The organism is Luteimonas arsenica (assembly GCF_004352825.1).
Classification (GTDB): Bacteria; Pseudomonadota; Gammaproteobacteria; order Xanthomonadales; family Xanthomonadaceae; genus Luteimonas; species Luteimonas arsenica.
The window spans coordinates 1361526-1472762 of sequence record NZ_SJRW01000001.1 but is presented as its reverse complement, the minus strand read 5'-3'; the positions used below and the strand labels follow the sequence as shown (position 1 = coordinate 1472762).

The window sequence follows — 111237 nt, the reverse complement described above, 5'->3', positions numbered from 1 at the left end:
GCTGCGCCCTCGCCAGTACCCCGGCACGGGCGCGACTGACCGGCCGGCGCTCGATCGATGGCACCGGCCGAAATGCTCGCGTGGGGATTGCACTCTGCAACAATCCTTGTAGAGTTGTATTCATGGACGATGAATCCGCCGTCTCCGCGCTGTCCGCCCTCGCGCATGCCGACCGCCTGGCCGCCTTCCGCCTGCTGGTTCGCGCCGGCTTCGAGGGCGTGCCTTCGGGCGCGATCGCCGAGGCACTGTCGATTCCGGCGACGCGCATGAGCTTCCACCTGGCGACGCTCGAGCGCGCGGGCCTGCTGCGCTGCTGGCGCGATGGCAGGCACGTCCGCTACGCCGCCAGCTACGACGACATGCGCGAGCTGCTGGCCTTCCTCACAGCAGACTGCTGCAACGGCAATCCCGAAATCTGTGCATGAGCACTTCCGAACCTCTCCTGGCCTGAGGCACCGGCATGGCGATCACGATCTACCACAATCCCGCCTGCGGCACGTCCCGCAACACCCTCGAAATGCTGCGCCAGTCCGGCGAGCACCCCCAGGTCATCGAATACCTGCGGACACCGCCCTCGCGCGAACGGTTGCTGGAGTTGATCGCCGCGATGGGCATCTCGCCGCGCGAACTCCTGCGCGAGAAAGGCACGCCGTATGCGGAACTCGGGCTGGATGACCCAGCGCTCCTCGACGAGGACCTGGTAGACGCAATGCTGGCGCACCCGATCCTGATCAACCGCCCGATTGTGGTCACCCGTCGCGGTGCGGCACTCTGCCGGCCGTCCGAAAAGGTGCTTGCGCTGCTCGACCATCCGGTGGCGTCGTTCACCAAGGAAGACGGCGAAGTGGTCACTGCAGGCGGGACGTTGACGTGAGCGATCCGGTTCTGATGGATCTGCCGAACATCGACCTCGCGCAGCTCGCCCCGATCGACGTGGACGCGCTGGCCGCCCCGGGCGATCCGGTGCACCCGCCACGCATCCTGATTCTTTACGGTTCGCTGCGCGAGCGTTCCTACTCGAGGCTGCTGGCCGAGGAAGCCGGCCGGCTCCTGCGCTGGTACGGCTGCGAGGTGCGAATCTTCGATCCACGCGATCTGCCGCTGCCCGACGGCGCGCCTGCGGACCATCCGAAGGTGGCCGAGCTGCGGGACCTCGCCGACTGGTCGGAGGGCATGGTGTGGATCAGCCCGGAGCGCCACGGCGCCATGACCGGCATCATGAAGGCGCAAATTGACTGGATTCCTCTGTCCCAGGGCGCGAAGCGGCCGACGCAGGGCAAGACGCTCGCGGTGATGCAGGTGTCCGGAGGCTCGCAGAGCTTCAACGCCGTCAACCAGCTGCGCGTGCTCGGCCGCTGGATGCGCATGGTGACGATCCCGAACCAGTCGTCGGTTGCGAAGGCCTACCAGGAATTCGACGAGGCCGGCCGCATGAAGCCGTCGGCCTTCTACCAGCGCGTCGTCGACGTGTGCGAGGAGCTGGTCAAGTTCACCTGGCTCGTGCGCGGCCGATCGGCCTACCTGACCGACCGCTATTCCGAGCGGGTCGAAACCGCCGAAGAGTTGTCCAGCCGCGTCAACCAGCGCGCCATCTGACCTCGGCGGAAGCGCACCGTGCTTGCCCTCGCGATCTTCATCGTGACCCTGGTGTTCGTCATCTGGCAGCCGCGCGGGCTCGGCATCGGCTGGTCGGCGCTCGCCGGCGCCGGCGTCGCCCTGGCAACGGGCGTCGTGGGCTGGGGCGACGTCGGTACGGTATGGGGCATCGTGTGGGATGCCACGTTCACCTTTGTTGCGCTGATCGTGATCTCCGTGATTCTGGACGAGGCCGGGTTCTTCGCCTGGGCGGCCCTGCACGTGGCCCGCTGGGGCGGCGGCAACGGCCGCAAGCTGTTCCCGCTGGTCGTCCTGCTCGGGGCCGCGATCGCCGCCATGTTCGCCAACGACGGTGCGGCCCTGCTGCTGACGCCGATCGTGCTGGCGATCCTGCTGCGACTGGATTTCCCGGCGGCTGGCGCGATGGCCTTCACCGTCACCTGTGGCTTCATCGCCGATACGGCCAGCCTGCCGCTCGTGGTGTCGAACCTGGTCAACATCGTCACCGCCAATTACTTCGGCATTCCCTTCGGCAGGTATGCCTCCGTCATGGTGCCGGTGAACCTGGTTTCGGTCGCCGTGACGCTGCTGGTGCTCTGGCTCTGGTTCCGTCGTGACATTCCTGCTCGATATCGCCTCGAGGCGCTGGAACAGCCGCGGCAGGCGATCCGGGACCCGGCGATCTTCCGGTCCGCGTTTCCGCTGCTCGCCCTGCTGTTGATCGCGTACTTCGTGACCGCTCCGTTCGGCGTTCCGATCGCGCTGGTCACGGGCGTCGCAGCGGTATTCATGATGGCGATTGCCGGCCGCTGGGGCAGCGGCGGCCGCGGCGCGAGCATCGGCCTGACGAAGGTCCTGCTCGGCGCGCCCTGGCAGATCGTGCTGTTCTCACTGGGCATGTACCTGGTCGTCTACGGCCTCGGGAATGCCTGGCTCACCAGCGCGTCCACGGCCGTCCTGACCTGGCTTGCCGCGCAGGGCTCGTTCGTGGCCACGATCGGGACCGGTGTTGCCGTCGCCATCCTCGCCTCGGTCATGAACAACATGCCGGCGACGCTCGTCGGTGCCCTGGCCATCGACGCGGCCGAAGTGCCGGCGCTGACCAGGGAATTGATGATCTACGCCAACGTCGTCGGCAATGACCTCGGCCCGAAGCTCACGCCGATCGGCTCGCTCGCGACGCTGCTGTGGCTCCACGTGCTGGCGGGCAAGGGCCAGCGGATCACGTGGGGCCAGTACATGAAGGTCGGGCTGATCCTGACCCCGCCCGTACTGCTGGCGACCCTGATCGCGCTCTGGATCTGGCTGCCGCTTGTACAGTGAGCGAAGCGGGGAGGCCCACGAATGAAAAAGGCGGCCTTCGGGCCGCCTTTTCTTCCGGCGCGCTGCGCGCCTTACTTCATGCGATAGGTGATGCGACCCTTGGTGAGGTCGTAGGGGGTCATTTCGACCTTGACCCTGTCGCCGGTGAGGATGCGGATGTAGTTCTTGCGCATGCGCCCGGAGATGTGGGCGATGATCTCGTGCCCGTTCTCAAGCTTCACGCGGAACATCGTGTTCGGAAGGGTTTCCGACACCGCTCCCTCGAATTCAATGACGTCGTCTTTCGCCATGCGTCCTGTACTGACCATTGCTGTGGGTCGGGCGCAAGGCCCGCAAGACGGCAATTGTCGCACGGACAGTGGGCAAGCGCAAAAGTTCCGTTAAGCGGACGGCAGGTTCTCGGCCAAGGGTCGGGCGAGGTCGGCGGCGGGTATCCGGCCGAAGGCCTCCTGCCAGGACCCCGTGCGGCCGGGCAGGGCGGTGAGCCTGTGTACTTCGGCCAGGAAATGCGTCCGCGGCCAGGACTGCGCGCCCAGGCTGACCAGGTGCGGGTTCTCGACCTGGGCGTCGATCAGCGGCCAGCCCCAGCCGTGCAGCACCCGGGCCAGCGCCGCCAGCGCGACCTTGGAGCCGCCGCTGCGGGCGCTGAACATGCTTTCGCCGAAGAACATCCGCCCCAGCGCCATGCCGTACAGCCCGCCGGCCAGGCGGCCGTCGCCATCGAGCACTTCGATCGAGTGCGCGTGTCCCAGCGCGTGCATGCGCGAATACGCTTCGCGCATGGCGCCGGTGATCCAGGTCCCGTGCTGGCCTTCGCGTGGCGCGGTGGCGCAGGCCTGCACGATGCCATCGAAGTCGCGGTCGGCGACCACCGTCCAGTCCGAACGCCGCAGCTGCCGCCGGAAGCGTGAGGACAGGCGCACGCCGTCGCTGGCGAACACGGTGCGGGGATCGGGCGACCACCACAGCAGCGGCTGGCCTTCGGAGTACCAGGGGAAGACACCGCTGGCATAGGCGGTGAGCAGGCGCTGCGGACTCAGGTCACCGCCGATGGCCAGCAGGCCGTCGGGCTCGCGCAGGGCGGTCGCCGGATCGGGGAACGGTGCCCCGGGCGCGGGATCGAGCAGGGCGGGCAGGGCCCGGCTCATGGCGCGCCCTGCCGGTCGCGGAACGGGGAACGCCCGGCGAGCGCCAGCGCCATGTCCGCAACCGCGGCCTCTTCATCCAGGCACCACTGCGCCAGCGGAACCCGGAGTCCGGAATCGGCGATCCAGTGCCGGCTGCGCACCGGCGTCGGCAGGAAGCCGCGGGCGATCTTGTGCTCGCCCTGGGCCCCGGGTTCGAAGCGGGTGAGGCCTTCGCGCAGGCAGTATTCGATGCCCTGGTAGTAGCAGGTCTCGAAGTGCAGGCCGGGCAGGTCGTGGGTGGTGCCCCAGTAGCGGCCGTACAGGGTGTCGCCGCCGCGCAGGCACAGGGCGCCGGCGATGGTTTCACCGTGGAGTTCGGCCAGCACCAGCACCAGTGCGCGCGGCATGCTGCGCGCCAGGTGGTGCAGGAATGCCAGGGTCAGCGCCGGCGAATTGCCGTAGTCGCTGAAGGTCTCCACATAGAAGCCGTGCATGGCCGCGAGGTCGTCGTCGCCCGCTTCGTCGCCGTGCAGGACCCGGAAGCGGACGCCCGCGCGCGCGACCCGCGCCCGCTCCTGGCGGATGTTCTTGCGATGGTGGCTGTCCATGTCGCCGAGGAAGGCGGCGAAGTCCGGCCAGCCGGCGTCGTTGCGCCAGTGGTACTGGATGTCGGTGCGACGCATCCAGTCCCCACAGAAGGCGGCGTCTTCGTCGGCGAGGTGGAAGTTGACGTGCGCCGACGACAGGCCAAGCGCGTGCGCGTCGCTGGCGATCGCCTCCAGCAGCCGATGGCGCGCCGCGTCCCCGCGGGCCAGCAGGCGCGGCCCGGTCACGGGCGAGTAGGGCACCGCGCCCAGCCACTTCGGGTAGTAGTCGAGTCCGTACTGTGCGTAGGCCTGCGCCCAGGCATGGTCGAACACGAACTCGCCGTGCGAATTCCCCTTCAGATAGCCCGGCGCCGCGGCGACCAGTTCGCCGCCGTCCCACAGGGTGATGTGCCGGGGCCGCCAGCCCCAGTGGGCGCGCAGGCAGCCGCAGGACTCCAGGCCCTCGAGGAAGGCGTGTGCGACGAAGGGGTTCCCGCCGTCGTGCAGGGCATCCCAGGCCGAGGCCGGGATGCCCGCCAGAGAGTCGTGCGCGCGCGCGACAGGCATGCCGGCGTTCAGCCGGTTCCCGCCGTTGCGCGCGGGGACTCAGGCATCCTTGTCGAGGAAGCGCTCGGCGTCGAGCGCCGCCATGCAGCCGAAGCCGGCCGAGGTGATGGCCTGGCGGTAGACCTGGTCGGCGACGTCGCCGGCGGCGAACACGCCCTTGACCGAGGTCTCGGTGGCGCCGCCGGACAGGCCGGAGCGGATCTCGAGGTAGCCGTTGTTCATCGCCAGCTGACCCTCGAACAGCGAAGTGTTCGGGGTGTGGCCGATGGCGACGAAGAAGCCGTGCACGTCGATCTCGCGGGTGCTGTCGTCCTGCACCGACTTCAGGCGCAGGCCGGTGACGCCGGCCTCGTTGCCCAGGACCTCGTCGACGACGTGGTGCCAGACCGGAACGATCTTCCCGGCATCGATCTTGGCCTGCAGCTTGTCCTGCATGATCTTCTCCGCGCGCAGGGTGTCTCGGCGGTGCACCAGGTAGACCTTGCGGGCGATGTTGGCCAGGTACAGCGCTTCCTCGACGGCGGTGTTGCCGCCGCCGACCACGGCCACGTCCTGGTCCTTGTAGAAGAAGCCGTCGCAGGTGGCGCAGGCGGAGACGCCGCGGCCCTTGAACGCCTCTTCGGACGGCAGGCCCAGGTACTTGGCGGTGGCGCCGGTGGCGATGATGATCGCGTCGGCCGTGTAGTCGCCGTTGTCGCCCTTCAGGCGGAACGGGCGCTGCGACAGGTCGGCGCTGTGGATGTGGTCGAAGACGGTTTCGGTCTCGAAGCGCTCGGCATGCGCCTGCATGCGCGCCATCAGGTCCGGGCCCATCAGGCCGTGGGCATCGCCGGGCCAGTTGTCGACCTCGGTGGTGGTCATCAGCTGGCCGCCCATCTGCAGGCCGGTGACGACGACCGGCTTGAGGTTGGCGCGGGCGGCGTAGACGGCGGCGGTCCAGCCGGCGGGGCCGGAACCGAGGATCAGCAGGCGGCAGTGCTTGGAAGTGGTCATGTATACTCGCGGGCCATGGAATCACGGCGTTGGGAAGCCCATAGCTTGGCGGCGCCGGGGCGGCAAGACAAGGCGCAGGCCGCGCTCGCCGCCGCAACGCAGGGTTCCCCGTAGACAGACGACGACTCGCCGCACATGCGGCGTTTTTTGTGCAGGACAGGAGAGAGAGATGCGCATCGGTGTTCCGAAGGAAACCAAGACCCTCGAAGGGCGCGTCGCCCTCGTCCCCGCCGCCGCCGGCGACCTGGTCAAGCGCGGCCACGAGGTGTGGCTGGAGAAGGACGCGGGCATCAAGTCCGGCTTCTCCGACGCCGAGTACACCGCCCTGGGCGTGAACATCGCCCCCGACGCTGCCGCGCTGTACGAAAAGGGCGAGATGATCGTCAAGGTCAAGGAGCCCATCGCCGGCGACCTCCAGCACCTGCGCCGCGACCACCTGCTGTTCTGCTACCTGCACCTGGCCGCCGAGCCGGCGCTGACCCGCCAGCTGCTCGACATCGGCCTGACCGGCGTCGCCTTCGAGACCGTCGAGCTGCCCAACGGCGAACTGCCGCTGCTGGCGCCGATGTCGGTGGTCGCCGGCCGCATCGGCGTCCAGGTCGGCACCCACCTGCTGCACCAGCCCGAGGGCGGCAAGGGCAAGCTGCTAGGCGGCCTGCCGTCGACCGAGCGCGGCAAGGTCGTGGTCTTCGGCGCCGGCAAGGCCGGCGGTGCCTCGGCGGCGCTGGCCGCGGCCGGTGGCGCCAACGTCACCGTGTTCGAGATGCGCCAGGACCGCATGGACGAAATGATGCGCGTGGGCAACAACGTCACCGCCCTGTACCCCTACCACGACGTGGTGGCGCGCGAGGTGGCCGCGGCCGACCTGGTGATCGGCGCGGTGCTGGTCACCGGCGCCAAGGCGCCGCACGTGCTGACCCGCGACATGCTCAAGGCCATGGAGCCGGGCAGCGTGCTGGTCGACATCGCCATCGACCAGGGCGGCTGCTTCGAGACCTCGCGCCCGACCACCTGGAAGGAGCCGACCTACGTGGAGGAGGGCGTGACCCACTTCTGCGTGACCAACATGCCCGGCGCCGTGCCGCAGACCTCGTCGCAGGCGATCTGCGCCGCGATCCTGCCGTGGGTGAACAAGCTGGCGGCCGGCGGCGACTGGCAGTCGAACCCGGCCTTGGCCCGCGGCGTGAACGTGGCCGGGGGCCAACTGGTGCATCCGGCCCTGCTCGACATGGCGGTCTGAGGCGCATCTGCGCCGGAATGTGATTAGAATCATCCCATTGCGAGCACTTCTTAAGGCCTGATCACACGTGGCAGCACGCCCGGCAACGGAACGCGGTACCCGGCGCAAGCGCAAGGCGGCGCCGGCGGAGGCCGCCTCCGCGCCCAATCCCCGCAGGCAGAAGCTGCTGCGCGACATCGCCCTGATCGCGATCGCGCCGCTGCTGGTCTACCTGCTGGTGTGCATGGTCACGTACTCGCCCAGCGATCCCGGCTGGAGCAATGCCGGCAGCCTGACCGCGCCGCTGAACAACTACGGCGGCCGGGTCGGCGCCTGGATCGCCGACGTGCTGCTGGGGCTGTTCGGCCATGTCGCCTTCGTGCTGCCGCTGATCCTGGGCGCTGTGGCGTGGATCGCGCTGTTCGGCATGGACACCGATGGCGACGGGGAGCCCGACCTGGGCCCGGCGCTGCGCCTGGCCGGCATTGTCGGCTTCATCGTGTCCTCGACCGGGCTGCTGTACCTGCGCATCGGCGCGGTGGAAGGCATGTCGGCCGGGAGCGGCGGCATCCTCGGGCGCCTGGTGGGCAATTCGCTGTACTCGGCCTTCGGGCCGGTGGGCGGCAACCTGTTCCTGCTGGCCCTGCTGCTGGTGTCGGTGACGCTCGCCACCGGGCTGTCCTGGTTCAGGGTGATGGACGTCGTCGGCGGCTGGGTGCTGAAGCTGCCGGCGCTGTTCCGCCGCGGCAGCAAGCAGGCCAGCGAGTGGCAGGAGGCACGTGCGCACCGCGAGGAGCGCACCGAGGTCCGCAAGGTCGATACCGAACTGCGCGCGAAGCGCGAGAAGGTGCGGATCGAACCGCCGCCTGCGCCGGTGGTCGAAAAGAGCGACCGCGCCAAGCGCGAGCAGCAGATCCCGCTGTTCAACGTCGGCGACGGCAGCGGCATCCCGCCGCTGGCCCTGCTCGACGATCCCAAGCCGCAGCCCAAGGGCTACGACGAGGAGACGCTTGAGACCCTGTCGCGGCAGATCGAGTTCAAGCTCAAGGACTTCCGCATCGACGCCCAGGTGGTCGGCGCCTACCCCGGCCCGGTCATCACCCGCTTCGAGATCGAGCCGGCGCCGGGGATCAAGGTCAGCCAGATCAGCTCGCTGGACAAGGACATCGCGCGCGGGCTGTCGGTGAAGTCGGTGCGCGTGGTCGACGTGATCCCGGGCAAGTCGGTGATCGGCCTGGAAACGCCGAACACGCACCGGGAGATGATCTACCTCTCCGAGCTGCTGCGCTCGAAGGAATACGACAAGGCCTCCAGCCTGCTGACGCTGGCGCTGGGCAAGGACATCGCCGGCCGGCCGACGGTGGCCGACCTCGCGCGCATGCCGCACCTGCTGGTCGCCGGCACCACCGGTTCGGGCAAGTCGGTGGCGGTGAACGCGATGGTGCTGAGCCTGCTGTACAAGGCCTCGGCCAAGGACCTCAGGATGCTGATGATCGACCCGAAGATGCTGGAGCTCAGCGTCTACCAGGGCATCCCGCACCTGCTGGCGCCGGTGGTCACCGACATGAAGGAGGCCGCGAATGGCCTGCGCTGGTGCGTGGCCGAGATGGAGCGCCGCTACAAGCTGATGAGCGCGGTGGGCGTGCGCAACCTGGCCGGCTTCAACAAGAAGGTGAAGGACGCCCAGGACGCCGGCCAGCCGCTGCTCGATCCGCTGTTCAAACCGAACCCGGAGATCGACGAGGTCGCGCAGCCGCTGGAAACGCTGCCCTTCATCGTGATCTTCATCGACGAATTCGCCGACATGATGATGATCGTCGGCAAGAAGGTGGAGGAGCTGATCGCCCGCCTGGCACAGAAGGCGCGCGCCGCCGGCATCCACCTCATCCTGGCCACGCAGCGGCCGTCGGTGGACGTGATCACCGGCCTGATCAAGGCCAACATCCCCACGCGCATCGCCTTCCAGGTCTCCAGCAAGATCGACTCGCGCACCATCCTCGACCAGTCCGGCGCCGAGACCCTGCTCGGCCACGGCGACATGCTCTACCTGCCGCCGGGCACGGCCATGCCTGAGCGCGTGCACGGCGCCTTCGTGTCCGACGAGGAAGTTCATCGCGTGGTCGAGAACCTGAAACAGTCCTCCGGTGGCCCGGACTACATCGAAGGCGTGCTGGAGGAAGTGCAGACCATGGGCGACGGCGTGGTGGTCGGCGCCACCGGCCTGCCGGAAGCCTCGAGCAGCGGCGACGAGAGCGATCCGCTGTACGACGAGGCCGTGCGCGTGGTCACCGAGACCCGGCGCGCCTCGATTTCCGGCGTGCAGCGCCGGCTGAAGATCGGCTACAACCGCGCCGCGCGCCTGGTCGAGGCGATGGAGGCCGCGGGCGTGGTGTCCGCGCCGGAGCACAACGGCGACCGCAGCGTGCTGGCTCCACCGCCGCCGCAGTAGGGCGCTGCCGCATCGGCCGCGATCGGCCGACCTTTCCGATGCTTGACGCCAGCGCCAGCGCCGCGTGACCCCCCATTCAGCGTCCCCGTCGCACACTCCGCACCGCAATCCCCGGAATGGAGCTTCCCCATGATCCGCAAGCGCTACTGGCTGGCCGCGCTGGCCCTGCTGTCCCTGGTTGCCGGCACCGCCTTCGCGGGTGCCCGCGATGACCTGAACGCCTTCGGCAAGGGCCTGAAGGGGCTCGATGGCCGCTTCGAACAGAAGCTCTACGACCTCGACGGCCGGCTCAAGGAAACCTCGACCGGGCGCGTGGCGCTGTCTGCGCCGCGCCTGTTCCGCTGGGAGTACAGCACTCCCTACGAACAGCTCATCGTCGCCGACGGTGCCAAGGTCTGGGTCTTCGATCCCGACCTCGAGCAGGTGACCGTGCGCGCCCAGGGACCGGAGGAGCAGAACAGCCCGCTGGCGGCGCTGCTCGATCCCGCGAAGCTGGAGCGCGACTTCAACGTGCGCGAAGGTGGCGACGCCGAGGGCCTGTCCTGGCTGCTGCTGTCGCCGCGCGACAGCGAGCAGGCCAGCTTCAGCAGTGCCCGCCTGGGCTTCCAGGGCCAGTCCCTGCAGCGCATGGAGGTGGTGGACAGCCTGGGGCAGCGCTCCGAACTGGTGTTCAGTGGCTGGAAGCGCAACCCGGCGTTCAACGAAGCGACCTTCCGCTTCATACCGCCGGCGGGCGTGGACGTGGTCGGCGAGGGCTGAGTCCGCGCCGCCGACCCGGGCGGCCTGTATCGCGACGGCGTCGGCGGGACATGTCCCCCTCTGCGTCGTTCGCGCGTTGTAACTCCATGCCGGCAGTCCACCACGCCACACTGCTGCTCCTGGCCATGCTGTCCGTCGTCCGTGCCCCCTGTGCGCCGACGGCAGCCGGGGAGGGCGCGGCCAGGGGCGGGGGGCTGCCGACACCACTTCCCGCGTACCGCCGCGGGGACGGCCTTGGTATCGTGGCGCCCTTGATCAGCTGGACGCGACGTGCCCCGCAAGCAAGCCCCTGATGCCGGCAGCCCCGGCCTTCTTCCCCCCGACACCGAAGCCCTCGCGCTGCGCCCGCTCGCCGAGCGCATGCGCCCGCGCACGCTCGACGAGATGGTCGGCCAGAGGCGCCTGCTTGCGCCCGGTTCGGCGCTGCGCCGGGCCGTCGAGTCTGGCCGCGTGCATTCGATGGTGCTGTGGGGGCCGCCGGGCTGCGGCAAGACCACGCTGGCGCTGCTGCTGGCCGAATACGCCGACGCCGAGTACCGGGCGATCTCCGCGGTGCTCACCGGCCTGCCGGACGTGCGCAAGGTGCTCGCCGAGGCCGAGCACACCTTCGCCGGCGGTCGCCGCACCGTGCTGTTCGTCGACGAGGTGCACCGCTTCAACAAGGTGCAGCAGGACGCCTTCCTGCCGCACATCGAGCGCGGCACGATCATCTTCGTCGGTGCCACCACCGAGAACCCGTCCTTCGAGCTGAACTCGGCGTTGCTGTCACGCTGCCGGGTACACGTGATGGAGGCGGTGTCGCCGGAGGACATCGGCATCGCGCTGCGCCGGGCGCTGGACGATGCGGATCGCGGCATTGGCGGGCGCGGCATCGTGATCGGCGACGCCCAGCTGCAGCTCATCGCCACCGCCGCCGATGGCGACGTGCGCCGCGGACTGACCCTGCTGGAGATCGCCGCCGAGCTGGCGGGCGAGGGCGGCACCATCACCGACGACACCCTGGCCCAGGTGCTGGCCGACCGCAGCCGCCGCTTCGACAAGGGTGGCGACCACTTCTATGACCAGATATCGGCGCTGCACAAGTCGGTGCGCAGCTCCAATCCCGACGCCGCGCTTTACTGGCTGGCGCGCATGCTCGACGGCGGCGCCGATGCCAGCTACCTGGCGCGCCGGCTGACGCGGATGGCGGTGGAGGACATCGGCCTGGCCGATCCGCGTGCGTTGACCATGGCGCTCGAGTCCTGGGACGCCTACGACCGCCTGGGCAGCCCCGAGGGCGACCTCGCCCTGGGCCAGCTGGCGATCTACCTGGCCAGCACCGCCAAGTCGAACGCCGCCTACAAGGCCTTCGGCGAGGCGAAGCGCGACGTGGCCGAACACGGCAGCGCCGAGGTGCCGATGCACCTGCGCAACGCGCCGACGAAGCTGATGAAGCAGCTCGGCCACGGTAGCGGCTACCAGTACGACCACGACGTCGAAGGCGGGGTGGCGCTGGGGCAGACCGGCTTCCCGGATTCGATGGGCGAGCGCGTCTACTACCGTCCGGTCGAGCGCGGCCTGGAGATCAAGCTGCGCGAGAAGCTTGAGCGCCTGCGCGCTGCGCGCAGGAACGGCGGTTCCTGACACCCGCCCCAGGATCGTTGCTATCGCGGCGGCGGCAGGCAGCCCAGCGCCGCGAGCGGCCCGGCGAGCGCGGGGATGTGCATGAGCCAGGGCGCGGCCAGCGTCAGCAGGCCCGCGGCCAGCACCACCCCGCCCAGCGCCATCCGCCACGGCCCGCGCTGCAGCCACTGCCCCAGGCGCGCGCCCGACCACGTCAGCGAAACCATCAGCGGCAGGGTGCCCAGGCCGAAGGCGGCCATGGTCAGGGCGCCGTTGCGGGCGTCGGCCTGCAGCCAGGCCGCGGCCAGCATCGTGGTGCTGAGGCCGCAGGGCATCCAGCCCCACAGCACGCCCAGCGCGACCCGCTTCACCGCGGTGTCGGCCGGCAGCAGTGGGCGCTGAAGGACGCGCAGGCGCTGCCACAGCGCGGCGCCGGGGCGTCCGAGGAAGGACAGCTTGCCGCTGCGGTCGAGCAGGCGCAGGGCGACCAGCACCAGCACCACGCCGACCATCATCCGCGCGCCGAAGGCCAGCCAGGGGCTGCGCGCCGCGGCCAGGATACCGCCGCCGACGCCGCCCGCGATCGCGCCCGCCAGCACATAGCCGCCGACGCGCCCCAGGTTGGGCTGCAGCGCCGACCACCCGCCGCGGTGGCCCCGCATGGCCGAGAAACCGGTGGCGATGCCGCCGCACATGGCCGCGCAGTGCACGCCGCCCATCAGGCCGGCGAGGAGCGCGGCGCCGATGGCGAGCCAGTCAATCGGCATGGCCGGAGCGGGAGTGCGGGCGCGTGTCATCACCTGCATCGTCCGGCTGCCCGGGCGGCTGGTCGGTGGCGTCGTCGCGCAGGATGTCGATGGCCGCGGCGTCGAGGTTCTCGAACTGGCCCTTGCGCACCGCCCAGCGGAAGGCCCAGACCGCGACGCCGAGCAGCACCAGGCTCACCGGGATCAGGAACAGCAGGATGTTCAAGCCGCACCTGCCCGCGCCAGGCGCAGCGCGTTGACGGTGACGATCAGCGAGGACAGCGCCATGCCCAGAGCCGCCACCCAGGGCGTCACCAGGCCGGCGGCGGCCAGTGGAATGGCGACAAGGTTGTAGCCCAGCGCCCAGGCCAGGTTCTGGCGGACGATCGCGCGGGTGCGCCGCGCCAGGCGCACGGCGGCCGGGATGCGCAGCAGCGAGGGCGCAGTCAACACCAGGCCGGCGGCACGGTGGGCAAGGGCGGCCCCACTGCCGATGGCGATGGAAACGTCGGCGCCGGCCAGCACCGGCGCGTCGTTGAGGCCGTCGCCGACCATGGCCACCACCCTGCCGTCGGCCTGCAGATCGCGCACGCCGCGGAGCTTGTCCTCGGGCGACTGCCGGGACGCGGCGCCTTCGATGCCGATGCGGTGGGCGAAGGCGGCCACCGGCACCGCTGCGTCGCCGCTCGACAGGTGCACCGCCACGCCCAGGCCGCGCAGCGCGGCGACGGCCGCGGCGGCATCGGCGCGCGGCGGCTCCTCGAGCACGAAGCGCGCGACGGCGTCGTGGCCGTCGCCCAGCCACAGCGCACCGTCATCGTCGCCGCCCGACGCGAAGTCGGCGCGTCCCAGGCGCCAGGAGCGGCCGTCGACGCGGGCGGCGATGCCCAGGCCCGGATGCTCCTCGACGGCATCGACCGCGAGGCCGCCATCGTGTCCGGCGAAGGCGCGCGCGATCGGGTGCAGGCTGTCGCGCTCCATGGCTGCCGCGATTTCCAGCGCATCCTCTATCTCGAAGCCGCCGAAGGCCTTCGCTCCGGACAAGCTTGGCGCACCGCTGCCCAGGGTGCCGGTCTTGTCGAAGACGATGTCGGTCGCCGTGGCCAGCGCCCCCAGCGCATCCGCATCGGTCGACAGTACGCCCAGCTTCGCCAGCGCACCGTGGGCGACGGCGAGCGAGGTCGGCACCGCCAGCGACAGCGCGCAGGGGCAGCTGATCACCAGCAGGGCGATGGTGACCTCGAGCGCGCGCGACGGGTCGTGGATGCGCCAGCCGATGAAGACCAGCGCCGCGGCCAGGAGGATGCCGGCCACGAAGCGGCTGGACACGGCGTCGGCCAGCTGCGCGACCTTCGGGCGATGCGACTGGGCGCGTTCGACCAGGGATTCGAGCTGCGACAGCCGGGTGCCGGCGCCGACCTGTTCGATGCGGATCCGCGCCGGTGCCTCGCGGCAGACGGTGCCGGCGTAGATGGTGTCGCCGGGCAGGTGCCGCACCGGGTGGGATTCGCCGGTCAGCAGCGCTTCCTCGAAGCGGGCGGCTTCGTCGAGCAGGATCCCATCGGCGGGCACGGCGTCGCCGGCGGCGATGCAGGCGATGTCGCCGGGTGCCAGCGCTGCCGTCGGCACGACCTCGCGGCTGCCGTCGGCCAGTTCGCGCGTCGCCAGCGCCGGCCGTGCGCGCGCCAGGGTGTCCACCTGGGCCACCGCGATGCGCCGCGCACGCTGCTCCAGCATGCGCGCGCCCAGCAGCAGGAAGACGAACATCACCGCCGCGTCGTACCAGACGTGGGCGCCGCCGCGCAGGGTCTCGAACACGCTGGCGAAGTAGGCCAGCAGGGTCGAGCTCGCGATCAACGTATCCATCCCCAGGTGGCGGTTGCGCAGTTCGCGCAGCATGCCGGCGATGAAAGGCCAGCCGCACCAGAACACCACCGGGGTCGACATCAGCAGGGTGACCCAGCGGAAGAAGTCGCGCGTGGCCAGCGGCATCTGCCGGTACACGTCCAGGTACAGCGCCTCGGCGAACATCATCGCCTGGATCGAGACCAGGCCGGCGACGCCGATGCGCAGCAGGTCGCGGTTGCGCTGTGCGCGGCGCTCGCGTTCGCGCGCGTCGCCGCTGGCGAGGTAGGGCGCATAGCCCAGGCTGGCCAGGCGCCGGAGCGGGGCCGACAGCGCCGTGCGCGCCGGGTCCCAGGCGATGCGGATGCGGCCGGTGACGGCGTTGGCCACCACTTCGAGCACGCCCGGTTCGCGGGCGAGCGCGCGGTCGACCAGCCAGGCGCACGCGGCGCAGCGCATGCCATCGGTCAGCACCGTGATCTCGCGGCCGCCGTCGACGTCGCGCACGTGCCCGGACTGGATGTCGTCGCGGTCGAAGGCGGCGAGCTGGGCGTCCAGGTCGGCGACGCGGCCGCCCGGTTCGGAGCGCAGGCGATAGTAGTCGACCAGGTGGGCGTCGCGGATCCACTGCGCGGCCGCGGCGCAGCCGTCACAGCAGAAGCGGCGCGGCGCGCCGTCGATGCGCGCGGTGGCGGGGACCGCCGGCAGGGCCTCGCTGCAGTGGAAGCAGCCGCGGTCCACGCCCTGCACGTCGCGAACGGCGGCGGCCGTGGCGACCGCGCCGGCGTTCACATCACTCCCGCTCGCCGGAAAGCGCCGGCTTCACGTGTGCCGCGCGCTGCCCCTTGGGCAGGCGGCCCTGCAGGCGCCAGGGCGTGCCCTCGGGCATCAGCTCCAGCTTCCAGTCGTGCTCCAGTCCCACCTCGGCCTCGACCCGCCAGCCGTTGTCGCTGGGCGCGACGCGCAACTCCAGGTCGGAGGCGGCGAGGGTGGGGTGGCGCAGGCGCAGGCGCAGCGGCTGGCTGCGGTCGTAGTCGCCGGTCACCGGCAGCACCTCGACGTAGCCCGCGTCGATGCGGACGATCGCGCTCAGCCGCAGGTCGCGGGCGCGGGCGTCGGGACCGAGGTCGGTGACCTGGATCTGCGCCGTGCGCTGGACCACGTCGCCGACCGAATCGCTGGCGTCGCGCGTGGCCAGGCTGACCAGGATCACGCCGGCGACCACGGAGGCCAGCGGCAGGCCGAGTACCAGCCACATCATGGGTTCGCGCCAGAACGGCCGCTTCTGCTTGTCGCTTTCGCTCGTCATCACATGGGTCCGAAGAAGCTGCTGTCGACCGTTTCGCTGGTTTCGCCGTCCAGGGTCTCGACGCGGAAACTGAGCGCCTGGCGGCCCTTGACCGAGTCGGGGGCGGCGACCACCGCCGGCACGCTGATCACCTGCTGGGCGTCGGCATGCACCGCGTCCAGGCCCCGGCCGCGGAGGACCGTGCCCGGGGCGCCACCTTCGATCACGATGCGGTACGTGGCGTCATTGTCGCTCTTGTTGACCAGCTTGATGGTGTAGTCGTTCTCGACCTGGCCGTCGCCGACCACGCGATAGAGCGCGTTGCGGTCGCGGAGCACCTCGACGATCAGCGGGCTGCGCGTGTTCACGCCCACCACCCAGGCCACGACCAGCGCCAGCAGCAGCGCGCCGTAGACCAGCACCCGTGGCCGCACCACGCGCGTGGGCTTGCCGTCGATCGCGTTCTGGGTGCTGTAGCGGATGAGCCCGCGCTCGAAGCCCATCTTGTCCATCACGCTGTCGCAGGCGTCGATGCAGGCGCCGCAGGCGATGCATTCGTACTGCAGGCCGTTGCGGATGTCGATGCCGGTCGGGCAGACCTGCACGCACATGGTGCAGTCGATGCAGTCGCCAAGCTCGTCGGGCGCGAACTTCGGCAGCGGCTCGGCCACCTGGCCGGCTTCGGCGAGGGTGATCGTGCCCGCCGCCTGCACGCGGTTGTCGGCCGCGGTAGGGTGCAGCGCCGAGCGGAACACGTAGTCGTAGGCGGTGACCTGGTCGAGCAGGGCACGGCCGCGGGCGGCGATGCTGCCCAGGCCGCGCTTGCGCGGACCACGCGGTTCGCCGCGCATCGGGTCGTAGGCGATGATCAGGGTGTTGCGGTCGAACATCGCGCTCTGGAAGCGCGCGTAGGGGCACATGTACTTGCAGACCTGCTCGCGCAGGAAGCCGGCGTTGCCCCAGGTGGCGAAGGCGTAGAACAGCACCCAGAAGGTTTCCCAGCCGCCCCATTCCAGCCGCGGCAACCGCGCGCCCAGCTCCGTGATCGGCGTGAAGAAACCGACGAAGGTGAAGCCCGTCCACAGCGCGAACACGGCCCACAGCAGGTGCTTGCTTCCCTTGCGCAGCAGCTTCTCCCGGGTCCACGGGCCGGCGTCGAGCTTCATCCGCTTGTTGCGGTCGCCCTCGGTCCAGCGCTCCATCCACAGGAACACCTCGGTCCACACCGTCTGCGGGCAGGCGTAGCCACAGAACAGGCGCCCGGCCAGGGCGGTGAAGAAGAACAGCGCCAGCGCCGCGATGATCAGCAGCAGCGCCAGGAACAGGAAGTCCTGCGGCCAGAAGGTCAGGCCGAAGACGTGGAACTTTCGCGCGGGCAGGTCGAACAGCACCGCCTGGCGGCCGTCCCAGCGCAGCCAGGGAAAAACGTAGTACATGCCCAGCAGCCAGAACACGGCCGCCAGGCGCAGGTTGTTCAGGCGTCCGGAGACTTCGCGCGGATAGACCTTGCGCTCGCTGACGTACATCGAGCCGCCGTCGTCGCCGGCGAGCTCCAGGGGGATGCGACGGTTCATTTCTCTCTCGGGAGCGCCTTGTTGTAGCGACTCGCCGGACGCAGCAGGATCCAGGTGAAGAGGCTGGAGGCCGCAGTGGCGATCCAGAACATGAAGAAGGCGATCGAATACCCCAGGCTGCGGCTGATCTCGACGCCGGGGAAGGTGATGTCACGCAGCAGCAGCGGGTCGACGAAGGCGGAGAACACCATCGTCGCCACGCCGGCGGCGAAGAAGCTGGGCCACAGGATCGCACCCACCCGCTGCGCCATGGGGCGCGGCGGGTGGTCGAAGCCTGGTCCTGGCAGGGGGCTCACTGGACCTCCGTTCGTGGCTCCGCGCTGGAACTGTTGGACAGCGACCAGACATAGGACGCCACCAGGCGCGAGCGGGTCTCGCCCAGCAGTTCGCGGTGGGCCGGCATGACGCCGTGGCGGCCCCTGTTGATCGTCTCCATGATCGATTCCAGGGAGTTGCCGTACATGCTGTAGGCATCGGTCAGGTCGGGCGAACCCAGGTCCGTGTTGCCCTTGCCGTCCACGCCATGGCAGGCCACGCAGACACCTTCGTACAGGCCCTTGCCCTGGGCGGCGAAGAAGTCGTTCTCCGGCACCTCGCCGGCCAGCGCGCGGACGTAGGTGGCCACCGAGAGCACGGCGTTGTCGCCGCCCATGCCGGTGAGCACCGTGCCCCATTCGGGCATGACGCCCTCGCGGCCGTCGAGGATGGACTCCAGGATGCGGTCTTCGCTGCCGCCCCAGTGCCAGATGTCGTCGGTCAGGTTCGGGTAGCCGATCGCACCCTGCGCGGACGAGCCGTGGCAGGTGGCGCAGGTGTTGGCGAAGATCGCGCGGCCCAGCTGCACGGCGCGCGGGTCGCCGGCGAGCTCGGAGATCGGGCGGCCGTCATAGGGACGGAAGGTCTCGGCGAGGACGGCGTCCTGCTTCGCCTTGTCGGCGTCGTGCTCGCCGGCCGAGGTCCAGTTGCCGAAGCCCTTGAAGTTGCCGAAACCCGGGTACCAGAGCAGGTAGCCGATCGAGAACACCATCGTCAGGTAGAAGCCGATGATCCACCAGCGCGGCAGCGGCTTGTTGTACTCGGTGATGTCGCCGTCCCAGACGTGGCTGGTGTCGTCCGGCTTCGGGTCGCCCGGGCGACGGCGGCTGGTCCATGCCAGCAGGGCCCACAGGCCGGCGATGTTGAGCAGCACCAGCGCGATGACGTAAACGCTCCAACCGGTGGTCATTGCCCGGGCTCCTCGGCATCGTCCTCAAGGGGCAGCCGTGCGGCTGCGTCGAACTCGGCCTTGTGCGAAGGCCGCCACATCCAGATCCAGCCGCCGACGAACAGCAGCAGCAACGCCAGCGTGATGAGACCGCCCGTCATTGCGCGTCCTCCGTGGAAGCGGCGGACGCCGCGGTCGGCGCGTGCCGGCCCAGGCCCTGCAGGTAGGCGACGACGGCGTCGAGCTCGGTCTTGCCGGCCACCGCGTCGGGCACGCCGGCGAGGTCCTCGTCGGTGTAGGGATCGCCCAGGCGCTGCAGGTTGCGCATGTTGCGGGCGACCACCTCGGCCTTGACCGGCGTGTCCGCCAGCCAGGGGAAGGAGGGCATGTTCGACTCCGGCACCACCGCGCGCGGATCGATCAGGTGCACGCGGTGCCAGTCGTCGGAATAGCGGCCGCCGACGCGGGCCAGGTCCGGGCCGGTGCGCTTGGAACCCCACTGGTGCGGGCGGTCGTAGACCGACTCGCCGGCCAGCGAGTAGTGGCCGTAGCGCTCGGACTCGAAGCGCAGGGTGCGGATCATCTGCGAGTGGCAGTTGTAGCAGCCCTCGCGGACGTAGATGTCGCGACCGGCGAGTTCGAGCGCCGGGTAGGGCTCGACGCCGGGCAGCGGCTCGATCGCCTCGGCCTGGTACATCAGCGGAACGATCTCGGCGAGGCCGCCGAAGGACACGGCGACGGCGATCAGGCCGATCATCAGGCCGACGTTCTTCTCGATCTTCTCGTGCGCGTTGGGGGTGGTCTTGTGGTCGCTCATGTCAGGCACCCTGGGTCGAAGCGCGTGCGCTGGAAGGATCGGGGGGCAGCACCGGGTGCTGGACCGTGGCCTTGGCCATCTGGAAGGTCTTCCAGGTGTTGAGGGCCATCAGGAACATGCCTGCCAGCACCAGCACGCCGCCGCCGAGGCGCACGAGGTAGTAGGGATAGGTCGCGTTGAGCGACTCGACGAAGCTGTAGGTCAGGGTGCCGTCGGCGTTGGTGGCGCGCCACATCAGGCCCTGCATCACGCCGGCGATCCACATCGAGGCGATGTAGAGCACCACGCCGATGGTGTGCATCCAGAAGTGCACGTCGATCCACTTGACCGAGTACATCTCCTTCAGGCCCAGCACGCGCGGCATCAGCGAATAGATCGAGCCGACGGTGATCATCGCCACCCATCCCAGGGCGCCGGCGTGCACGTGGCCGACGGTCCAGTCGGTGTAGTGCGACAGCGAGTTGACCGTCTTGATCGACATCATCGGCCCCTCGAAGGTGGCGATCATGTAGAACGACAGCGCGACGATCAGGAACTTCAGGATCGGGTCGGTGCGCAGTTTGTACCAGACGCCCGACAGGGTCATGATCCCGTTGATCGCGCCGCCCCAGCTGGGTGCCAGCAGGATCAGCGAGAACACCATGCCCACCGACTGCACCCAGTCGGGCAGGGCGGTGTAGTGCAGGTGGTGCGGGCCGGCCCACATGTAGACCGCGATCAGCGCCCAGAAGTGCACGATCGACAGGCGGTAGGAATAGATCGGGCGCCCGGCCTGCTTGGGCACGAAGTAGTACATCATGCCGAGGAAGGCGGTGGTGAGCAGGAAGCCCACGGCGTTGTGGCCGTACCACCACTGCACCATCGCATCCACCGCGCCGGTGTAGACCGGGTAGGACTTGTCGAAGCCCGACGGGATCGCGATGTTGTTGACGATGTGCAGCAGCGCGATGGTGACGATGTACGCGCCGAAGAACCAGTTGGCCACGTAGATGTGGCTGACCCGGCGCTTGACGATGGTGCCGAAGAACAGCACCGCGTAGGCCACCCAGACCACCGTGATCAGCCAGTCGATCGGCCATTCCAGCTCGGCGTATTCCTTGCCCTGGGTCATGCCCATCGGCAGGGTGATCACCGCCAGCACCAGCACCAGCTGCCAGCCCCAGAACACGAACGAGGCCAGCCTGTCGGAGATCAGGCGGACGTGGCAGGTCCGCTGCACCACGTACAGGCTGGTGGCGAAGAGGGCGCTGACGCCGAAGGCGAAGATCACGCCGTTGGTGTGCAGCGGGCGCAGGCGGCCGTAGCTCAGCCACGGGATGCCTTCGCCGATCGTGGGCCAGTACAGCTGGGCGGCGATCAGCACGCCCACGGCCATGCCGACGATGCCCCAGACCACGGTGGCGATCGTGAACTGGCGGACCACCTTGTCGTTGTAGTAACCGGACCTGGCTGGATCGGGACCGCTGGCGACAGCGGTGGCTGGGGTCGATGACATGGGCAGATGACCTTGTTGGCTGGCTGTGGATTCTCCGGTGTCCGGCAAGGCCTGCACTTGATCGCAGTCAATGCCGGGGCCGGTTGCTGCTGACTCCGTTATGGACTGGAGGCATGGGCCGCGAATGCGTGATAGGTGTCACGTGCTGTGCCGCCGATTATATGCGCGCTGAACGGGAAGGGGCGCGACCATGCGCGCCCCTCCATGCCTCCGGGCCCCGACGCGAAGCCGCGTGCGGCCTTGCGCGAACCTCAGGGCGTGACCACCAGCTTGCCCTTCATCAGCGCGGCATGGCCGGGGAAGGAGCAGAAGAAGCTGTAGTCGCCGCCGGCCTTGAGCTTGCTGCCGGGGAACGAGGCCTTGGTGGTGGCGCCGCCGCCGATCATGTCGGTGGCGCCGAGGACCTTGGCGTCGCCCTTGGGCAGGTAGCCCGCGGCGGCACCGGCCTTCGCGCCCGCGGCGTTCACCGCCGACACATCGCCCGTTGCGGCAATGACAACGTTGTGTCCCATCGCCGCCACCGGCAGCTTGCCGGTGTGCGCCAGCTCGATGCTGATGGTCTTGCAGCTGGCCGAGACGGTGACTTCCTTCTGGTCGAACTGCATGCGGTCGTCGCCATTGAGCTTGATGCTGCAGTTGGCGGCAGCGGCGGTGCCGCCGAAGGCGAGCAGGCCGAGGCCGAGGGCGGCGATGACAAGATGCTTCATGGTTGGATCTCCTGTGGGGCTGGAACGTGGCGGGGCCTGCGCTCGGGCCCCTCTGGATGCGGCCATTATCCGACCGCCCCGGGGCCGCGGCCATGACATGGGTCAAGTGGCGAGCAGCATCCACAGGATCCCGCCGGGGTGGTGGGCGCGGGCGATGCTGTACATGAAGCCGAATACCGCCAGCGCGACCAGGTAGCAGGCCAGCCGCACCCGCGGCGTCCGCCCCCGCTTGAGCGCGAAGCTGCCCAGGCCGATATAGACGATCAGCAGCACGATCTTGGCCGCCAGCCAGCCGTTGGCGAACATCGCCCCGGGCAGGATCGTCAGCAGCATGAAGGCCGCGGTGAGCAGGGTGGTGTCGATGGCGTAGCTCAGGTAGCGCACCGGCGCGGCCATCGCCCAGCGCGGGCGCCCGGCCTGCACCAGCAGCCCGCGCAGCGCGAACAGGGTGACGCTGGCCATCACGCTGGCCACGTGCACCCACTTGATCTGCGGATAGAACTCGATCATCGGCTCACCCCGGCTTGCCGTCGGCGCGTGGCGACAGGTAGATCCTGCCGATCCGCGCCACCCACGGCCCCAGCGCCAGCAGCCAGCCGACGGCGGCCACCGCCCACCAGGCGCCCGCATCCGCGGACACGTCGGCCAGGATGCGCGCCACCGTCACCAGCTGGATCGCCACGAAGGCGAACCAGGCCACGCCGGGCATTTCGATCTTCCGCCCCGAATGGCCCTGGGTGACGCGGGTCACCATGGCCACCAGCAGGCTGCCGAAGAAGCCGACGAACAGGGCGTGCGCCGGCGCGCGCCCGAGGACGAAGCCTTCGCCGCCGAAGTAGGCCAGGCTCTGCGCCGCGTACAGCGCGAAGGTCACCGGCATCCAGGCCAGGCCCAGGAACAGCACCGCCAGGATCCCCGGCTTCCGCCCGCGCGGCCACCAGCGCCACACGGCCAGCAGCGACAGCGCCAGCAGCGGCAGGTCGACGATCCACAGCCAGGCATAGGCGCGCACCAGCTCCAGGCCCAGGTGGGCCAGGCACAGCGCCCAGAACGCGGCCAGCAGCCACAGCGGCCGCCACGACACGTAGCCCGCCACCACGTTGCCGGCGAAGAACGGGAACATCCGGTGCGCCACCGTCAGGTAGACCGGCAGCAGCAGGCCGAAGGTGCCGATCTTGATGCTGGCGAAGGCCCACGACGGCGACCCGCCCAGCAGCGCCGCGCCGAAGGCGGCCAGGCCGACCCAGCCCAGCACCAGCGCCGCGAAGCACGAACGCGCATGCCAGGTGCGGTTGCGGTCGCGCAGCAGCAGCTCGCCCAGGAAGGCCAGCCCGGCGGTCCAGCCGGCCAGGGTCATGGCCAGTCCGACCTCGATCCCGGCGGGCGCACCGATCGCTCCGAGCAGGGTCGCCACCTGGCCGCCGAACATGCCCAGTCCCACCGGCACGTAGTGCCAGCGCGCCGCCTCCGGCAGGCCCATCCACTTCGGGAAGGTGGTCAGCAGGAAGCCGAAGATGAAGCTCGGCAGCATCTGGTACTGCATGACGATGGCGTGCAGCCAGCCGGCATAGGGTTCGGGCTGGTGCATCGACAGCAGCGCCGGCCAGCGGTTCGCGACCAGCCAGGCGCTCCACCAGGCCATCGCCAGCAGCACGTTGCCGGCACCGACGAAGAACATCAGCCGATGCGGCGCCGCCGCGAGCCGCAGGAACGGCGCCGAAGCGCCGTCGTGCCCGGATTGGCCCTGGTTGCCCATGGCTCAGGCCCGCTCCGTGCCTTCGCGGCCCAGCGCCGGGTCGCGCCGCGGCGCGATCCACAGCCGCAGCACGAACCAGGTCAGGGCGAAGGCGCCGACGCTGAATATCGTGTCGCCGGGCACCCGCATCCACACCAGCAGGTCCACGATCGGCTGCTGCATGAACTCCGCCGAGCGCGCGTAGGCATAGCCGTGCTCGATCGCGGCCAGGAGCTGCATGGTGCCCAGCGGCAGCAGGGTCAGCGCGGCCATCAGCGCCAGGCCGATGTTGAGCGCCCAGAACGACAGCTTCAGCGCCTTCGTGTCCCAGACCATCTGGCCGCGCAGGCCGCGCAGGCAGAATAGCACCAGGGCGATGCCGAGCATGCCGTACACGCCGAACAGGGCGGTGTGGCCGTGCAGTGGGGTCAGGTTCAGGCCCTGCATGTAGTACAGCGACAGCGGCGGGTTGATGAGGAAGCCGAACAGGCCGGCGCCCACCAGGTTCCAGAACGAGACCGCGATGAAGAACATCACCGGCCAGCGGTAGCGCGCCATCCACGGCGTCGCCTTGCCGTACTTCCAGGTCTGGTAGGCCTCGAAGCCGATGTAGGCCAGCGGCACCACTTCCAGCGCCGAGAAGCTGGCGCCCAGGGCCACCACCGCCGTCGGCGTGCCGACGAAGTACAGGTGGTGCAGGGTGCCCAGCACGCCGCCGGCCATGAAGATGATCGTGGCGAACAGCACCGCGACCGTGGCCGTGGAGGTCTTGAGCAGGCCGAGCTTCGTGAAGATCAGCGCCATCACCGCGGTCGCGAACACTTCGAAGAAGCCCTCGACCCACAGGTGCACCAGCCACCAGCGCCAGTACTCGACCTCGGAGATGTGGGTGTGCTCGCCCCACATCAGCGCCGAAGCGAAGAAGATGCCGATGGCGGCCGTGGACATGAACAGCAGGGCGACGATGTGGCGGCTTTCGGACGCCTTGTCGCGCAGCACCGGCCACAGCGCGCGGCCGACCAGGGCCACCCACAGCAGCAGGCCGATGAACAGGTACCACTGCCAGAAGCGGCCCATGTCCGCGTATTCCCAGCCCTGGTGGCCGAACCAGAAGTTGTGCTCCAGCCCGAGCTTCTGCATCACCGCCAGCCACTGGCCCGCGAAGGAGCCGACCACGATGATCAGCAGCGACACGAACAGGAAGTTGACGCCGAAACGCTGGAACTTCGGTTCATGTCCCGACAGCGCCGGCGCGATGTACAGGCCGGTGCCCAGCCACGCCACCGCGATCCACAGCACCGCGAGCTGCGTGTGCCAGGTGCGCGACAGCGAGTAGGGCAGGATCTCCGACAGCGCGAAGCCGTAGGCGACCTGGCCCTCGACCTGATAGTGCGCGGTGATCGCGCCGAGCAGGATCTGCAGCAGGAACAGCGCCAGCACCACCCAGAAGTACTTGGCCACCGCGCGCATCGACGGCGTGATGCGCAGGGCCGCGAAGGGATCGCTGGAGGGGATGGTGTGGCCGCGATCCTCCTTGTCGTGGGTCACCGCGTGGTGCCAGCCGAGCAGGGCGATGCCCGCGATCAGGAACAGCACGCTGAAGGCCGACCAGGCCCAGAGCGGGGCCGCCGGCGTGTTGCCGACCAGCGGCTCGGACGGCCAGTTGTTGGTGTAGGTGACCTGCTTGGGCACCACGCCGGTCTTGTCGGGCACCAGGCTGTCGCCGGCCGCGAGCGGGCGCTCGGTGGTCGCCGCCCAGGCCGACCACCAGAAGAACGCCGTCATCGCCTGCCGGTACTCGGCCTCATGGATGGTGTTCTCCTTCATCGCATAGGCTTCGCGCAGCTCCGCGGTGGCCGGATCGTTGCCGAACAGGCTCACGTAGTGCGCCGCCACCCGCTCGATCGCCGCCACGCGCTCGGCGGTCAGGGTGATGGTGCCGGTGGCGGGATCCCAGGTGTTCGCACGCATCATTTCCTGCAGGCGGCCCTGCAGGGTGGCGCGTTCTGCCGCCGGGAGTTCCGCCCAGGTGGCGGCGGTGCCGCCTTCGGCAGCCCAGGCGTCGAGGATCTCGACCGCCTCGCGGTGAAGCCAGTCGGCGCTCCAGTCCGGGGCGACGTAGCCGCCATGGCCCCAGATCGAGCCCAGCTGCATGCCGCCGATCGACTGCCAGACCTGGCGGCCGCGTTCGATGTCGGCGCGGGTGTAGACCACGCGGCCGTCCTCCGAGACCACCTGCTCGGGAACCGGCGGCGCGGCGCGGAAGATCTCGCCGCCGGCCCAGAGCAGGACGGCGAACGAGGAGACGAGCAGGACGGCCAGGCCGATCCAGAGTTTGCGGTAGTTCCCCATGACAGGCTCCCGTTGCGGATGCCGCATGGTCGTCGTCGCGGGCCCGGGGTCGCCATGACCCAGGTCAAGCGCCCCGGCTTACTGCTTCCAGAGCACCGGCGCGGCCATCGCGCCGAGGCGGGCCTGGTCGGCGATTTCCACTTCGCGGCGGTCCACGCGCAGCAGGCCCTCGGCCTGGAAGCGCTTGAGCACGCGGCTGACGGTTTCCGGCGCCAGGCGCAGGTAGTTGGCGATGTCGGTGCGCGCCATCGTCAGCTGGAAACGGTCGGGGGAGAAGCCGCGGGCAGCGAGGCGCCGCGACATCGTGACCAGGAAGGCGGCCAGGCGCTCGTCGGCGGTCCAGTCGCCGGAGAGCAGGGCGGCGCGGCCGATGTCGCGGCTGAGCAGGCGGAACAGATGCTGCTGCAGCCCCGGCAGGCGCCCGGCCAGCACCGAGATCTTGGGGAACGAGAACCGGCATAGCATCACCGTGTCCAGCGCCACCGCGTTGCAGGGGTAGGTGTCGCCGTCGATGCCGTCCAGGCCGATCACCTCGCCCGGGAAATGGAAGCCGAGCACGTGCTCGCGCCCGTTGGCATCGATGACATAGGTCTTGACCGTGCCCGCGCGCACCGCGGCGATCGCCTCGAAGGGATCGCCGACGCGGAACACGTGGTCGCCGGCGTGCAGCGGGCCGACGTGTTCGACCAGCATGTGCAGCTCGCCCAGCGAGGCCTTGTCCATGCCCTGGGCCATGCAGGCCTGGGAAAAGGCGCAGGTGGAACAGAAATGGAACTCGTCGCCGTCATCGGCCACGATGCTGGGATCGACGCGCGGAAACGCGACCTTGTTCACCACGGGCAGGCCTCCCCGGGCGTCAGATGGCGCGCGAGAAGCGGGGCCGGGTGGCGGGATCGGCTGCTGGCGGGGCGAGGTATCGGTCGAAGCACATGGCGATGTTACGCAAGAGCAGCCGGCCGCGCGCGGTCACGCGGATGCGGCGGGGCTCGACGCGCACCAGGCCGTCGTCCTCGAGCGGCCGCAGCTTCTCCAGGGACTCGGCGAAATAGTCGTTGAAGACGATGTCGTGGCGCCGCTCCAGCGCGTCCATCGGCACCTCGGCCTGGCACATCAACTGCTGGATGAGGTCGGCGCGGATGACGTCGTCCTCGTCCAGCTGCATGCCGCGGAACACCGGCAGCCGGCCCTCGTCGATGGCGATCTGCCAGGAGGGCAGGTCGCGCGGGTTCTGGCTGAAGGTGTCGCCGATGTGGCTGATCGCGCTCACGCCCAGGCCGATCAGGTCGCTGTCGGCGTGGGTGGTGTAGCCCATGAAGTTGCGGTGCAGGCTGCCGCGGGCCTGGGCCATGGCCAGGTCGTCGTCGGGCAGGGCGAAGTGGTCCATGCCGATGTATTCGTAGCCGCCGGCCGACAGCTTCGTGATCGCCAGTTCCAGCAGGCCCAGCTTCTCCTCGGCGCTGGGCAGGTCTTCGGCCTTGATCTGGTTCTGCGGGCGGAAGACCTCGGGCAGGTGGGCGTAGCCGTAGACCGCCAGGCGGTCCGGGCGCATCTCCAGCAGCGTGTCGAGCGTGCGCGCGAAGCCCTCGGGGTTCTGCTTCGGCAGGCCGTAGATCAGGTCGACGTTGACCGAGCGGAAGCCGTTCGCGCGGCAGGCGTCGACCACGGCGCGCGTCTCCTCCACCGACTGGATGCGGTTGACCGCCTCCTGCACCACCGGGTCGAAGTCCTGCACGCCGAAGCTGGCCCGGTTGAAGCCGATGCGGCCGAGCGCGGCGATGTCGGCCGGGGACACGAAGCGCGGGTCGAGTTCGATCGAGATGTCGCTTTCCTCGGGCCGCGCGAAGTGGAACTGGCGACGCAGGGCGTCGACCAGCTCGCCGATCTGGCCCGGATCCATGAAGTTCGGCGTGCCACCGCCCAGGTGCAGCTGGACCACGTCGCGGTCGCGGTCGAACAGCGCCGCGGTCATGTCGATCTCGCGGTACAGGCGCGCCAAGTAGGTCTCGGCGCGCGACTTGTCGCGGGTGATGATGCGGTTGCAGCCGCAATAGAAGCAGGGGCTGACGCAGAAGGGGACGTGGACGTAGACAGACAGCCGGCGCGGGATCGGATCGCCATTGCTGGCCGCCGCGGCCTCGCGCAGCTGTTCCTCCCCGAAGGCGTTGCTGAACTGCGGCGCGGTCGGGTAGGAGGTGTAGCGCGGCCCCGGCCGGTCGTAGCGGCGAAGCAGGTCGGCATTGAAGGGCAGGTAAGCGTCCATGGCGGAGGATGCTGCCGCAGCGCCCGGAGGCTCGCCTTGATTCGCGTCAAGCATCGCGCGGGGCGGTGTCCGGTCGGGGAACGCGGCGTTTCCCGACACCGCGGGCTTGAGCTGGCTCAAAGCCGGCCCGCCGCGACCGGGCTAGGATCGGCTTCCCTGCCATGCCCGCAACGGGCACCGGAGCCGTGATGGACGCGATCGCACCCCTTTTCCGCCGGATCCCCGGCGCACTGGCACTGGTACTCGGCATCGTGGCCGGAGGCGGGGCCGGACCGGTCGGCGCGCAGCCGCCCGCCGCATCCGCGGAATCAACGTCCGTGGAAACCGTGGTCGAAGCCGAAGTCGCCGTGCGCGGCATCGTGACCGCGATCGACGCGGCGCAGCGGCTGGTGACGCTCGATACCGGCACCGGCTCGCGCGTGCTGCCGGTGGACCCCCGCGTGGCCGACCTCGACCGGCTGCAGGTGGGCGACGTGATCGACGTGCGCTACCACCGCTCGGTGCTGTTCGATATCCAGCCTGCCGGATCCGCCGAGCCGGGTGCCTACATCGCCGAGGAGGGGCGCGGCGATGACGCCCATGCGGGTCGCGTCGGCGTGCAGGAGGTCACCGTGCTGGCGACGGTTGTCGAGGTGGACGCCCGCGCCGGCAGCTTCAGCGTCCAGGGACCGGACGGCGAGGTGCGCACCCTGCATGCGGAGAAGCCCGAACACCGCGAGGCGGTGAAGCGGATCCGGGTCGGCGACATGCTGCGGGTGCGCTTCCGCGAAGGACTGGCGGTATCGCTGGCACCGGTGGAGATGCACTGAACAATGGCCGGCGCGCCGGGAGCCCCGGCCGCCGGAAAACAGGCCGCGACGGCAGGGAGGCCGCATGCGGGAAGAACCGGCGAAGTACGGGACGGGCGCGCTTGCGCTGCTGCTCCTGGCGGGATTGGCCTGGGCCATGCCCGCCACGGCGCAGAGCGTGCAGAAGTGCATTGATCGTGGCGGGCATGTCACGTTCACCAGCGGCGACTGCGGCGAAGGCGAGCGCCTGGCGGCCAGCTACGCCGCCGTTCCGGACACCATCGTCCCCGCGGCAGCGTATCCGGACGCCGGGGCAGGGCAGGCCCCGCCGGAGCATCGTCGGCAAGGCCCGTCCAGAGCTGGCGCCGGCGTGCGCAAGCGCGCGCCGCCCGACCGCTGCAAGGCTGTCCGCGACCGCCGCGAACAGACCCTGCGGCGGGTGGGCCTGAAGCGGAACTTCGACCTGCTGCGGAAGCTGGACGACCAGGTATGGGACGCCTGCCGCTGACGGCAGGCGTCCGCCGCGGTCAGGTCAGGCCGCCGGGAACCCTTCCAGCACGAGCTTGCCGCGCGCCGTCCCGGATTCCAGCAGACGATGGGCCTCCTTCAGCGTGGCCGCGTCGATCGTGCCCAGCCGCCCGGTGAGCGTGCTGCGCAAGCTGCCATCGTCGACCAGCCGCGAGACCTCCTCCAGCAGCTGCCCCTGGGCCGCGATGTCGGACGTGTCGAACATCGACCGCGTGAACATGTATTCCCAATGCACCGACACGCTCTTGCGCTTGAACAGGCCGATGTCGAAGCTGGCAGGGTCGTCGATCAGCGCCAGCCGTCCCTGGGGCGCGATCAGTTCCGCGATCTGCTCAAGGTGCAGCTGCGTCTGCGTGGTCGAGAACACGAAGGCGGGCGCCCTGATGCCGAGCGCGGCCACCTGTGGCGCCAGCGGCTGGCGATGGTCGACGACGTGGTGGGCGCCAAGCTCGCGCACCCAGTCCGCGGTTTCGGGCCGCGAGGCGGTCGCGATCACGGTCAGGTTGGTCAGCCGGCGCGCCAGTTGCGTCGCCATCGAACCGACCCCGCCAGCGCCGCCGATGATCAGGATCGCCGGCGCAGCGCCCGGGACTTCGTGGCCGCGGACGTCCAGGCGTTCGAACAGCGCCTCCCAGGCGGTGATCGAAGTCAGCGGCATGGCCGCCGCTTCCGCCCAGTCGAGCGAGCGCGGCTTGTGGCCGACGATGCGTTCGTCGACCAGGTGGAACTCGGCGTTGGTGCCGGGGCGGGTGAGGGCGCCGGCGTAGAAGACCTCGTCGCCCGGCTTGAACAGCGTGGCGTCGGGGCCGGCCTCGACCACCACGCCGGACGCGTCCCAGCCCAGTACCTTCCAGTCGCCCGGCGCCGGCGCGGCGTTGCGGCGGACCTTGGTGTCGACCGGATTCACCGAAACCGCGCGCACTTCGACCAGCAGGTCGCGGCCCGCGACGACCGGGCGTGGGAGTTCGATGTCCACCAGCGCGTTGTCGGCATCGATGGGCTGCGGGGACTGGTAGCCGACGGCTCGCATGGGGATCCTTTGGCGTGGGAGAAAGGTCTGCCCACTGTGCTGGCTGTGTGCCGGGTCGGCAAGGAGTCCGGTGGAATGCTGCCGTTCGAAGCCGTGCCGTAAGCCGCGGCCGAGTCACCCAGCCTCGCTCCCGAACCATTCACGATGCCAGTCGTTGTTGCATAGGCCAGTAGGACACTTCCAGGATCTTTACGGCGGGTTCGTGCAGTTTTCGCTTGCTTCTCATTGGCTGCTCCTTGGTGGTTGGTCGGAGGACTCAGCCAATCATTTTACATAATGTGCATTATGCGCAATTGAGCAGAACGTGGACCGCGCGACTGGCACGGTGGCTGGCCCGCCTGAAACCGGGCTTGGTAAAGCTGTGACTTTTGCAACCCGTTCCGGCCAAGTCACAGTTTTACGGTACAGTTTCGGGAAGTCACAGGTATACCGATACCGAATGGGCACCGCACTCTTATAGGCCGCATCGCAGATGTACCGTGCTCACCATCGTCGCTTGGAAATCGCTTGGAGCGCTGCCTGAATTGATGCACGCGAGGTCGAGGTGCGCGGTTCGGATCCTGGAGCGCTGCACTGGGCACGCCACAATTTACCAATCGTAGGTTACGATTGGTATACTAGCTCCCACCCCGCGCTCCCGACACCCGAATGCACGCCCTCGTCGTCATCGCCCACCCCAATCCGGATTCCCTCACCCACGCCATCGCTCGCCACCTGGCCGAAGGCGTCGAAACCTCAGGCCACGCCGTCGAAGTCGCCGATCTGTCCGCAGAGGGCTTCGATCCGCGCTTCAACCACGCTGACCTCGATCTGTTCCACCGGCAGGCGCCGCCGCCGGCCGACGTGGCGGCCGAACACGCCCGGCTCGAGCGCGCCGACGCACTGGCCCTGGTGTATCCCATCTACTGGTGGTCCTTCCCCGCGCTGCTCAAGGGCTGGATCGACCGCGTCTTCACTCTGGGCTGGGCCTACGACGAAACGGCGGACGGTAGAATCCTGAAGAAGCTGCAGCGCCTTCCGATTCACCTGGTCGCCAACGGCGGCGCGGACCAGCGGACGTTCGCCCGGCACGGCTATTTCGGAGCCATGAAGACCCAGATCGACAACGGCATCTTCGACTACTGTGGCGCGCCCGTGGTGACCTCGGAACTACTGCTGGTCTCCGACGCCGGAGTCCCCGGCAGCCACCTCGACACCGCCCGCGCCCTGGGCCGAAGGCTCTTCGCCGCGCCCAACTGATTCGGAGACCCGCCGCCTTGCCCCGACCGTCCAAAGCCCCTGCCCTTCGTCGCCTGCCGCGCGCCGAGCGCAGGCGCCAGTTGCTCGACGTCTCCTGGCGCTTGATCCGTGACGAGGGCACTGACGCGCTGACGCTAGGTCGGCTTGCCGAGGCGGCCGGAGTCACCAAACCGGTCGTGTACGACCACTTCGGTACCCGCAACGGCCTGCTGGCCGCGCTCTACGAAGACTACGACCTCCGCCAGACCGCGATCCTCGACGCGGCCATCGCCGCGGCGCGACCGACGCTGAAGGCCAAGGCGCGCATCATCGCCGCCAGCTACGTCGACTGCGTGCTGACCCAAGGCAGTGAGATCCCCGGCGTCCTCGCCGCCCTGGGCGGTTCACCCGAGCTGGCCGCGGTGAAGCGCCGCTACCAGCAGGACTTTCTAGGCAAGTGCGCGGCGACCTTCGCACCGTTCGCAGGCGCCGGGGGCGTGCCCCTGGCCGGTCTGTGGGGCATGCTTGGCGCCGCCGACGCACTGTCCGATGCTGCCGTCGCCGGCGACATCACCCCGGCGCAGGCGCAGGACGAACTGGAACAGGCCATCCTGGCGCTGGTCCGACGCTGCAAGCGATTGGACGATGCCCTGCATGCGCCAGCGTCGGAATCCAGCGAAGGCCGGGAGCAGTGAAGAGGCGGCGCATCGGCGCTCCCGCGATGTGCGTCCGGGTGCAGCGTGCAACGCATCTCCCAGCGTGGGGAGCGTGCCGCTCAGCCATGCATGGCGAGAGCCACTACCGGTCACCGCTGTTTCGGGGGTAGGCTCCGGACCCTCTCTCTCTTCGGTCCAATAACCGTTCATGCGCGTTCTCAAGATCCTTTGCCGGCTTTCCCGTTGGCGCCCTTCGCTGGCGTTGGGGCTGCTCGTCCTTCCGTCGGCGCTGCTCGCCACCACGCCCGGCGCGGGCATCAAGCCGATCCAGGTCGTCGATCCCGTCGCCGGCGGTACGATGCCGGGATATGTGTTCTATCCGTCACCGCAGCCCGTCGACAGCCCGGTGGCGATCGCGCTGCACCTGGTCGACGCGACCCCCGATGCGCCGGCGGAGCCGGGCGCGAAGCCGCTGGTGGTGATCTCGCACGGTCAGGGTGGCGAGAACCTTGGCCACCACGACCTGGCCACGCACCTGGCGCGCGCCGGCTTCGTCGTCGCCACGCTGACCCACGCGCGCGACAATCCGCGCGACTCAAGCGGCGCCGGCACCGCGGAGGTGCTGTTCGGGCGGCCGCTACAGATCCAGGCACTGGTATCGACACTGCTGGACGACCCGCACTGGGCGCCGTTGATCGATCCTGGACGCATCGGCGTCGCCGGCTTCTCCGACGGCGGCTACACCAGCCTGCTGCTGGTGGGCGCGGTGCCGCGCTTCGACCGCTACGCCGGCTACTGCGAGCGCCAGCCGCAGGATCGCGATACGTGCAGCTTCATCGAACAGCTGGGCGCACGCAGCGACATCGACGGCGACGGCGACGGCGACGGCATGAAGGGGTTCCTCGCGCATGCGGCCAGCCTGGACGGCGCCCGCACCCGGTGGGGAGAGACCGCCGATCCGAGGATCCGGGCGGCGTTCACGATGGCGCCGTCGAGCGTGATGTTCGATCGCGAGGGCGCCACTTCGATCGACCGTCCTGTGTTCCTCTACTACGGCACCAAGGATCGCCGGCTGATTCCGGCGGAACACGCACTGCACTTGGCGCCGCTGATCCGTTCGACAGTGGAGGTCCGCGAAGTGCCCGGCGCGGACCACTGGGTGTTCCTCGCGCCGTGCGCGCCGGCGCTGGCCGAGGCGGTGCCGGAGATCTGTGGCGATCCCCCTGGCGTGGACCGCGCTGCGGTGCACGCGCAGGTCAACGCGGATGCGGTGGCGTTCTTTCGCAGGACGCTGGCTCCCGCTCCCGCACCGGGCGGGCCGTGATCTGCCTCTGCGGATCCACCACTGGGGGCTTGCGCTGCGATACCGCGGTTCCCCCGCGCCCGCCCTGGCCAGGGTTCATTCGTCCGCGACGCGGACGACTACCTTGCCCAGGTTGCGACCTTCCAGCATGCCGATGAAGGCGGCCGGCGCCTGTTCCAACCCGTCGACGATGTCCTCGTGCAGGACGACGTCTCCACGTTCCACCCATCGACCCATTTCCTCCCGGAACCGGCCATGCCGGGTGGCATAGTGGTCCAGGATGATGAAGCCCTGCATGCGCACGCGCTTTTGCAGCACGGCCGCAAGTAGTCCGGGGCGCAGGTCGCGGCCGCCGACACCAGCAACCTCGTTGTAGTGTGCGATGTAGCCGCAGACAGGCACACGTGCGCCAAGGTTCAGCAACGGGAGAACGGCGTCGAGTACGTCACCGCCTACGTTCTCGAAGTAGACGTCGACCCCGTCCGGACACGCGGCCGCCAGACGTTCAGCCAGGCCCGGTTCGCGCCGGTCCAGGCAGTCGTGGAAGCCCAGCTTCTCCACCGCATGCCGGCACTTGTCGTCGCCGCCGGCGATACCCACTGCACGAGCACCCTTCAGCCTGGCCAACTGTCCCACGACCGAACCAACCGCACCGGTAGCCGCTGCCACGACCACGGTTTCGCCAGGCTGCGGCTGGCCGATGTCCAACAGGCCCACGTAGGCGGTGAAGCCGGGCATGCCGAGTCCGCCGAGCGCCAGCGAGGGGCGTGCCAGGCCGTCCAGCGGCAGCAGGTTGGCACCGTCCGCCAGCACATGGTCCTGCCAGGCCCCGTCGGCGAGCACGATCTGCCCTTCGCTGAAACCGGGATGGTGCGAGGCGATCACGCGACCGACCGTACCGCCCACCATCGGCTGGCCCGGCGCAATCGGCTGCGCGTAACCGGGGCCGACCTCGTCCATCAGGTTGCGCATGTAGGGGTCGAGCGAAAGATAGAGCGTGCGCAGCAGCACCTCGCCCTCGCCGGGCAAAGGAACGGACGTTGTTTCCAGGCGGAAATCACGGAGCGTGGGCAGGCCACGGGGATGTGCGGCGAGCACGATGCGATGGTTGGCGATATGCCTGGATGTCATCGTTGGCCTTCCTGGTTCGAGCTACAGCATTTCCCGGTTGAGATAGGTCGCTTTCTCGAACTCTGCGACATTCGTGGCGATTCGATGAATGGTTGGAAACATGTCAGTCAGCTCGCTGACGATCCTCTTCGATAGACTTGCGCGCTGCTCGATGCTTCGTCCCTGCATGATGTGCGAGAAAACGTGGATGAAGTCCTCCCTTCCCCCGCCGACGGCGTGGACCCGGAAAGGATTGACCCTGACCTTGATATCGGATTCATCGAACAGTCCCGTGGAGTTCACGGCGTGATGCAGTCTTGCAAGGACTTCTTCCTCACTGCGCTGTTGCAGAACACCTTGCGAACAATCAACTATGAAATGCGGCATGTTGTCCCCTTGTCCTGATTCCGGAAACGGAAGATTCCCGTCGCGCGGGCACTCAATCGACCCGTCGCCAGACCGAGATCGGGATGCTGCCGTCCGCCCGTGGCGGCACCCGGTAGCTCAACTCCTCGCGCTCCAGCCTGTACTGGCGTCGTTGCACGGTGCCTTCCCAATTCGGGAAGGATGAGCCCTCGATCGAGAAGACGAGCTCCCCCACCCTCTGGTCTATCGTGACCGTGCCGTAGTGGGTGCTGCTGCCAATCACCGCGGACTCGAATTCATCGGCGCTACCGTCGGCCTTGTTGTCGGTAGCAAAACGCAGACGCTCGGATCTGAGGATCTGCAGCGAGTATCTGCCCTGGGGGTCGACGATCAGTCTGCCCTTGGGGTTCTCGCCATAGTCTCGCTCCAGCTCCCCACCGGGCAGGATCTTGTCCGCGGCCACCAGGGACCAGGTACCGTGCAGTGGGAACTCGTCGTGGGGACCAGGCATGTCACGTGTGGCGAGTCCTGCGAGCATCGTGAACATCACACCGATCATGGGTTTCATGGCGGGTCTCCAGTGGCAACGGGCAAGGGAGCCCAGCCTAGGTCGATTGCATCATGATTGGAACGCATCTATAAATATATCTATCATCTAGAATTCGAATCGTAGCGAATGAAGGCGATGGATATCGATGCGGTCAAGGCGTTCGTGCTGGCCGCCGACCTGGAGAGTTTCACCCGTGCCGCCGACGTGCTGGGAACCACCCAGCCCGCGGTCAGCCTCAAGCTGCGCCGGCTGGAGGAGCAATTGGGCCGGCGCCTGCTCGAGCGCACGCCTCGACACGTGCGACTGTCCGCCGAAGGGCTGACGTTTCTCGGGATTGCACGAGAGCTGGTTTCGACCCACGACCGCGCGGCCGCTGCGTTCGAGGTCGAGCGGCGCCAGCTGGCGATCGGTATCAGTCATTTGCTGGTTGGCGGCGAATTGCCGTCGTTGTTGCGGCGCATCCGGGATCACGACCCCGGCCTTCTGGTCGAGATGCACGTGGCCGGCACGCGCGAGCTGATGCAGGCCTACGAGCAGGGTGAACTCGATGCAGTGCTGGCATTGCGTCCGGAGGGCCGCCGCAAGCAGGGCCGGGCGGCCTTCGCCGAGACATTCTCCTGGTTCGCGGCCGTTGGCTGGGAACCCCATGTCCACCGCCCCCTGCCGCTCGCAACGCAAGGCGAATCGTGCCGCATCAGAGCGGTGGCGGTTCGTGCGCTCGACAGGGCCGGAATCGAATGGAATGAAGTATTCGTCGGCAAAGGCGCCGCGATCCTCGGCGCTGCTGCAGCCGGCGGATTGGCCGTGGCGGTGCTGGCGCGCCGCGCCGCGCCATCCGGCACGATCGACATTGGCAAAAGCCTCTCCCTGCCATCGATTCCCCTGCAGGATGTGATGCTCTACACCACGCTCCGTGACCATCGATCACGTGAAGCGCTTCGTGTGCTCACGCTGTCATTCCGGTGAGCAAGCGTCCTGCCCGCCGCACTCAAGAATTGCTTTCCCACAGCACCTCTGGGGCAGCCGGGCATGTCCGCACCGCGGCAGGCTCCGGCCGTTCGCTCTCCAACAGCCAGCATTCGTCCAGGACGGAGCAGTAGCACAGCCGGGCACGGATCCTGCTCAACGCATCGTCAAGCTTCTCGTACGCCGGCATCGGCGCATCCATTGGCTGCACTCGCATCACCTGAATCCATTCGTTGGCCCCCACCACGCGCCGCTGGATGCCGCTGTTCATTACCAGCAGCCCTTGCTCCGCCTCCGCTCCACCACAGCATGCAGCCAGCAATGAAGAAGGGCCGGAGACGGGTTTGCCCTCGTACAGCACTTCGGCCCAGCGGATACGTGCCGGCCCGACTCCACGGTTCAGCAGGTCAAGTGATATCTGCTTGCCGCCCTCGGTCGAGGCATTACTCGTACCGAATACCAGGGCGGGCCAGACGCTGGCCGCCAGTATCCGTTCCTGGGTCCGGTTGGCGTTGTACGCCACGAACACCGAGACGGTGGAGATCAACAGCACGCCGAACGCGATCATGACCTCGAACAGACGATGGCTGGAGAACAGGCGTCGCGCCCGCCCCTGTACTGGATCCGGCGCTTGTTCCCGAGTTGCATCTTCCGGCATGTCTTGTCTCGACCTCTTCACTCGGTGGGTCGCGCAGGCGTCGATCCGTTGCATGGGTGTCGTGCCTGCGCTGACTGCGGCCAACACGATAGTACACGGAACACTGGAACCAGCCGCCTCATCGGCGGGTTCTGATAGAGCAAGCGTGACTCCCCTCGCTCCACGCACTACGCCGCCCTGGCCGCTACTGGCCGCCGAGGTGGCGCCGTCGGCGGATCACCTACGTACTGCCGAAGCCCCGGACCGTCAGTGCCCGCAGGGTGCGGCGCACCACCTCATTGGCGCTCGTATAATCTTCAATCCGCGGGAGCGCACGGTGCTGGAAGCCGTGCTCCCGGACGCCGCCCCTGAGCACTGACGGCACGGGGTTGAAATGGTGCTGGAACCCGAGGAGATGACCATGACCAGAATCGTGCTCGCGCTGGCGTTCGCCATGGCTTTCATGCCACGGGCCATGGCCGTGACACCCGAAATTCGAACCGATGATGTCGCGCGCTTCTATGCGCTCTACGATGCTGCCGGCGGTCGACCGGACGTGGAGCAGCTGGACCAGTACCTGGCACACGGCAGCCACAGCCTCAAGGAGTTCGCGCGGCTGCGCCGGGTCACCGGTGAGCGCATCGCCGAGCGGATTGCAGCCGATCCGGCGATGTACGAGAACGCGCGGCAATGCCTGGCGGTACTGCCGGCGGTTGAACGACGGCTGACGGCGGCGCTCAAGACCCTGTCCGACCTGTATCCCAGGGCGGAGTACCCGCCGGTGGCGATTGTGGTGGGGCGCGGTCGGCCGGTGGGGATCGCGGACACCGACGGGGCGACCATCGGCTTGGAAGCGCTTTGCGCCGCCGACTTCATGAACCCGGATCCCGAAGACCGCTTCGTCTACGTGATTGTGCACGAGTACGTGCACACCCAGCAGCCGATGGCACGCGAAGTAGACGAGGCCGACGGCACGTCGCCGACACTGCTGCGCATGTCACTGATGGAGGGCGCGGCCGAGTTCGTAACCGAGCTGGTCTCCGGCGGCGTGGGCAATGCGCGCCACGCGGAATGGACTCGTGGACGCGAACTGGAGATCGAAACGGCCTTCGTGGACGACATGCACGGAACCGACCTGACGTCCTGGATGTGGGACTACGAGGCAGGCTCCGATGAACCGTATGATCTCGGCTACTGGGTCGGCTATCGCATCGTCAAGGCGCACTACACGGGCGCCGACGACAAGCGCGCGGCGTTGGCGCGGATCCTGGAGATGGACGATCCGGAAGCGTTCCTTCGCGAAAGCGGTTGGCGCCCGGGCATGTCGTTGCCCTGACAATCCCCTCGTGGAGCCTGCAGCACGGGTTCCACCAGAATCCTGCCATCCCGAACGGCGGCGCTGCATCCTGCTGCTGCCCCGATCGCCCAACGCATTTTGCCCAGGCGGAGCTCGACCGCCGGTTCAAGCCATGACGGGGTTCATTGAAACGAGCGCGTCTATGGCGTCCGCAAGGTCTGGAGGCAGATGCAGCGGGAGCAGTGGGACGTGGCCCGCAGCACCGTGGAGCGGCTGATGCGCAAGTTGAGGATTGCCGGGGTGATTCGCGGCAAGCCGGTACGCACCACGTTCCCGGGCCCGGTGCGGTCGTGCCCGCTGGACCGGGTGAACCGGCAGTTCCATGCCGACCGTCCGGACCAGCTGTGGGTCACCCCCCCCGCACTGTCCGCAGCAGAACGGGATGATCGAGCGGGTCATCCGCAACCTGAAGGAGCAGTATGCGCATCGCCACCGCTTCGAAAGCCAGCAGCACGCCAGCCGCGTGATCGGCGACTGGATCCAGTTCTAAAACCACCGGCGCCCTCACCAGGCGCTGGGCATGGAAACACCCTCTGAGGCGTATGCTTTAGCAGCCTGACCTGTGCAGAAACCGCTGGGTCATTACATACATGCAGCCTCCGAAAGGATCCCACCCCATGACATTCATTCGTCGTTATCGAGAAGCTCACTGGCCGGAAATCCGGCCTCTATCGCACGTCACCTTCGCGGCGAACGAGGCTTATGCCTTCCGTCAGGAAAGCAGAGAAGCTGATTCACATAAAGTCCGGGGCGAGGAGCCGGCTGCCGGGCAGCCCGCCGTCTGCTCTCTCTGGAGGGCGATGCCGTGTGTCTTGGTGGCGTTGCTTCTGGGGACCCTGTCGGCCGGCAGCTTCGCGGGCGAGCCGGGCGCGACCCCGGCCGATGTACGCACCGAAGATGTCACCCGCTTCTTTCGAGTGCTCGACACCGCCAATGGTCGCCCGAGCGCAGACGCGCTGCAGCGCGACTATCTGGACGCAGGGAGCGACGCGTTGAAGGAATTCACCGCGATGCGCATCGGCTCGATGGAGCGTTTGGCAGAGGCTATCGTCAAGAATCCTGCGTTGTACGAACATGCGCGCTCCTGTGCTGCAGCCATGTCGGAGATACGCGAGCGGGTAGTCGACGCGCTGGGCAAGCTTGAGGCGACGCTGCCGATGGCGCGCTTTCCACCGGTCACCATCCTGGTCGGTCGTGGTAACACAGGAGGAGTCACTACCCCGGCTGGGGTGGTGATCGGGCTGGAAACCCTATGTAACGCCGACTGGATGCAAGCTAGCGTGGGCGATCGCTTCGTGCACCTGATCGCACATGAGTTCGTCCACGTGCAGCAGCATGGCGCCGCGGTCGAAATGGCCGAACCGACCCTGCTGTATCAGACGTTACTTGAGGGCGGAGCCGAGTACGTTGGCGAACTGATCTCCGGCCAGGTGGCCAATGCCCACCTGCGGGCATGGACACACGGCCGCGAGTGCGCACTGGAGAGCGAGTTCCTCGCCGACAGTGACGAAACGGACCTTTCTCGATGGCTCTACAACGGCCCCGGTGACGACGATCGTCGCGGCGACCTCGGCTACTGGGTCGGGTATCGGATCGCCCATGCCTACGTAGCCCGCGCCCGGGACAGGGAGAAGGCCATCGCCGAATTGCTTGACGTGCGACCGGAGACGGCTGTGGAACTGTTCGAGGCCAGCGGCTGGCAACCGTCATGCAGTGAGGCGACACTCCACGACGCCGACACCATCCATCAGATCAACCTCGAACAGATGGATTGGAGTTCCCAGAGTTTAGTGGACACGTGACCGGCGGGTTCGATGCGCTGCCTCGAATTCATCAGGACTGACGCCGCCGAGATGGCTTTGACGGCGTGTTGGATTGTAGAAACCGTCGATGTAATCGGATATGTCCAGGATCGCGACTTCGCGGTTGTTGTAGATGCGCTTCTTGATCCGCTCCTTCTTCAATCTTCCGAAGAATGATTCCGCTACCGCGTTGTCCCAGCAGTTTCCTCGTCTGCTCATGCTTGGCTCGAGGTCGTTCGCTTTGCAGTAGCGCCGCCACGCATCACTGCCGTACTGGGCTCCCTGATCCGAGTGGATCAACCTCTTGCGAGGTCGCCTTCGCCTGATAGCCTTATCAACGGCTTCCAGAGCCAGCTCGCGGCGAATTGTCGGCTTGGTGGCACAGCCAACAACTTTGCGAGAGAACAGATCCACGACGACAGCCAAATAGAGCCAGCCTTGCCAGGTCCGAATGTAGGTAATGTCCGTAACCCAGACCTCGTTCGGATGCGACGCTGTGAATTGGCGTTGCAGCAAGTTGGGAATCAATGCCGGCGGTTTGGCCATTGGAATGTGCCGGGTCCGATAACCATGCAATGCTCGCAGGCCATTCTCCCGCATCAGACGTTCTACCCGGTGTTTGCTGCAGGTTTCTCCGAGTTTGGGAACTCCACTTCGGCACTTGAGCCTGACGGCACAGTGTCGCTTCTGAAGGAGCATCGCCGAACGTCAGCCTGCCCGGCGGGGCTCTCGTGCCTATCCCCGATAACGTGCCTTAATCGCTGTTGCCGGTGCAGATCATGCGGGTGGTGGTGCGGGCGAATCGGCGATCGGTTGTCGGGTCCAATCCGGATGCGAAGGAAAGTTTGATGCCGCTTCGATACGGCCAAGCCACGAGCGTATGGCCGCGAACGGCTCAAGATTGACTCCACCCTGCGGCGCCAATGCCACGTAAGGTGCGCACGCCATATCCGCGATTGTCATCCGCCCGGATTCCAGCCATAGCCGTGAACTCAGATGCCTTTCAAGAATTTCCAAGGCCTGATCGGTAGCGTTCGAGGCGACTCTTTTGTCAAGCGGCGCATCGAACTGGACTATACGCCGCAGGGCGTTGGGCCCGTGCTGCAATTCGTTAGCGGCGAAGGACATCCACTGAGCAATAGATCCCCGCTCGGCGGGAGCTACTCCATCCCATTCACCTGGCCGATAGGCGGCTGCCAAGTAGACCAGGATCGCCTGGCTGTCGCGCAATATCACGCCGTCATCGACCAGCACCGGCACCTGGCCAAGTGGATTGAGTTCGGTGAAAGGCGGACGCTTGTGCTCACCATGGCTCGGCATGCTTTCCTCAAACGGCAGGGAGAGGAGACAAAGCGCGATGCGAACCTTAAGCGTGTTTCCAGATCGCGGGAAACCGTACAGCGTGATCATCTATTCATACCCCTCAGTTCCATATCGGTGATTTTTGCAAGCAGCGCGGCGTTCTGACGCTCAAGACTTGCGATGTGTTCGTAAACCGGGGCCAGTCTGGTGATCAATTCCGCCTCTGTGTATCGGGGAGTGATGTGCTGTGGACAGTTCCAGTCGAAGCCTTCCAAGGTGATGATTAGTCCTCGTTCAACTTCGGCGTGGTACTGATCCCGCAAGAGGTCCATCCGATCGGAATCAGTGCGGTCAATCACACGCATCCGCCCAACAATCTTCAATCGGCGTCTCTGCACGTAGTCCACCAGTATCAAGGAGACTCGATCGTCACCGCGGACATTTCCAACCGAAACGTATTGACGATTGCCCCGATAATCCGCCAGCCCTAGCGTTTGTTCGTCCAGGACCTTGATGAATCCTGGCGGCCCTCCCCGGTGCTGCACGTAGGGCCAACCGGTTTCCGAGACGCTGGCCAGGTAAAGACTGTCCCGTGTCGCAATGAACTCGGACTCGCGGAAGCTGAATCTGTCGAGTGCCGGGCTATCGGGCGCGTCGAATCTTTCGTAGGCCTGGCGGGACCCCTGTTCGGACTGAACGCCACGAACCGCCGGCGTAAACATCAGGTCAGCGAAGCGTCGGCTCATCTCGTACCCTCCTTCAACTGTGAATGCCCCGGGCTACTGCGGTTTGGCCAGTCTCGCCCGGATGGGGCGTAACCAGAACTACACCGAGAACCACGAGCGCAATCCCGGCGAACATGGGCGCCGCTACTTGCTCGTCGAACAGGGTCACGCCGAATGCCAGGCCCGCTGCCGCCGCGACGTAACCTATCTGGCTCAGGTAGACGGCACCAGCCGCCTGTTGAAGGTTGAAATAGAGGACATAGAAGAGAGAGGCCGTCGCCAGCAGCGCCAAGGGGCCGCCCCAATGGGTTGGCCAAGCAAGGCTCTGGCCCGGTGCAAGGGCAGCAACGGCCAGCAGCACCAGTCCAGCCGACAAGAGAAGACCAGGGGCGATATCCATGACACTTGCGCCTTGGGGCCAGAAACGCGAACGAATGACGTTGCCGGCCGCCACCGATGCAGGCGCTGCAAGCGAGATCAGTAGCCAAAGCGACTCCGTAGGCGTTGCCAGGTCGAATCGAGTGGACAAGATCACTGTGGCGCCGGTGAATCCGAGCAGCAGGCCGGTCAGACGCCTCGGCGAACTCCGCTCAAGATCAGCGAGCAAGGCGATCAGATACGTCAGTCCCGGCACGAAGGCGTAGAGCATGGCCGCATGCGCTGGGCCCAGCTTCTCCGCCGTTGCGAAAACCAGTGCATTGGGAAAGGCGTAGCTGACCGTGCCCGCACCGCCGAGGAACACTAGTGATCCTGCGTTTGCCGTCCTCCTCTCGCGCGATCGACCCAGTGAAGCCAGCCCTATGACCATGCCAGCCCCCAGTGTCGACACGATCGCTGCCGCCAGAATGGACATCCCTGCCCCAGCCCCGAGACGCGCAAGCAAAACGAGGGCCGCCTGCAGGGTCCCGACGACGATCAACAACAGAACGAAACGATGCATGCCGCTCTCCGCTTGACTCTGCCGCCGGGCGCAACGGCGCCCGGCGGCGTGGATCGTTCATCCCACCTTTCCGGCCAGGAAGTCGCGGATCAGGGTGGCGATCTCCGCTCCATGCGTTTCTAGTGCGAAGTGTCCAGTGTCCAGGAGGTGCACTTCTGCTTCCGGATTGTCGCGCTGGTAAGGCGCGGCGCCGGCGGCGACGAAGATCTCGTCATTGCGGCCCCAAAGCACGAGCGTCGGCGGGCGCCGCTCCCGGAGATAGGCCTGCCACTGCGGATAGAGCGGGAGGTTGGTTCGGTAGTCGTAGAAAATGTCGAGCTGGATGTCGGCATTGCCGGGGCGGTCCATGAAGGCCTGGTCGCTGGTGTAGCCATCCGGGCTCACTTTCGCCGTGTCGTCCACCCCATTGGTGTACTGCCAAGTGGTCGCCTTGATCGACGTCAGCCACCGGATGGCTTCGCGCTCAGGTTGGGCATGGGTGGCCCAGTAGGCCTTGATCGGCTCCCAGAAATCGCCGATGCCTTCGTCGTAGGCATTGCCGTTCTGCACAATGAGGGCGCTGATGCGTTCCGGGTTCTTGGTCGCCAGGCGGAAGCCGACGGGGGCGCCGTAATCAAAAACGTACAGTGCGTACTGCCCGAGGCCCAACGCTTCGGTCAGCTTGCCGACGATCGAGGCAAAATTGTCGAACGTATAAGCGAAGGCCGACCGATCCGGCATTGCGCTGTGGCCGAAGCCGGGGTAGTCGGGCGCGATGACGCGGTAGCGATCGGCAAGGTCCGCAATCAGGTTCCGGTACTGGTGCGACGAGCTCGGGAATCCGTGGAGAAGCAACAGGGCCGGCGCTCCCTCGGGACCGGCGTCCCGAAAGAAGATGTCCTGGCCATCGATCCGCAAGGTGCGGTAGCGGATGCTGGCTCGCGCGCTGGCCGCAAGCGCGGACTCGGCGAGTTTCTGAGAGCGGGCGGGGTTGGTCATTGGGTAGTCTCCGAAGTGGCAGGGCGTGGGGGCCAGGAAGAAAAGGCGTCTGATGCGTTGCGAGGGAACGTCATCGGCATCCCGGCGCGCAGCCCTGATTCGGGCGGCGCCACCGGTGTTCTCCGACGGCCCCATTCTGGTGTCCGCCGTTTCAGTACATAATCCCCTCGATCTGGATTTCATTATTCCCCTGGGTGAAAGAATGGACCGACTCGACGCCCTGGCCGCCTTCAGCGCAATAGCTGAGTTGGGCTCATTCGCAGGTGCCGCAAGACAACTTGGCGTGTCCCCGCAGGCCGTGACGCGCGCCATCGCCGGGCTGGAATCGCGGCTGGGCGTGTTGTTGCTCAGACGTTCCACCCGGGCCGTGCGACTGACCGAAGCGGGCGAGCTTTACCTCCAGCGGTGCCGGCGCGCGTTGGATGAACTGGCGCAGGGAGAACGTCTCCTGCAAGGAGGCGATGTCGAACCCCAAGGCCTCATCTCGGTCACCGCCCCAGTGGTTTTCGGTCGCCTTTACGTTGCCCCGGTGCTGACGATGCTGCTCAAGCAGCACCCCCGCCTCCGCGTCCGACTGTTGCTGATGGACCGCTTCGTAAACCTCGTGGAGGAAGGCATTGACGTGGCGCTGCGGATTGGCGACCTGAGCGACAGCGCGCTTCGGGCGCGCCGCCTAGGGGAAACAAGGCAAGTACTGGTGGCGTCTCCGGACTACCTTCGGCGTCGTGGGTCCCCTGACTCGGTGGGCGAACTCTTGGCCCACGATCTGATCGCGTTCGAAGGTGTCAGCCGTACCACCGAATGGCGTTTTGGGGCCGACGGAAAGCAAGTGCTGACGCCTTCGCCGAGGTTCCGAGTCAACAGCGCTGATGCAGCAATAGACTCCGCGATTGCCGGCCTCGGAATAACACGGGTGCTTTCGTATCAGGCCGTGGCTGCGATCGATGAAGGCAAATTGCGACGTGTACTGCCCGTCAGCGAGCCGCCTTCGATTCCTGTGCAGCTCATTTTCTCAGCTGCACTAGCCGGAAGCGCCAACGTTCAGGCTTTCCTGGACGCGATGTCGCGAACCATGGCTGGTCGGCGAATCTAACTTCCCATTCACTCGTCGCGATTGTCCAAGTTCCGTTTGTCCAAGGTTTTGGCCGTAAGATCCCGCGTATCCACCCCGGAAAGTGTCACGCGCCGGCTTGACGATCGAAGCCCCGGCCGCTGCCTGTCCGGCGGCGTAGTGTTCTAGTGGTTCGAAATGGCGATCCGGTTCCAGAGATTGATCATCGCGATCTCCGCGCCGAGCACCGCGATTTCTTGTTCGGAGAAGTGATCGCCGAGCTCCGTGCGCAGGCCGGAGTTCATGTCCTGGCGAGCCAGCGTCGTGAGGACTTCGGTCCATGCCAACGCCGCCCTTTCAGGCGCACTGAACACCTCGACGCTCCGCCACACGACGAGTTGGTCGAGCCGCTCGTCGGATTCCCCATGGGCGCGTGCCTCGCGCGTGTGCAACTTGACGCAATAGGCGCAGCCATTGATCTGCGATGCCCGCAGGCGGACAAGATGCTTCAGCCGCGGCTCCAGCGTAAGCTTCCCCGATCCGCAGACACCCCATAAGTAGAACTTTCTGGCATGTTCCCCCAGCCAGGAGGTTCCATGAAGAAGTCCCGTTTCACCGAGACCCAGATCGTCGCGATCGGATAGGGCTGGCGGCCGGGACGACCCATCTTCGGATAGTGCGGCTCGATCAGCTTCAGCAGCGCCGACCACGGCACCACCTGCTCCATCTCCGCCAGGAAGATCTCCTTGCGGGTCCGCTTGCGCTTGCCCAGGCCCTCGGCATCACCGAACGTCAGCTGCATCGAACGTCAACCTCGTTGTGGTGCGCTATTGTCGCCCAGCTGGGTCGAGTTGTTCAGACCTTCCTTAAGCGACGGCGCTCTGGATTCTCATCGAGGCAATCGGACCGTCAGCCGATTAGCTACTTGGAAGCTCCCCTGGACCTGGTCGCACGCGGCGAAGCTATTGCTCCCGGGTCATCAGACTGGTTCTACGCGCCGTTTTGGGACCTGGCCAGGCCGACTCTGCCGAGGCTGGAAGACCTGAGAATGGGCCTTCTGCAGCTCAAACAGCGCCTCGGCCTGTGCAATCCCAGCCCCCCAGAACTTGCCCCTTTTCTTGAGCCTGAGGAACAGGCTCGTCTAGCTACGCGGACACTCGAAGAGCAGAAGACTGCATACAGTGAATCTCTCCTCCCACTCACCCTCCAGCCAACGCCCGACACGATCAGCCTCCTGGCTGGCCTGGTCGCCGAAACCTTCACTACAGACCAAGGCGTGCTTCACACGATTCATTGCGACGCATTTGCGCTTGCGATGGAGAAGCTGCTTCAGCTACCACTCCTTCGGGCTGTAGCTCAGGATTTCGAAATGCTCGTCGGCACGCGGATTCTCTTGGGTAATTGGGAGCTGCCAGCTTTCTTTCACGTGCCCTCACTCGACGCGCCGTTCAGGACGCTCAAGGAAATGGAGAAGCTGACTCAGGACAGATTCGGCCTGTCCGAATGGGCCGGGTCCTAGAACTTCGCGGTTCCACCGGCACTTGGCGGCGAATAATGGAAACTCACACTTTCACTGGAGAAGCAGGGAAACTCACAGAATTACTGACGGACGCAATTGCAGGCTGATGTTAGGTTTGTGGTTGATTCCAATGCAAATCAATAGCTTGGGCGGATTACGCTGCTCACCAGATTAGTGATCCGGCCTTTGCCCGCATGATACAACCGGGCTTGGTAAAGCTGTGACTTTTGCAACCCGTTCCGGCCAAGTCACAGTTTTACGGCACAGTTTCGGGAAGTCACAGGTATACCGATACCGAATTGCCTGCTTGCCATTTGTCGCTGACTTGCGGTTACTTGGGCACCGCACTGTTCTCTCCCAGCACAGAGACCGACCCTCCGACCACCCTCCAGCCAAGGTCTGTTACCGCCCAGAAGCGGCAGTACCGGAAGTCGCCCGAGAACGCGGTCCCTTCGAAAGTGCCAGCGAGGTTCGCCGTCACCACGGTTACGGCCGACTGCCCGTGCATGGCTATCGCCACAGATCGCCACTCGGCCCTGGTCAACTTCTGTCGCCCGGAACGGTGAAGTTCCAGGTCGCCCTCTTTGCTGAACACATCACCAGAGGGGCCCACGAATACCAGTTCGTCTGCAAGCAGGGAATCCAGAGCGGCCACATCGCTTGTCAGCATGGCATTGCGCAAGGATTCCTCCAGGCTTCTGATCGTTGACTCCATGGCAATCCCCCGGGAATTAGCAGCAACCTGACGCCGTCGTGCAGCACGAAGCGGCTGCAGTCTGGCCCGATGCCGGGAGAGTGTCGGGACTGCAGGCCTTGCCATCCAGGGCACAGGCTGCCTCGCCCGCAAAGTAGGTCGTGGCCTCGCCCGTGGTGTGGAAAGTCTCCCAGCGCACGCCTTGCGGGTCTTCCGTCCACAGCTTGTCCGACTGCGCGTAGCAGCAGATGGTCGCGTCCTCGGGCACGACGCGCGTGCCCGCCGCATCGAGGCGCCGCACCATGGCGGCCAAACCGTCGGTGCCCTCGACCTGAAAGCCGAGATGATCGATACCGGGGACGCGCCCCGTGGTCGAAATCGCGAAGTTCAGTTGTGGATCGTCGAGCATCCACTTGGCGTAGTCGGGCTTGGCCACCGTGGGCGGGGTGGCGAACAACCCTGAATAGAACTGGATGCTGTTGTCGAGATCGGTGACGTTGAGATGGATATGGAAGCGATTCATTCCTGGGCTCCGGTCTACTTCGGTGTACACGCCCTGCCCGGACCGCATTCCGCTGCGCCAGCGCAACAGTTCTCGGTCAAGTAGGCGATCAGGGAACTCATTTGCTGGTAGTTGGCGCGGACGCGGATCACCCGCCCCTCGCGCTGGTCGCGAATCAGGGTTGCTGCGCGCAGCACGTTGAGATGCGCGGTCAGCGTGGCGGGCGGCAGGTCGAGATGCTCGCGCAGCTCACCGACGGCCATCCCGTCGGGGCCGGCCTTGATCAAAGTACGGAACGCGGCCAGACGTGTCTCATGGCCGAGCGCTCCGAGAGCGGCAAGCGCAACAACGGTCTTCATGATTCGATATTTCCAGAATCATGGAAATATGTCAACCGGCGCCGGTGCCATCGCTTCCAGACGGTTCACCCATGCCGGCATCACCAGTCATCGAACCGGGAGTGATGGAATCTCCGTCTACGCGGGATCGACAAGGAACTGCTGCCGTATCCATGTGGCCACGGCATCGACGGCCGCGCGCGCCTGCCCTTGTCGGGTGAGCAGGTAGTACCCGTGTGCGTCCATCCGGGGCCCGAAGCTTTCCACAAGGGAACCGGACGAAAGCTCCGGCTCTACCAGCAGCGTGCTGAGCAGGCCGATTCCCTGCCCTGCGATCACGGCCTGTATCGCGTGTGTCTCATCGCTGAAATGCAGGAAACGGGTATCGGCGGGTAGCCGCACCCCTGCCTTCTTGCTCCATCGCTCCCATGTGGGGTTCTGCGGCGCTGGCCGCTTCCAGGAAAAGGCGACAAGCGCGGCTTCCCCGATCCCTGCGATGCCGCGGACGCCCAGCAACGGGTGGCATACCGGCGCGAAGGTGTCAGACCACAGGAGTTCCACCTCATGACCGGGGTAGACGCCGCCGCCGTAGCGAATCGCGATGTCCACTTCTCCGTGCGCCACGGAAGCCACACCGTTGGAAGCGGCGAGTTGCAGATCGATCGACGGCTCGGCCTGGCGGAAAAGCGCCAACCGTGGCACCAACCACCTGGCCATGAAGGCGCTCGTGGCGCCGATGGTGACCACCGCTCGATTCCCCCTTCGAAGGGCTGCCGACCGCAACGCTTCTTCAAATGCGTCGAAGCCCTGGCGCAGCACCGGGAGCAGTCCGGTTCCCGCTTCCGTTAGCACGACCCGTCTCACGTGTCGCGTGAACAGTGGCGTCTCGATCAGTGATTCGAGGCCGCGGACCTGGTGGCTGATCGCCGTGGGCGTCACGCCCAGTTCCTCGGCCGCCTTCCGGAAACTGCCCAACCGGGCCGCCGATTCGAAGGCGCGCAATGCCGACAGCGGGAGCCTTCTGCGCGATCCCGATATAGGTGATTCAGATTCACTCATCAGGGGAGAAACCATCGTTTGTCGCGTACTTGAGCGAAACGGCAAAGTAGGTCCGATCCAGAAAGATGAGATCCACTCATCTTCAGACCCGACCTGCAGGAGACTACCATGCGCGCCAAAGTCACCACCCGGCCCGACCCCTATGCCCCCTACCTGCTGTCCCAGGCCATCCGGGTCGACCGGCTGATTTTCGTCAGCGGCCAGGCCGGCTATGACGACTCCGGCCAGATCGTCCCGGGCGACTTCCTGGCCCAGGGCCGCCAGGCCTTCGCGAACCTGCGCCGCGCGCTGGAGGCCGGCGGCTCGGGCCTGGACCGCGTGGTCAAGGTGACGATCTTCGTGACCGACATGGCCGATTTCAGCGACGTCGTTGCCCTCAGGCGCGAGTTTTTCTCGGACCCCTACCCCGCCGACACGATCGCCCAGGTGTCGGCGCTGTACGACCCGGCGGTCAGGATCGAGATCGAGGCCATCGCCGTCGCCGGGGAGGACTGACATGGACCGCGACTTCGCCGGAAGCCGCCGCCGCGCGGCGCTGTTCGAACCGACCCGCATCGGAAGCATGGAGCTCCGCAACCGCCTGGCCGTCGCACCGATGACGCGCGTCAGCGCATCGGCCGAGGGCGTGGCGACCGCGCACATGGGCCGGTACTACGCCGCCTTCGCCGAAGGCGGATTCGCGCTGCTGGTCAGCGAGGGCATCTATACCGATCGCGCGTTCTCGCAGGGCTACCTGTTCCAGCCCGGATTGACCGACGACGCGCAGCAGGTGGCCTGGGCCGGGATCGTCGGGCAGGTCCAGGCACGCGGCGCGAAGATCGTCGCCCAGCTCATGCATGCCGGTGCCCTCTCGCAGGGCAACCGGTTCCGCGACCACGCCCGCGGCCCCTCGCCCGTCAAGCCGAAAGGGCAACAGATGCGGTTCTATCGTGGCCAGGGCGAGTACGCCACGCCCGCGCAGCTGGACGAGGCCGGGATCGACGAGGTCGTGGACGGCTTCGTCGCGGCCGCCGCGCGCGCCGTCGCCGCCGGATTCGACGGCGTCGAGATCCACGGCGCGAACGGCTATCTGATCGACCAGTTCCTCACCCGCTACTCGAACCGGCGCGACGATGCCTATGGCGGCAGCACCGCGAACCGCATCCGGCTGCTGGAACGGATCATGGTGGCGGTCCGTCGGCGTATCGGCGCCGCACCGGTGCTGGGCGTGCGGATTTCGCAGGGCAAGGTCAACGATTTCACCCACCGCTGGGAGGATGGCCTGGAGGATGCACGCGCACTGTTCGAGCACCTGGGCGCGCTTCCGGTCGACTATGTGCACACGACCGAGTTCGAGGCCTGGCAACCCGCCTTCGGCCAGGACGCCAGCCTGGCGGCACTGGCCGCCGAGATGGCCCGCGTCCCCGTCATCGCCAACGGCTCGCTGCATGCACCGGAACGGGCAACCGAGATGGTGGCGTCGCACCATGCAAGCCTCGTGTCGCTCGGCCGCGGTGCCCTCGCCCATGCCGACTGGCCGCGCCGCGTCGCCGAAGGAGGCTCCCTGTCGGAGTTCGACCCCTCGATCCTCTCGCCGATCGCCGACCTGGCCAATGCGGAGAGAACCCTAGCGGCCCGCTTGCCGCGTTGAAGCCGGATCACCGGACGCTTCTTCCCAGAGCCAGCGGCAGAACGCGTCCGTACCCGCGGCGGGCTCGGCCTGGCTCCGGACCAGCCAGAACCGGTATGCATTGTCGGAGCCGTGCGCGAACGGCCTCACGAGGCGGCCCTGGCGAAGATCCTCTTCCACCAGCGGTGCGACACCCAGCGCGATGCCATGTCCTGCGACGGCGGCTTCCTGCGCGAGGTAGATGCTGGCGAAGATGGGCCCGCGCTGCGCGTCCACGTCCCTGGCGCCGACTGCCTCCAGCCAGTCCGGCCATGCCGGCACGCCCGGCCGGCCCGCCGAGCTTTCGTCATGCAGCAGCGTGTGGTGCCGAAGATCGTCGGGGCGTTCGAGCGGGCGCGAAGCATCGGCCAGCAGCGATGGCGCGCAGACGGGAAAAACCTGTGCGTCCATCAGCGGCTCCGCCCGCACGCCCGCATAGCCTCCCGGCCCGTAGCGGATGCCGATGTCGAAGCCTTCGCGCGCGAAGTCGGCATGCGCATCTCCGGTGACGATGTGCACCCGGATGTCGGGCCACGCCTGGTGGAAGCGGTGCAGTCGCGGCGCCAGCCATTTCGCGGCGAACGATTCCATCGTCGTCACCCGCAACTCCGCCGATTCGTGCGACATCGCGCGGTCTATCGCCACGTCCAACTGTCCCAGCAGCTCGCCTACCGTCGCAGCCAGGGCCTGGCCTTCCGGGGTCAGCGCCACCGAACGGTGCTTGCGCTGGAACAGCGTGACGCCCAGGTAGGCTTCGAGGTGCTTGACCTGGTGGCTGACCGCCGCCGGCGTCACGAAGAGCTGCCTGGCCGCGGCGTTGAAGCTGAGATGGCGCGCCGCGGCCTCGAACGTGCGCAGGGCGTTGAGGGGAGCGGGTCGGCGCGGCTTCACGGGCATCCGGGGCGGTCAGGGTCGCGGCATCGTATCGCACAAGTTTTTCTAATGCGACAGCAAGAACAACTCGTTTGTCACCGCGCTTCGCCGTGGCGACGATGCCCTCATTCCAGGCCGAGGCAACCGTCGTGCGAGTAGAAGAACTGTGTTCCGACGTGATGATGTTCGTGGGCGACGCCCTCGAATCGGTGGCCACCGCGTTCATCGATGGCGACCACGCGCTGCTGGTGGATTCGCTTGGCAGCGCGGAGGACGCGGAGGGCCTGCGCCGCGTGCTCTGCGATGAAATGGGCAAGACCGTGCGCATGATCGCGCCCACCCATTTCATGAGCGACCACGTCGCCGGACTGTTGCTGTTCCCCGACGCGCTGGTCATGGCCCATCGGCATTTCCGCCATGCGTTCCTGTCGCAGAACCGGCTGGTCGCGGCGTTCTACCGGGAACCGGATCTCGTCCTCGACAACATGGCCCTGCGCTGGGGGCGGCACCAGCTGCGCTTCCTGTACAACCCCGGCAAGACCATGGACCACTTCAGCGTGGACGTACCGACCGCCGACCTGGTCTGCGTCGGCGACAACATCGTCGGCAACATCGTCTACCTGTCCAGGGCCGACCCCGCGCTGCAGCGCGCCGCCATCGGCCGCATCCGCCAGTTCGGACGGAGCCGGGTCGTCGGCGGGCACATCGGCGCATTCGACGCATCCGTGCTCGACAACGCCCTGCACTACCTGTCGCGGATCCAGGACAGCGTGGTTCGGATCCGCCGGCAGGCGCCTTCCGAGGACGTGGCGGGGCGCATCGCGTCCCTCCGCATCGAGGACTGCCTCGCGCCGCATGTCGTGCCCACCGCGTTCGAGCGCGAGTGGCACGTCAACAACCTCCAGGCCATCGTCGCGCAATCGATCTTTTCGCTGGATGCATCGCTCGCATCACGGGCGGAGGCCGCATGAGCCGCATCACGGAGGAGCATCCGCGCAGCGGAGGACGCCGGCGATTCCTCGCAGGCTGCGCCGGCGCGTCCGCGGCCGCCCTGTTGCCGGTCGGGGTGCTGCGGGCGTTGCCGCCAGGTCCCACGCTGCGCATCCAGCGCCTGGCCTGGGCGGGCATCCGCCTGCAGTTGCCCGGATCGACCCTCTTCATCGATCCACTGGTGAACCCGGAGGCGTGGGGCGATGCGCTCCCGGACCGGCTGGTGCCGGTGGACGATGCCGTGGGCGACACCAGCGTGTTGGTCACCCACGCCCACCCGGACCATTTCGACGGCATGGCGGTCGCTGCCGCGCTGCATCGCGGCGGCGTGCTGGCACATCCGGCGGGCACCCCGCCGCTGTCCCTGCCTGCCAGCGCACGCGCACGCCCCAGCCCACTGTGGGAGCCACAGCTGCTGGGGGATTTCACGGCCACGCCGGTGCCTGCGGCGGACGGTTATGGTGATGCCCAGGCGTCGTGGGTGGTGGCGGCCGGCGGGCGACGCATCTTCCACGGCGGCGACACGCTCTGGCATGGGAACTGGTGGCGCATAGGCCGCCAGTTCGGACCGTTCGACGCCGCCTTCCTGCCGGTCAATGGTGCGCGCTTCGGCTGGCGCCAGCCCGTCAGCGACCAGCCCGGCGTGCTGACGCCGGAACAGGCCGTGGCCGCGGCCATCGTCCTCGGCGCGCGGCTGATCGTACCGATCCACTACGGCGTGTCCGGAATGAAGGAGTACGTCGAAGTCGACGATCCCGTCGGCCAACTGCGCCGCGTCGCACGCCAACGGTCCGTCACGGTGCAGGTACTGGCGCCGGGCGAATGGGTGGACTGGCCGACATGAAGCCGGCACCTGCAACGCCTTGCGGCATTGCCGGGAGGATGGCCGCTTGCGTGGCAGCCATCATGTTGGTTGCATGCGGGCACGCGATGCAGGCTTCGGCCGAGCCTGCGACACGACCCGCGCCCCCTCATGCTCATGATGCGATATTCATCGAGATCGATGACGTCCATCGCTTCTATGCGCTCTACGACGCAATGGAAGGAAGGCCGACGGCCGACCAGCTACAGGAATACATCGACAGCGGATCCTCGGGGCTGCGCACGTTCGCCGACATGCGCAGAACGACGGGCACCCGGATCGCCGAGGCGATTGCGCGTTCGCCCGGGACGTACGTGCGCGCCAAGCGCTGCCTGGAGCCGCTGCCACGCGTGCGCGCACGCGTGACGGATGCGCTCGCCACCCTTGGCAGGCTGTATCCAGACGCGCGCTTCCCGCCAGTGACCATCGCCGTGGGGCGCGGGAAGCCCGTGGGCATCGGCAGCCACGCCACCGGCATCCAGATCGGGCTGGAGGCGCTGTGCGCGACGGAGTACCTCAATCCGGACGTCGAGGACCGGTTCGTGCACGTGATCGTGCACGAGTTCGTGCATGTACAGCAGGCCTGGGAGCTTGCCGAGCTCGAGGACCTGACCGTGCTGGAGACGTCGCTGCTGGAAGGCGTGGCCGAATTCGTGGCCGAGCTGGTGTCGGGGAGCGTCGCATATTCGCACCTGCCGGCACTGGTCGCCGGGCGCGAAGAGGAGATCGAGACCGCCTTCCTCCGCGACAGGTCGATGCGCGACCTGTCCGCCTGGGTGGGCAACGCGCCGGGCGGACAACCGGGCGAGCTTGGCTACTGGGTGGGCTATCGGATCGCGAAGGCCTACTACCACCATGCCGACGACAAGTCACTTGCGCTGCGCGAGATCGTGGAAATGAGGGATGCGGAGGCTTTCCTTGCGAAGAGCGGCTGGCGTCCCGGCATGACGCTCTGATGCTCCATTGCACGTCACAGCCCAACGCGGTGGATCGCCATGACCAACCTCTGGAACCGCATCCAGGTCTCTTCCCACTGACATGACGCCGACAGACCCGGAAACCTTCCCCGAAGAGCGCCGGGCCTTCCTGCTCGGCCTCGCCTATCGTCTCCTCGGCTCGTACTCCGAAGCGGAGGACGCGGTCCAGGACACCTTCCTGAAGTGGAACAACCGCGGACCGGAGGACATCGACAACCCCGCGGCATGGTTGACCGCGGCCTGCACACGCCGTTGCATCGACCTGCTGCGCGCGGCAAGGAAATCGCGGACCGAGTACATCGGCGCGTGGCTGCCCGAGCCGATCCAGACGGCCGGAACGGATACGCCGGAATCCGAGGCGGAGCTGTCGTCCTCCCTCTCGATGGCCTTCCTCCTGCTCCTGGAGAGGCTGGCGCCGAAGGAGCGGGCCGCCTACCTGCTCCACGAGATACTCGATCGCCCGTACTCCGAGGTCGCGCTGGCGCTCGGGGTGGCCGAACCCGCCTGCAGGAAGCTGGTGTCGCGGGCGAAGGCGAAGGTCGGCCGCGACACCACGCGGCGGGCCGTGCCCCGCGCCCGCCAGGAGGCGCTGTTGACGGCCTTCCGGGACGCAGTGGATACCGGATCAACCGGGCGCCTGGTCGCGCTGATGTCGGAGGACATCCGGTTCAGCGCCGACGGCGGCGGCAAGGTACCCACGCTGCTGGAGACGCTGGCTGGCAGGGACGCGGTGCTTGAGTCCATCCCCAGGCGACTGCGCGGATACCGGAAACGGTACGACGAGCCGCCGATGACCCGGACGATCGCATCTGGCGCAGACGCCCGGCATAGGGCTGGCGCGCTTCAGTCGTGCGCGGGCAGGCCGTGCAGATGCGAGAGCAGGCCCGCCCGCAGCACGCGCGCCGCGGGGCCCAGGGCCTGGTCGCGACGATGCGCGAGGTAGGCTTCCAGCTCCACGCGTCCGTGCCGGCCCAGCGCCGCGACGTCGAGCCGGCTGAGTCGTCCCCGCGCCAGGTCCTCCTCCACCGCCCACAGGGGCAGCCGGCCCCAGCCCAGGCCTTCGCGGATCATGACGTGCTTGATGTCCTGGCCCGCGACGCGCCAGGTTCCGGGAGAAAGGACGCCGAAATCCTTGCCGGCGGTTCGTGCCGTGGTGTCTTCCAGCACGATCTGGAGATGCTCGGCCAGCTCGGCGGGATCCACCGGACCCACCCGGTCCTGCCGCGACAGCGGGTGACCGGCGGCCGCAACCGCCACGAAGGGGATCGTCGACAGCGCTTCGAGCTGGATCCGCGGCTCCCGGAACTCCTCGCCCACGGTGATCGCCAGGGTGCACCGGCCATCTCGCAGCGCGGCGAGCGGTTCCCCCAGCGGCGCGGTGCGCAGGTGCACGGCCACGGAGGGGTAGGCATCGCGCAGGGCCCGCAAGGCGTGCGCCAGCGGCTCCACCGGGAACAGCGTGTCAACCACCAGCGAAACGCCGAGTTCGACGCCCTCGCCCAAGCCGCGCGCGCGAGCGCGCATGGCGTCCACCCTGAGCAGGATCGCCTTGGCATCTGCCAGCAGGGCACGGCCTTCCGGGGTCATTTCCGGTCGTCGGGCGGAGCGGTCGAAAAGCGTGACGCCGAGCTGTGCTTCCAGCGTCGCGATGGCATGGCTCACCGCGGACTGCACACGGCGGATGCGCTTGGCGGCGGAGCGGAAGCTTCCCGTCTCGGCGACGGCGACCAGCACGCGCAGCTGGTCCAGGGTCAGGGCGTCCAGCATGATCTATCCAATCGATCGGATTCTGCGAAATATTAGCACTTCCGCAGATCAATCTCGGCTGCGAACGTGTCCGCATACCCCTTCGGAGACGTCGCCATGCCCAGGATCCTCGTGCTGTATTACTCGGCCTACGGCCATGTCGAAACCATGGCGGAGGCCGTGGCGGCCGGCGCCCGCGAAACCGGCGCCGAGGTGGCGATCAAGCGGGTACCGGAACTGGTCCCGGAGGACGTGGCCAACAAGGCGGGCTACAAGACCGACCAGGGCGCGCCGATCGCGACCGTCGCGGAACTGCCCGGGTACGACGCGATCATCCTCGGCACGCCCACGCGCTACGGCAACATGGCGGCGCAGATGAAGAACTTCCTCGACCAGACCGGCGGGCTCTGGTCACGGGACGCGCTGGTGGGGAAGGTCGGCAGCGCGTTCACCTCCACCGGCAGCCAGCACGGCGGACAGGAAACCACGCTGCAATCCACCCACACCGTGCTGTTGCACCTGGGCATGGTGGTCGTCGGCCTGCCCTACTCGTTCAAGGGCCAGCTGCTGATGGGCGAAGTCACCGGCGGCACGCCCTACGGCGCCTCCACCCTTGCCAGCGGAGACGACGACAGCGATCGCCAGCCATCGGACAACGAACTCGACGGCGCCAGGTTCCAGGGCCGTCACGTCGCACGGATCGCGGCAGCGCTGGCGAAACAGGACGTGGTACGCGCGGATTCGGCGCCATGACAGCGTCCGTAGCCAACAACGATGTGGGTGCACGTCCGGCCACGGACAGTGCGACGCTGGTCCTTGTTATCGGCGCAGGCATCGTCTCCGCCTTCCAGGTCGGCAAGGTGCCGGTCGTGCTGCAGTCCATGCGGGCGGACCTGGGCGTGGACCTGGGTGCCGTGTCGTGGGTGCTGTCCGCGTTCGCGCTGGTGGGTGCGCTGGCCAGCCTGCTCGTCGGTGCGGTGTCGGACCGCATCCAGGCGCGGCGCGCGGTCATCGCGGGGCTGGCGGTGCAGGCAGCGGGATCCGCGTTCGGGGCACTGGCGACGGGCTTGCCCTCGTTGCTGGCCACGCGCGCGCTGGAGGGACTGGGATTCCTTGCCGTCACCGTGGCCGCGCCGGCCATGGTGGTGGCCTCCACGACGCCTGCGTCCAGGAAACGGGCGTTCGCGGCGTGGGCCACCTTCATGCCGGTGGGCATGGCGGTCGTCATGCTGGCCGCTCCGCTGCTGGGCCATCTCGGCTGGCGTGGCCTGTGGTGGGCCAATGCCTGGCTGCTTGCAGGCTATGCGGTGCTGCTGGCGTCGGGCACGCACCGGCTGCGCGGCAAGGCGCGTGGCGAGGCGGGACGCGACGGATTGATTCACAGCCTGCGGAACACATTGGGCTCCGGTGGCGCCTGGTTCCTGGCGGGTCAGTTCTGTGCCTACACCACGGCATTTTTCGCGCTGTTCGGCTTCCTGCCCACTCTTCTCGGCGATCGCCTGGGCGTGGGCGAGGCGGCGGCCGGCATGCTGAGCGCGATCGCCGTCGCCGCGGGCGCCGCCGGCTGCATCGCGTGCGGCGCCCTGCTCGATCGTGGCTGGCGCGCATCGCAGCTGCTCGTGGCCGGATTCTCGACGATCGCGCTCTGCAGCATCGGCATCCTGCTCGTGCCGCTGCCCGGGGAGCTGGCGTACATGCTTTGCGTGCTCTTTTCGTTCGCAGGCGCCTTCATCCCGGTGGTGGTCTTCGACGCAGCGCCGCGACTGTCCTCGAGGCCCTCCCTGCTCGGATCGGTGGTCGGCCTGGCGACCCAGGGCAACAACGTCGGCATCGTGATCGGACCAGCGGCGGCGGGTGCCATCGCCGGCGCGGCCGGTTGGTCATGGGTGGCGGCGCCCGTGATCGCGGTGGCCCTGGCGGCCGCGTTCGGAGCACATGCGTACCGTCACCGGCTGGAGGCGGCGCGATGAGGTCCTGGCTGCGCAGGCTGTCACCCATCGCCATCGTGGTCGCCGTGGTCGCCGTGGTCAGTGTCGGACCGGCGAGTGCCCGCGTTGCCTTGCCGCCGGTGAATCTCGGCGACAGTACGTTCCGGGACGGCGTCGCTGGGCCGGGTTGGCTGTTCCAGCAGACGCTCTCGGCCTATCACGCCGACACGTTTCGCGATGCCGAAGGCCATCGCAGCGACGCGGCGCACGAAGTCGCTTCGGTCGCACTGCTGACGCAGGCAAGCTACCTGTCGGAGCACCGAATGCTCGGTGCCTACTGGGGCGCGGAGGCAATCGTTCCGTTCGTCCACGCACGGATGACTCCCGTGACGGGCCCAGCGCTGCATGCGACCGGGACGGGCGACGTCTTCATCAGCCCGCTGATCCTGCAATGGCCTGGAACCTCCTTGGCCGGGCGTCCCTTCTGGCAGCGACTGAACCTCAACGTGACGCTGCCGACCGGGCGCCATGGGCGACCCGCGCGACTGGACCTTGGAAGCAATACATGGCTGTTCAATCCGCACTACGCTTTCACGTGGGAGGCATCGTCCGAATGGGAGATCAGCGGACGCATCCACTATCTCCACGCCGGCACCCATCGTGATCCCGGCGCCGGGGCGGACGCATCCACGACCCGGTCCGGCGATGCCATCCATCTGAACTCGGCGATTTCCCATGCGATGTCCGGAAACCTGCGCATCGGCGGGTCGATGTACGTCCTCGTCCAGATCGCCGACGACCGTGTCGACGGCGCCCGCCTGCCCGGACGCGAGCGCATTCTGGGCATCGGCCCCTCCCTTGCCTGGACGCGCGGACGCTCCTCGCTCCATGTGGCCGCCTACGTCGAGACGCTGGCGAAGGATCGCGCTGAAGGAAGCAGGCTCAGCCTCAGGTATGCGATCGGTTTCCCGCGTCCCGAACACCCAGACAAAGGAGCAAATCCATGAACCAACGCGTCGACTTCATGCAACAGTCCGCTGGACTGGCGAAAAAGCTGATCGAGCTCGACACCCTGTTCCTCCAATCCTCGATCGAGGATCCGATCCGGCACCTGGTCATGATCCGTGCGTCGCAGATCAACAACTGCGCGTTCTGCATCGACATGCATGTCAAGCAGGCGACCGTTCACGGAGAAAGGCCGCTGCGGATCCATCACCTCCCGGTCTGGCGCGAATCGACGCTGTTCAGCCCGCGCGAACGTGCCTCGCTGGAATGGACCGAGGTCCTGACCCGGCTTCCGGACCAGGGCGTCCCGGACGACCTCTACAAGCAGGTACGCACGCAGCTGTCGGAACAGGAGATAGCCGACCTGTCGTTCATCATCGGCGCGATCAACGCATGGAACCGGATCAATGTCGGTTTCGGGTCCGTTCCCGGCAGCCGGGACGAGGCCTTCGGCCTGGCCGCATCAGGGCTTGAATGACGGAAGAGCGCCCTAGCGATGGCTTGCCTCCACGACCGTCGCGGGATGTCACATCGCTTTCCCCTGGATCGTCAACTGGAGAGCAGCCATCAAACCCGGAGACAATAGAAATGGATCCACACGCACTCCAATCCTTGCCGACGTTCCTCAATCCGGAAGGCCTCTACGATCCGGCGCCGAATGGCTACTCGCATATCGCGATTCCACCCGCCGACGCACGACTGGCGTACATCGCAGGCCAAGGTGGAGAAGACGCAGAGGGCGCGCTTGCCGACGGGTTCCGGGCACAGGTACGACAGGCACTGGAGAACCTGCGCATCGCCGTTCGCGCCATTGGCGGCGACCTGGAGCACGTGATCAAGCAGACCGTCCTGATCGTCGACCATACCGAGACGCACCTGCACATCCTCGGCGAGGAACTCGTGCGCGCCTACGGCCCCGGCCCGAAGCCTGCCTGCACCCTGGTCCCGGTGCCGCGCCTGGCGCTCGACGGCATGCTGTTCGAGGTCGAAGCCATCGTCTGCGTTCGCGGGTAGTGCGTGCATTGCACCCAGCTGAATCGCCCCGGCCTTCTTGGAGGCTGTTTGATTCGAGTCGGGCCGCTCTGGCCTGACCGGCCTGCTGCCGATAGCAAGCTGCTTCGGCTTCCGCTTGGCGGGACGTGTCCGATCGGCCCCAGCATTGGCGCTGACCGTGGTCTTCACTGGCTTGCCGCGGATCGCCCCGCGCAGCCCCAGCCGGCGCATCAGCCGATCTTCGGGGTTTCAGAGCGACCGCGTGGCAATCGCTTGCTTTCGCGCTGCTGGGCCTGCTTGTACTCAATGTTGCGGCGTGGTTCCCTACGGCATTCGCGTAGCGAAGGCTGAAGCAATCAGGGCCGCATTTGCTCCCCAGCCGAGCTACATCGAGCGTGCTGCTTGCTGGACCCCGGACGAGTACCCATACAACGGACCGGCCGAGAGCAGACGTTCAAATCGTAGGGGGCTCACGGCGTCAGCCGGTCTGTAACAAGGTGCTGCAACAACTCCAGCTACCCCTCCGCTCAATGGGAAGGCCTCATGGCGGCGACACGGTCGCGAACGTTCTCGAGCATGGCATCCAACGCTTCGCGATCGCGGACCTCGCCCCTGAGGATAACGGTATCGATCCGCCCGACCGCGGTGATGTCCTTCAACGGATCCGCATCGAGCAGCACGAGGTCGGCCGCCTTGCCCTCCGCAAGGGTGCCATGCATGTCGTCCTTGCCCAGGAAACGCGCCCCGTTGATCGTGGCTGCCTGCAAGGCCTGGAGCGGTGTGAGGCCGTATCTCACGAAGAGCGCAAGCTCTTCATGCAGGGCCACCCCCGGGTAGTTGAACGAGTTGAGGAATCCGGCGTCGGTGCCGGCAAGGATCGTGACGCCGGAAGCCTGAAGCAACGGCAGCGACCGCCGCCTGCCCGACCCGGTCGATCACGAAAGCACCAACATCCTCGCCAAGGTCGATTTCGTGGCCTCCGAGGCGCAGCGCTTCGGCCTGGTCTATGAGCGCAACCGCTCCGAGAACAAGGTCGAGAACCTGACCCGCGTCGCGCCCCCGGGCTGCATGGAGCGCTGGGGCGACGACAGCAACGACCGCGACCGCTACGGGCTGCGCTACGCGCTCACCGCCGGCAACGCCATGTTCGACACGCTCGAAGCACGGCTGGACCGCCAGGAGACCGAGAGCCGCGGCATCACCCGCGTGCTGGCCGGCAGCGGCAGTTCGGCCAATCCCACGCCTGGGCCGGACACCACGCCCTGCACGCCCGCCCTGCCCTGCGACCGCGCCGAGAACCGCTCCACGCGCCAGGTGCTCGACCGCTTCGCGATCGATCTCGACAAGCGCATCGACACCGCGTCCGCGCGCCACGCCCTGGCCTACGGTGCGTCCTGGCAGCAGCGCGACATCGACTTCGAGGCCATCGACTACCGCTGGAACAACGCCGGGGTGCTGGATTCGGCCACCGTCGACCCGGCGCAGGTTCCGGAGACCGAAGCGACGTCCTGGACGCTGTACCTGCGCGACCGCATCGGCCTGGCCGACGACCGCCTGCAGCTGGTGCTCGGCGCCCGCTACGACCGCTACGACTACTCGCCGCGCCTGGGCCCGACCTTCGGCGACGACACCGGCACCGTGGGCGACGTCAGCTTCTCCTCGCCGGTCTGGCAGGCGGGCCTGAGCTACGCCTTCCTCCCCAACCAGACGCTGTGGCTGCAGCTGGGCCGCGGTTTCCGCGCGCCGACCACCGGCGAGATGTACGCCCCCACCAGCACCACCGAGATCACCGAGGTCGCGACGGGCGACATCGTGGTGGTGCCGACGAGCGCCGCGAATCCGGACCTCGACGCCGAGACCAGCCTCAACATCGAGCTCGGCTGGCGCTGGGAGAGCGACCGTGCCCGCTTCGGCGTCTCGGTGTTCCGCGACCGCTACCAGGACTTCATCGAGAGCCTGCGCCTGACCGCGAACCCCGATATCGAATACGAGACCTGCTCGCGCGGCACCTGCAGCACCCGCTTGGGCTACGACTACAACACCCTGGCCAACGTCGGCGAAGTCACGGTGAAGGGTGTCGAGTTCGAGGGCCTGTGGCGCCTGGGCGACGCCTGGCTGCTGCGCGCGGCCTGGTCGCACAACGAAGGCGAGCAGAAGGACGGCAGCCCGCTGTCGAGCATCAACCCGGACCGCGGCGTGCTTGGCCTGAGCTGGCAGGGCATGGACGACCGCCTGCGCATCACCGGCAGCGTCAGCCACTCGCTGGCGAAGAAGGCCGGGGACGTGGACGTGGAACCGGACGTGTTCGGCACCACCGCCGAGCCCTTCCTGAGCGACAGCTACACGGTCTTCGACCTGTACGGCAGCTTCCGCCTCAACGAGCGCCTGCGCTTCAACCTGGGCGTGTACAACCTCTTCGACGAGGAGTACTACCAGTGGGCGCGCATCCGCAACGTCAGCCGCGGCGACTTCTACCTCTATGGCTACGCGACCGACGATGGTATCGGGCGCTACAGCGAGCCGGGACGCAACGTGCGCACCAGCATTTCCTGGCAGTTCTGATCCCGCGCGCCCGATCGGGCTTGCCCGATCCCGGCTAACATCGGCGGCCAGCGCCGGCCCCTCCGGCCGGCGCAGGACCTCCGGATCCCATGATCACCCCCGAACCGCAAGGCAGCCTCGAGTTCCACCAGACCCTGCTGCTGGTCCTGGACCTCTGCGGCACCTTCGCCTTCGCGGTCAGCGGCGCCACCGCCGGCGTGCGCCAGCGCCTGGACCTGTTCGGGGTACTGGTGCTGTCGTTCGCGGCCTCGACCTTCGGCGGCATCAGCCGCGACGTGCTGATCGGGGCCACGCCGCCGGCGGCCTTCGAGGACTGGCGCTACCTGGCGGTGGCCATGGCCGCGGGCGTGCTCGCCTTCTACTGGTCGCCGCTGATCGAGCGCCTGCGCAATCCGGTGCGGATGCTCGATGCGATCGGCCTGGCCTTCTTCGCCGTGGCTGGCACGCAGAAGGCGCTGGAGTTCGGCCTGGGCCCGGTGATGGCGGCGCTGATGGGCATGCTCACCGGCATCGGCGGCGGCATCGCGCGCGACATCCTGCTGGCCCAGGTGCCGGTGGTGCTGCGCGCGGACCTGTATGCGGTCGCGGCGCTCGCGGGCGCGGCGATCGTGGTGGCCGGGCACCTGCTCGGGCTCCCGGTGCTGCTGGGCGCGGTCGTGGGCGGCCTGGCCTGCTTCGGCCTGCGCATGGCGGCCCTGCGCTGGGGCTGGCAGCTGCCGATACCGCGGGCGCCGCAGCCGCCGGACGGCGGGAAACGGTAGAATCGCCCGGTGTCCAGGTTCGCCCTGCCCCTGCAGCTGCTGTTGGCCCTCGCGCTGATCCTGAACGGGATTGGCGGGGCGATGGCGGGCGTGCTGGCCGCGCTGCCGGCCACGGCAATGACAACACCTGCCGCGATGGCGGACGGCATGCAGCCTGGTGACTGTCACGAACACCTCGACGCGGCGGCCGAAACCATGGCCGCACCAGCCGCCCCTTCCGATTGCCATACCGGCGGCAGCGGCGACTGCAGCGGCAGCGCGGAGTGCCGACAGGCCTGCCTGCATGCCTCGGTCGCGGTGCCGCCGCAGCTGCAGATCGGCATCGTCCAGGCGCGCGCGGAAACAAGCCTGCATCCGCTGGCCAACGGCCACCCGGCGCCCGCCCTGCGCGGCCTGATCAGACCGCCCATCGCCTGATCCCGCGGCGCCGGACGGCGCCCATCCACGGCCGTCGCCCACGATCCCGTGGCGACGATCCATCGAACCTCCGATGCCGCGGCGCAGACCGGCCGGCATCGCAGCGCGACCAGGACATCCCATGAACCATCCCCACCCGCGCTCCGGCGCGAACCTCCCGCGCCGCCGCTTCGTCCAGGGCCTGGCCGCCGGTGGCGCCCTTGCCGCCCTCGGCCTTGCGCCACGACCGGGCCATGCCGTGCCGCCGCAGGTACCCGTGCTGAGCGGCAGCCAATTCGACCTGTCGATCGGCCGCTCGCCCGCCGACTTCACCGGCCGCCCGCGCATGGCCACCACGGTCAACGGCAGCCTGCCCGGTCCGCTCCTGCGCTTCCGCGAGGGCGACACCGTCACCCTGCGCGTGGCCAACCGCCTGCGCGACGACATGACCTCCATCCACTGGCACGGCCTGCTGCTGCCCGCGAACATGGACGGCGTGCCCGGCCTGAGCTTCGACGGCATCGCGCCGGGCGAAACCTGGGAGTACCGCTACGACGTTCGCCAGTCGGGCACGTACTGGTACCACAGCCACTCGATGCTCCAGGAGCAGGCCGGGCTCTACGGCGCACTGGTCATCGATCCGCTGGAGCCGCCGCCCTACCGCTACGACCGCGAGCACGTGGTGCTGCTGTCGGACTGGACGGACATGGATCCGCTGGCGCTGTTCCGGCGGATGAAAAAGGATGCGGCCTACGACAACTGGTATCGGCCCACCGTCGGCGACTTCATTCGCGACGCGCGTGCGAACGGCGTCCGCCAGGCGCTGCGCGAGCGCGCGATGTGGGACCGGATGCGGATGACGCCCAGCGACATCTCCGACATCAACGGCCACACCTACACCTACCTGATGAACGGCGCGGCGCCCGCCGGCAACTGGACCGGCCTGTTCCAGCCGGGCGAGAAGCTGCTGCTGCGCTTCATCAACGCCTCGGCGATGACCTATTTCGACGTGCGCATCCCGGGCCTGAAGATGACCGTGGTCGCCGCCGACGGCCAGTACATCCACCCGGTGACGGTGGACGAGTTCCGCATCGCGGTGGCCGAGACCTTCGACGTGCTGGTGGAGCCGGCCGGCGCCGACGCCTTCACCGTCTTCGCGCAGGACATGGGCCGCACCGGCTACGCGCGCGGCACCCTGGCGGTGCGCCACGGCCTCGCTCCGCCGGTGCCCGCGCTGGATCCGCGGCCGCTACTGACGATGGATGACATGGGCCATGGCGGGATGGATCACGGCGCCATGGGGCACGCGGCAATGGATCATGGGGCAATGGACCACGCGGCGATGGGACACGCCGGCATGGATCACGGTGACGGCGGGATGCAGCGCCATCCGACCAGCGAAACCGGCAACCCGCTGGTCGACATGCAGGCGATGTCGCTGGCCCCGAAGCTCGACGACCCCGGCGTCGGCCTGCGCGGCAACGGCCGCACGGTGCTGACCTACGGCGCGATGCGCAGCCTGTTCGACGATCCCGACGGCCGCGAGCCCGGACGCGAGGTCGAACTGCACCTCACCGGCCACATGGAGAAGTTCGCCTGGTCGTTCAACGGCACGAAGTTCATGGACGCCGAGCCGCTGCGCCTGCGCTACGGCGAGCGCCTGCGCATCACCCTGGTCAACGACACCATGATGTCCCACCCCATCCACCTGCACGGCATGTGGAGCGACATCGAGGGCGACGACGGCGAATTCCAGCTGCGCAAGCACACCGTGGACATGCCACCAGGCACGAAGCGCAGCTTCCGCGTGCGCGCCGACGCGCTCGGGCGCTGGGCCTTCCACTGCCACCTGCTCTACCACATGGAAGCCGGGATGATGCGCGAAGTGAGCGTGGAGGAAGGCGCATGAGCGCGCGGCATTGCAGGCAGCTGGCGCTGGCAGTGGCGATGACGACGGCCGTTGCGGGACAGGCGTGGGCGCAGGATCCGCATTCCGGACACGCGGGACACGCACAGCACGCTGCGCAGGACGATCACGCGGGCCATGTCAGTCACGCAGATCACGGCAGTCACGGCAGCAACGATGACCACGGTGCACACGGGAACCACCCCGCAGCCGCGACCGCAGGGAACCCGGCCTCCCCGATCCCCGCGCTGACCGACGCCGATCGCGCCGCGGCCTTCCCCGTGCTCCGCAACCACCACGCGCACGACACGCCGGAAACGAACGGCTACCTGCTCTTCGACCGGCTCGAAGTCTGGGACACCGACCACGGCAGCGGCCAGGCCTGGGAGGCGCAGGGCTGGTATGGCGGCGACATCCATCGCCTCTGGCTTCGCAGCGAAGGCGAGCGCAGCGGCGGCACCACGGAAGCCGCCAACCTGGAGCTGCTCTACGGCCGCAGCGTCTCGCCGTGGTGGGACGTGGTCGCGGGCCTGCGCCACGACTTCGCGCCCGGCCGCTCGCAGGACTGGGTCGGCATCGGCGTGCAGGGCCTGGCGCCGTACCTGTTCGAAGTCTCCGCCACCGCCTGGCTGGGCGAGTCCGGGCGCAGCATGCTGGCCATGGAGGTGGAGTACGAACTCCTGCTGACCAACCGGCTGATCCTGCAGCCCAGGTTCGAAGCCAGCGTCCACGGCAAGGCGGATCCCGCCCGCGGCACCGGTTCCGGTCTGTCGACCGCCGAAGCCGGCCTGCGGCTGCGCTACGAAGTCACCCGCCAGTTCGCGCCCTACCTCGGCCTGGTGCACGAGCGCGCCTTCGGCGACACCGCCGATCTGCGCCGCGAGGCGGGCGAGTCAGGACGCGACACGCACCTCGTGGCCGGCTTCAGATTCTGGTTTTGAATCAATCGATTGGAGATCACTTCTTATGAACAACAAGAACATGACCACACTCGCGCTCCTGTGCACCGGGGCACTCCTGCTCGTCGCCTGCTCACCCGGCCATAGCGCCCCGGCCGCCGCGGACGTCCCCACCCCTGCGCCAGCCACCACCCCGAAGCACAGTCCCGCGCCGCGGGCGGAATCGGGCCTGCTCGTTGTCCACAAGAACGTCCACTGCGGCTGCTGCGTGCTCTGGATCGAACACATGCAGCAGGCCGGCTTCGCGGTGGAAGTCCATGACCACGACGACATGGGCCCGATCAAGCAGCGCGTCGGCGTGCCCTATGCCAAGGGCTCCTGCCACACCGCCGAGATCGACGGCTATTTCGTCGAAGGCCACGTGCCGGCGGAGGATGTGAAGCGCCTGCTGGCCGAACGCCCCGACGCCCGCGGCATCACCGTGCCGGGCATGCCCGCCGGCTCGCCCGGGATGGAGATGCCCGACGGCACCGTGCATCCCTACTCGGTCGAACTCGTCCACCGCGACGGCAGCACCCGCGAGTACGCCCGCCACGGCGAGTGAGGGTCCAGAATCGCGCAGAAAAGAAAAGCCCGCCAGAAGGCGGGCTTTCCAGTGTGTGGCGTCCCCACGGGGATTCGAACCCCGGTGTCCACCGTGAAAGGGTGGTGTCCTAGGCCTCTAGACGATGGGGACCTGGAACTTGTTACCGCAACCCCCGCGACCTGGTCGGTCGAGGAGTGGTGGAGCCAGGCGGGATCGAACCGCCGACCTCCTGCATGCCATGCAGGCGCTCTCCCAGCTGAGCTATGGCCCCACGTCGGTGAGCGCGAAATTGTATGGGGCGCCGCCGGTGCCGTCAACACATTGCGATGAACAAATTTCGAAGCCGGCGGAGTCGGCGATACTGCACGGCTGGACGGACCACATGGAGCATCGAATGTCGCATCCCGCAAGCCCGCGCACCGCACTCGTCACCGGCGGCACCACCGGCATCGGCGAAGCCATCGCCATCGCCCTGCACGAAGCCGGCCACCGCGTGGTGGTGACCTGCTTCGCCGGCGTGGAAGATCCCGCCACCTGGCGCGATGCGCAGGCCGCCGCGGGCCGCGAGTTCCGGGTCGAGCCGGTGGACGTGGGCGACTACGACAGCTGCCAGGCCATGGCGGCGCGATTGCACGCTGACGGGATCGAGGTCGACATCCTGGTCAACGACGCCGGCATCACCCGCGACGCCACCTTCCGCAAGATGGACAAGGCGAAGTGGGACGCGGTGCTGCGCACCGACCTGGATTCGATGTTCAACGTCACCAAGCCCTTCGCCGACGGCATGGCCGACCGCGGCTGGGGCCGCATCGTCAACATCTCGTCGGTGAACGGCACCAAGGGCCAGTTCGGGCAGACCAACTACTCGGCGGCGAAGGCCGGCGTGCAGGGCTTCACCAAGGCGCTGGCGCAGGAGCTGGCGCGCAAGGGCGTGACCATCAACAGCGTCTCGCCCGGCTACGTCGGCACCTCGCTGGTGATGGCGATGAAGCCGGAAATCGTGGAATCGATCGTGGCCCAGGTGCCGATGGGGCGCCTGGGCAGACCGGAGGAGATCGCCGCGGTGGTGGCCTTCCTCTGCAGCGAAGGCGCGGCCTACGTGACCGGCGCCAACATCGCGGTCAACGGCGGCCAGCACATGGGCTGAGCCGGCGGCTCAGCTGCGGTAGCGCAGCCTGCGGTTGATGCCCAGGGCGATCAGGGTGCAGACCGCGCCCGACAGCAGGTAGGCGCCGATCCAGACCACGCCGAACGTGCTCGCGAGCCACAGCGCCACCAGCGGTGCGAACGCGGCGCCGATCAGCCAGGCCAGGTCGGCGGTCAGCGCTGCGCCGGTGTAGCGGTAGCGTTGACCGAAGTTCGCGGTCACCGCGCCGGCGGCCTGGCCGTAGGACAGCCCCAGCAGCAGGAAGCCGAGCAGGATGAACACCGCCTGCCCACCCTCCCCCGCCCCGAGCAGGGTCGGAGCGAAGCCGCTGTACATGGCGATGCCGACCGCGGTGCCGCCCAGCGTCTTCGCCCGGCCGACCTGGTCGGCGATGTAGCCGGAGGCGACGATGCCCGCCGCGGCGATGAACGCGCCGACGACCTGCAGCACCAGGAAGGCCGGGATCGACTGCTCCGAGTGCAGCAGGATCCACGACAGCGGGAAGATCGTGACGATGTGGAACATCGCGTAGCTGGCCAGGGCCGCGAACGCGCCGATCACCACGTGCCGGCCCTTCTCGCGGTAGAGCTCGGCCACCGGCGTGGGCTGCAGCTCGAGCGAGCCCATCTCGTCCTGGTATTCCTCGGCCACCACCAGGCGCAGGCGCGCGAACAGGGCCACGACGTTCAGCGCGAAGGCCACGAAGAAGGGATAGCGCCAGCCCCAGGCCAGCAGGTCGGCTTCGGACAGGTTTGCGTACAGGAAGGCGAACACGCCCGCGGCAACGATGAAGCCCACCGGCGCGCCAAGCTGGCCGAGCATGGCGTACCAGCCGCGCCGCTCCTTGGGCGCGTTGAGCGCCAGCAGCGACGGCAGGCCGTCCCATGAGCCGCCCAGGGCGATGCCCTGCAGCACACGGAACCCTGCCAGCAATGCAATGGCCGCGACACCCAGCCGCTCGTAGCCGGGCACGAAGGCGATGCCCGCCGTCGCCGTGCCGAGCAGGAACAGGGCCACGGTCAGCTTCGTGGCGATGCCCCAGCGCTGCTGGATCCACATGCCGGCAACGGTGCCGACCGGGCGCGCGACGAAGGCCAGGGCGAAGATCGCGAACGCGTACAGCGTTCCCTGCAGCTGGTCCACGAAGGGGAAGAACACCGCCGGAAACACCAGCGCCGAAGCGATGCCGTAGACAAAGAAGTCGAAGTATTCCGAAGTGCGCCCGACCACCACGCCGACCGCGATCTCGCCCGGCGCCACGCTGTCGTGCGCCCGGTTCCCGTGGTCGTGGGAAGACAGCGAGGCGTCGGGGTGGAGGGGGCGTGCTGACATCGGTGGCAGGCTCGACGGCGGGGAAACGGGAGGCGGCCCGGGCGGGCGCCCGGCAGGCTGGCGCCAGTCTCTCAGGCCCGGCGCGCGGCCGCGATAGGACAAAGTGTCCAATCCCCCGCGGCGGCGGCGGGGACCAGAATACCGTGTTCCCCCGCCAGGCCCCTGCCCCGTCCATGTCCTTCACCGGCAAACTCCTCCGCTGCGCCGCGCTCGCCTGCCTGATGCTGCTGCTGTCCGGCTGCGACATGGTGGTGCTGTTCCCCGCCGGCGACGTCGCCGCGCAGCAGGGCCAGCTGGTCATGGTCGCCACGGGGCTCATGCTGCTGGTGATCGTGCCGGTGATCTTCATGGTCTTCTGGTTCGCCTGGCGCTACCGCGCGGGCAACCGGAAAGCGAAGTACACGCCCGACTGGGACCACTCCACCCAGCTGGAACTGGTGATCTGGGCGGTGCCGCTGCTGATCATCATCGCGCTGGGCGCGATCACCTGGATCAGCACCCACCTGCTGGACCCCTACCGTCCGCTCGAACGCATCGCCCCCGGCGTCCCGGTGCCCGAAGGCGTCGAACCGCTCGAGGTGCAGGTGGTGTCGCTGGAGTGGAAGTGGCTGTTCATCTATCCCGAGTACGGCATCGCCACGGTCAATGAACTGGCCGCGCCGGTCGACCGGCCGATCCGCTTCCGCCTGAGTTCGTCGAACACGATGAACGCGTTCTACGTGCCGGCGCTGGCGGGAATGATCTACACCATGCCCTCGATGGAAACCCGCCTCCATGCGGTGATGGGCCAGGAAGGCGAGTACGAGGGCTTTTCCTCGCACTACAGCGGCGAGGGCTTCTCGCACATGCGCTTCCGCTTCCACGCGCTGTCCGACGAAGGCTTCGCGGAATGGGTCGCGGACGCGCGCGCCAGCGGCGACGCGCTCACGCGCGCCGGGTACCTGGCGCTGGAAGCCCCCAGCTCGCGCGAGCCCGCGCGGCACTTCGCCAGCGTCGACGAGGGGCTGTTCGACGCCGTGGTCAACCGCTGCGTGGACCCGGCGCAGCCCTGCACGGGCCACGGCCATGGCCACGGCGGCCACGGCGGCAATGGCAGCCGCGGCGGCGAGCATTCCAGCCCCCATGCCGACGGCCACGCCTCGCACTGATCCCCGGGCGCCCCGCCACGGGCACCTGCCGCACTACGGAACCGAATGATGTCCCCCGAAAACGGCTCTTCCCCTTCGCTCCTGTTCGGCCGCATGACCTGGGATTCGATCCCCATGCTGCACGACCCGATCATCCTGGTGACGTTCATCGGCACGGTGATCGGTGGCCTCGCGATGCTCGGCGCGATCACGAAGTACCGGCTCTGGGGCACCCTGTGGCGCGACTGGTTCACCAGCATCGACCACAAGAAGATCGGCATCATGTACATGGTGCTGGGCCTGGTGATGCTGCTGCGCGGCTTCGCCGACGCGATCATGATGCGCCTGCACCAGGCGATGGCCTTCGGCGACAACCTGGGCTACCTGCCGCCGCACCACTACGACCAGATCTTCACCGCGCACGGCGTGATCATGATCTTCTTCGTGGCGATGCCCCTGGTCACCGGCCTGATGAACTACCTGGTGCCGCTGCAGATCGGCGCGCGCGACGTCGCCTTTCCCTTCCTCAACAACTTCAGCTTCTGGATGACCGCCGCGGGCGCGGTGCTGGTGATGCTGTCGCTGTTCTTCGGCGAGTTCTCCACCTCGGGCTGGCTGGCCCTGTCCAACCTCGGCAACCAGGACAGCGGCGTCGGGCTCGACTACTACATCTGGGCGCTGCAGATCGCAGGCGTCGGCACCTTGCTGTCGGGCGTCAACCTCCTGGTGACCATCATCAAGATGCGCGCCCCGGGCATGGGCATGATGAGGATGCCGGTGTTCACCTGGACCGCGCTGTGCACCAACGTGCTGATCGTGGTCTCGTTCCCGGTGCTGACCGCGGTGCTGGCGCTGATGACCCTGGACCGCTATGTCGGCACCCACTTCTTCAGCAACGACATGGGCGGCAACCCCATGCTGTACGTGAACCTGATCTGGATCTGGGGCCACCCGGAGGTCTACATCCTGATCCTGCCGCTGTTCGGCGTGTTCTCCGAGATCGTGTCGACCTACTCCGGCAAGCGCCTGTTCGGCTACAGCTCGATGGTCTACGCCACGGTCTGCATCACCGTGCTGTCCTACCTGGTGTGGCTGCACCACTTCTTCACCATGGGCTCGGGCGCCAGCGTCAACTCCTTTTTCGGCATCACCACGATGATCATCTCGATCCCCACGGGCGCGAAGATCTTCAACTGGCTGTTCACCATGTACCGCGGCCGCATCCGCTTCGAGGTGCCGATGCTGTGGACGATGGGCTTCATGGTCACCTTCGTGGTCGGCGGCATGACCGGCGTGCTGCTGGCGGTGCCGCCGGCGGACTTCGTGCTGCACAACTCGCTTTTCCTGGTCGCCCACTTCCACAACGTCATCATCGGCGGCGTGGTGTTCGGCCTGTTCGCGGCGATGACCCATTGGTTCCCCAAGGCCTTCGGCTTCAAGCTCGACGACTTCTGGGGCAAGGTCTCGTTCTGGTTCTGGCTGGCCGGCTACTGGTTCGCCTTCACGCCCCTGTACGTGCTCGGCCTGATGGGCGTGACCCGGCGCGTGAGCCATTTCGAGGATCCCTCGCTGCAGATCTGGTTCCAGATCGCCGCCTTCGGCGCGGTCCTGGTGGGCATCGGCATCCTGGCATTCCTGATCTGCATCTACGTCAGCTTCCGCAGGCGCGAGCAGCTTCGCGACGTGACCGGCGACCCCTGGGACGGCCGCACCCTGGAGTGGTCGACGTCCTCGCCGCCGCCGGACTACAACTTCGCCTTCACCCCGGTAGTGCACGACACCGACACCTGGTCGGACATGAAGGCGCGCGGCTTCAAGCGCCCCGAGTCGGGCTTCACGCCGATCCACATGCCGCGCAACACCGGCGCCGGCGTGATCCTGGCGCTGCTGAGCACGGTTTGCGGCTTCGCCCTGATCTGGCACATCTGGTGGCTGGCGGCAGGATCGCTGCTGGCGATCGTGGCCTATTCGATCTGGCACAGCTTCGACCGTGACCGCGACTACCACATCCCCGCCGAACAGGTCGCCGAGACCGAAGCGGCCCGCAGCAGGGAGCTGGCGAACATCCATGTCTGAGTCCATCGCACTGACCCGTGACGACGGCAGCCCGGTGTTCCTCGACGCTGAAGGCCGCCACCACCCGCAGAACGCCACCCTGCTGGGCTTCTGGATCTACCTGCTCAGCGACCTGATGATCTTCGGTTCGCTGTTCGCCACCTTCGGCGTATTCGCCCACAGCTACGCCGGCGGTCCGACGGGGGGCGAGCTGTTCGACCTGAAGCTGATCGCGGTGAACACCGCCGTGCTGCTGCTGTCGTCGATCACCTACGGCTTCGCCATGATCGCGATGACCCGGCGCGAGGCGCGCAAGGTGATCGGCTGGCTGGCGCTGACCGGCCTGCTCGGCCTGGGCTTCCTGGCGATCGAGATCTACGAGTTCCAGCACCTGATCCACCTCGACGCGGGCCCGCAGCGCAGCGCCTTCCTGTCGGCGTTCTTCGCCCTGGTCGGCACCCACGGCCTGCACGTGCTGTTCGGCGTGCTCTGGCTGGTGGTGCTGTGCATCCAGGTCGGCAAATGGGGCCTCAACCGCACCACCACCCGCCGCATCGCCTGCCTGTCGCTGTTCTGGCATTTCCTCGACGTCGTCTGGATCGGCGTCTTCACCTTTGTCTACCTGATGGGAGTGCTGTGATGGGCGGACATTCTTCCCACGACCACGACGACTTCCTCGAGGACGGCATCCCGCACGTCAACGCGAAGGACTACCTGACCGGCTTCGTGCTGTCGGTGATCCTGACCGCGATCCCGTTCTGGTTGGTGATGGCCAAGGTGTTGCCGACGCCGACGATCACCGTGCTGGTGATCCTGGCCTTCGCCATGGTCCAGGTGGTCGTGCACATGGTCTATTTCCTGCACATGGACGCGAAGTCGGAGAACGGCTGGAACCTGCTCGCGCTGATCTTCACCGCGGTGCTGCTGGTGATCGTGCTGATCGGCACGCTGTGGGTCATGCACAACATGAACGTGAACATGATGCCGGCCATGGACGAGGCGGCGCAGACGCAGCACTCGCAGCACATGCCGTGAACCGACGCGGCGCCAGCGCTGCCCCGCCGGCGCCGGAGGCCACGCGCGGGCTGCTGCTGCGCACGCTGCTCCTGGGCGCGCTGGCGCTGGCCTTCGCCGGCTTCGTGGCGCTGGGCATCTGGCAGCTGCAGCGCATGGCGTGGAAGCACGACCTGGTCCAGCGCGTTGAATCCCGCATCCACGCCGCGCCCGGCGACATTCCCGACGCCGCGCGCTGGGCAACCGTCGACGCGGAGAGTGACGAGTACCGCCGGGTCCGCGTTGCGGGCCGCTACCTCGACGTGGCGGCCGCGCGGGTGCAGGCCGTGACCGACCTCGGCCCGGGCTGGTGGCTGCTGTCCCCGCTCGAAACCAGCGGCGGCGCGATCGTCCTGGTCAACCGCGGCTACCTCGCCACCGGCGACGAAGCCCCCGCCCCTCCCACCGGCCCGGCGACGGTCACCGGCCTGCTGCGCCTCACCGAGCCCGGCGGCGGCTTCCTGCGCGAGAACCGACCCGTGGAAGACCGTTGGTACTCGCGCGACGTCGCTGCGATCGCGGCTGCGCGCAGCCTGCCCACGGATCGCGTCGCGCCGTTCTTCATCGACGCCGACGCCGCCACCTCGCCCGGCCCGCACGGGGGCACGCCGGTCGGCGGACTGACCGTGGTGAAGTTCCGTGATCCGCACCTGGTCTACGCCCTGACCTGGTTCGGCATGGCCCTGCTGACCGTGGCCGCGGGCACGGCGCTCATCGTCTTCGAACGCCGTTTGCGGCACCATCGCCGCAGGCCCGGGCCAGAAACAGTCGATGCCGATCCCTCCGCGGGGCCCTGAGCACCCCGATCCCGATATGTCGCTGCCGACAGATGACGCGCTGAACGTCGCGCCAGTACTGGGCGCGCGCGTGCGCAGCGGCAACGGCACGCCGGAGTCCGCCGGCCAGCGCAACATGCAGCAGCTGATCCAGCTGCGCTGGATCGCCGTGGTCGGCCAGGTCGCGGCGATCCTGGCCGTGCATTACGGCTTCGGCATCGAGCTCCCGCTGGGCCCGATGCTGTGGCTGCTTGCGGCGCTGGCCGGCTTCAACCTGGCCAGTCACGCCTGGTGGCTGCGACGCAGCAGCGTCGGCGATGGCGCCTTCCTGCTCGCGCTGCTGGTGGACATGCTGACCCTCACCGCACAGCTCGGGCTCAGTGGCGGCGTCACCAATCCCTTCCTGCTGTTGCTGCTGCTGCAGGTGGCGCTGGGCGCGGTGCTGCTGCGCGCGCCGGCCAACTGGGGGCTGTCGCTGGTCGCGGGCCTGTGTGTGGTCGCGCTGATGCTGGTGCCCGGCCCGGTGCGGATCCCGATCCATCCCGAAGCAGGCCTCGCCGATCCCTTCCTGCAGGGGCTGCTGGTCTGCTTCGTCCTGGTCGCGGCCCTGCTGGTGGTGTTCATCGCCCGCATCGGCCGCATCATCCGCAACCGCGACGCGCGGCTGGCGGAGCTGCGCCGGCAGGCCGTCGAAGAGGAGCACATCGTGCGCATCGGCCTGCTCGCCTCCGGGGCCGCGCACGAGCTGGGCACGCCGCTGTCGACGCTGTCGGTGATCCTGGGCGACTGGCGGCACTCACCGCACTTCAGTTCAGACGAAGACCTGCTGCGCGACGTCGCCGAAATGCAGTCCCAGGTGCTGCGCTGCAAGGCCATCGTCACCAACATCCTGATGTCGGCCGGCAGCGCCCGCGGCGAAGCGCCCACCGAGACCACCCTGCGCGCCTTCTTCGACGAAATGGCGGAGGAGTGGCGTGAAACCCGCCCCGCTCGCGAATTCACCTACCGCTACCGCTTCCCGGGCGACCTCGCGATCATTTCCGACACCGGGCTGCGGCAGATGGTGTTCAATGTGCTCGACAACGCGCTGGAAGCCTCGCCCGACCAGGTCGAGATGGTGGTGCGGCGGGCCGGGCCCGCGCTGGCCATCGAGGTCACCGACGCCGGCCCCGGATTCCCCGGCTTCGTGCTCGAGAACCTCGGCAAGCCCTACCAGTCGAGCAAGGGCCGTCCCGGCGGCGGCCTGGGCCTGTTCCTGTCGATCAACGTGGCGCGCATGTTCGGCGGCCGGCTCGAGGTCCGCAACCGCGACCAGGGCGGCGCGAGCGTGACCGTCCTGCTGCCGCTGCAGGCGCTGATGCTGGAGGAGGAGATCGATGGCACATGACGACCGCAAGCTGCTGATCGTGGAGGACGATGCCGCGTTCGCACGGACTCTGGAGCGATCGTTCCAGCGCCGCGGCTACCAGGTGCGCTGCGCCAGCGGGCTGGATGCCATGCAGGCGCTGCTGCCCGGGTTCGCGGCCACCCATGCGGTCGTCGACCTCAAGCTGTCCGGCGAGGCCTCGGGCCTGGCCTGCGTCCGGGCCCTGCACGAGCACGACCCCGACCTGGTGATCGTGGTCCTGACCGGGTACGCCAGCATCGCCACCGCGGTGGAGGCGATCAAGCTCGGCGCGGCGCACTACCTGGCCAAGCCCTCCAACACCGACGACATCGAGGCCGCCTTCGAACGCGCCGGCGGCGACGAGAACGTCGAACTGACCGGGCGCAGGACCTCGATCAAGACCCTGGAGTGGGAGCACATCCACGAAACCCTGGTCGAGACCGGGTTCAACATCTCCGAGGCGGCACGGCGGCTCGGCCTGCACCGGCGCACATTGGCCCGCAAGCTCGAAAAGCGGCAGGTAAAGTAGCCGCCGGGATCCCCACGGGGGCCATGGCGCCGGACTCCCCGGCGCGGGTCAGCCGCCGCTGTCGCGCGCGGCGATCTCGGTCCAATCGACCTCGACGCCCTTGCGGTGCCCCTTCTCGACCAGCTTCAGGCCGGTCGGGTCGATGGTGAGGGTGTAGGCCTTGTCGCCGATCTGAACTTCGCGCTTGAGGGGCTTGTCGAGCTTCGTCGTCATGGGTTCACCTTTCTGCTGTCGGGGGAACTGCCGGCCGAAGATAGCACCGGGGGCCGCGGCGGGCATGAAGGGCCCGGGGCCGGGCCCAGGGTGGCCACGCCGTGGCCGCGCTCGGCGAGGTATTGCAGCCACTTGCCGAGGAAGGTGTTCATCCGCATCCGGTGGCCGACCACCTCGGCCGGCGGCGGGAACATGCCGATCGCGTCCTGCCAGCGGCGGCCGACATAGCAGTGGGTCGCCTCCACCTGGCGCGCATCGCGGTACAGGCGCAGGTAGGCCGAGGGATCGGGCTCCCCGGTCACCGGGTCCGGCAGGGCCACGTAGGCCAGGCGCAGTTCGCTGGTGTAGGCGTGGCGCTCGATCACGTCCAGGCGCAGGTCCAGGCCGTCGCCGACGCTGGACAGGTAGCAGCCCACCGCCAGGTCGCCGGGTTCGAACAGGCGCACCAGGCGCGCGTGGTTCTCCGCGTACAGCGCCATCAGCCAGCCGAAACGGCTGAGGCCGGGGACTTTCACGCGAGGGGCGATGAGTTGCGTCATGCGATCGATGCTACACGCCGCGCTCAGAACATGCCGCGACGGATGCCCAGGGTGCTCATCACCTTGCTGGAGATCTCCTCGATCGAGGTATGCGTGGTGCTCAGCACCGGGATCCGCTCGGCGCGGAACAGGGCCTCGGCCGCCGCCACCTCCCGCTTGCAGGTCTCGAGCTCGGCATAGCGCGAGTTCGGCCGGCGTTCCTGGCGGACCTGCTGCAGCCGCACCGGGTCGATGGTCAGCCCGAACAGCTTGGCGCGGTGGGCGCGCAGCCGCGGCGGCAGGCGGTCGTGCTCCAGGTCCTCCTCGGTCAGCGGGTAGTTGGCCGCGGCGATCCCGTGGTGCAGCGCCAGATAGACGCAGGTCGGTGTCTTCCCCGCCCGCGAGACCGCCACCAGGATCACGTCGGCGTTGTCGTAGTTGATCGACATGCCGTCGTCGTGGGTCAGCGCGTAGTTCATGGCATTGATGCGCTTGTGGTAGGTCTCGAAGTCGACCATGCCGTGGGCCTGCCCCACCCGCGCCTGCCGGGTCTCGCCCAGTTCGGCCTCCAGCAGGCTCATGAAGGGTTCGAACACGTCCAGCACCAGTGCGCCGCTGGCCCGGATGGCACCGGTGAGCTCGCTGTTGACGCAGGAGCTGACCACGATTGGCCGCGCCTGGGCGGCCTCCCCTGCCTCCCGGATGCGGATGGCGATCTCGTGAGCGCGCTCGACGCTGTCGACGAAGGGGATGCGCTCGGGGGCGAAGGGGGTGTCCCGGAACTGGGTCAGGAGGCTGTGGCCGATGGTTTCGGCGGTGATTCCGGTGCCATCGGAGACGTAGAACACCGGGCGCGGGCTCGACATGCGGGTTTTTCCTGCTGGGCCGCGGGCGCCGCGGCGGATTGGCTTGCTAAAATAGCCAATCCTGCCGCCCTGCGCCGCTGGCCCGGGCGGGCACCAACCCCACCGAACCACCGCAAATCCCTCCGGAGTCCGCCTTGAGCGCCAACATCCTGTGGCTTGACGACCTTCGCCTGACCGACCTTGCCCAGGTCGGCGGCAAGAATTCCTCGCTTGGCGAGATGATCGGCAACCTGGCCCGCCTCGGGGTCTCGGTACCGGGCGGCTTCGCCACCACCGCCGATGCCTTCAAGGACTTCGTCGCCCACAACGACCTGCACCAGCGGATCTTCGACCGCCTGGCCAGCCTCGACGTCGAGGACGTGCCTGCGCTGACGAAGGCCGGTGGCGAGATCCGCGGCTGGGTGATCGACGCCCCGCTGCAGCCGGCGCTGGAAGCCGACATCCGCAGCGCCTACGCCAAGCTCTGCGCCGACAACGGCGGCGGCGACGTGGCGGTGGCGGTGCGTTCCTCGGCCACCGCCGAGGACCTGCCCGACGCCTCGTTCGCGGGCCAGCAGGAGACCTTCCTCAACGTCACCGGCGCCGACGACGTGGTGGTGAAGGTGAAGGAAGTCTTCGCCAGCCTCTACAACGACCGCGCCATCGCCTACCGCGTGCACCACGGCTTCAAGCACGAGGACGTGTTCCTGTCGGCCGGCGTGCAGCTGATGGTGCGATCGGATGTCGGCGCCTCCGGCGTACTGTTCACCCTGGACACCGAGTCCGGCTTCCGCGATGTGGTGTTCATCACCTCCAGCTACGGCCTGGGCGAGAACGTCGTGCAGGGCGCGGTGAACCCGGACGAGTTCTACGTCTACAAGCCGACCCTGCGCCAGGACCGCCCGGCCATCCTGCGCCGCTCGCTCGGCGCCAAGCAGATCCGCATGGTCTATTCCGACCAGCCCGGCGAGCGCGTGCGCAACGAGGACACGCCGGCGGAGCTTCGCGCGAAGTTCTCGATCAGCGACGAGGACGTGCACGAACTCGCCCGCCAGGCGCTGACCATCGAGAAGCACTACGAGCGCCCGATGGACATCGAATGGGCGAAGGACGGCATCACCGGCAAGCTGTTCATCGTCCAGGCCCGTCCGGAGACGGTGAAGTCGCGCGCCAAGGCCACCCAGATCGAGCGCTTCATGTTGGGCAGCCGCGGCGACGTGGTCTGCGAGGGCCGCGCCATCGGCCAGAAGATCGGCAGCGGCGTGGCCCGCGTGGTGCGCTCGCTCGACGACATGAACCGCGTGCAGCCCGGCGACGTGCTGGTTGCCGACATGACCGACCCTGACTGGGAGCCGGTGATGAAGCGCGCCGCCGCCATCGTCACCAACCGCGGCGGCCGCACCTGCCACGCCGCGATCATCGCCCGCGAGCTCGGCGTACCCGCCGTGGTCGGCACCGGCAACGCGCTTGACGCGATCGAGGACGGCAAGGAAGTCACGGTCAGCTGCGCCGAGGGCGACACCGGCTTCATCTACGCCGGCACCCTGCCCTTCGAGCGCATCACCACCGACCTCACCTCGATGCCCGAAGCGCCGCTGAAGATCATGATGAACGTCGCCAACCCCGAGCGCGCGTTCGACTTCGGCCAGCTGCCCAACGCCGGTATCGGCCTGGCGCGCCTGGAGATGATCATCGCCGCGCACATCGGCGTGCATCCCAACGCCCTGCTGGAGTATGAGAAGCAGGACGCGGAAACGAAGAAGAAGATCGACGAGCGCACCGCCGGCTACGCCGACCCGGTGAGCTTCTACGTCGACCGCCTGGCCGAGGGGATCGCCACGCTCACCGCCTCGGTGGCGCCGAACCCGGTGATCGTGCGCATGTCGGACTTCAAGTCCAACGAATACGCCAACCTGATCGGCGGCAGCCGCTACGAGCCGGAGGAAGAGAACCCGATGATCGGCTTCCGCGGCGCCAGCCGCTATGTCGACAAGGCCTTCTCCGAAGCCTTCGCGCTGGAGTGCCGCGCGGTGCTCAAGGTGCGCGAGACCATGGGCCTGGAGAACCTCTGGGTGATGATCCCGTTCGTGCGCACACTCGACGAGGGCCGCCGCGTGCTGGAGGTGCTGGCCGCCAACGGCCTGCGCCGCGGCGTCAACGGCCTGAAGGTCATCATGATGTGCGAGGTGCCCTCGAACGCGCTGCTGGCCGACGAGTTCCTGGAGATGTTCGACGGCTTCTCGATCGGTTCCAACGACCTGACCCAGCTGACCCTGGGCCTGGACCGCGACTCCGCGGTGGTCGCGCACCTGTTCGACGAGCGCGACCTGGCGGTGAAGAAGCTGCTGTCGATGGCGATCCAGACCGCGAAGGCCAAGGGCAAGTACATCGGCATCTGCGGCCAGGGCCCGAGCGACCACCCCGACCTCGCCGAATGGCTGATGCAGCAGGGCATCGAGTCGGTGTCGCTGAACCCTGACACCGTGGTCGACACCTGGCTGAAGCTGGCGAAGTCGAAGGCGGCGGGCTGAGGCGCGTTCACCTCTCCCGCAGACGGAAAAGCCGGGCTTCGTGCCCGGCTTCTTCTTTTTTTGCCACGGATTTGCGCGGATTACGCGGATCTGGCCGAGGCCAGTGCCGGAACCGCGCGCTGCGCAAGCGTTTTTGCCTGGATAGCTTTTGGCAAGTAGTCCCGTGCAGGCCCTGGACTTCAATCCCTCCTCAGCCAGATCCACGTAATCCGCGCAAATCCGTGGCTGAAAAAGCTTTCTAGCCCGCTTTTGCTTTATCCGCGTAAATCTGCGCTATCCGCGTCATCCGTGGCAAGAACCACTATGCGTGCGGAGCGAAAGCCCCCATGCCAGCCCGGTAGTGGCGGAGTTCGGCGATGGAGTCGTGGACGTCGCTCAGGGCGGTATGGGCGGCCTGCTTCCGGAGGCCGGCGTAGAGTTCCGGGGCCCAGCGGCGGGCCAGTTCCTTCAGGGTGCTGACGTCGAGGTTGCGGTAGTGGAACCAGCGCTCCAGTGCCGGCATGCGGCGGTGCAGGAAGCGGCGGTCCTGGCAGATGGAGTTGCCGCACATCGGCGACTTGCCGGCCGGCACCCACTGTTCCAGGAATTCCAGGGTGCGGGCTTCGGCCTCGGCCATCGGCACGCCCTCCTCCAGCACGCGGCGCCAGAGGCCGGAGCGGCCGTGCTGGTTGCGGTTCCATTCGTCCATGGCTTCCAGCAGCGCCAGCGGCTGGGCGATGGCCAGCTCGGGGCCTTCGGCCAGTACGTTGAGCTCGGCGTCGGTGACGACGGTGGCGATCTCGAGGATGGTGTCGTTGTCGGTGTCCAGGCCCGTCATTTCCAGGTCGATCCACACCAGCCGTTCTTCGTTGCCCACCCTCGCTCCTTCGTCTCCCTTGGGGACGCCCATGGTAACGCGGCTCAGGCGGGCGGCAGGCCGCGCTTGGCGCGGAAGTAGTTGCGCAGGCGGCTGCCGGCTTCTTCGCCCAGCACACCGCCGACCACGTCCACGCGGTGGTTGTGGCGCGGGTCGGCCAGCAGGTCGAAGACGCTGCCGGCGGCGCCGGTCTTGGGATCGGTGGCGCCGTAGACGACGCGCGCGATGCGGGCGTGGACCATCGCCATCGCGCACATCGCGCAGGGCTCAAGCGTCACGTACAGGGTGCAGCCGATCAGCCGGTGGTTGCCCAGCGCCCTGCCCGCCTCGCGCATGGCCACGATCTCGGCGTGGGCGCTGGGGTCGTGGTCGCCGATGTTGCGGTTCCAGCCTTCGCCCACGATCCGGCCGCCGGCGTCGACCACGACCGCGCCCACCGGGATCTCGTCGTGCTCGCGTTCGGCGCGTTCGGCCAGGGCGAGCGCATGACGCATCCAGGCCGTGTCGCGCTCGCCTGCCTCGGGGAAATCGATGTCCTGCATGGCAGGCATTCTAGTGGCCCTGACCGCGCGGCGAGCGGTCGCCGACTGCCGGACACCCCGCCCGGACGGTTGTCCTTGATCAAGCGGCCGGGGCGATCGAAGGCCTAGAATCCGGCCATGAACGACCGCAGCAGTCATAGCGGCCCGGCACTGCAGCCCATGCAGGTGGACGTCGTTTCGATCCAGTCCCAGGTGGTCTACGGCCAGGTCGGCAATACGATCGCGGTGCCGGCGCTGCAGGCCCTGGGGCTGCGCGTGGCCGCGGTGCCGACGGTGGTGCTGAGCAACACGCCGCACCACCCCAGCATGCACGGTGGCGCGATTCCGCTGGAGTGGTTCGAGGGCTATCTGTCCGATCTCCAGGCGCGCGATGCGCTGCGGCGGCTGCGCGCCGTGGTCGTGGGCTATCTCGGCGGACCCGCCCAGGCGCAGACCCTGGCCGGGTGGATCGAAGCCCTGCTCCGCGACCGGCCGGAGGTCCAGGTGTTCATCGACCCGGTGCTCGGTGACGAGGACGTGGGCGTGTATGTCGATCACGGCATGGTCGAGGCCTACCGCCAGCGGCTGCTGCCGCTGGCCGATGGACTGGTGCCCAACGGATTCGAACTGGGCCTGCTCACCGGGCGTCCGGTGGACGGCATCGACCAGGTCACCGGGGCCGCGCGCAGCCTGCTCGGCGGACGCACCCGCTGGGTCGCGGCCACCAGCGCCGCGCCCGCCTCCTGGCCGGAGGGCGGCATGCGGGTCGCCGTGGTGACCGCCGATTCGGCCGAGGTCATCGACCACCGCCGCCTGGACACCACGCCGAAGGGCACCGGCGATCTCTTCAGCGCCACCCTCGCCGGCCACCTGCTGGCCGGCACCGATGCGGCCACCGCGGCCAGGCTCGCCTGCGGGCGGGTGCTCGAGGTGCTTGAAGCCTCATTCGCGGCCGGCAGCGCCGAAATGCTGGTCTTTCCGGATCCCGCGGACTGATGCCGGCACGGCCTCGGGCCCGAGCGGCGCCCGGGACCCGATCACTCCCACTCGATCGTCGCGGGCGGCTTGCCGCTCACGTCATAAACCACGCGAGAAACACCGCGTACCTCATTGATAATCCTATTGGAAACACGCCCCAGGAAGTCGTAAGGCAGGTGCGCCCAGTGCGCGGTCATGAAGTCGATGGTCTCCACCGCGCGCAGCGCGATCACCCACTCGTAGGCCCGCGCGTCGCCGACCACGCCCACCGACTTCACCGGCAGGAACACGGCGAAGGCCTGGCTGGTCCGGTCGTACAGGCCGGCCTTGCGCAGCTCTTCGATGAAGATCGCATCCGCCCGCGCCAGGATGTCGGCGTACTCGGGCTTCACCTCGCCCAGGATGCGCACGCCCAGGCCCGGACCCGGGAACGGATGGCGGTAGACCATCTCGTGCGGCAGGCCGAGCGCGACGCCGATGCGTCGCACCTCGTCCTTGAACAGCTCGCGCAGAGGCTCGACCAGACCCAGCTTCATGTGCTCGGGCAGGCCGCCGACGTTGTGGTGGCTCTTGATGACGTGCGCCTTGCCGGTCTTGCTGCCGGCCGACTCGATCACGTCGGGGTAGATCGTGCCCTGGGCCAGCCACTTGGCGTTGGCGAGCTTGCCGGCCTCCTCGTCGAAGATCTCGACGAACAGGTTGCCGATGATCTTGCGCTTGGCTTCGGGGTCGGTGACGCCGGCGAGCGCCTTGAAGTAGCGATCGCGCGCGTCGACCCGGATCACGCGGATGCCGAGGCCGTGGGCATCCGAGGCATCGGCGAAGGTGGCCATCACCTGGTCGCCCTCCTGCCAGCGCAGCAGGCCGGTGTCGACGAAGACGCAGGTCAACTGGTCGCCGATCGCGCGATGCAGCAGGGCCGCGACCACGGAGGAATCGACGCCGCCGGACAGGCCCAGGATCACCTCGTCCGAACCCACCGCCTCGCGCACGCGCGCGACCTGGTCTTCGATGATGTGCTCGGCCGTCCACAGGGTTTCGCAGCCGCAGATGTCGACCAGGAAGCGGCGCAGTAGCGCCTGCCCGGACTTCGTGTGCGTCACCTCGGGATGGAACTGCACGCCGTACCAGCGTTTGTCCTCGTTGGCGAAGGCGGCCACCGGCACGCGCTCCGTCTGCGCGGTCACTGTGAAGCCCGGCGGCGCCTTCGAGACGTGGTCGCCGTGGCTCATCCACACGTCCAGGCGCGGCGGCTGGCTGCCGTGGTCGTTGAGGTCGCCGAACAGGCTGTCGGGCGCGACCAGGGTGACTTCGGCGTGGCCGTACTCGCGCGCGTCCGCCGCCTCGGTCTCGCCACCGAGCTGCTTGGCGAGCGTCTGCATGCCGTAGCAGATGCCCAGCAGCGGCAGGCCGCTGTCGAAGACTTGCTGCGGTGCAGTCGGTGCGCCCTCGAGCGTCGTAGACTCCGGCCCGCCGGACAGGATGATGCCCTTGGCGCCAAAGGCGGCGATCTCGGACGGATCGTGGTCCCAGGCCCAGATCTCGCAGTACACGCCCAGTTCGCGCACGCGGCGCGCGATCAGCTGCGTGTACTGCGCGCCGAAGTCGAGGATCAGGATCTTGTCGCTGTGCAGGTCGGTCATGGCGTGGCGTCGGAAGGCGTCTGCTCGGGCAGCGCGAGGCGGAAGGTGCACTGCTCCCGCTCCGCGTTCCATTCGCCGCCGTTGCCGGTGCAGGAATCGCGCAGCTGCGAGCCGCGGTAGTAGCTGTAACCGTAGAGCGCGACCGCCACCAGCACCGCGATCGCGATGCCGCGCAGCAGGATGCGCCGCGCGGGCGAGGTGGAGCGCGGTGACCGCCGGCGCGCCATCATCCGGCCCTGTAGTTCGGCGGTTCCTTGGTGATCTGCACGTCGTGGACGTGGCTTTCGCGCTGGCCGGCGCCGGTGATCTTCACGAACTGCGGCTTGCTGCGCATCTCGTCGACCGTGGCGCAGCCGACGTAGCCCATGGTCGCGCGCAGGCCGCCGATCAACTGGTGGATGACGCCCGACAGCGGGCCGCGGTACGGGACCCGGCCTTCGATGCCCTCGGGCACCAGCTTGTCGGCGGACGCGGCTTCCTGGAAGTAGCGGTCGCTGGAACCCTTCTCCATCGCCGCCAGACTGCCCATGCCGCGGTAGCTCTTGTAGCTGCGGCCCTGGTAGAGCTCGGTCTCGCCGGGGGTTTCCTCGGTGCCGGCGAACAGGCCGCCGATCATCACCGTCGACGCGCCGGCGGCCAGCGCCTTGCCGATGTCGCCGGAATAGCGGATGCCGCCATCGGCGATCAGCGGGATGCGGTCCTGCAGCGCCGAGGCGACCATGTCGATCGCGGTCACCTGCGGCACGCCGACGCCGGCGACCACGCGCGTGGTGCAGATCGAGCCCGGGCCCACGCCGACCTTGACCGCGTCGGCGCCGGCGTCCATCAGCGCAAGCGCAGCGTCGCCGGTGACGATGTTGCCGCCGACCACCTGCAGCTTCGGGAAGTGCTTCTTGGCCCAGGCCACGCGCTCGAGCACGCCCTGCGAATGCCCGTGCGCGGTGTCGACAATGATGACGTCGACGCCGGCCGCGGCCAGGCGCTCGATGCGCTCCTCGGTGTCGCCGCCCACGCCCACCGCGGCGCCCACCAGCAGGCTTTCCGAGGCGTCCTTGGCCGCGTTCGGATTGTCCTGCGCCTTCTGGATGTCCTTGACGGTGATCAGGCCGCGCAGCTGGAAATCGTCGTTGACCACCAGCACCTTCTCGATGCGGTGGCGGTGCAGCAGCTCGATCACTTCCTCGTCGCTGGCACCTTCCTTCACCGTGACCAGCCTGTCCTTGCGGGTCATGATGTTCTTCACCGGATCGTCGAGCTTCTTCTCGAAGCGCATGTCGCGCCCGGTGACGATGCCGACCAGCTGGTCGCCGTCGACCACCGGCACGCCGGAGATGTTGCGCATGCGGGTGAGCTTGAGCACCTCGCCGATCGAGGTCTGCGGGCCGACCGTGAAGGGTTCGCGGATCACCCCGGCCTCGAAGTTCTTGACCTGCAGCACGTGCGCCGCCTGGCGCTCGGCGCTCATGTTCTTGTGCACGATGCCGATGCCGCCGAGCTGGGCCATGGCGATGGCCAGGCGGGCTTCGGTCACCGTGTCCATGGCGGCGGACACGATGGGCATGTTGAGGCGCAGGTCGCGCGTGAGGCGGGTGGCGAGTGAGACGTCCTTGGGGAGGACCGTGGAATGCGCCGGGACGAGCGAGACGTCGTCGTAGGTGAGTGCTTCAGCCTGGATGCGCAGCATGGGCGTGCCGGTGGTGGTGAAGCACGTAATTGTACCGCGCCGGGCCGCGTCGGTGCGCCTCCGGGCGCGGGACGCGGCGTCCCGCTCAGCCGGCGGCGTCCCCGGCCTCCAGGGCCTCGGCGGCCTCCAGGGTGTTCTGCATCAGGGTGGCCACCGTCATCGGCCCGACCCCGCCCGGCACCGGCGTGATCCAGCTGGCGCGCCGGGCCGCGGCTTCGAACTGGACGTCGCCGACCAGGCGGCCGTCGTCCAGGCGGTTGATGCCGACGTCGATCACCACGGCGCCCGGCTTCACCCAGTCGCCGGGGATCAGGCCCGGACGACCCACAGCCACCACCAGGATGTCGGCCTCGCCGACGTGGCGGCGCAGGATGTCGGGCGGGGTGAACTTGTGGCAGGTGGTCACCGTGCAGCCGGCGATCATCAGTTCCAGCGCCATTGGTCGGCCGACGTGGTTGCTCACCCCCACGATCGTCGCGCTCTGGCCGCGCACCGGGCGATCGGTCCAGGCCAGCAGCGTGGTGATGCCGCGCGGCGTGCAGGGACGCAGGCCGAACTGGCGCAGGGCCAGGTGGCCGACGTTCTCCGGATGGAAGCCGTCGACGTCCTTGCGCGGGTCGATGCGGTGGATCAGGCGGGTGGCATCGGGGATCCCCGGCAGCGGCAGCTGGACCAGGATGCCGTGCACCTTCGGATCGGCGTTGAGGCGGTCGATCAGGGCCAGCAGCTCGGCCTCGGTGGTGCCCTCGGGCAGGTCGAAGTCGAAGGCGCGGATGCCGACGATGCCGGCGGCGCGGCGCTTGTTGCGCACATACGAGCGCGAGGCCGGGTTGTCGCCGACCAGGACCACGGCCAGGCCCGGCGGCTCGTGGCCGGCGGCCACGCGCGCGTCCACGCGGACCCGGAGCGAATCCAGCAGCTGGTCGGCAATGCCCTTGCCGTCGAGGATGCGGGCCGTGGGGGTGGTCTCGGACATGCCTGGGTCGCGCTCGGAAAGCGCGCATTGTCGCCGATCACGCCCCGCCGGCGCGAGCCGCTACGCGCGTCGGCGGCCTCAGCGCACCGGCTGCGGAGCATCCGCGGGGCAGCGCGGAACGCCCGAACCGACCACGCAGTGGACGCAGCACTGCGGTGCCACCGGCGCCTGCACGGGGCCCTGGAGCGGCAGCGGCGGCGGCAGCCGGGCCAGCTCCGCCTGCGGCCGCAGCTGCAGCAGCGCGGCCCAGTCCTGGCGGTTGGCACTGCAGGCCGCGGGCGCGTCGGGGCTGCAGGCCGGGCCGGCGTCGTCGCGCGCAGGCAGGTCCTCGAACTGGCCGCCCGCGGTCAGCGGCAGCAGGCGCATGGTCACGCCGTCGAGCACGTTGCCCCCGACCAGCCGAGCGGTGCGGTCGCCCCGCTCCCCGGCCGAGACCACGATGTCGCAGTGCATGCCGAGGCCACCGCCCTCCGTGCTGACCAGCGTGGCGAGGCCACCGAAGCCGTAGCTGCGCGAAGGCACGCGCACGTAGCACAGCAGGTCCCCGACCGCCGGCCGGGCCGCGCGCGGGTCAGCGATGCGGTAGGCGCTGCGCTCGGGGTCGCGGTAGGCGCTGCGCACGTAGTCGACATGGCTGGCGGAGCCGCTGAAGCCCGGCAGCGCGGCGCGCCGCATCACCCAGGACACGAAGGCCGCCGACCAGGGCGTGTCGACCACGAAGGTCCTGCAGCCGGGCGCCGCGTACTGCTCGCTGGCATGCGCGCACTCCGATGCCCCCGCACGCTGCATGACCTGCCAGAGCAGGCCACTGCCGCGCCAGTAGTCGCTGACCCGCAGCCACGCCGGCTGGCCGTTGGCCAGGCGCGCGGCTTCCGCCTCGCGCACCAGAGAGCCAGCCAGGCGCCCTTCGCGGTCGATGAAGGGACGGTGCCAGTTCTGGTGTTCCTCGCAGGCCACCGCGGCGATGCGGGTCGCGGCATCGGGCGCGGACTGCTGCGCGCGCAGCAGCGGGCAGGGATCGGTGGCCATCGCCGGCAGGCCGGGCAGCAGCCAGACGGCCAGCAGCAGGATCGACATGCACAGCGGTGCGCGCAGCGGGTTCGCCATGGCCTTGCTCCCTCGGATTCCCAAGGGAGCCTAGCGCAGGCCCGTGGAGGCCGTGATCACGATGCCGCCACCCGTGCGGCTGCCGGACCGGCTTCAGCCCGCGCAGAACGCCGCGTAATCGATGTAGCCCGGGAACTCGATGCCCGGCGCACACACCGGGCAGGCCGGGTCCGGCGTCAGCCGGGTCTCGCGGAAATTCATGCCCAGCGCATCGAAGTGCAGCAGGCGCCCGCGCAGCGGCTCGCCCAAGTGCAGCAGCAGCTTCAGCGCCTCGGTCGCCTGCAGCATCCCGACCACGCCCGGCAGCACGCCCAGCACGCCGGCCTCGCTGCAGTTGGGCGCGGCCTCGGCCGGCGGCGGCTCCGGGAACAGGCAGCGGTAGCACGGGGCTTCGCCGCGGTGGCGGCCGGCGTCGAACACGCTGACCTGGCCTTCGAAGCGGTGCACCGCGCCGTACACCAGGGGCACGCCGTGGCGGACGCAGGCGTCGTTGAGCAGGTAGCGCACCGGGAAGTTGTCGGCGCCGTCGACCACCACGTCGACGCCGTCGAGCAGGCGCTCGATGTTGGCCGAGGTCGCACGCTCGGCCACCGCCTCGATTCTCATCCGCGGATTGAGCGCCGACAGCCGCTCGCTGGCGGAATCCACCTTGGGCAGGCCGATGTCGGCGTCGGTGTGCAGGATCTGCCGCTGCAGGTTGCTGCGCTCGACCACGTCGTCGTCGACCAGGCGCAACTCGCCCACGCCGGCCGCGGCCAGGTAGAACGCGGCCGGTGAACCCAGGCCGCCGGCGCCCAGCATCAGCACCTTCGAAGCCTCCAGCCGCTTCTGCCCGCGCATGCCGATCTCCGGCAGCAGCAGGTGGCGCGAGTAGCGCTGGTGGAAGTCCTCGTCGCGCGGCTGCGCTGACGGCTCCGGGCGGGCCAGGGGCAGGCCGTCGGCGATCCAGCGCAGGGTGCCGCCGCGGACCGAGACCACGTTGGCATAGCCCTGGCGCTGCAGCGCCTCGGCCGCCAGCATCGACCGGCCGCCGCTCTGGCAGATCAGGACCAGGTCGGTGTCGCGGTCATGGAAATGGAAGGCGGAGTCGCGTTCGAGATCGTCGCGCGCGATGCCGCGTGCGCCCTCGGCCATGCCGGACTCGCGCTCGTGGTCTTCGCGCACGTCGACCAGGATCGCGCCCATGCTCTCTACGCGCCGCTGCGCTTCGCGCGGTGTGATTTCGGAAACAGGCATGCCGTGATTGTCCGACACCGCCCTACTCCTGCCGACTGCGGCTTACCCGAGGTGCGCCTACCCTACGCCATGCTGGGGCGGTGTGCCTGCCGCGCTCCGGGACGCATCGTTCAACCCGGCGCATAACCCGCGGCGGCCAGGTCGGCCGGGGTATTGAGGTTGCCGAAACGCAATCCCGCGAAGCGCACCGCCGACATCCCCAGCCGCGCCTGCAGCGCCCGCACCGACAGGTCGCCCGAGGCGAGCGCCGCCGGCAGCGCAGCGCGCAGCGCATCCACGCGCCACAGCGCCACCAGCGGCTGGCGGCCGTCGTCGTCCTCGGCCCAGGCGCCGTCGCCGCCGGCCGCGCGCAGGCTGCGCAGCAGGCAGTCGTTGACCGACACCAGGTCGACCGGCAGGGTCAGCAGCCACGGCGTCGCACAGGCACTCGCCAGCGCATCCAGGCCACCCAGCGGCCCGAGGTCGGCGCTGCGGTCGGCGACCGCGGCCAGTCCATGGCCGGCATAGCGCCCGGGATCGCGATTGGCCGAGACCAGCACCGCATCGACCTCGCCCCGCACGCGCCCCAGCAGGCGCAGCACCTGCGGCACCCCGTCCTTCTCCAGCCAGGCCTTGTCGATGCCACCCAGCCGCGTGGCGCGTCCGCCCGCGATCAGCCCGAGCGTGGTCGCCGCCGCGCTCACTTGCCGCGCTTGGCGTGCCGGATCAGGCGCTTCTTCTTCGCCACCTGGCGCTCGGTAAGGACGTTCTTCCTGTCCTTGTAGGGGTTGTCGCCTTCCTTGAAGACGAAGCGCACCGGCGTGCCCACCAGCTTGAAGCGCTTGCGGAAGAAGTTTTCCAGGTAGCGCTTGTAGCTGTCCTGGAGCGTGCGCAGGCGGGTGCCGTGGACGATGATGGTCGGCGGGCTCTCGCCGCCCGGGTGGGCGAAGCGCAGCTTGGCGGCATGGCCGCGCACCACCGGCGGCGGGTTGGATTCGACCGCGATCTCGACCGCGCGGGTGACCTCGGCGGTGCTGAAGCTGCGCGTGGCCGAGCCGTGCGCGCGGTGGATGGCGCGGAACAGTTCGCGCAGGCCCGAGCCGTGCAGCGCGCTGATGCGCACCGCCTCGGCCCAGGGCACGAAGGCCAGCTTGCGCGACAGCAGCGCCTCGACCTGCTCGCGCTGGTAAGTGTCCAGGCCGTCCCACTTGTTGACGGCGATGACCAGGGCACGGCCGGCGTCGAGCACCGCGCCGAGCACGCTGGCGTCCTGGTCGGTCACGCCCTCGCGGGCGTCGATCATCACCACCGCGACCTGACACTGCTCGATCGACTCCAGGGTCTTGATGATGGAGAAGGTTTCCACCGCCTCGTCGACGCGCGACTTGCGGCGGATGCCGGCGGTGTCGACCAGGCGGTACAGGCGGCCGTCGCGCTCGAGGTCGGCGGAGATGGAATCGCGCGTGGTGCCCGCGACATCGGAGGCGATCATGCGCTCCTCGCCGAGGATGCGGTTGACCAGGGTCGACTTGCCGACGTTGGGCCGGCCGACGAAGGCGACGCGGATGCGGTCGGGGTCGTCGTCCAGGACTTCGGCGCTACCCTCTTGCGGCAGTCGCGCGCGGATGGCATCGACCAGGTCGTCCAGGCCCTGGCGGTGCGCCGAGGACACCGGCAGCACGTCCTTGAAGCCGTAGCGCGCGAACTCGCCCAGCGCCTCGCGGCTGTCGAGACCGTCGGTCTTGTTCACCACCAGGAAGACCGGCTTCGACGACTTGCGCAGCCAGGCCAGGATCTCGTCGTCGACCGCCGACGGCCCTTCGCGGCCATCGACCACGAACAGCACCAGGTCGGCCTCGTCGGCACCGGCGCGGGCCTGGCGCGCGGTGGCGCCGGCCAGGTCGCCGGTGACCAGGTGCACGCCACCGTCGGCGATGCCGCCGGTGTCGACGATGGCGAACGGGCGGCCCTCGTCCACGCGGCAGACGCCGTAGTGGCGGTCGCGGGTGACGCCTGGCTGGTCGTGCACCAGCGCGTCGCGCGTGCGGGTGAGCGCGTTGAAGAGCGTCGACTTGCCCACGTTCGGGCGGCCGACAAGTGCGACGAGGGGAAGCATGCTGGATCGTGCCTTGTCCGTTGGGGCGCGGGAAACGCGCGGCCCCGGGTAGCGAGACTACCCGGGGCCGCGGCGGACCGCCAATTCCGCGGTGTTCAGTCGATGCGCCAGGCGCTGAGGTCGCCGTCGACGTCCTGCACCACCAGGATGCCGTCGGCCACCACCGGATGGCCCGTGATCGCCGAACGGCCGGCGCGGGTGCGCGCGGCGAACTCGCCGTCGCTCAGTCGCATCCAGTGCAGGTAGCCGTCGAGGTCGCCGACCACGGCGTAGCTGCCCTGCACCACGGCCGGGCTCAGGTTGCGGCGCGCCAGCGCCGGCTGCTGCCAGTAGGCGGTACCGACGTACTTGTCGATGCCCCAGACGGTGCCGGCGGCATCGCTCACCACCACGCGGTCGTCGGCGACGCCGACGCTGCCCGCACCGCCGCTCTCGGCCGCCCACAGCGGGCGCCCGCTCGGGCCTTCGAAGGCCATGGTGCGGTTCTTGTAGCTGCTGGCGATCACCACCGCGCCGTCGATGACCGGCGCGCCGTCGATGTCGCCCATGCGCTCGAGCTCGGTGCGGCCTTCGGGCATCGCGACCGCCTGCTCCCAGACCGCGCGGCCGTCGCCCAGCGACAGCGCCACCAGGTAACCCTCGTCGGTACCCACGAAGACGTAACCCGGGGCCAGCGTGACCGGTGCATTGCCGCGAACGGTCAGCGACGGGAGTTCCTGGCCCCAGTACCAGCGACGCTCGCCGCTGGCGGCGTCGAAGGCCGTGACCCGGCCGTCGTTGGAGCGCACCACCACCAGGCCCTGGCCCACGGCGGGGCGGGCGATGACTTCGTTGGGCACCTTGGCGGTCCAGCGCTGCGCGCCGGTAGCGGCATCGAGCGCCACCACCTCGCCGTCCAGCGAGCCCGCCACCACCAGGCCGTCGCCGGCCCCGGGGCCGCCGGACAGGCGCAGGTCGGAGTCGTGCTGCCAGAGGCTGCGGCCGCTCTGCAGGTCGAAGGCCCGCACGCCACCCTTCACCGAGGCGGCATAGACCACGCCATCGGCGACCCAGGCCCCCTGGCGGATGCCGGTGCGGCCTTCGCCCTTGCCGACGCTGGCTTTCCACAGGCGGGTCGGATTGGCCGAAGCCTGGAAGTCGACCAGTTCGGCAGGCGCGGTGTTGACCTTGTCCTCCTTGGAGAACCAGCCACGCACGGTGCTGCAGCCGGTGGCCATGGCCAGGCAGGCGATCGCCACCACCACGCGACCGGCGATGCGGGCGCCGCTCCGGGAGTTGTTCATTTCGGGAATCATTGGGCTTGGGCCTCGTCGTGGTCCGGCGAGCCGCCGGCATCGATCAACTTGATTTCAAGCAGGCTGCGCTGGGGAACGGCAGCCTCGTCGAGGGCCGCGAGCGCGGCGGAATAGGCCTCGCGCGCCTGCTCAAGGCGACCGGCGGCGCGTTCGGCGTCGCCGCGCACCTCCAGGCTGCCGGCGTCATCGGCGTTCCCGAGCGCTGCCAGCGCCTCGTCGGTCCTGCCGGCATCGACCAGCAGCACCGCCAGCCTGCGGGCGACCACCGGGGCCAGGGCCGGGTCGGCGTCCTTGATGCCGGACAGGGTGGCGATCGCCGCTTCACTTTCGCCGGCCCCCACCTGCGCGGCGGCGAGGTCGAGCGCGATCAGGGTCCCGTAGACGCCTTCGTTCAGCCCGGCAGCGGCGGCCTGGGCGCGCGCCTTGTCGAGATCACCGGCCGCGATGGCTTCGTCGAGGGCTGCATACGCCTCACCCTTGGCCATGCGCTTGCCGTCCAGGTGGTCCTGCCACTTACCCCATCCGTAGACCAGGGCCAGGGCGATGGCGATGCCGCCGATGACTCCGATGGCGTTCTGGCGGATCCACTCGCGTACGCGCTCGCCCTGTTCGTGCTCGTCGAGCAACTCGTCTACTGCCATGTTCTTCCGATCATGCTGGGCGCCGTGCCGCCGGCGGGCGGACGGGCACCGGAAAGGGAACGGCCCGCGAGCGGGCCGCCGGTTTCATTGCGCTGACCCGCCAGGGGCCCCGCAGCCGCTGCGCCGGGCTCAGTGACCGACGGGCGCGAGCGAACCGTCAGAGGATACCGTAAAGCGGGCGACGTTCGCCCGCAGGTAGGGAGCGATGTCCTGCTCCACGCCGTCATGGCGCACTTCGACGGCACCGGCGTTGCCGAGCACGATGGCGCCGACTTCGCCCGCGGCGTAACCGCGGACGGTGCCTTCCTTCAACAGGCTCTGCTCGACCACGCGGCCGTCGGGCGCGGTGACCTCCACCCAGCTGTCGCCGGACAGGCGCAGTTCAAGGGCCGGCATGGCGGGTTGCGGCGCGGGCACCGGGACCACCGCTGGCCGCTGCGCGACCGGGGCCATCGAAGCGATCAGGGGGGTCGGGCCGCGGGACGCCTGGCCGTCGGCCCCGTCGGCGACGCTGACCGGGACATCCAGCGAGCCGGACACGGCATCCTGGGGCGCAAGGTGCGGACGCGTCGCCAGCCAGACCGGAAGCGCGATGGCCGCGGTGATCACCACGTAGACCAGCCGGCGAGCCGACTGCTCGGCGACGATGCGCATCCGCGGCACGTAGGTGCGGGGCTTGAGCTCGACCGGCTGGATCGGGCCGACGCCTGACGAGGCATGCACCACGTCCGTGACCAGGCCGAGCAGGCGCCCGTAACTCCGCAACTGGCCGCGGATGAAGACCGGGGCGCCCAGGCGGCTCCAGTCCTCGGCTTCAAGCGACTCGACCACCCGTACCGGCATCTTCAGCCTGGTGGCGACATCCTGGACGGAGAGCCCCGCGGCTTCGCGGGCGGCGCGGAGCCGCTGGCCGCAGCCCTGGTTCGGGTCGGTCGTGTTGTGGTCTGGCGGCATCATCGTGAACTGCTGTCCCCGGGCAGCGCGGTTTGCGCATGCGGAAATTCCGTCCGCAAGCGTTGAACATAACGAGCGGCGGCGGCCTTGTCGCCGAGCTTTTCCTCGATCTGTGACGCGAGTAGTAGCGCGGCGGGCGTTGCCGGTGCCGCGTCGAGGCGCCGCTGCGAGAACGCCCGTGCCTCGAAGTACTCCCCTTGGTCGTGAAGATGCCGCGCCAGCGCCTCCAGCGCAACGGCATTGACCGGGTCGAGCCCCAATGCGTTACGCAGGTCACGCTCGGCGCGCCCGGGCTGGCCGCCCTGGACGGCGCAGGCGCCGGCGTTGGCCAGGGCGGACGCCGGAGTCGGATAGCCACGGTCGGCCAGCGCGCGATCGAACCAGGCCAGTGACTCGGGCGCTCGACCGTTGAGGCAGAGCCAGGCGCCGTAATTGTTGGCGGCAGCGCCCGAACCGGGCGCCACTTCGGTGGCAAGGGCGTAGTGGCGCCCGGCGTCGGCCGCCTTCCCCTGTCGTTCCAGCGAGAGCGCCATCAGGGTATGGACGAGTTCATTCCGGTCGTCGATACGCAGTGCCTTGCGCGCCTCGGCCTCGGCCTCGGCGGGCCGGCCTGCCTGCAGCGCCTGTTCGCCCCGCAGCAGGTGCACACGCACGCTTCCGGCGTCGTTGTTCCGGCGTCCCTTGCCCTTGCCGCTGACGTCGTAAGTGGGCGCCACCTGCTCGGAGCTGCCCCGCGCGGCGCTGGGCTTGATGAAGGTCAGTCGCGAGCAGCCGGTGGCGAGCACGGCGGCCGCCAGCAGCAGGGTGGCCAGCAGATACTCAGGCCTGGGCATGCCTGCCCTCCCCGGCTTCCAGGCTGCGCCGGAACTCGGCCTGACGGCGGGTGCGATCGGCGACCTGGCCCTTGAGCTGGCCGCAGGCGGCGTCGATGTCGTCGCCGCGGGTGCGGCGCACCGGCGCGATCATGCCAGCGTTGTTGAGCTGCTTCTGGAACGCCCGGATCGCCACGTCGCCCGGACGCTCGTAGCGCGTGCCGGGGAACGGGTTGAACGGGATCAGGTTGATCTTGGCGGCGTCCTTCATCTGCACCGCGCGGTCGAAGGCGCGCAACAGCTGGACCAGTTCTCGGGCGTGCTCCGGCTGGTCGTTGACGTCCTTCATCAGCGTGTATTCGAAGGTCACCGACTCGCCCTTCTTGCGGAGCGCATAGCGCACGCAGGCATCCATCAACTCGGCGATCGGATACTTCTTGTTGAGCGGCACCAGCTTCGTGCGCAGCTCGTCGTTGGGCGCGTGCAGCGACACCGCCAGGGAGACGTCACTTTCCTCGGCCAGGCGGTCGATCATCGGCACCATGCCGGCGGTCGAGAGCGTCACGCGCTTGTTGGCCAGGCCGTAGCCCAGGTCGTCGCGCATCACGCTCATCGCGCGCACGACGTTGTCGAAATTCGCCAGCGGCTCGCCCATGCCCATCATCACCACGTTGGTGAGGCGACGCTGCTTGTGGGGAATGTTGCCGAGGTGCTTCGCGGCCACCCAGACCTGGCCGATGATCTCGGCGGTCGACAGGTTGCGGTTGAAGCCCTGGGTCGCGGTCGAGCAGAAGGTGCAGTTGAGCGCACAGCCCACCTGCGAGGACACGCACAGCGTGCCGCGGCCCTTGTCGGGGATGTAGACGGTCTCGATGGCATTCCTGCCATCCATGCCCAGCAGCCACTTGTGGGTGCCGTCCTCGGATTCCTTGTCGAAGTGCACCTGCGGCACGACGACTTCAGCCCGCTCCTGCAGCTTGGCGCGCAGCGCCTTGCCCAGGTCGGTCATCTCATCGAAGTCGGTGACGTGCCGGTGGTGGATCCACTTCATCACCTGGTGCGCACGGAAACGCTTCTCGCCGAGCACGTCGGCGAAAAACGCCTCCAGCCCCGCGCGATCGAGGTCCAGGAGATTCTGCTTGGCGGTCGCTTCGGTCACGGGACTATGGGAAGAGCAAAAGACTTGCCACGGATGAACGCGGATCACGCGGATTCACGCGGATAGAGCAAAAGCAGGGAAAGGAGAAAGCTTCTCCACCGATCCTGCTTTTGGCTTTATCCGTGTTCATCCGCGTTTATCCGCGTAATCCGTGGCAAAAAAAGAATCAACGGGCGTAGACGTCCGTCGACGGGAAGAAGTACGCGATCTCGACGGCGGCGGTTTCGGCGGCGTCGGAACCGTGCACGGCGTTGGCGTCGATCGAGTCGGCGAAGTCGGCGCGGATGGTGCCGGCGTCGGCTTCCTTCGGGTTGGTGGCGCCCATCAGCTCGCGGTTCTTCAGCACCGCGCCCTCGCCTTCGAGGACCTGGATCATCACCGGGCCGCTGATCATGAACTCGACCAGCGCATTGAAGAACGGACGCTCGCGGTGCACGGCGTAGAAGCCTTCGGCCTCGGCGCGCGACAGTTGCTTCATCTTCGCGGCGGCGACCTTCAGGCCGGCCTTCTCGAAGCGGGAGTAGATTTCGCCGATGACGTTCTTGGCGACGGCATCGGGCTTGATGATGGACAGGGTGCGCTCAAGCGCCATGGGGAGGTTCTCCGGGTAAAGGGGCCGGCCTTCCAGGGCAGGCACCCACGGTAACATGGAAAAACCCACGCCGGGGCGCGGGTTTAGCCGACAAGGCTGGAGTAATTCTAACGGATCGGACACGCGCCCTGCACGCGGCTGGACGAACTTTCTCCGGTTGACCCGCCGACCCGGGGCCCCCTAGTATCCAAACAAGCGTTTGATTCAGGCAGGCCGTCCCAGCGCCATGGCAAGCACCCAGTTTTCGACCAAGGACCGGATCCTCGGCGCCGCCGAGGAGCTGTTCGCCCAGCACGGCTTCGGCGGCACGTCCCTGCGCCAGGTCACCAGCCGGGCAGACGTCAACATCGCCGCGGTCAACTACCACTTCGGCAGCAAGGAGAACCTCATCAACGAGGTTTTCCGGCGGCGCATGGACGACATGAGCCGGCAGCGCCTGGCCCAGCTGGAACAGGCCCGCAGCGAGCACCCGGGCGAACTCGAGCCTGTCCTGGCCGCCTTCGTGGAGCCCGCCCTGGCCCTCGCCCGCGACCGCCAGGGCGGCGTCGCCTTCATCCGGGTCATCGCCCGGGCCTATGCCGAGAAGAACGACGGCCTGCGCAAGTTCCTGTCCGAGCAGTACGGCCACGTGCTCCGCGACTTCGCCCGCGCGATGGCCGAGTGCGCGCCGCAGCTCGACAAGGAGCAGCTGTACTGGCGCCTGGATTTCCTGTCCGGGGCCCTGACCTACGCCATGTCCGACTTCGGGCTGATCAAGCGCCCCGCCGGTGTCAGCGAGGTCGCCCACCGCAAGCGCGCCGCGGAAGAGCTGATCCGCTTCGCGGCCGCCGGCATTCAGAGCTGAATAACCTTCCAATCAAGGAGTTGCACGACATGTCTGAGAAACTGCTTGTGCGTCGCGCCGCGGTACTCGGCGCAGGCGTGATGGGCGCCCAGATCGCCGCCCACCTCACCAACGCCGGCGTCGACACCGTGCTGTTCGACCTGCCGGCCAAGGAGGGTGACCCCAACGGCATCGTCACCCGCGCCATGGCCAACCTCGGCAAGCTCAGCCCCGCCCCGCTGGCCTCGAAGTCGCTGGCCGCCGCCATCACCCCGGCCAACTACGAGCTCGGCCTGCAGCGCCTCAAGGACTGCGACCTCATCATCGAGGCCATCGCCGAGCGCATGGACTGGAAGCAGGACCTGTACGAAAAGATCGCGCCCTTCGTGGCCGACCACGCCGTGCTGGCCAGCAACACCTCGGGCCTGGGCATCAACAAGCTGGCCGATGCCCTGCCGGAGAAGCTGCGCCCGCGCTTCTGCGGCGTGCACTTCTTCAACCCGCCGCGCTACATGCACCTGGCCGAGCTGATCCCGGCGCGGACCACCGACAAAGCCGTGCTGCAGGGCCTGGAAACCTTCCTGACCACGACGCTCGGCAAGGGCGTGGTCTACGCCCGCGACACCCCGAATTTCATCGGCAACCGCATCGGCGTGTTCTCGATCCTGTCGACGATCCACCACACCCAGGAGAGCGGCCTGGGCTTCGACGAGGTCGATGCCCTGACCGGCCCGCTGGTCGGACGCCCGAAGTCGGCGACCTACCGCACCTCCGACGTGGTCGGCCTGGACACCATGGGGCATGTCATCAAGACCATGGCCGACACCCTGCCCGACGACCCCTGGCACAAGTACTTCAAGTCGCCGAAGTGGCTGTCCGCACTGGTCGAGAAGGGCGCGCTGGGCCAGAAGGCCGGCGCCGGCATCTTCCGCAAGGTCGGCAAGGACATCCTGGTCCTGGACCTGGAGAAACAGGACTACCGCCCGGCCGACCGCAAGGCCGCCGACGAGGTGGTCGAGATCCTGAAGACGAAGGATCCGGTGGCGAAGTTCGCCGCCCTGCGCGCCAGCGAACACCCGCAGGCGAAGTTCCTGTGGGGCGTGTTCCGCGACCTGTTCCACTACTCCGCCTACCACCTGGCCGACATCGCCGAGACCGCGCGCGACGTCGACCTGGCCATCCGCTGGGGCTACGGCTGGTCGCTCGGCCCGTTCGAGACCTGGCAGGCCGCGGGCTGGAAGCAGGTGGCGCAGTGGATCGCCGACGACATCGTGGCCGGCAAGGCCATGAGCGACGCACCGTTGCCGGACTGGGTGTTCGACGGCCGCGACGGCGTGCATTCGGCCGAGGGCAGCTACAGCCCGGGCAAGAACACCCGGCTGCCGCGCTCGTCGCTGGCGGTCTACAAGCGCCAGCGCTTCCCCGATCCGCTGCTGGGCGAGTCCTTCCCCAAGGGCGAGACCGTCTTCGAGAACGACGGCATCCGGATGTGGAGCGACGGCGACGACATCGCCGTGGCCTCGTTCAAGACCAAGATGCACACCGTCTCCGACCAGGTGCTCGACGGCCTGCAGGATGCGGTGGCGCGCGCGGAGCGCGACTTCGCCGGCCTGGTGATCTGGCAACCGAAGGAGCCCTTCTCCGCAGGTGCCGACCTCGCCGGCGCGCTCGGCCTGCTGCAGGCGGGCAAGGTCGACGCCTTCGAGGCGATGGTCGCCAACTTCCAGGCCACCAGCCAGCGCATCAAGTACTCGCTGGTGCCGGTGGTGGCCGCGGTGCGTGGCCTGGCGCTGGGCGGCGGCTGCGAGTTCCAGATGCATTCCGCGCGCACGGTCGCGCACCTCGAGAGCTACATTGGCCTGGTCGAAGCCGGCGTCGGCCTGCTGCCGGCCGGCGGCGGCCTGAAGGAGTTCGCCGTGCGCGCCTCGGAGGCGGCCGGCGCGAACGGCGACGTGTTCGCCGAACTAAAGGGCTGGTTCGAATCCGTGGCGATGGCCAAGGTCTCGACCTCGGCCGTCGAAGCGAAGGAACTCGGCCTGCTTCGCGGGCAGGACAAGGTCGCCTTCCACGCCCACGAGCTGCTGCACATCGCGAAGGCGGAGGCCCGCGGCCTGGCCGAGACCGGCTACCGCCCGCCCCTGCCCGCGCGCCGCGTGCGCGTGGCCGGCGACGTCGGCATCGCCACCTTCCGCATGCTGCTGGAGAACATGCTCGAGGGCCGCTTCATCAGCGAATACGACTACGAGATCGCCACCCGCATCGCCACCGTGGTCAGCGGCGGCGAAGTGGACCGCAACTCGGTGGTCGACGAGGACTGGCTGCTGCGCCTGGAGCGTCAGCATTTCGTGGAGCTTGCGCAGCAGGAGAAGACCCAGGCCCGCATCGCGCACATGCTCAAGACCGGCAAGCCGCTGCGCAACTGACGCGAACGACGAAAGAGGACAACCCAATGAGCAAGCAGATCCAGGACGCCTACATCGTCGCCGCCACCCGCACCCCGGTGGGCAAGGCGCCCAAGGGCGTATTCCGCAATACCCGCCCCGACGACATGCTGGCCCACGTGCTGAAGTCGGTGGTCGCGCAGGCGCCGGGCATCGACACCGGCCGCATCGACGACGCCATCATCGGCTGCGCCATGCCCGAGGGCGAGCAGGGCATGAACGTGGCGCGCATCGGCGTGCTGCTGGCCGGCCTGCCTGACACCGTGGCCGCGCAGACCATCAACCGCTTCTGCTCGTCCGGCCTGCAGGCCGTGGCCCTGGCCGCCGACCAGATCCGGCTGGGCAACGCCGACCTGGTGCTGGCCGGCGGCACCGAGTCGATGAGCATGGTGCCGATGATGGGCAACAAGGTGGCGCTGTCGCCGTCGGTGTTCAAGGACGACCACGTCGCCATCGCCTACGGCATGGGCATCACCGCCGAAAAGGTCGCCGAGGAATGGAAGGTCTCGCGCGAGGACCAGGACGCGTTCGCGCTGGCCTCGCACCAGAAGGCGCTGGCGGCGCAGAAGGCCGGCGAGTTCAACGACGAGATCTCGCCGCTGGAAGTGGTCGCCCGCCTGCCCGATCTGGGCGGCAACGCGGTGCGGCTGAAGAAGCTGCTGGTCGAGCAGGACGAAGGCCCGCGCGCGGATACGTCGCTGGAAGGCCTGGCGAAGCTGCGCACGGTGTTTCGCAACGGCCAGTTCGGCGGCAGCGTGACCGCCGGCAACTCCTCGCAGATGAGCGACGGTGCCGGCGCGGTGCTGGTGGCCTCTGAACAGGCGATCAAGGACTACGGCCTGACGCCGCTGGCCCGCTTCGTCTCGTTCTCGGTGGCCGGCGTGCGCCCCGAGGTCATGGGTATCGGCCCGATCGCGGCGATCCCCAAGGCGCTCAGGCAGGGCGGCCTGACGAAGGACCAGTTGGACTGGATCGAACTCAACGAGGCCTTCGCCGCCCAGGCGCTGGCGGTGATCCGCGATTCCGAGCTGGATCCGGACAAGATCAACCCGCTGGGCGGCGCGATCGCGCTCGGCCACCCGCTGGGTGCCACCGGCGCGGTGCGCACCGCGACCATCGTCCACGGCATGCGCCGCCGAAAGCAGAAGTACGGCATGGTGACCATGTGCATCGGTACCGGCATGGGCGCCGCAGGGATCTTCGAGTCCCTGTAACGGCGAAGGGGACGCCGGTGGCGTCCCCTTCCATGGCTGCCGGCAACGGTCGCCGCCTTCCGTCCGGGAGTCGGAGAAGCGCCGCTCAACGGCCCCTGCCGTAGATCTCCACGCGCATGGTGCCGTCCGGGTTGCGGGTACGCGAAACAACCGAATTCGGCATCGATCCCCCGACGCTCGCCATGTACAGGAGGATCCAGTCCTCAGCCTTGTTGCTATCGTCGAACTGCCCGTCGATGCGGCACATGCTGCTGCGGCAATCGATGCTGAGGCTCTTCGGCTGTGCCTCCGCGACTTCGAAGGATGCGTCGTTCGCCACGTTCGTAAGTTCGCTGATCTTCCCAGGCGCCCAGGCCGGATCGACCTGTTCGCTGGCATAGCGCTGCGCCGACTGTTCGCGCAACGCGTTCGTGCGAGCCAGGTGCTCATCGCGCATCTTCGCGCGGCGCTCGACCTGGCTGCTGAGCTGGTCCTCGACCTGTCGCCTGTCAACCGGCCTGGCTGCCTGGCGCGTGCCCGTCGGCGGGCCTCCCACTTGCGTCGCCACCGGCACCGGCGCCTCGCTTTCTTCCACGGCCTGATCGCCGGTACCCGACTTCCCACGCAGGAAGAATGTACCCGCCACCACCGCCACGACGACTGCGACCGCGACGGCCAAGGGAAGCCTGTTGCCTGATTTCATCGATTCGTACTGCCTGCTGTTGCGGGAATCGCAAGTGTGGGTGATCACCGGCGCCAAAAAAAGGGTGCCGGTTTCCCGGCACCCCTTCATGACGACTTTCGGCGCTGCCGAGTGGAATTACTCCGTCGCCCAGTACACGTAGGTGTCGTTGATGCCGACGCCAGCCGGCAGGCGGCAGCTGAACGCAACCAGACCAGTGGCCATGCTGCCGCTTTCGAAGTCCGTATCGAAGACGTACAGGTTGCCGTCTTCGCCGCCAGCACCGGCCGGGATCTCGATGGCCAGGTTGACGTTCTCGGTCACGCCACCTTCGAAGCCGGCAACGGCGGTGCAGGTGACGGTGGCGGGCTCGGTGCCGGTGTTGGTGAAGTAGGTGTCGACCAGCAGGGCGGTGTTGTCGATCGCCTCGTAGGCGTCGAAATCGAAGCCGCAGGTGACGAACATCGCCGTCGTGCCCACGTTCTGCACTGCGAGCGGGCGCTTGCGCAGACCGACCTCGAAGTTCGGCAGCGCGCCCTGGCAACGGGCAGCAGGCTGAGCGGAGTTGGCATGGATGTCCTGCGAGACGGCCGGGGTGCTGTACGCCGCGGCGACTGCGAGCGTCAGGCCCGCAAAGGTTGTTGCAAGCTTCATGAAGCGATCTCTCCCTTGGGTAATGTGCTGTCAAGCGATCTGGAGGGTGTTTGCCGCCCCGCCCCCTGACCGGATCGAATATACCCCCACAATCTGGACAATGTCACGCGCAATCAGCGCCCGTTCAGGAGTCTACAACCCCCAACTCGGCCAGGGCCTCGCGCATGAAGCCCTGGGCGGCTTCGCTGAGCTTCTCATGGTCCAGGGCATGGCGGATGGTGGCCTCGATCAGGCCGATATGGGTGCCGCAGTCGAAGCGCGTGCCCTGGAAGTGATAGGCCAGCACGGCTTCCTCGGCCAGGAGCGCGGAGATCGCATCGGTCAGCTGGATCTCCCCCCCCGCGCCCGGGCGCGTGGATTCCAGCAGATCGAAGATCCGCGGGGAAAGCACGTAGCGGCCGACCACGGCCAGGTTGCTGGGCGCGTCTGCCGGCCTGGGCTTCTCGACGATGGCCGTGATCCGCCCGCGACGCTCGCTGAAGGTTTCGGTGGCGACGATGCCGTAGCTCGACACCTGCGCGGCCGGCACGGCCTGGGTGGCGATGACGCTGGCACCGGTGGCTTCGGCCACGTCGGCCATCTGGCTCAGCGCGCCGGGGCCACGGTTCCAGATCAGGTCGTCGGGCAGGATCACGGCGAAGGGTTCGTCACCCACCACAGGCTTCGCGCAGAGCACCGCGTGGCCCAGACCCAGCGCCTCGGCCTGGGTGACGAAGACTGCGCGCACGCCCTTGGGCAGCACATTGCGCACGACCTCCAGAAGCTCTCCCTTGCCGGCCGCCTCCAGCTTCTCCTCCAGCTCGTAGGCCTTGTCAAAATAGTCGGCCACCGCGTGCTTGTAGCGGTTGGTGACGAAGACCATGGTGTCGCAGCCCGCCTCGACGGCTTCGTCGACGGCATACTGGATGAGCGGCCGGTCGACGATCGGCAGCATTTCCTTGGGAACGGTCTTGGTGGCCGGGAGGAAGCGGGTGCCGAGGCCGGCGACCGGAAATACCACCTTGCGGATGCGTCTTGTCATGTCCTTCGTGCGTTCCTCGCTGGAAATGGGACCACGGTGGCCGCCGCCGGCGATTCGCCCATGACCAGGGGAGCGAACTCGGGGACCGACTCGCGCAGCAGTTGGCCCAAGGCGTCCACGTCGTAGCTGGCGACGGCCTCTCGCATGCGCGCGATGGCCGATTCGATCCGCTCGTCCGAAACGCCACGTGCCTCGGCCTGCAGGATCTTCGGGTGCGCGGTGGGCCGGTAGCGCTCATCTGCGTGGAAAAGCGTTTCATGCAGCTTCTCGCCGGGGCGCAGGCCGGTGTAGACGATGGCGATGTCGCGGCCGGGCTGCTTGCCGGCCAGGGTGATCATCTGCTCGGCCAGCAGGCGGATCGAAACCGGTTCGCCCATGTCCAGCGTGTACACCGCCTGCAGCGAGCCGATGGCCACCGCCTGCAGGATCAGCTGGCAGGCCTCGGGGATGGTCATGAAGTAGCGCGTCACCTCGGGGTCGGTCACCGTGACCGGGCCGCCCTTGCGGATCTGTGCACGGAACAGCGGCACCACGCTGCCGGCCGAATCGAGGACGTTTCCGAAGCGCACGGTCACGAAGCGGGTGCCCTCCAGGCCGGTCATCGCCTGGCAGGCCATCTCGGCCAGGCGCTTGGTGGCTCCCAGCACGTTCACCGGGTCTACCGCCTTGTCGGTGGAGATCAGCACGAAGGTGCCAACGCCAGCAGCCTGCGCCGCACGCGCAACCGTGGCCGTGGCCAGGACGTTGTTGCGGACCGCCTCGCGCAGCTGCGATTCCAGCACCGGGACCTGCTTGTAGGCAGCGGCATGGAACACCGCCTCGGGCTGCGACAGCGACAGCGCGTGGCGGATCACCGCCGGATCGCCGCAATCGCCAAGCACTGGCAGGCAGTCGATCTGCGGGAAGTCGCGCCGCAGCTCGCCCTGGGTGGTCGCCAGCGCGAGTTCGTCGACTTCGATCAGGGTGATCTGGCGGGCACCGTGACGAGCGCACTGCCGGCACAGTTCGGCGCCGATGGAACCGCCGGCGCCGGTGACCAGCACGCTGCGGCCGCCCAGCCAGCCGCGGATCGCCTTCCAGTCGGGCGTGACCGGCTTGCGGCCCAGCAGGTCCTCGATCGCGACCTCCTTGAGCTCGCCGGGCAGCGAGCGACCCTCGAGCAGGTCGTTGAGGCGTGGCACGGTGCGGAACGGCAGGCCGGTGCGCTCGCAGGCCGCCACCACGCGCCGCATGGCGGTCGCATCGAGCGACGGCATCGCGATCACCAGCAGCTTGGCCGCGGTTTCGGGCGCGATCTGGCCGACATCCTCGATCCGCCCGAGCACGGGCAGTCCCTGGACGTAGCTGCCTCGCAACTTCACCGCATCGTCCAGGAAGCCCACCGGCTGGTAGGCGCCGACACGGCGCAGGTCACGCACCAGGGCTTCGCCGGCCTGCCCCGCGCCGAGGATCAGCACCCGCAGCGCCGCCTTGTCGGTGCGCTCGTTGCCATGGTCCTTCCAGGCCCGGTACAGCAGGCGCGGCATCCCCAGCAGGGCCGACAGCACCACCGGGTACGCCAGCATGACCGTGCGCGGCACCTGGCCGGCGCGATCGAACACGAAGAACAGCAGCGGCAGGATGGCGAGCAGGCCGAACAGGCTGGCCTTCACGATGTTGACCAGGTCCGGGATGCTCGCGAAACGCCACACGCCCCGGTACAGGCCCACCTGCCAGAAGATCAGCCCCTGCACGATCAGGATCAGCAGCATCTCCGGCGACAGCAGCGGCGCCGCGGCGGCCGGCTCTAGCGCGGACTGGCGGAAATGGTTGAGGCCCATCCAGGCGGCCCAGACCATGAACAGATCATGCGCCACCACCGCGGCACGCGGCAGGATGTTCCTGATCCGGTCGTTCAAGCTGATCATCGGGTAGACATTCTCAGTTCTTTCCGCCTGGTCCTGGTTTTCTGGCCACGCACCACGCCAAGGTTCCGGCGGCGATGCAACTTGCAGCCACTGCAAGTTTAAACGTGAAACCACTTCCAGCCATCAGAACCGCCAAGGACAGCGCGCCTGCTGTCCAGATGCCGTAGGCGAGGGTCACCGGCCCATGCGAGCCGATCCTCGCGGCAAGCCGCTGGTAGGCGTGCTCGACGTGGGCGATCCACCACTTCTCGCGACGCACCATGCGCCAAGCCAGCGTCAAGGAGGCGTCAATCAGGAAAGCCGACACCGGCAGGAAAGTCAGGGGCAGAATCCCCGGAAGAGCGTCCTCCCCTGCTTCGAACAGGAGCAGCATCGCCAGCGTCGCCAGTGCGAAGCCCAGAGCGCCGCTGCCGACGTCGCCGAGGAAGATTCGCGCCCTGGGGAAATTGAAAGGCAGGAACCCGAGGCATGCAGCCACCAGCAGCAACGCCGGAATGGCCGCCTGCTGGCCGTGCGAGAGGAACGCGAAGCCCAATGCGGCCAGGCCCGCCTGGCTGGTGGCCAGGCCGTCGATGCCGTCCATGAAGTTCCAGACATTGACCATCACTGGCACGCAGGCCAGCGCCAGCAGCGCCAGCCAGGGCGCGGCACCCGCGCCGAGCAGGCCAGCGGCCAGCACCAGGCCGGCGGCGACATGCGCGGCCAGGCGCAGCCATGGGGACAGCGGACGATGGTCATCGGCGTATCCCGCGCCGCCTACCAGCAGCGTGCCGCAGACCGCGGCCACGGCCAGCGGCACCGGCAGCCGACCCGCTATGCCAAGCACGGCGCAGGCGAGTATCCAGGCAACGACGATGCCGACGCCCCCGCCACGGGGCGTGGGCACCACGTGGCTGCGGCGCTCGCCCGGCTGGTCGAGCAGGCCGTGGCGCAGCGCATGGCGTCGGGCCAGCCAGGCGCCTGCGGCGGCGATTGCCGCGGCCGCCACCAGCCAGGGCAGCGCAGCCGTCCAGTCCATTCCAGCCATCGCGCTCAGACCACGGCGTAGTTCAGCAGTGGCTTGATGCTCCCCCACTCCTTGCAGGAGGGACACTGCCAGTGATGGCTGCGCGCACCGAAGCCGCAGCGGTTGCAGCGATAGGCGGGGTTGCGCACCAGCAGCTGGTCGGTGATGTGGCGGAGCTCGTGCAGGGTTGCGGTCTCGTGGCCGCCTTCGGCGAGGGTGAGGTCGATCAGGGCCGCCTCGCCGCGGACCGAGGGTCGGTCCTTGAGCTGCTGGGCCAGGAATCGGCGGGCCGCGGGAACGCCCTCCTCCGCCTCGACCAGGCGCGTCAACGCCAGCACCGGCGCCACGCCGCGGTAGTGCTCGCTCATCTCGGTCAGGAAGGCGCGCGCCCCCGGGGAGTCGCCCACCCGGTCGTAGGCCGAACGCAGCGGCGGCAGGATCTCGGGCAGGAAGTCGGGATCATGCCGGGCCGCGCGCTCGTAGGCGCGGATCGCCGCCGGATCGTTGCCGGCATCCAACTCGAGGCGACCCTCGATCATGCCCGCGCGCACGGAGGTGGAGTCGGCGGCGTAGGCACGGGCCACCGCGGCTCGCGCACCCTCGCGTTCGCCCGCAGCGCGCAGGCGCTCGGCCAGCTCGCATTCGAACTGGCCGATCAGCTTGCCCATGGGCTCGCCGGTGGCCTGTTCGTAGCGGGTCGCGTTCTCGATCGCCTTGGGCCAGTCACGCTCGGCCTGGTAGATGCCGATCAGATGCTTCAGCGCCTGCGGTGCACGCTGGTCGATTTCGGCGAGCTCGGTGAACACGGTCTCGGCGCGGTCGAGCAGGCCCGACCGCATGTAGTCCTCGCCAAGCGCCAGCAGCGCCTGGACCTTCTGCTGGTCGCTCAGGTCGGGACGCTGCACCAGGCCCTGGTGCAGGCGGATCGCGCGGTCGACCTCGCCGCGGCGCCGGAACAGGTGGCCCAGCGCGACCTGGGTCTCGAAGGTGTCCTTGTCGAGCTCGGCGATATGCAGGAACAGCTCGATGGCCTTGTCCGGCTGCTCGTTGAGCAGATAGTTCAGGCCGCGGAAGTAAGTGGTGGAGAGCTTGCTGACCTGGCTGTCGCTGTGGCGCTCGCCACCGCGGCGCCCGATGACCCAGCCGCTGAGCGCCGCGATCGGCAGGAGCAGGAAGAACCAGAACCACTCGGTGACGAAAGCCATGTCAGTTCGCATCCGTTGCAGGGGGGCGGAGCGCCTGGCGGCGCCGACGCAGCGGCAGCACCACCGAAGCCATGATCGCCAGTCCACCGGCGATGGCGCCGAACAGGAGGGTGGCGAGCAAGGCCACGCCGAGCGTCGGCCGGAGTACCACCAGGCCGAGGTCGAGCTCGACCGTCTGGGGATTGAGCGCGCCCACCGCAACGCCTGCGACAAGGCACAGCATGCCGATGAGGACGCGGAGAGGACGCATGGGCGGACAGCTTAGCCGGCCGGGGGCCCGCAGTCAGCCGTGGATGTCAGTCGTCGGCCGGCAGGGGCATGACGTCGCTGACGCGCTCACGCAGTTCCTTGCCCGGCTTGAAATGGGGAACGTGCTTGCCCGGCAGCGCGACGGCTTCCCCGGTCTTGGGGTTGCGGCCGGTGCGTGGCGGGCGGTAGTGCAGCGAGAAGCTGCCGAAACCGCGGACTTCGATGCGCTCGCCGTTGGCCAGCGCGCCTCCCATCATCTCCAGCAGCGACTTCACCGCCAGGTCGACGTCGTCGGCCTTCAGGTGCCCCTGGCGCTGGGCGAGGATTTCGATGAGCTCGGACTTGGTCATGGTGCCCTTGGCTGGCCCCGGACAGAACGGTGGCGGCCGGGCTCGCGCCAGGCCGCCACCGCTTTTGTCGCAGGTATTACTCGGACTTGCTGTCCAGCTGTTCGCGCAGCAGCGCGCCCAGCTTGGTGGTGCCGCTGGAGGCTTCCGCCGCCGCACGGTTGTACTCGGCCAGGGTCTCGGCCACCTCGGCCTCGTCCTTGGCGCGGATCGACAGCTGCAGGCTGCGGCCCTTGCGGTCCATGCCGGTGAACTTGGCTTCGATCGTGTCGCCCACCTTCAGGTGCTGGCTGGCGTCGTCAACGCGCTCGTCGGAGATGTCGCGGGCGGCCACGTAGCCTTCCACGCCATCGGCGATCTCGATGACCGCGCCCTTGGCGTCGACTTCCTTGACGGTGCCGGTGACCTTGGAGCCGCGCGGATGCGCCGCCATGAACTGGCCGAACGGATCCTGCTCGAGCTGCTTGACGCCCAGGCTGATGCGCTCGCGCTCCGGGTCCACCGCCAGCACCACGGCCTCAAGGGTGTCGCCCTTCTTCAGCTCGCGCGCCACGTCCTCGCCGCTGGTGTTCCAGCTCATGTCGGACAGGTGGATCAGGCCGTCGATGCCGCCGTCCAGGCCGATGAAGATGCCGAAGTCGGTGATCGACTTGATCTGGCCCTCGACCTTGTCGCCCTTCTTGTGGATGGCCGCGAAGGTCTCCCACGGGTTGGACGTGACCTGCTTGATGCCCAGCGAGATGCGGCGGCGCTCCTCGTCGACGTCGAGCACCATGACCTCGATGTCGTCGCCGACCTGCACGACCTTCTGCGGGTTGACGTTCTTGTTGGTCCAGTCCATCTCGGACACGTGCACCAGGCCCTCGACGCCCGGCTCGATCTCGACGAACGCGCCGTAGTCGGTGACGTTGGAGACCTTGCCGAACACGCGGGTGTTGGACGGGTAGCGGCGGGCGATGTTGTCCCACGGATCCTCGCCCAGCTGCTTCAGGCCCAGGCTGACGCGGTTGCGCTCGCGGTCGTACTTGAGCACGCGGACGTCGAGCTCCTGGCCCACTTCCACGACTTCGGACGGATGGCGCACGCGCTTCCAGGCCATGTCGGTGATGTGCAGCAGGCCGTCGATGCCGCCGAGGTCCACGAACGCGCCGTAGTCGGTGAGGTTCTTGACCACGCCCTTGAGCACGGCGCCCTCGACCAGCTTCTCCATCAGCTGCTCGCGCTCTTCCGAGTGCTCGCTCTCGACCACCGCGCGGCGGGAGACGACCACGTTGTTGCGCTTGCGGTCGAGCTTGATGAGCTTGAACTCGAGTTCCTTGCCCTCGAGGTACACCGGGTCGCGCACCGGGCGCACGTCGACCAGCGAGCCCGGCAGGAACGCGCGGACGTCCTTGATGTCGACGGTGAAGCCGCCCTTGACCTTGCCGCTGATGCGGCCGGTGACGGTCTCGTTCTTCTCGAGGGCTTCCTCGAGCTCGTCCCACACCATGGCGCGCTTGGCCTTCTCGCGCGACAGCACGGTCTCGCCGAAGCCGTTCTCGAGGGAGTCGAGGGCGACCTTGACGACGTCGCCCTCGGCGACGTCGATCTCGCCGGCGTCGTTACGGAACTGTTCGATCGGCACGATGCCTTCGGACTTGAGGCCGGCGTTGATCACGACGACGTCGGTGCGCACCTGGACCACGGTGCCGGTGACGATCGCGCCGGGCTTCAGCTTGGCGAGGTTCGCCTGGCTGGCTTCGAACAGTTCTGCGAATGATTCGGTCATTAGGTAGTTACTCTGTTGATGAAACAGACCGGGGAGGCGCCCATCGGCGCTTGCAACCGGTCCACCCGTTGTCGGCGTGCGCG

General features: G+C 68.2%; 114 protein-coding genes, 2 tRNA genes and 4 pseudogenes. 50 read left to right on the top strand and 70 right to left on the bottom strand.

The window, feature by feature from the left end:
- Positions 1 to 122 precede the first annotated feature (122 nt).
- The 4 genes from E2170_RS06755 to E2170_RS06740 are packed head-to-tail and all read left to right on the top strand — an operon-like array spanning position 123 to position 2919.
- Positions 123 to 425, top strand: a complete 303-nt coding sequence (locus tag E2170_RS06755; RefSeq protein ID WP_132999799.1) for an ArsR/SmtB family transcription factor — start codon at positions 123 to 125, stop codon at positions 423 to 425.
- 35 nt (positions 426 to 460) lie between these two features.
- Complete coding sequence (arsC, locus tag E2170_RS06750) at positions 461 to 874, top strand: arsenate reductase (glutaredoxin) (protein ID WP_132999798.1); 414 nt, start codon at positions 461 to 463, stop codon at positions 872 to 874.
- Between the two features lie 14 nt (positions 875 to 888).
- Positions 889 to 1596, top strand: coding sequence for an arsenical resistance protein ArsH (gene arsH / locus E2170_RS06745; RefSeq protein WP_207914949.1), 708 nt, complete (start codon positions 889 to 891; stop codon positions 1594 to 1596).
- A gap of 18 nt (positions 1597 to 1614) precedes the next feature.
- Complete coding sequence (locus E2170_RS06740; protein ID WP_132999796.1) at positions 1615 to 2919, top strand: arsenic transporter; 1305 nt, start codon at positions 1615 to 1617, stop codon at positions 2917 to 2919.
- A 71-nt stretch (positions 2920 to 2990) separates the two neighbouring features.
- Here the strand turns inward: E2170_RS06740 and infA are convergent, their stop codons facing one another.
- The 4 genes from infA to trxB form a co-directional block, all read right to left on the bottom strand.
- Entirely contained in the window at positions 2991 to 3209 is a 219-nt protein-coding gene (gene infA, locus E2170_RS06735; RefSeq protein WP_055248081.1) for a translation initiation factor IF-1, read from the bottom strand.
- A gap of 90 nt (positions 3210 to 3299) precedes the next feature.
- A complete protein-coding gene (gene aat, locus E2170_RS06730; RefSeq protein ID WP_132999795.1) occupies positions 3300 to 4067 on the bottom strand; it encodes a leucyl/phenylalanyl-tRNA--protein transferase in 768 nt (255 codons plus the stop codon).
- Positions 4064 to 5200, bottom strand: coding sequence for a GNAT family N-acetyltransferase (locus tag E2170_RS06725; RefSeq protein ID WP_132999794.1), 1137 nt, complete (start codon positions 5198 to 5200; stop codon positions 4064 to 4066). The genes aat and E2170_RS06725 overlap by 4 nt, the downstream gene beginning before the upstream one ends.
- 39 nt (positions 5201 to 5239) lie before the next feature.
- Positions 5240 to 6193: a thioredoxin-disulfide reductase gene (gene trxB / locus E2170_RS06720; RefSeq protein WP_132999793.1), complete on the bottom strand. Its 954-nt coding sequence runs from the start codon at positions 6191 to 6193 to the stop codon at positions 5240 to 5242.
- A 169-nt stretch (positions 6194 to 6362) separates the two neighbouring features.
- On the opposite strand from trxB, the gene ald reads away from it, so the two are divergent.
- The 4 genes from ald to E2170_RS06700 all read left to right on the top strand — a co-directional run bounded on the left by ald (position 6363) and on the right by E2170_RS06700 (position 12243).
- On the top strand, positions 6363 to 7433 hold the full coding sequence (ald, locus tag E2170_RS06715) for an alanine dehydrogenase (protein ID WP_132999792.1): 1071 nt from the start codon (positions 6363 to 6365) through the stop codon (positions 7431 to 7433).
- A 67-nt stretch (positions 7434 to 7500) separates the two neighbouring features.
- Complete coding sequence (locus E2170_RS06710; RefSeq protein WP_132999791.1) at positions 7501 to 9861, top strand: DNA translocase FtsK; 2361 nt, start codon at positions 7501 to 7503, stop codon at positions 9859 to 9861.
- A 129-nt stretch (positions 9862 to 9990) separates the two neighbouring features.
- Positions 9991 to 10620 (top strand): outer membrane lipoprotein periplasmic chaperone LolA, encoded by a 630-nt coding sequence (lolA, locus tag E2170_RS06705; RefSeq protein WP_132999790.1) that lies wholly within the window; start codon positions 9991 to 9993, stop codon positions 10618 to 10620.
- Between the two features lie 360 nt (positions 10621 to 10980).
- The gene (locus E2170_RS06700) at positions 10981 to 12243 is read left to right on the top strand and encodes a replication-associated recombination protein A (protein WP_484496902.1); all 1263 of its coding nucleotides are present in this window, start codon (positions 10981 to 10983) and stop codon (positions 12241 to 12243) included.
- Between the two features lie 20 nt (positions 12244 to 12263).
- Here E2170_RS06700 and E2170_RS06695 read toward each other — a convergent pair whose 3' ends face one another.
- From E2170_RS06695 to hemN, 16 genes are all read right to left on the bottom strand, one after another.
- Positions 12264 to 12989, bottom strand: coding sequence for a sulfite exporter TauE/SafE family protein (locus tag E2170_RS06695; RefSeq protein WP_132999788.1), 726 nt, complete (start codon positions 12987 to 12989; stop codon positions 12264 to 12266).
- Positions 12979 to 13194, bottom strand: a complete 216-nt coding sequence (ccoS, locus tag E2170_RS06690) for a cbb3-type cytochrome oxidase assembly protein CcoS (RefSeq protein ID WP_132999787.1) — start codon at positions 13192 to 13194, stop codon at positions 12979 to 12981. Before ccoS ends, E2170_RS06695 begins: the two co-directional genes overlap by 11 nt.
- Positions 13191 to 15605, bottom strand: coding sequence for a heavy metal translocating P-type ATPase (locus E2170_RS06685; RefSeq protein ID WP_243708076.1), 2415 nt, complete (start codon positions 15603 to 15605; stop codon positions 13191 to 13193). Before E2170_RS06685 ends, ccoS begins: the two co-directional genes overlap by 4 nt.
- A gap of 1 nt (position 15606) precedes the next feature.
- Entirely contained in the window at positions 15607 to 16122 is a 516-nt protein-coding gene (locus E2170_RS06680) for a FixH family protein (protein WP_132999786.1), read from the bottom strand.
- Complete coding sequence (locus E2170_RS06675; RefSeq protein ID WP_132999785.1) at positions 16122 to 17675, bottom strand: 4Fe-4S dicluster domain-containing protein; 1554 nt, start codon at positions 17673 to 17675, stop codon at positions 16122 to 16124. Before E2170_RS06675 ends, E2170_RS06680 begins: the two co-directional genes overlap by 1 nt.
- A complete protein-coding gene (locus tag E2170_RS06670) occupies positions 17672 to 17926 on the bottom strand; it encodes a hypothetical protein (RefSeq protein WP_133000059.1) in 255 nt (84 codons plus the stop codon). Before E2170_RS06670 ends, E2170_RS06675 begins: the two co-directional genes overlap by 4 nt.
- Positions 17927 to 17967: 41 nt before the next feature.
- Positions 17968 to 18900, bottom strand: a complete 933-nt coding sequence (gene ccoP / locus E2170_RS06665; protein WP_132999784.1) for a cytochrome-c oxidase, cbb3-type subunit III — start codon at positions 18898 to 18900, stop codon at positions 17968 to 17970.
- Positions 18897 to 19040: a cbb3-type cytochrome oxidase subunit 3 gene (locus E2170_RS06660; RefSeq protein WP_132999783.1), complete on the bottom strand. Its 144-nt coding sequence runs from the start codon at positions 19038 to 19040 to the stop codon at positions 18897 to 18899. The genes ccoP and E2170_RS06660 overlap by 4 nt, the downstream gene beginning before the upstream one ends.
- Positions 19037 to 19696 carry a cytochrome-c oxidase, cbb3-type subunit II gene (ccoO, locus tag E2170_RS06655; protein ID WP_132999782.1) on the bottom strand — a complete coding sequence of 220 codons (660 nt, stop codon included), beginning with the start codon at positions 19694 to 19696 and terminating at the stop codon, positions 19037 to 19039. Before ccoO ends, E2170_RS06660 begins: the two co-directional genes overlap by 4 nt.
- Position 19697: 1 nt before the next feature.
- Entirely contained in the window at positions 19698 to 21191 is a 1494-nt protein-coding gene (gene ccoN, locus E2170_RS06650; RefSeq protein ID WP_132999781.1) for a cytochrome-c oxidase, cbb3-type subunit I, read from the bottom strand.
- A gap of 251 nt (positions 21192 to 21442) precedes the next feature.
- Positions 21443 to 21898, bottom strand: coding sequence for an azurin (gene azu / locus E2170_RS06645; RefSeq protein WP_132999780.1), 456 nt, complete (start codon positions 21896 to 21898; stop codon positions 21443 to 21445).
- 102 nt (positions 21899 to 22000) lie between these two features.
- Positions 22001 to 22408 (bottom strand): SirB2 family protein, encoded by a 408-nt coding sequence (locus E2170_RS06640; RefSeq protein ID WP_132999779.1) that lies wholly within the window; start codon positions 22406 to 22408, stop codon positions 22001 to 22003.
- 4 nt (positions 22409 to 22412) lie between these two features.
- The gene (locus E2170_RS06635; RefSeq protein WP_132999778.1) at positions 22413 to 23654 is read right to left on the bottom strand and encodes an NnrS family protein; all 1242 of its coding nucleotides are present in this window, start codon (positions 23652 to 23654) and stop codon (positions 22413 to 22415) included.
- Between the two features lie 3 nt (positions 23655 to 23657).
- Positions 23658 to 25985 carry a nitric-oxide reductase large subunit gene (locus tag E2170_RS06630; protein WP_132999777.1) on the bottom strand — a complete coding sequence of 776 codons (2328 nt, stop codon included), beginning with the start codon at positions 25983 to 25985 and terminating at the stop codon, positions 23658 to 23660.
- Positions 25986 to 26063: 78 nt separating this feature from the next.
- Entirely contained in the window at positions 26064 to 26819 is a 756-nt protein-coding gene (locus E2170_RS06625) for a helix-turn-helix domain-containing protein (RefSeq protein WP_243708075.1), read from the bottom strand.
- A 22-nt stretch (positions 26820 to 26841) separates the two neighbouring features.
- Complete coding sequence (hemN, locus tag E2170_RS06620) at positions 26842 to 28245, bottom strand: oxygen-independent coproporphyrinogen III oxidase (RefSeq protein ID WP_132999776.1); 1404 nt, start codon at positions 28243 to 28245, stop codon at positions 26842 to 26844.
- Between the two features lie 188 nt (positions 28246 to 28433).
- Between hemN and E2170_RS06615 the strand changes: the two genes are divergently transcribed.
- On the top strand, positions 28434 to 29054 hold the full coding sequence (locus E2170_RS06615) for a hypothetical protein (protein WP_132999775.1): 621 nt from the start codon (positions 28434 to 28436) through the stop codon (positions 29052 to 29054).
- A 64-nt stretch (positions 29055 to 29118) separates the two neighbouring features.
- Entirely contained in the window at positions 29119 to 29541 is a 423-nt protein-coding gene (locus E2170_RS06610) for a hypothetical protein (protein ID WP_132999774.1), read from the top strand.
- Positions 29542 to 29565: 24 nt separating this feature from the next.
- Here the strand turns inward: E2170_RS06610 and E2170_RS06605 are convergent, their stop codons facing one another.
- Positions 29566 to 30591, bottom strand: a complete 1026-nt coding sequence (locus E2170_RS06605) for a zinc-binding alcohol dehydrogenase family protein (RefSeq protein WP_132999773.1) — start codon at positions 30589 to 30591, stop codon at positions 29566 to 29568.
- A 648-nt stretch (positions 30592 to 31239) separates the two neighbouring features.
- Here E2170_RS06605 and E2170_RS06600 point away from each other — a divergent pair.
- The 3 genes from E2170_RS06600 to E2170_RS06590 all read left to right on the top strand — a co-directional run bounded on the left by E2170_RS06600 (position 31240) and on the right by E2170_RS06590 (position 33789).
- A complete protein-coding gene (locus tag E2170_RS06600; protein ID WP_132999772.1) occupies positions 31240 to 31830 on the top strand; it encodes an NAD(P)H-dependent oxidoreductase in 591 nt (196 codons plus the stop codon).
- Between the two features lie 17 nt (positions 31831 to 31847).
- Complete coding sequence (locus tag E2170_RS06595; protein ID WP_132999771.1) at positions 31848 to 32504, top strand: TetR/AcrR family transcriptional regulator; 657 nt, start codon at positions 31848 to 31850, stop codon at positions 32502 to 32504.
- A 169-nt stretch (positions 32505 to 32673) separates the two neighbouring features.
- Positions 32674 to 33789 carry an alpha/beta hydrolase family protein gene (locus E2170_RS06590; protein ID WP_132999770.1) on the top strand — a complete coding sequence of 372 codons (1116 nt, stop codon included), beginning with the start codon at positions 32674 to 32676 and terminating at the stop codon, positions 33787 to 33789.
- Between the two features lie 75 nt (positions 33790 to 33864).
- Here E2170_RS06590 and E2170_RS06585 read toward each other — a convergent pair whose 3' ends face one another.
- Genes E2170_RS06585 through E2170_RS06575 form a run of 3 tightly spaced genes read right to left on the bottom strand, consistent with a single transcriptional unit; the run spans position 33865 to position 35812 of the window.
- Positions 33865 to 34899, bottom strand: a complete 1035-nt coding sequence (locus E2170_RS06585) for an NADP-dependent oxidoreductase (RefSeq protein ID WP_132999769.1) — start codon at positions 34897 to 34899, stop codon at positions 33865 to 33867.
- Between the two features lie 21 nt (positions 34900 to 34920).
- Positions 34921 to 35265, bottom strand: coding sequence for a 5-carboxymethyl-2-hydroxymuconate Delta-isomerase (locus E2170_RS06580; protein WP_132999768.1), 345 nt, complete (start codon positions 35263 to 35265; stop codon positions 34921 to 34923).
- Positions 35266 to 35317: 52 nt separating this feature from the next.
- Positions 35318 to 35812, bottom strand: a complete 495-nt coding sequence (locus E2170_RS06575) for a lipocalin-like domain-containing protein (RefSeq protein ID WP_132999767.1) — start codon at positions 35810 to 35812, stop codon at positions 35318 to 35320.
- A gap of 108 nt (positions 35813 to 35920) precedes the next feature.
- Here E2170_RS06575 and E2170_RS06570 point away from each other — a divergent pair, with 108 nt between their 5' ends.
- Positions 35921 to 36760 carry a LysR family transcriptional regulator gene (locus E2170_RS06570; RefSeq protein WP_132999766.1) on the top strand — a complete coding sequence of 280 codons (840 nt, stop codon included), beginning with the start codon at positions 35921 to 35923 and terminating at the stop codon, positions 36758 to 36760.
- Between the two features lie 22 nt (positions 36761 to 36782).
- Here the strand turns inward: E2170_RS06570 and E2170_RS06565 are convergent, their stop codons facing one another.
- Positions 36783 to 37472, bottom strand: a complete 690-nt coding sequence (locus E2170_RS06565; RefSeq protein WP_132999765.1) for a hypothetical protein — start codon at positions 37470 to 37472, stop codon at positions 36783 to 36785.
- Positions 37473 to 37818: 346 nt separating this feature from the next.
- Here E2170_RS06565 and E2170_RS06560 point away from each other — a divergent pair, with 346 nt between their 5' ends.
- From E2170_RS06560 to E2170_RS06545, 4 genes and pseudogenes are all read left to right on the top strand, one after another.
- A complete protein-coding gene (locus E2170_RS06560; RefSeq protein ID WP_243708074.1) occupies positions 37819 to 38733 on the top strand; it encodes a DUF2268 domain-containing putative Zn-dependent protease in 915 nt (304 codons plus the stop codon).
- A gap of 150 nt (positions 38734 to 38883) precedes the next feature.
- Positions 38884 to 39108, top strand: a pseudogene (locus E2170_RS14025) (IS3 family transposase); the annotation flags it as partial.
- Positions 39077 to 39244 (top strand): integrase core domain-containing protein, encoded by a 168-nt coding sequence (locus tag E2170_RS14140; protein WP_279432859.1) that lies wholly within the window; start codon positions 39077 to 39079, stop codon positions 39242 to 39244. The pseudogene E2170_RS14025 and the gene E2170_RS14140, both read left to right, overlap by 32 nt.
- A 127-nt stretch (positions 39245 to 39371) precedes the next feature.
- Complete coding sequence (locus tag E2170_RS06545) at positions 39372 to 40556, top strand: DUF2268 domain-containing putative Zn-dependent protease (protein ID WP_243708072.1); 1185 nt, start codon at positions 39372 to 39374, stop codon at positions 40554 to 40556.
- Here E2170_RS06545 and E2170_RS06540 read toward each other — a convergent pair.
- The 5 genes and pseudogenes from E2170_RS06540 to E2170_RS06520 all read right to left on the bottom strand — a co-directional run.
- Positions 40542 to 41198, bottom strand: a pseudogene (locus E2170_RS06540) (IS3 family transposase); the annotation flags it as partial. The gene E2170_RS06545 and the pseudogene E2170_RS06540 sit on opposite strands and share 15 nt — an antisense overlap.
- A gap of 135 nt (positions 41199 to 41333) precedes the next feature.
- On the bottom strand, positions 41334 to 41966 hold the full coding sequence (locus tag E2170_RS06535; RefSeq protein ID WP_132999764.1) for a glutathione S-transferase family protein: 633 nt from the start codon (positions 41964 to 41966) through the stop codon (positions 41334 to 41336).
- Entirely contained in the window at positions 41963 to 42604 is a 642-nt protein-coding gene (locus tag E2170_RS06530; RefSeq protein WP_132999763.1) for a pyridoxamine 5'-phosphate oxidase family protein, read from the bottom strand. Before E2170_RS06530 ends, E2170_RS06535 begins: the two co-directional genes overlap by 4 nt.
- A gap of 13 nt (positions 42605 to 42617) precedes the next feature.
- Positions 42618 to 43523: a DMT family transporter gene (locus E2170_RS06525; protein ID WP_132999762.1), complete on the bottom strand. Its 906-nt coding sequence runs from the start codon at positions 43521 to 43523 to the stop codon at positions 42618 to 42620.
- Between the two features lie 57 nt (positions 43524 to 43580).
- Positions 43581 to 44501, bottom strand: coding sequence for an alpha/beta fold hydrolase (locus E2170_RS06520; protein WP_132999761.1), 921 nt, complete (start codon positions 44499 to 44501; stop codon positions 43581 to 43583).
- 115 nt (positions 44502 to 44616) lie between these two features.
- Here E2170_RS06520 and E2170_RS06515 point away from each other — a divergent pair, with 115 nt between their 5' ends.
- Positions 44617 to 45594: a LysR family transcriptional regulator gene (locus E2170_RS06515; protein WP_207914928.1), complete on the top strand. Its 978-nt coding sequence runs from the start codon at positions 44617 to 44619 to the stop codon at positions 45592 to 45594.
- A gap of 143 nt (positions 45595 to 45737) precedes the next feature.
- Here E2170_RS06515 and E2170_RS14015 read toward each other — a convergent pair whose 3' ends face one another.
- The gene (locus tag E2170_RS14015) at positions 45738 to 46262 is read right to left on the bottom strand and encodes a carboxymuconolactone decarboxylase family protein (protein WP_243708071.1); all 525 of its coding nucleotides are present in this window, start codon (positions 46260 to 46262) and stop codon (positions 45738 to 45740) included.
- A pseudogene (locus E2170_RS06505) lies at positions 46178 to 46354 on the bottom strand (transposase); the annotation flags it as partial. The gene E2170_RS14015 and the pseudogene E2170_RS06505, both read right to left, overlap by 85 nt.
- A gap of 123 nt (positions 46355 to 46477) precedes the next feature.
- On the opposite strand from E2170_RS06505, the gene E2170_RS06500 reads away from it, so the two are divergent.
- Positions 46478 to 47071, top strand: coding sequence for a hypothetical protein (locus tag E2170_RS06500; RefSeq protein ID WP_132999760.1), 594 nt, complete (start codon positions 46478 to 46480; stop codon positions 47069 to 47071).
- 331 nt (positions 47072 to 47402) lie between these two features.
- Here E2170_RS06500 and E2170_RS06495 read toward each other — a convergent pair whose 3' ends face one another.
- From E2170_RS06495 to E2170_RS06480, 4 genes are all read right to left on the bottom strand, one after another.
- Positions 47403 to 47786 (bottom strand): nuclear transport factor 2 family protein, encoded by a 384-nt coding sequence (locus E2170_RS06495; protein WP_132999759.1) that lies wholly within the window; start codon positions 47784 to 47786, stop codon positions 47403 to 47405.
- 16 nt (positions 47787 to 47802) lie between these two features.
- The gene (locus tag E2170_RS06490) at positions 47803 to 48288 is read right to left on the bottom strand and encodes an ArsI/CadI family heavy metal resistance metalloenzyme (RefSeq protein ID WP_132999758.1); all 486 of its coding nucleotides are present in this window, start codon (positions 48286 to 48288) and stop codon (positions 47803 to 47805) included.
- 14 nt (positions 48289 to 48302) lie between these two features.
- Positions 48303 to 48626 (bottom strand): ArsR/SmtB family transcription factor, encoded by a 324-nt coding sequence (locus E2170_RS06485; protein ID WP_132999757.1) that lies wholly within the window; start codon positions 48624 to 48626, stop codon positions 48303 to 48305.
- Positions 48627 to 48743: 117 nt separating this feature from the next.
- Entirely contained in the window at positions 48744 to 49664 is a 921-nt protein-coding gene (locus tag E2170_RS06480; RefSeq protein ID WP_132999756.1) for a LysR substrate-binding domain-containing protein, read from the bottom strand.
- A gap of 108 nt (positions 49665 to 49772) precedes the next feature.
- Here E2170_RS06480 and E2170_RS06475 point away from each other — a divergent pair, with 108 nt between their 5' ends.
- Together E2170_RS06475 and E2170_RS06470 are read left to right on the top strand one after the other, a co-directional pair.
- Positions 49773 to 50159 (top strand): RidA family protein, encoded by a 387-nt coding sequence (locus E2170_RS06475; RefSeq protein WP_132999755.1) that lies wholly within the window; start codon positions 49773 to 49775, stop codon positions 50157 to 50159.
- A 1-nt stretch (position 50160) separates the two neighbouring features.
- A complete protein-coding gene (locus tag E2170_RS06470) occupies positions 50161 to 51294 on the top strand; it encodes an NADH:flavin oxidoreductase (protein ID WP_132999754.1) in 1134 nt (377 codons plus the stop codon).
- Here the strand turns inward: E2170_RS06470 and gcvA are convergent.
- The gene (gene gcvA / locus E2170_RS06465) at positions 51271 to 52203 is read right to left on the bottom strand and encodes a transcriptional regulator GcvA (RefSeq protein WP_165942181.1); all 933 of its coding nucleotides are present in this window, start codon (positions 52201 to 52203) and stop codon (positions 51271 to 51273) included. The genes E2170_RS06470 and gcvA overlap by 24 nt on opposite strands.
- A gap of 131 nt (positions 52204 to 52334) precedes the next feature.
- Between gcvA and E2170_RS06460 the strand changes: the two genes are divergently transcribed.
- The 4 genes from E2170_RS06460 (at position 52335) to E2170_RS06445 (ending at position 55957) form a co-directional block, all read left to right on the top strand.
- Positions 52335 to 53156, top strand: coding sequence for an MBL fold metallo-hydrolase (locus E2170_RS06460; protein WP_165942180.1), 822 nt, complete (start codon positions 52335 to 52337; stop codon positions 53154 to 53156).
- A complete protein-coding gene (locus E2170_RS06455; RefSeq protein WP_132999751.1) occupies positions 53153 to 54019 on the top strand; it encodes an MBL fold metallo-hydrolase in 867 nt (288 codons plus the stop codon). The genes E2170_RS06460 and E2170_RS06455 overlap by 4 nt, the downstream gene beginning before the upstream one ends.
- A gap of 50 nt (positions 54020 to 54069) precedes the next feature.
- Entirely contained in the window at positions 54070 to 54993 is a 924-nt protein-coding gene (locus E2170_RS06450; RefSeq protein ID WP_165942179.1) for a DUF2268 domain-containing putative Zn-dependent protease, read from the top strand.
- 82 nt (positions 54994 to 55075) lie between these two features.
- The gene (locus E2170_RS06445; protein ID WP_132999749.1) at positions 55076 to 55957 is read left to right on the top strand and encodes a sigma-70 family RNA polymerase sigma factor; all 882 of its coding nucleotides are present in this window, start codon (positions 55076 to 55078) and stop codon (positions 55955 to 55957) included.
- Here the strand turns inward: E2170_RS06445 and E2170_RS06440 are convergent.
- On the bottom strand, positions 55858 to 56781 hold the full coding sequence (locus tag E2170_RS06440) for a LysR family transcriptional regulator (RefSeq protein ID WP_132999748.1): 924 nt from the start codon (positions 56779 to 56781) through the stop codon (positions 55858 to 55860). The genes E2170_RS06445 and E2170_RS06440 overlap by 100 nt on opposite strands.
- Before the next feature lie 96 nt (positions 56782 to 56877).
- Here E2170_RS06440 and wrbA point away from each other — a divergent pair, with 96 nt between their 5' ends.
- From wrbA to E2170_RS06415, 5 genes are all read left to right on the top strand, one after another.
- On the top strand, positions 56878 to 57513 hold the full coding sequence (gene wrbA, locus E2170_RS06435) for an NAD(P)H:quinone oxidoreductase (protein ID WP_132999747.1): 636 nt from the start codon (positions 56878 to 56880) through the stop codon (positions 57511 to 57513).
- Complete coding sequence (locus tag E2170_RS06430; protein ID WP_132999746.1) at positions 57510 to 58730, top strand: MFS transporter; 1221 nt, start codon at positions 57510 to 57512, stop codon at positions 58728 to 58730. Before wrbA ends, E2170_RS06430 begins: the two co-directional genes overlap by 4 nt.
- Positions 58727 to 59695 (top strand): SphA family protein, encoded by a 969-nt coding sequence (locus E2170_RS06425; protein ID WP_165942178.1) that lies wholly within the window; start codon positions 58727 to 58729, stop codon positions 59693 to 59695. The genes E2170_RS06430 and E2170_RS06425 overlap by 4 nt, the downstream gene beginning before the upstream one ends.
- Entirely contained in the window at positions 59692 to 60171 is a 480-nt protein-coding gene (locus E2170_RS06420; RefSeq protein WP_132999744.1) for a carboxymuconolactone decarboxylase family protein, read from the top strand. Before E2170_RS06425 ends, E2170_RS06420 begins: the two co-directional genes overlap by 4 nt.
- Before the next feature lie 110 nt (positions 60172 to 60281).
- On the top strand, positions 60282 to 60707 hold the full coding sequence (locus tag E2170_RS06415; protein WP_132999743.1) for a RidA family protein: 426 nt from the start codon (positions 60282 to 60284) through the stop codon (positions 60705 to 60707).
- A gap of 506 nt (positions 60708 to 61213) precedes the next feature.
- On the opposite strand, the pseudogene E2170_RS06410 reads toward E2170_RS06415, so the two are convergent.
- Positions 61214 to 61594: pseudogene (locus E2170_RS06410) on the bottom strand (amidohydrolase family protein); the annotation flags it as partial.
- Between the two features lie 64 nt (positions 61595 to 61658).
- Between E2170_RS06410 and E2170_RS06405 the strand changes: the two are divergent.
- From E2170_RS06405 to E2170_RS14010, 6 genes are all read left to right on the top strand, one after another.
- Entirely contained in the window at positions 61659 to 63248 is a 1590-nt protein-coding gene (locus E2170_RS06405) for a TonB-dependent receptor domain-containing protein (RefSeq protein ID WP_243708070.1), read from the top strand.
- 89 nt (positions 63249 to 63337) lie between these two features.
- A complete protein-coding gene (locus E2170_RS06400; RefSeq protein ID WP_132999740.1) occupies positions 63338 to 64009 on the top strand; it encodes a trimeric intracellular cation channel family protein in 672 nt (223 codons plus the stop codon).
- A gap of 42 nt (positions 64010 to 64051) precedes the next feature.
- Complete coding sequence (locus E2170_RS06395; RefSeq protein WP_165942177.1) at positions 64052 to 64426, top strand: CopL family metal-binding regulatory protein; 375 nt, start codon at positions 64052 to 64054, stop codon at positions 64424 to 64426.
- 121 nt (positions 64427 to 64547) lie between these two features.
- Positions 64548 to 66314, top strand: a complete 1767-nt coding sequence (locus tag E2170_RS06390) for a copper resistance system multicopper oxidase (protein ID WP_132999738.1) — start codon at positions 64548 to 64550, stop codon at positions 66312 to 66314.
- The gene (locus tag E2170_RS06385; protein ID WP_425477840.1) at positions 66236 to 67252 is read left to right on the top strand and encodes a copper resistance protein B; all 1017 of its coding nucleotides are present in this window, start codon (positions 66236 to 66238) and stop codon (positions 67250 to 67252) included. Before E2170_RS06390 ends, E2170_RS06385 begins: the two co-directional genes overlap by 79 nt.
- Before the next feature lie 25 nt (positions 67253 to 67277).
- Complete coding sequence (locus tag E2170_RS14010) at positions 67278 to 67814, top strand: DUF411 domain-containing protein (protein ID WP_243708069.1); 537 nt, start codon at positions 67278 to 67280, stop codon at positions 67812 to 67814.
- A gap of 56 nt (positions 67815 to 67870) precedes the next feature.
- On the opposite strand, the gene E2170_RS06375 is transcribed toward E2170_RS14010, so the two are convergent.
- Positions 67871 to 67946 (bottom strand) — tRNA-Glu (locus tag E2170_RS06375).
- Positions 67947 to 67991: 45 nt separating this feature from the next.
- Positions 67992 to 68067 (bottom strand) — tRNA-Ala (locus tag E2170_RS06370).
- Between the two features lie 123 nt (positions 68068 to 68190).
- Between E2170_RS06370 and phbB the strand changes: the two genes are divergently transcribed.
- Positions 68191 to 68943 (top strand): acetoacetyl-CoA reductase, encoded by a 753-nt coding sequence (phbB, locus tag E2170_RS06365; protein ID WP_132999736.1) that lies wholly within the window; start codon positions 68191 to 68193, stop codon positions 68941 to 68943.
- 9 nt (positions 68944 to 68952) lie between these two features.
- Here phbB and E2170_RS06360 read toward each other — a convergent pair whose 3' ends face one another.
- Complete coding sequence (locus E2170_RS06360) at positions 68953 to 70275, bottom strand: MFS transporter (RefSeq protein ID WP_132999735.1); 1323 nt, start codon at positions 70273 to 70275, stop codon at positions 68953 to 68955.
- 173 nt (positions 70276 to 70448) lie between these two features.
- Here E2170_RS06360 and cyoA point away from each other — a divergent pair, with 173 nt between their 5' ends.
- From cyoA to E2170_RS06325, 7 genes are all read left to right on the top strand, one after another.
- The gene (gene cyoA / locus E2170_RS06355; protein ID WP_132999734.1) at positions 70449 to 71423 is read left to right on the top strand and encodes a ubiquinol oxidase subunit II; all 975 of its coding nucleotides are present in this window, start codon (positions 70449 to 70451) and stop codon (positions 71421 to 71423) included.
- Positions 71424 to 71504: 81 nt separating this feature from the next.
- On the top strand, positions 71505 to 73478 hold the full coding sequence (gene cyoB / locus E2170_RS06350; protein ID WP_207914947.1) for a cytochrome o ubiquinol oxidase subunit I: 1974 nt from the start codon (positions 71505 to 71507) through the stop codon (positions 73476 to 73478).
- A complete protein-coding gene (gene cyoC / locus E2170_RS06345) occupies positions 73471 to 74097 on the top strand; it encodes a cytochrome o ubiquinol oxidase subunit III (RefSeq protein WP_132999733.1) in 627 nt (208 codons plus the stop codon). The genes cyoB and cyoC overlap by 8 nt, the downstream gene beginning before the upstream one ends.
- Positions 74097 to 74492: a cytochrome o ubiquinol oxidase subunit IV gene (gene cyoD, locus E2170_RS06340; RefSeq protein ID WP_207914926.1), complete on the top strand. Its 396-nt coding sequence runs from the start codon at positions 74097 to 74099 to the stop codon at positions 74490 to 74492. The genes cyoC and cyoD overlap by 1 nt, the downstream gene beginning before the upstream one ends.
- Positions 74489 to 75307 (top strand): SURF1 family protein, encoded by an 819-nt coding sequence (locus E2170_RS06335; RefSeq protein WP_243708068.1) that lies wholly within the window; start codon positions 74489 to 74491, stop codon positions 75305 to 75307. Before cyoD ends, E2170_RS06335 begins: the two co-directional genes overlap by 4 nt.
- A gap of 16 nt (positions 75308 to 75323) precedes the next feature.
- Positions 75324 to 76673, top strand: a complete 1350-nt coding sequence (locus tag E2170_RS06330) for an ATP-binding protein (protein ID WP_132999731.1) — start codon at positions 75324 to 75326, stop codon at positions 76671 to 76673.
- Positions 76663 to 77202, top strand: a complete 540-nt coding sequence (locus E2170_RS06325; RefSeq protein WP_132999730.1) for a response regulator transcription factor — start codon at positions 76663 to 76665, stop codon at positions 77200 to 77202. The genes E2170_RS06330 and E2170_RS06325 overlap by 11 nt, the downstream gene beginning before the upstream one ends.
- Positions 77203 to 77250: 48 nt before the next feature.
- On the opposite strand, the gene E2170_RS13805 is transcribed toward E2170_RS06325, so the two are convergent.
- From E2170_RS13805 to ppsR, 3 genes are read right to left on the bottom strand one after another with little or no spacing between them, the layout of a single operon-like run.
- A complete protein-coding gene (locus E2170_RS13805) occupies positions 77251 to 77415 on the bottom strand; it encodes a hypothetical protein (RefSeq protein ID WP_165942176.1) in 165 nt (54 codons plus the stop codon).
- Positions 77412 to 77954, bottom strand: a complete 543-nt coding sequence (locus E2170_RS06320; RefSeq protein WP_132999729.1) for a DUF1249 domain-containing protein — start codon at positions 77952 to 77954, stop codon at positions 77412 to 77414. The genes E2170_RS13805 and E2170_RS06320 overlap by 4 nt, the downstream gene beginning before the upstream one ends.
- A 23-nt stretch (positions 77955 to 77977) precedes the next feature.
- On the bottom strand, positions 77978 to 78799 hold the full coding sequence (gene ppsR / locus E2170_RS06315; protein WP_132999728.1) for a posphoenolpyruvate synthetase regulatory kinase/phosphorylase PpsR: 822 nt from the start codon (positions 78797 to 78799) through the stop codon (positions 77978 to 77980).
- Between the two features lie 134 nt (positions 78800 to 78933).
- Here ppsR and ppsA point away from each other — a divergent pair, with 134 nt between their 5' ends.
- A complete protein-coding gene (gene ppsA / locus E2170_RS06310; protein ID WP_132999727.1) occupies positions 78934 to 81309 on the top strand; it encodes a phosphoenolpyruvate synthase in 2376 nt (791 codons plus the stop codon).
- A gap of 301 nt (positions 81310 to 81610) precedes the next feature.
- Here the strand turns inward: ppsA and orn are convergent, their stop codons facing one another.
- Positions 81611 to 82198, bottom strand: coding sequence for an oligoribonuclease (gene orn, locus E2170_RS06305; RefSeq protein ID WP_132999726.1), 588 nt, complete (start codon positions 82196 to 82198; stop codon positions 81611 to 81613).
- Between the two features lie 11 nt (positions 82199 to 82209).
- Positions 82210 to 82716, bottom strand: coding sequence for a tRNA adenosine(34) deaminase TadA (tadA, locus tag E2170_RS06300; RefSeq protein WP_132999725.1), 507 nt, complete (start codon positions 82714 to 82716; stop codon positions 82210 to 82212).
- A gap of 108 nt (positions 82717 to 82824) precedes the next feature.
- Here tadA and pdxK point away from each other — a divergent pair, with 108 nt between their 5' ends.
- Positions 82825 to 83682, top strand: a complete 858-nt coding sequence (gene pdxK / locus E2170_RS06295) for a pyridoxine/pyridoxal/pyridoxamine kinase (protein WP_132999724.1) — start codon at positions 82825 to 82827, stop codon at positions 83680 to 83682.
- Positions 83683 to 83723: 41 nt separating this feature from the next.
- Here pdxK and guaA read toward each other — a convergent pair whose 3' ends face one another.
- The 14 genes from guaA to ndk all read right to left on the bottom strand — a co-directional run bounded on the left by guaA (position 83724) and on the right by ndk (position 97858).
- Positions 83724 to 85307, bottom strand: a complete 1584-nt coding sequence (guaA, locus tag E2170_RS06290; RefSeq protein ID WP_132999723.1) for a glutamine-hydrolyzing GMP synthase — start codon at positions 85305 to 85307, stop codon at positions 83724 to 83726.
- Entirely contained in the window at positions 85304 to 85534 is a 231-nt protein-coding gene (locus E2170_RS06285; protein ID WP_165942175.1) for a hypothetical protein, read from the bottom strand. The genes guaA and E2170_RS06285 overlap by 4 nt, the downstream gene beginning before the upstream one ends.
- Positions 85534 to 86991 carry an IMP dehydrogenase gene (gene guaB / locus E2170_RS06280; RefSeq protein WP_132999721.1) on the bottom strand — a complete coding sequence of 486 codons (1458 nt, stop codon included), beginning with the start codon at positions 86989 to 86991 and terminating at the stop codon, positions 85534 to 85536. The genes E2170_RS06285 and guaB overlap by 1 nt, the downstream gene beginning before the upstream one ends.
- A gap of 85 nt (positions 86992 to 87076) precedes the next feature.
- Positions 87077 to 87967, bottom strand: coding sequence for a bifunctional methylenetetrahydrofolate dehydrogenase/methenyltetrahydrofolate cyclohydrolase FolD (gene folD / locus E2170_RS06275; RefSeq protein ID WP_132999720.1), 891 nt, complete (start codon positions 87965 to 87967; stop codon positions 87077 to 87079).
- Positions 87968 to 88045: 78 nt separating this feature from the next.
- Positions 88046 to 89074 carry a DUF2272 domain-containing protein gene (locus E2170_RS06270; RefSeq protein WP_132999719.1) on the bottom strand — a complete coding sequence of 343 codons (1029 nt, stop codon included), beginning with the start codon at positions 89072 to 89074 and terminating at the stop codon, positions 88046 to 88048.
- 93 nt (positions 89075 to 89167) lie between these two features.
- The gene (gene moeB / locus E2170_RS06265) at positions 89168 to 90310 is read right to left on the bottom strand and encodes a molybdopterin-synthase adenylyltransferase MoeB (protein WP_132999718.1); all 1143 of its coding nucleotides are present in this window, start codon (positions 90308 to 90310) and stop codon (positions 89168 to 89170) included.
- A 110-nt stretch (positions 90311 to 90420) separates the two neighbouring features.
- A complete protein-coding gene (mobA, locus tag E2170_RS06260) occupies positions 90421 to 90993 on the bottom strand; it encodes a molybdenum cofactor guanylyltransferase (RefSeq protein WP_132999717.1) in 573 nt (190 codons plus the stop codon).
- Entirely contained in the window at positions 90990 to 92405 is a 1416-nt protein-coding gene (gene der, locus E2170_RS06255) for a ribosome biogenesis GTPase Der (RefSeq protein ID WP_132999716.1), read from the bottom strand. Before der ends, mobA begins: the two co-directional genes overlap by 4 nt.
- 95 nt (positions 92406 to 92500) lie before the next feature.
- Positions 92501 to 93688: an outer membrane protein assembly factor BamB gene (gene bamB / locus E2170_RS06250; protein WP_132999715.1), complete on the bottom strand. Its 1188-nt coding sequence runs from the start codon at positions 93686 to 93688 to the stop codon at positions 92501 to 92503.
- Between the two features lie 8 nt (positions 93689 to 93696).
- On the bottom strand, positions 93697 to 94341 hold the full coding sequence (locus tag E2170_RS06245) for a YfgM family protein (RefSeq protein WP_132999714.1): 645 nt from the start codon (positions 94339 to 94341) through the stop codon (positions 93697 to 93699).
- Positions 94342 to 94470: 129 nt separating this feature from the next.
- On the bottom strand, positions 94471 to 95298 hold the full coding sequence (locus E2170_RS06240) for a helix-turn-helix domain-containing protein (protein ID WP_132999713.1): 828 nt from the start codon (positions 95296 to 95298) through the stop codon (positions 94471 to 94473).
- Positions 95295 to 96128: a tetratricopeptide repeat protein gene (locus E2170_RS06235; protein ID WP_132999712.1), complete on the bottom strand. Its 834-nt coding sequence runs from the start codon at positions 96126 to 96128 to the stop codon at positions 95295 to 95297. Before E2170_RS06235 ends, E2170_RS06240 begins: the two co-directional genes overlap by 4 nt.
- Positions 96115 to 97266 carry a dual-specificity RNA methyltransferase RlmN gene (gene rlmN / locus E2170_RS06230; RefSeq protein ID WP_207914925.1) on the bottom strand — a complete coding sequence of 384 codons (1152 nt, stop codon included), beginning with the start codon at positions 97264 to 97266 and terminating at the stop codon, positions 96115 to 96117. Before rlmN ends, E2170_RS06235 begins: the two co-directional genes overlap by 14 nt.
- Positions 97267 to 97432: 166 nt before the next feature.
- Entirely contained in the window at positions 97433 to 97858 is a 426-nt protein-coding gene (ndk, locus tag E2170_RS06225) for a nucleoside-diphosphate kinase (RefSeq protein ID WP_132999711.1), read from the bottom strand.
- A gap of 226 nt (positions 97859 to 98084) precedes the next feature.
- Between ndk and E2170_RS06220 the strand changes: the two genes are divergently transcribed.
- Genes E2170_RS06220 through E2170_RS06210 form a run of 3 tightly spaced genes read left to right on the top strand, consistent with a single transcriptional unit; the run spans position 98085 to position 102336 of the window.
- Positions 98085 to 98702 carry a TetR/AcrR family transcriptional regulator gene (locus E2170_RS06220; protein WP_132999710.1) on the top strand — a complete coding sequence of 206 codons (618 nt, stop codon included), beginning with the start codon at positions 98085 to 98087 and terminating at the stop codon, positions 98700 to 98702.
- A 29-nt stretch (positions 98703 to 98731) separates the two neighbouring features.
- On the top strand, positions 98732 to 101104 hold the full coding sequence (locus E2170_RS06215; RefSeq protein WP_132999709.1) for a 3-hydroxyacyl-CoA dehydrogenase/enoyl-CoA hydratase family protein: 2373 nt from the start codon (positions 98732 to 98734) through the stop codon (positions 101102 to 101104).
- 26 nt (positions 101105 to 101130) lie between these two features.
- Complete coding sequence (locus E2170_RS06210) at positions 101131 to 102336, top strand: acetyl-CoA C-acyltransferase (RefSeq protein ID WP_132999708.1); 1206 nt, start codon at positions 101131 to 101133, stop codon at positions 102334 to 102336.
- Between the two features lie 85 nt (positions 102337 to 102421).
- Here the strand turns inward: E2170_RS06210 and E2170_RS06205 are convergent, their stop codons facing one another.
- From E2170_RS06205 to rpsA, 9 genes are all read right to left on the bottom strand, one after another.
- Complete coding sequence (locus tag E2170_RS06205) at positions 102422 to 103108, bottom strand: hypothetical protein (protein WP_132999707.1); 687 nt, start codon at positions 103106 to 103108, stop codon at positions 102422 to 102424.
- Positions 103109 to 103135: 27 nt separating this feature from the next.
- Positions 103136 to 103651, bottom strand: a complete 516-nt coding sequence (locus E2170_RS06200; protein ID WP_132999706.1) for a hypothetical protein — start codon at positions 103649 to 103651, stop codon at positions 103136 to 103138.
- A gap of 124 nt (positions 103652 to 103775) precedes the next feature.
- On the bottom strand, positions 103776 to 104672 hold the full coding sequence (gene galU / locus E2170_RS06195) for a UTP--glucose-1-phosphate uridylyltransferase GalU (protein ID WP_132999705.1): 897 nt from the start codon (positions 104670 to 104672) through the stop codon (positions 103776 to 103778).
- Positions 104669 to 106579: a polysaccharide biosynthesis protein gene (locus E2170_RS06190; protein WP_132999704.1), complete on the bottom strand. Its 1911-nt coding sequence runs from the start codon at positions 106577 to 106579 to the stop codon at positions 104669 to 104671. The genes galU and E2170_RS06190 overlap by 4 nt, the downstream gene beginning before the upstream one ends.
- Before the next feature lie 13 nt (positions 106580 to 106592).
- Entirely contained in the window at positions 106593 to 107672 is a 1080-nt protein-coding gene (locus tag E2170_RS06185; RefSeq protein WP_243708067.1) for an MraY family glycosyltransferase, read from the bottom strand.
- Positions 107612 to 108790 (bottom strand): lipopolysaccharide assembly protein LapB, encoded by a 1179-nt coding sequence (gene lapB, locus E2170_RS06180; RefSeq protein WP_132999703.1) that lies wholly within the window; start codon positions 108788 to 108790, stop codon positions 107612 to 107614. The genes E2170_RS06185 and lapB overlap by 61 nt, the downstream gene beginning before the upstream one ends.
- Before the next feature lies 1 nt (position 108791).
- Complete coding sequence (locus tag E2170_RS06175) at positions 108792 to 109040, bottom strand: LapA family protein (RefSeq protein WP_132999702.1); 249 nt, start codon at positions 109038 to 109040, stop codon at positions 108792 to 108794.
- A gap of 46 nt (positions 109041 to 109086) precedes the next feature.
- Positions 109087 to 109389: an integration host factor subunit beta gene (locus E2170_RS06170; RefSeq protein ID WP_132999701.1), complete on the bottom strand. Its 303-nt coding sequence runs from the start codon at positions 109387 to 109389 to the stop codon at positions 109087 to 109089.
- Positions 109390 to 109465: 76 nt separating this feature from the next.
- The gene (gene rpsA, locus E2170_RS06165) at positions 109466 to 111154 is read right to left on the bottom strand and encodes a 30S ribosomal protein S1 (protein WP_132999700.1); all 1689 of its coding nucleotides are present in this window, start codon (positions 111152 to 111154) and stop codon (positions 109466 to 109468) included.
- Positions 111155 to 111237: the final 83 nt, after the last annotated feature.

Coding starts and splice junctions, on each gene's coding strand:
- ccoN (WP_132999781.1), bottom strand. CDS start 21,191: ATGTCATCGACCCCAGCCACCGCTGTCGCCAGCGGTCCCGATCCAGCC.
- E2170_RS06700 (WP_484496902.1), top strand. CDS start 10,981: ATGCGCCCGCGCACGCTCGACGAGATGGTCGGCCAGAGGCGCCTGCTT.
- E2170_RS13805 (WP_165942176.1), bottom strand. CDS start 77,415: ATGACGACGAAGCTCGACAAGCCCCTCAAGCGCGAAGTTCAGATCGGC.
- E2170_RS06600 (WP_132999772.1), top strand. CDS start 31,240: ATGCACGCCCTCGTCGTCATCGCCCACCCCAATCCGGATTCCCTCACC.
- E2170_RS06200 (WP_132999706.1), bottom strand. CDS start 103,651: ATGAAGCTTGCAACAACCTTTGCGGGCCTGACGCTCGCAGTCGCCGCG.
- ppsR (WP_132999728.1), bottom strand. CDS start 78,799: ATGTCGAGCCCGCGCCCGGTGTTCTACGTCTCCGATGGCACCGGAATC.
- hemN (WP_132999776.1), bottom strand. CDS start 28,245: ATGGACGCTTACCTGCCCTTCAATGCCGACCTGCTTCGCCGCTACGAC.
- E2170_RS06330 (WP_132999731.1), top strand. CDS start 75,324: ATGTCGCTGCCGACAGATGACGCGCTGAACGTCGCGCCAGTACTGGGC.
- E2170_RS06235 (WP_132999712.1), bottom strand. CDS start 96,128: ATGCCCAGGCCTGAGTATCTGCTGGCCACCCTGCTGCTGGCGGCCGCC.
- E2170_RS06270 (WP_132999719.1), bottom strand. CDS start 89,074: ATGGCGAACCCGCTGCGCGCACCGCTGTGCATGTCGATCCTGCTGCTG.
- E2170_RS06210 (WP_132999708.1), top strand. CDS start 101,131: ATGAGCAAGCAGATCCAGGACGCCTACATCGTCGCCGCCACCCGCACC.
- E2170_RS06605 (WP_132999773.1), bottom strand. CDS start 30,591: ATGCGAGCCGTCGGCTACCAGTCCCCGCAGCCCATCGATGCCGACAAC.
- E2170_RS06325 (WP_132999730.1), top strand. CDS start 76,663: ATGGCACATGACGACCGCAAGCTGCTGATCGTGGAGGACGATGCCGCG.
- E2170_RS06220 (WP_132999710.1), top strand. CDS start 98,085: ATGGCAAGCACCCAGTTTTCGACCAAGGACCGGATCCTCGGCGCCGCC.
- moeB (WP_132999718.1), bottom strand. CDS start 90,310: ATGCCTGTTTCCGAAATCACACCGCGCGAAGCGCAGCGGCGCGTAGAG.
- E2170_RS06520 (WP_132999761.1), bottom strand. CDS start 44,501: ATGACCAACCCCGCCCGCTCTCAGAAACTCGCCGAGTCCGCGCTTGCG.
- galU (WP_132999705.1), bottom strand. CDS start 104,672: ATGACAAGACGCATCCGCAAGGTGGTATTTCCGGTCGCCGGCCTCGGC.
- arsH (WP_207914949.1), top strand. CDS start 889: ATGGATCTGCCGAACATCGACCTCGCGCAGCTCGCCCCGATCGACGTG.
- E2170_RS06455 (WP_132999751.1), top strand. CDS start 53,153: ATGAGCCGCATCACGGAGGAGCATCCGCGCAGCGGAGGACGCCGGCGA.
- phbB (WP_132999736.1), top strand. CDS start 68,191: ATGTCGCATCCCGCAAGCCCGCGCACCGCACTCGTCACCGGCGGCACC.
- lolA (WP_132999790.1), top strand. CDS start 9,991: ATGATCCGCAAGCGCTACTGGCTGGCCGCGCTGGCCCTGCTGTCCCTG.
- E2170_RS06525 (WP_132999762.1), bottom strand. CDS start 43,523: ATGCATCGTTTCGTTCTGTTGTTGATCGTCGTCGGGACCCTGCAGGCG.
- E2170_RS06400 (WP_132999740.1), top strand. CDS start 63,338: ATGATCACCCCCGAACCGCAAGGCAGCCTCGAGTTCCACCAGACCCTG.
- E2170_RS06320 (WP_132999729.1), bottom strand. CDS start 77,954: ATGACGCAACTCATCGCCCCTCGCGTGAAAGTCCCCGGCCTCAGCCGT.
- E2170_RS06630 (WP_132999777.1), bottom strand. CDS start 25,985: ATGGGGAACTACCGCAAACTCTGGATCGGCCTGGCCGTCCTGCTCGTC.
- guaA (WP_132999723.1), bottom strand. CDS start 85,307: ATGACCGACCTGCACAGCGACAAGATCCTGATCCTCGACTTCGGCGCG.
- E2170_RS06615 (WP_132999775.1), top strand. CDS start 28,434: ATGGACGCGATCGCACCCCTTTTCCGCCGGATCCCCGGCGCACTGGCA.
- E2170_RS06490 (WP_132999758.1), bottom strand. CDS start 48,288: ATGAATCGCTTCCATATCCATCTCAACGTCACCGATCTCGACAACAGC.
- E2170_RS06430 (WP_132999746.1), top strand. CDS start 57,510: ATGACAGCGTCCGTAGCCAACAACGATGTGGGTGCACGTCCGGCCACG.
- E2170_RS06610 (WP_132999774.1), top strand. CDS start 29,119: ATGCGGGAAGAACCGGCGAAGTACGGGACGGGCGCGCTTGCGCTGCTG.
- cyoD (WP_207914926.1), top strand. CDS start 74,097: ATGGGCGGACATTCTTCCCACGACCACGACGACTTCCTCGAGGACGGC.
- E2170_RS06670 (WP_133000059.1), bottom strand. CDS start 17,926: ATGGCGCAGCGGGTGGGTGCGATCCTGTGGCCCAGCTTCTTCGCCGCC.
- E2170_RS06495 (WP_132999759.1), bottom strand. CDS start 47,786: ATGGAGTCAACGATCAGAAGCCTGGAGGAATCCTTGCGCAATGCCATG.
- E2170_RS06590 (WP_132999770.1), top strand. CDS start 32,674: ATGCGCGTTCTCAAGATCCTTTGCCGGCTTTCCCGTTGGCGCCCTTCG.
- trxB (WP_132999793.1), bottom strand. CDS start 6,193: ATGACCACTTCCAAGCACTGCCGCCTGCTGATCCTCGGTTCCGGCCCC.
- E2170_RS06560 (WP_243708074.1), top strand. CDS start 37,819: ATGACCAGAATCGTGCTCGCGCTGGCGTTCGCCATGGCTTTCATGCCA.
- E2170_RS06175 (WP_132999702.1), bottom strand. CDS start 109,040: ATGCGTCCTCTCCGCGTCCTCATCGGCATGCTGTGCCTTGTCGCAGGC.
- E2170_RS06415 (WP_132999743.1), top strand. CDS start 60,282: ATGGATCCACACGCACTCCAATCCTTGCCGACGTTCCTCAATCCGGAA.
- E2170_RS06360 (WP_132999735.1), bottom strand. CDS start 70,275: ATGTCAGCACGCCCCCTCCACCCCGACGCCTCGCTGTCTTCCCACGAC.
- E2170_RS06170 (WP_132999701.1), bottom strand. CDS start 109,389: ATGACCAAGTCCGAGCTCATCGAAATCCTCGCCCAGCGCCAGGGGCAC.
- E2170_RS06440 (WP_132999748.1), bottom strand. CDS start 56,781: ATGCTGGACGCCCTGACCCTGGACCAGCTGCGCGTGCTGGTCGCCGTC.
- azu (WP_132999780.1), bottom strand. CDS start 21,898: ATGAAGCATCTTGTCATCGCCGCCCTCGGCCTCGGCCTGCTCGCCTTC.
- infA (WP_055248081.1), bottom strand. CDS start 3,209: ATGGCGAAAGACGACGTCATTGAATTCGAGGGAGCGGTGTCGGAAACC.
- orn (WP_132999726.1), bottom strand. CDS start 82,198: ATGGGCGTCCCCAAGGGAGACGAAGGAGCGAGGGTGGGCAACGAAGAA.
- E2170_RS06470 (WP_132999754.1), top strand. CDS start 50,161: ATGGACCGCGACTTCGCCGGAAGCCGCCGCCGCGCGGCGCTGTTCGAA.
- ndk (WP_132999711.1), bottom strand. CDS start 97,858: ATGGCGCTTGAGCGCACCCTGTCCATCATCAAGCCCGATGCCGTCGCC.
- E2170_RS14140 (WP_279432859.1), top strand. CDS start 39,077: ATGCCGACCGTCCGGACCAGCTGTGGGTCACCCCCCCCGCACTGTCCG.
- der (WP_132999716.1), bottom strand. CDS start 92,405: ATGCTTCCCCTCGTCGCACTTGTCGGCCGCCCGAACGTGGGCAAGTCG.
- E2170_RS14010 (WP_243708069.1), top strand. CDS start 67,278: ATGAACAACAAGAACATGACCACACTCGCGCTCCTGTGCACCGGGGCA.
- E2170_RS06190 (WP_132999704.1), bottom strand. CDS start 106,579: ATGATCAGCTTGAACGACCGGATCAGGAACATCCTGCCGCGTGCCGCG.
- E2170_RS06570 (WP_132999766.1), top strand. CDS start 35,921: ATGAAGGCGATGGATATCGATGCGGTCAAGGCGTTCGTGCTGGCCGCC.
- guaB (WP_132999721.1), bottom strand. CDS start 86,991: ATGCTGCGCATCCAGGCTGAAGCACTCACCTACGACGACGTCTCGCTC.
- E2170_RS06565 (WP_132999765.1), bottom strand. CDS start 37,472: ATGCAACGGATCGACGCCTGCGCGACCCACCGAGTGAAGAGGTCGAGA.
- E2170_RS06480 (WP_132999756.1), bottom strand. CDS start 49,664: ATGAGTGAATCTGAATCACCTATATCGGGATCGCGCAGAAGGCTCCCG.
- cyoA (WP_132999734.1), top strand. CDS start 70,449: ATGTCCTTCACCGGCAAACTCCTCCGCTGCGCCGCGCTCGCCTGCCTG.
- E2170_RS06675 (WP_132999785.1), bottom strand. CDS start 17,675: ATGAACCGTCGCATCCCCCTGGAGCTCGCCGGCGACGACGGCGGCTCG.
- ccoP (WP_132999784.1), bottom strand. CDS start 18,900: ATGACCACCGGTTGGAGCGTTTACGTCATCGCGCTGGTGCTGCTCAAC.
- rpsA (WP_132999700.1), bottom strand. CDS start 111,154: ATGACCGAATCATTCGCAGAACTGTTCGAAGCCAGCCAGGCGAACCTC.
- E2170_RS06635 (WP_132999778.1), bottom strand. CDS start 23,654: ATGGGCAACCAGGGCCAATCCGGGCACGACGGCGCTTCGGCGCCGTTC.
- folD (WP_132999720.1), bottom strand. CDS start 87,967: ATGTCCGAGACCACCCCCACGGCCCGCATCCTCGACGGCAAGGGCATT.
- wrbA (WP_132999747.1), top strand. CDS start 56,878: ATGCCCAGGATCCTCGTGCTGTATTACTCGGCCTACGGCCATGTCGAA.
- E2170_RS06545 (WP_243708072.1), top strand. CDS start 39,372: ATGACATTCATTCGTCGTTATCGAGAAGCTCACTGGCCGGAAATCCGG.
- E2170_RS06695 (WP_132999788.1), bottom strand. CDS start 12,989: ATGCCGATTGACTGGCTCGCCATCGGCGCCGCGCTCCTCGCCGGCCTG.
- aat (WP_132999795.1), bottom strand. CDS start 4,067: ATGAGCCGGGCCCTGCCCGCCCTGCTCGATCCCGCGCCCGGGGCACCG.
- E2170_RS06240 (WP_132999713.1), bottom strand. CDS start 95,298: ATGATGCCGCCAGACCACAACACGACCGACCCGAACCAGGGCTGCGGC.
- pdxK (WP_132999724.1), top strand. CDS start 82,825: ATGAACGACCGCAGCAGTCATAGCGGCCCGGCACTGCAGCCCATGCAG.
- E2170_RS06390 (WP_132999738.1), top strand. CDS start 64,548: ATGAACCATCCCCACCCGCGCTCCGGCGCGAACCTCCCGCGCCGCCGC.
- E2170_RS06640 (WP_132999779.1), bottom strand. CDS start 22,408: ATGATCGAGTTCTATCCGCAGATCAAGTGGGTGCACGTGGCCAGCGTG.
- E2170_RS06585 (WP_132999769.1), bottom strand. CDS start 34,899: ATGACATCCAGGCATATCGCCAACCATCGCATCGTGCTCGCCGCACAT.
- cyoC (WP_132999733.1), top strand. CDS start 73,471: ATGTCTGAGTCCATCGCACTGACCCGTGACGACGGCAGCCCGGTGTTC.
- E2170_RS06420 (WP_132999744.1), top strand. CDS start 59,692: ATGAACCAACGCGTCGACTTCATGCAACAGTCCGCTGGACTGGCGAAA.
- E2170_RS06580 (WP_132999768.1), bottom strand. CDS start 35,265: ATGCCGCATTTCATAGTTGATTGTTCGCAAGGTGTTCTGCAACAGCGC.
- tadA (WP_132999725.1), bottom strand. CDS start 82,716: ATGCCTGCCATGCAGGACATCGATTTCCCCGAGGCAGGCGAGCGCGAC.
- E2170_RS06680 (WP_132999786.1), bottom strand. CDS start 16,122: ATGACGAGCGAAAGCGACAAGCAGAAGCGGCCGTTCTGGCGCGAACCC.
- E2170_RS06285 (WP_165942175.1), bottom strand. CDS start 85,534: ATGGCGCGCCGGCGGTCACCGCGCTCCACCTCGCCCGCGCGGCGCATC.
- lapB (WP_132999703.1), bottom strand. CDS start 108,790: ATGGCTTTCGTCACCGAGTGGTTCTGGTTCTTCCTGCTCCTGCCGATC.
- E2170_RS06725 (WP_132999794.1), bottom strand. CDS start 5,200: ATGCCTGTCGCGCGCGCGCACGACTCTCTGGCGGGCATCCCGGCCTCG.
- E2170_RS06245 (WP_132999714.1), bottom strand. CDS start 94,341: ATGGCAGTAGACGAGTTGCTCGACGAGCACGAACAGGGCGAGCGCGTA.
- E2170_RS06205 (WP_132999707.1), bottom strand. CDS start 103,108: ATGAAGGGGTGCCGGGAAACCGGCACCCTTTTTTTGGCGCCGGTGATC.
- E2170_RS06475 (WP_132999755.1), top strand. CDS start 49,773: ATGCGCGCCAAAGTCACCACCCGGCCCGACCCCTATGCCCCCTACCTG.
- E2170_RS06485 (WP_132999757.1), bottom strand. CDS start 48,626: ATGAAGACCGTTGTTGCGCTTGCCGCTCTCGGAGCGCTCGGCCATGAG.
- bamB (WP_132999715.1), bottom strand. CDS start 93,688: ATGAACAACTCCCGGAGCGGCGCCCGCATCGCCGGTCGCGTGGTGGTG.
- E2170_RS06425 (WP_165942178.1), top strand. CDS start 58,727: ATGAGGTCCTGGCTGCGCAGGCTGTCACCCATCGCCATCGTGGTCGCC.
- E2170_RS06660 (WP_132999783.1), bottom strand. CDS start 19,040: ATGACGGGCGGTCTCATCACGCTGGCGTTGCTGCTGCTGTTCGTCGGC.
- E2170_RS06535 (WP_132999764.1), bottom strand. CDS start 41,966: ATGATCACGCTGTACGGTTTCCCGCGATCTGGAAACACGCTTAAGGTT.
- arsC (WP_132999798.1), top strand. CDS start 461: ATGGCGATCACGATCTACCACAATCCCGCCTGCGGCACGTCCCGCAAC.
- E2170_RS06445 (WP_132999749.1), top strand. CDS start 55,076: ATGACGCCGACAGACCCGGAAACCTTCCCCGAAGAGCGCCGGGCCTTC.
- E2170_RS06575 (WP_132999767.1), bottom strand. CDS start 35,812: ATGAAACCCATGATCGGTGTGATGTTCACGATGCTCGCAGGACTCGCC.
- ccoO (WP_132999782.1), bottom strand. CDS start 19,696: ATGAGCGACCACAAGACCACCCCCAACGCGCACGAGAAGATCGAGAAG.
- ald (WP_132999792.1), top strand. CDS start 6,363: ATGCGCATCGGTGTTCCGAAGGAAACCAAGACCCTCGAAGGGCGCGTC.
- E2170_RS06215 (WP_132999709.1), top strand. CDS start 98,732: ATGTCTGAGAAACTGCTTGTGCGTCGCGCCGCGGTACTCGGCGCAGGC.
- E2170_RS06755 (WP_132999799.1), top strand. CDS start 123: ATGGACGATGAATCCGCCGTCTCCGCGCTGTCCGCCCTCGCGCATGCC.
- E2170_RS06530 (WP_132999763.1), bottom strand. CDS start 42,604: ATGAGCCGACGCTTCGCTGACCTGATGTTTACGCCGGCGGTTCGTGGC.